We start from the raw sequence: 112,384 nt of genomic DNA on the forward strand, positions 1-112,384 counted from the left end.
GCATCGCTCAGCCAGAAGAGATCAGACATATCACCGCTCTGTTTTCGCACGGTGAATCATGCCCCTCTGGCACAATCAATGGGTCCTGAGCCTAATGCATGGTCGGGCTTCGATCCATGGGGATGAAGACCTCTGGCGCGGGCGCCCGATATCCAAGAGCGCTATGTGGCCGGTCCATGTTGTAGTGTTTTCGCCATCTTTCGATGAGGATTTGCGCCTCCCTCAACGAGTAGTAAATCTCGCCATTTAGTAGCTCATCCCGGAAGCGCGCATTGAAGCTTTCGCAATAGCCGTTCTCCCAAGGTGACCCTGGCTCGATGTAGGCGGTCTTTGACCCCACCAGCTCGATCCAGTCGCGGACCTTCTGCGCTATGAACTCGGGACCATTGTCAGACCGGATAAACCGCGGCGGGCCGCGCTGGATGAACAGGTCCGTCAGGGCGTCCAGGACATCGGTGGAGTTCAGTCGCCTGTCGACACGGATCATCAGCGCCTCCCGCGTATATTCATCGAGGATGTTGAGCGTCCGGTAAGCCCGGCCGTCGCTGGTCCGGTCCTGAACGAAGTCGTAGGACCAGACGTGGTTGGGATGTTCAGGCTTCAGCCGCACGCAGGAGCCGTCGTTCAGCCAGAGCCGACCGCGTTTCTTCTGCTTGTGTGGGACCTTGAGCCCTTCGCGCCGCCAAATGCGCGCCACCCGCTTGTGGTTCACCTGCCAGCCGGCCCGGCGCAGCAGCACGGCGATCCGGCGGTAGCCGTAGCGGCCATACTCCCGGGCCAACTCGATGACGTCGGCGGTCAGCCGCGCCTCATCTTCCCGGCCCTGGGGCGGCTTGCGCTGTGTGGAGCGGTGCTGGCCGAGCACCCGGCAGGCGCGGCGTTCGGACATGCCGAGTGTCTCGCGCACATGCTCCACGCACTTGCGGCGGCGCGAAGGGCTTAGAAGTTTCCCCGTGCAGCCTCGGTCAGGATCAGCTTCTCGAGCGTCAGGTCGGACACCGCCCGCCGCAGCCTCAGGTTCTCTTTCTCGAGCTCCTTGAGCCGCGACAGTTGCGCCCGGTTCATCCCGCCATACTGCTTCCGCCACCGGTAGAACGTATGCTGCGATATCCCGATCTGCCGCACCGCATCGGCCATCGACAGGCCCTGGCCGTGCAGCACCTCGACCTGACGCAGCTTGGTGACAATGTCTTCCGGCTTCTCTCGCTTTCCAGCCATTCCGTAGTCCTCCTGTTCGCCGAAATCCTATCGGATTTCCGGCTTCGTGGGTGGACCACTTCAAAGGGGCTGGCTCACCCACACTCAGCCCCACACGGTAAAGCCGGGTAAATTTCGCTTGCGGATCAAACGTATCCTGATGCATGTAGAAACATATGGAGAACACTTGCGAAGGTCGTGAGTTTTCCATCCAAATAATCCGTAGCTGCTGGTGCAGGATGTTGCCGAGCTACCCTTTGACAAGGGTGGTCGTGTGACCTCTGAGAAAGCAAACCAGCTCGATCTGTTTCCGTACGATGATGCGTGTGAGGGCAAGGTCAGGCATCAAGGCTCAACCGACGAAGTGATTTCCGTGACGGCAGCTCCGGGCGGCAGTCCGTGCTCTGTGAGCGGGCCGCGGCAGGGTGCCAGCGACTGCGTGTCGCCCAACACGCATGCGGTTCCGTAGAATTCGCGCGGAAACCGCTTCCTGTCCGACAAGCAGGTCGCGGAGCGCTTCTCGATCTCCGCCCGCCCGGCCTGGCACTAGGGAGAGTCAGTGGATGGTTTTCCTGCGCCGATACAGCTTGGTGGCAATGTCTTCCGGCTACTCGCGCTTTCCAGCCATTCCGTAGTCCTCCTGTTCGCCGAAATCCTATCGGATTTCAGGCTTCGCGCGTGGACCACTTCAATGGGCTGGCTCAGGCCCTCCAGTGTCCAGCTTCTGGTAATCAAGAATGGCGCGTTCCGCGCCGACACGCTTGGCCTCGGTACACGCAGATAAGGGATCGTCCCTTGCTGGTATCGGGAAGAATTCGGGGCTCTCCGAGGATGCTCCGATCTCGGCTAGCGAGCGCCTGAGCCATGACTGATGTCCTGACGTACCAGGGCAAGATGAGTGACGAAGAGACAACTTGTAAGCCGGCGAAGACGAAGTGTGCTCGACCGCTGATGAGATTGAACTGATGCTTGCGTGCTTTGAACACCGACGCGCGCCCGGCACGCCCGAATGCGAGCGCGCCGAAGAGATGCTCCGTGTACAGGAGAGAGGCTTCCGGAAGGCGATCAGCTAGGAATGCCAAGAGAGCGCAGGTGGTCTTTTGTTGATCTGACTGCCGGTGCCGAGCGTGTTGCGCGACGCGATGGCGATCCCGTTTGCGCAATTCCTCCGGACAGATTCAGAAAAACGGCATTGCTGTCCCTTCTACGTTCCGAGGTGCGCGCGCGGCGCATCCATTTGCTCGGGGAGGTCACTGGCGATCTGTCCCGATCCTGCTGGCTGCAGAGGCATGGAGCTGAAAGCCGAGACGGTCGCCGTCCGGTCGCCCCATCATCTCGGAGCCGATTGGCGCCAAGGATGTGCTAGACTGGGGAAGAGATTTCGCACGGCGTCGCATTTTCAGCAGAGGAATTCCCCATGCCCACCTCCGGCAGTCAGATCATTTATTTCGGTGACAGTCTCACAGATGTCGGTGTCGTATTCGAAGCGCTGGTGCAGTCATTGGTGGCGCAGATACTCCCGGGGCTCATCGCCGCGCTGGGTCCCGACCCTTCGCCGGAGGAAATAGCCCAGGCCGAGCTGCAGGCGCGGCAACTGGCCACGCAGCAGGCACTGGTCGAAACGCAGGCCCTCGGGTTCGGACCCGAACAGGCCGTCACGAATGAATTCACCCACGCCATCTATACCGGTGACGTGAGCGGCGACACGATCCTGAATTTCGCAAATGCCGGCGCGCGAGCGCTGGGGACGCAAGAGCCCTTTGGACCGGGCACGGGCTATGACTCCAATCTCGGCGCGCAGCTGGCACGCTTTGCCGCTCTGCCGGCAGGGACGTTGGCGCCCGATGCCAGTGCCGTGCTCTTCATCGGTGCGAATGATTTTTCCGATGCCGTCGGAGAGGCCCTGGATCAGCCAGGCAGCGGCGCGCTGGACGTGATCGTCGCGACGGGCGAGGTCATAGGAGAGCTGCTCGACATGCTGGAAGCGGCTGCGCGTGGCCTGCATTCTGCGGGTGTCACGACGGTCTATTTCGGAACGCTTCCGGTCGGCTCGTTCTTTCCGGGCAGCGACGCGCTCGACGATCTGACGTCTGATCTGTCTGACCTGGCGGTCGGCCTCTACAACGAGCTTCTGGCTGCGCGCGCCGTGCAGTTGCGCGGGGAGGGGATCGCGGTCGAGGTGATCGACTATGCCGCCGTGGCCAGCGCCATCACCGAAGACCCCGGCGGGTTCGGCATTGTCGCCGACCGCTCCGAGTTCCTCATCGACGGTGCGCCCTTCGACAGCGATCAGGTGGGATTCTGGGACCCGATCCATCCCGCCGAAGCCGTGCACCAGGCCTGGGGGGCCTATGCCGCCTTCGTGATGGCGGGTGGCAGCACGTCCGCGCTGAGCGACTTCGGTACGCTCAACTTCCAGACCAGCGGTGACAATGCCGTCTTTGCGATGGGCGGCAATGACACGGTTCTCGCGCTGGCGGGCGATGACGTGGTCTTCGGAGGTTCGGGGGATGACCGGGTCTTCGCAGGTCCCGGCGATGACATCGTGTCCGGCGGATCGGGCGACGACCTTCTGCGCGGCGAGAGGGGCGCAGACATTCTCGACGGCGGCAGTGGCGACGATACGGTTCTGGGCGGCTCGGGAGACGATGTCCTGATCGATGGGCTGGGGGATGATCTTGTCAGGGGCGGGGCCGGGGATGACGTCTTCATTTTTGTCCAGAACACGCTCGAGGGGGAGGCGAGCCTGTCGCAGGACGTCTTGCAGGGCGGATCGGGCACGGACACGCTCTACGTGGTTCTCGATGAGACCACGTTCGACGCCTTTGAGACGCTTGGAGCGACGTCGGTCCTTTCGAGCCTGGGCATATCCATCTCGAGCATTGAATCCGTGGTTGCTATTGATGGGCGCGGTCAGGTTGAAGCTGCGCTGAGCGCGTTCGCGTGGTTCCAGGACGGCGACTATTGGGGGCTCATTCCGGCACCTTCGTCCGCCGATCTTCTGGTGTGATCCCGCACGACAGCGGACCCTGCTAGGGCACGCAAGATGGGTTGCAGTCGTCCCCTTTTGGGCGCCGACAATCGGAACCATCTAGGTGATCGAGACGCCGCTTGAGCAATATCTTGACCAAATGTGCCAGCGAGCTGCAACATCTCGGCATCCAAGTCGCAACCCCGAGGGACTGATGGCCAAGATCGAGCGCGTCGAGATATTCATGGCGAACCTGCTTCCCAAGGTGAAGCGCACCGACGCGATCCAGAGCTTCATGAGCCAGGAAACGCCCTTCGTCCGGATCACGGATGCCGACGGCGCAACTGGGCTCGGCTATTCCTACACGATCGGGCAGGGCGGTCCCGCCATCATGTCGCTCCTGCGCGAGACACTGGTACCCCGGCTGATCGGGCAGGAGGCCGAGGCGATCGAGCGCATCTGGCGCGACCTGCTGTTTTCAACCCATGCGACCAGCGTCGGGGCGATCACGTCGCTTGCGCTGGCGGCCGTGGACACGGCGCTTTGGGACCTGCGCTGCAAGCGGGCGGGGCTGCCGCTTTGGCGCATGCTGGGAGGGGCGAAAGACAGCGTTCCGATGTACACGACCGAAGGCGGCTGGCTGCATATCGAGACCGGCGATCTTGTCGCCGATGCGCTTTCGGCGCAGGCCGCCGGGTTTGCGGGCAGCAAGGTCAAGATCGGGCGCCCGCACCTGAGCGAGGACCGGGAGCGGCTCGCGGCGGTCCGCGAGGCGGTGGGCCCCGCGTTCGAGATCATGGTGGATGCCAACCAGTCCTTCAATCTCGCCGAGGCGACCCGGCGCGCGAAGGTGCTGGAGCCGCTCGACATCGCCTGGTTCGAAGAGCCGATGCCGGCAGACGACGTCGCCTCCCACGCGGTCCTGTCGGCGCGCACATCCGTGCCGGTCGCCGTGGGCGAGAGCATGTATTCGCTCAGCCAGTTCAAGGACTACCTCGTCGGAAACGCGGCAAGCGTCGTGCAAGTGGACGTCGCTCGCATCGGAGGGATCACGCCTTGGATGAAGGTGGCCCACATGGCCGAGGCGCACAATGTGCCGGTCTGTCCGCACTTCCTGATGGAGCTGCACGTAAGCCTCGTCTGCGCGATCACGAATGCCCCGTGGCTGGAATACATCCCGCAGCTGGATGACCTGACCAAGGCGCCCATGCGGATGGAGAACGGCCGGGCCTACCCGAGCGACAGCCCCGGTCTCGGGATCGATTGGGACGAGGACAGGCTTGCGGCCTCCCGGATCGAGGGGCTGGGCTTCACCGCCGGTTAGGCACGGGTCAGGGGCCTTCGCGGCGATCGGGTCGCTTGCCCGCGTCGATCTGGTGGTGGGCGACGTCTTGTGCAAGGGGCCGCATCGCTACTGACGTCGTGATGCCCGGGAGGGTCCAGAAAGACCGCAGGCGCTGCAGGTTGCATGACCGGAAAATTCGCGACGTCCCCGTGCGCGCCGAAACCGGCATGGGCGGCAGGCCCGATCGGACCCCGGTCGCAAGCGGCGCCCGGCACCACCGCCAGCAAGGTGCGGATGGCTGCCCTCGATGCGCCCTTTTGCGTCGATTGAATCGCGTCGGCGCCAGACCTTCGCTTGCGCGCCTCTTTCGCGACAGCGAAACGACGCCCGGTGGTCCGGGGGAGTCTTCAGAGAATTTCACGCACCGGAGGCCTTTCCTGCAGGCCGGATGTGCTGCAATGGCGACCGCAGGGCACTGTCCCCTTCGCGCATGACCCCCGGTGCTCGCTTGTTTCGCCTCGGGGCGGAGATATCTTCTCAGGCAGGGAGGACATCATGAACACACTTCGAATCGCAAGCCTCGCGGCGGCGGGGCTTATGACAGCGCCTTTCGCCGCGGCCCAGGACAGCGCCGCCGGGGAGTCCGTGTACCAGTCAGTGTGCAAGAACTGCCACGGGCCGACCGCCAAGGGCATGGCGAGCTTTCCCAAGCTCATCGGCCAGGGGCCCGAGTATCTCTCCGAGCGCCTCACGGCCTACCGCGCCAAGCAACCCGTGGGCCCGAACTCTGCATTGATGTATCCGATTGCAGGCAAGTTGAGCGACGCGGACATCGAGAATGTCGTGGCCTATATCACCACCGAGCTGGAGTAGCGCCGAGCGCTCTCGGCGGCTGGGGGACGATCCTCTCAAAGGGCGGCATGCCACGCGACCGGACGCCTTTGCAGTGGCGATTTGCGCAGCACTCCTCGGTCAGGCCGGTGGCGTGCTGGCCGACAGTGACGGGGCGGGCACCCTTGCATCGGAGCGGCTGAACGAGGCGGTTGCGCGGGCGCGGCGGAATGAATTCGATGACGCCGGAGCCGTGCTCTGCGCCCAGGATATCGGTCAGCCCCTGGAAGCGTGCGACGCCCGGGTCGCCCGCAGCGGCGCGGGAACAGCCGCGGTTCGGGTCGATTTTCCCAATGGCTTTTCGCGGATTCTGAAGTTCTCGGATGGGGGCTTCGTTTCTGCCAATGCCACCATGTCGGGTGTCGGGACCGATATCGATTGGCAGCGGGACGGAGACCGGCTCATCCTCCGTGTGGATGATCAGCGCTACGAGCTTGACGGCGCGTTTGTTTTCGGCCCGATGTACGATCGCTGACGCGGCCCTTGCTGCGGGCGCCGGGGATCGGGGCCACGCCCCGGGAGGGGGCGTGACCGGAGCCGGGTCAGGTTACATGCCGGGCGTGAGCTTGTGGATCGTGCCCTCGTCAACCGCGGCGTAGAGGCTGCCGTCCGGCCCCTGCACCAGCGAGCGGAAACGTCCGGCCTCCATCGGCAGGGTCATCTCCGTCACGTCCAGCACCGAGATGCCGTCGCTGTTGTCGAGCTGGATCACATCGATGCGCTGGCCGATCGGGGTGCCGCCGAAGCCGATGCCCATGATGCCGACCACCAGCGCGCCGTCCCAGTCTCCCCATTGCTCGCCGGTCAGGAAGGCGGCCGAGGAGGTGCCCTGCGACCAGCCGTTGTTGTTCCAGATCGGCGGCATGGCGTCGGGATAGGTCTCGAAGTCGGTCATCGGCATGAAGGCCGCCCGCTCGAAACGGTTCATGCCCTCGTTCTGGTTCGGCATGTAGCCGCAGTAGTTCCCGGGGCAATCGCTGCGCCCGGCCATGTTGGGGCGCGGGTCCCAGCCGCCGTTGCCGCCATTCTCCAGCACGGTGATTTCGTCCGAATGCCACGGTCCGTGCTCCGCCACGATCGGCGTATTGGTCTCGGGGTGGAAGGCGAGGCCCTGCACGTTGCGGTGCCCGTAGGTGTAGGTTCGCATGTCGAACCCTTCGGGCGGGGCATTGTCCGGGGCCGCGTTGCCATCGGTGTCCATGCGCAGCACCTTGCTGCCCATGATCGTCGGACTCTGCGGGATTTCCGAGTTGTGGTTGTCGCCGGTGGTCAGGAACAGCAGGCCGCTTTCGGGATGGAAGCGGACGCGCCCGCCGTTGTGCGCGCCCGGCCCGCCGAAGGGGTGGTCACTCGCCGCCATCTTGTAGGGTACATCCTCGACGATGTCGGTCCGGTCCGAGACCGAGGTGAAGTCATCGCCGACGACCAGACGCATGAGCCGATTGGTGTGCGGGTCCGACATGTTCGACGTCGAGTAGACGTAGATGCGCCGGTTCTCGGCGAAGGCGGGATCGATGGCGACGCCCATCATCCCGGCCTGACCTTCGCAGAACAGGTCGTCCTCGGTCGACGGGTAGCCCTCGCTGCCGCCCATGCCGAGCAGGGCGTTCACCTCTCCCGAAGGCATGAGCACCGACAGGCCTTTGCATTTCTCGGTGAAGAACATGGTGCCATCGTCGAGGAACGCCATGTCCCAGGGGTTTTCCAACCCGTCGAGGACGACTTCGTGTTGCAGGCTGGTGGTGTTGGTGCCGGTTTGCGCCAGCGCCGGCTGCGCGAATATGAATGAGCCGACCACAAGCGGAACAACTGTGCCCGCAAGGGCACCGGATGGACGATGAGTCATTGTCTCCTCCCTGAGTTCGTGACTCTCTGACCTGCATCGAGTTCTCGGAGGGGCTCGCGAAAACCTTCCGCAGCGTAAGTAAGATAGCGCAACTTTTCCGCGTATCAAATTCCTGCCTGGATTCCCTGAGTTGTTCAATCCGCGATGATCCCCCCGACCAGACCCGCCGAGACAGGAAGGCAGCCGACGGAGTCGCAGCCCGCAGTGATGAACCCGCACGTGCAGCACCGAGCCGAAGCCGTACGGTTGAGACACCTGTCCTGGCGGTTCCGCAGTGCGGCGCGAGTGTCCGAAATGGTCATACCGCCGGCCCGGGCGAGCGCCCTCGGGGGAGGGACGCCCTGCGCCAGAATTGCGTCAGCGCTTGATCCGCATCGCGGCGATGCTTGCCGACGTCGGACGGTTGGCGCGTCTGATCAGCAGCACCAGCACCCCGAAGACCAGCAACAGCAGGGCGATGCCGGGAAGCCCGTAGCCGGGCTCGAAGAAGGACAGGATGACGAGGGCCAGAAGGGAAACGCAGAAGGTCGAGACGACAATGAGGTCCAGTGGTTTCATCTATTTTCATTCGGTTGGTGACGTGACGCTGCTCGAGGCGGCACCGGCGAGGCCGGCGCGCCGACTTGCACCAAGGCAGCGGTATCGAAGAAGCGCCACCACTGCGAGCGGCCCGCCGGTGATCAGCGCCCTATCGCCGATCGCAGCCGCGACGCCAGCCGGGCGGCCTGCGGCAGGCCGGTATCGGTGGGCATCGCACCTGTCCTGACAGCTTGGCATCGCGCCGAGCCAGCCTTTTGACCGGGCCCTGCAGCGCCGAGCCATTTCGGCAATTCGCTGTCGTTTCGGCACCGAGGCAGGTGATTTCGGGAAAGCCCTCTCTACCTTCTTGTTTCGGGGCTGATCCTTTCGGCCCCGCTGCAGTTCTCGTCCGCGCCGTTCGGGCGATCTGGAAATTGTCAGAGGAGGCGGGCGGTCTTCATCATGCCGCATCACGCCGAAGGAGGTCACCATTCGGTTTTCGGTCACGATCGTTCTGATCCTCGTTCTGTCCGCGGTCGGGCTGACATACGAGATCGCCGCGGGCCGCGTGCTTGCGCCCTTTTTCGGCACCTCGCTGCTGACCTGGACCAGCGTCATCGCAACGGTTCTCGGGGGATTTTCACTCGGCAGCGCCCTCGGGGGCTTTGTCGCCGAACGCCCACGCATGGTCGCGCTCGGCAATGTCCGGAGCGCGCTGGTGGCGACGGCGGTGCTCATGGCGGTCTCGCCGACCCTGCTCGGGCTTTTTCATTCCTGGGGGGCGCGCGGCACCGGCGGGATGATGATCACCGTGATCCTCGTCTTCTTCCCGGCCTCGGTCTTCGTCACGCTGCCCTCGCCGCTGCTGGCAAAGCTTGCAATCGAGGCGCGGCCGGGGCGCGAAGGCTCGTCTCTGGGGATCGTTCTGGCAGCGGGGTCGGTGGGGGCGATTTTCGGCGCCGTGCTTGCCGGTTTCGTGACGCTTCCGCTCATCGGCTCGACGGCCACCTTCGCGGCCTGCGCCGCCGCGGCGCTGCTGTGCCTGCCCTTCGCGCGGGGTCGCCCCTCGGGGGCAGTCGGGCCCAACACCGCCGTCTGCATCTCGGCTATCGGCTTCGTCGCGCTCGCGGGGCTGGCGGGGGCCCCGGCCTGCCGCTACGAGTCCGGATTGTCCTGCCTCGATGTCGTGAAACGCGGGCCCGAGGTCATGCTGGTCTCGGATGGCACCATTCAGGCCGCCGAACGGCTGTCGTCGACCGCAGAGCCGGGCGAGCTGGCGCTTCCCTATACGCAGTGGCTCTGGGACCGGCTGGATCGCGATCTCGGCCCGGCACCTTCGGTGCTCTTTGTCGGGGGCGGGGGCTACACACTGCCGACGGAGCTTCTGGCGTCACGGCCGAAGGCGCGGGCCGTGGCGGTGGAGATCGATCCCCTTGTCACGCAGGTCGTACGCGATCACCTGCCGCGGGCCGGCGAAGCAATCAGGCGGACCGGATATGACGCAGCCATCAGCGCGGAAAGCGGGTCTCATCGCCTCGGCCTCGTTCACGCAGATGGCCGTGTCTATCTGAACGAGACGGAACACCGCTTCGATGCCGCGGTGATGGATGCCTTCTCCTCGGGGTCGGTCCCGGCCCACCTGGTGACCCGCGAGACCTTTGAACGCCTGCGCAGCATCGTGGACGGGCCGGTCTACGTGAACCTGATCGACCGGCCCGACGGACCACTCTCGCGCGGGGTTCATGCCATCCTGCGCGGGCTCTACCCTCATGTGGAGGCGGTACGTGGCCCGACAAGCGCGCGGGGACGCGGCAACGTGCTGCTTGCGGCTGCCCCGGCTCCGCTTGACGCCCTCGACGGCCTGCCCGAGGATTACACCCAAACCCGCGTCTCTGAAGGCCGCGCCTTTACGGACGACCGCGGCTCGGTTGGTCATAGGTAGATGTGTTGGACAGATACCCCGGCTTGAGCGGGCAAATCCCGGGGGCGGTCTGGCTCCACGTCTCGCCGTGGGCTGGATCGATAGCCGAGCCGCTTGTATCGCGACGAACCTTTCCGACGGGCGCATGGCGCCTAGATGACTGAAGTTGAGACCCTTATTTCGGACCGCCATGTCGATATGCGCAGCGAGCAGAGAAGGAGCCAGGTGATGATCCCCACCCTTGCGTTTTTCACCTTCGGCATGGCCTACGCGGTGTTCTCTTTTCTGCTGGCCGTTGGGTTTCGCGACCGGGTTGTCGCCGACGTGCTCGACACAGTGACGGGGGACCTCGATGTTTCCCTATGGTATGTTGGCGTCGTCGCGGCTCTGATCTCGATCTGGGCGATGCGCGCCGAGATGCGCCGCGGGCACAGCAGCAAAAGGGCCTGCGCCAATGTCGCGCTGGTCTTTGCGGCCGTTCTTGCGCTGCATCTGGGTTTCACGCTTTTCAAGACGACGATGCCTGCCATCGTTCCTTACTACGCCGACCCCTATCTGGCGCGCATCGACGCATGGTTGCACGGCAATTCGGACCCCTGGGCGGTGATCAATCGCATCTTTGGCCCGGACGTCATGCTGATCCTTACGCCCCTCTATCACGGGCCCTGGCTCATCGCGGCATTCCTGTTTCCGGTCATCCTCGTGGCCCTCGACGAGGACCAGACGCGGGTGAAGCGCTACCTCGTCCTCTATTGTGCAAGCTGGATCGTCATAGGCAATCTCGTGGCGCTGGGCGGGATGTCGGTGGGGCCAGTGTTCTATGACCGTCTCTACGACAGCAATCGCTTTGCAATGCTGACCTGGACGCTGCGCTTTGCCGGCGTCGAGACCTCCACAATGGGCGCGCTGCAGGACTACCTGTGGGAGGCGTATTCCGCAGGCCGGCAGAGCTTCGGAACCGGAATTTCCGCCTTCGCTTCGGTACATGTTTCGGTCGCCACGGTTGTCGCGATTTACTGCGGTGAGCGCTCCGCGATCCTCGCCTTGCCGGCAGCGCTTTTCTGCGGGGCAATTTTGCTGCTGTCGATCTGGAGCGGCTACCACTACGCCGTGGATGGCTATTTCTCGATCGCCGCCATGTCGATGATGTGGGTTTATCTGCGCAAGCGGGTCCAGCCGCTGGACGTCGGCGTCGCGGTCACCACTCGAACTCCCCAGAAATCCTTCGCTGCGCCCAAGGAATGACACCTTGCAATAGACGCGGTGTCCCCGTTGGGCTGTGGCACAGCGCCCCCGGGGAGGCCGGCCCTGATCGCCCCGCGGAGCGCCCAGTTCTTGCGCGCCGAACGCTTCAGCGGGCGCACGGCCGGGCTCGGGGCGGGACACGCCCGCCAAGAAAGTCCCCACCGTGTCCCGGGCGCATCGGGCGCGCCGATGTCGGGCCGGCGCTGTCCAGAGGTCAGGCCGGCCCTTCTGCACGCTGCGTCAGCCCAGAACGGCCGCGACCGCATCCTTGGTGACCGAGACGATCTTGTCCGCTTCCTCCGTGGTCAGGCAGAGCGGCGGCGCGAAGCCGAGGATATCGCCCTGCGGCATGGCGCGCGCGATCACGCCGCGCTCGAGCATCGCGGCGACGACCTTAGCGCCCTTGCCCTCGGAGGCGTCGAAGAATTCGCGCCCGTCGCGCTCGGCGACCAGTTCCACCGCGCAGAGCATGCCTTCACCGCGCACTTCGCCGACGTTCGGGTGATCTCCCAGCGCCTCGCGCATGGTGTTCACCAGGTAGGCGCCGGTGCTTGCCGCGTTCTCGACCAGCCCCAGCTTGTCGATCAGCTCGAGGTTGGCGATGCCCGCCGCCGCGCCGATGGGGTGGGCGGAATAGGTCCAGCCATGGCCCAGCACACCGTATTCGTCGGTGCCCTGGCACAGCACGTCCCACATGCGCTGGCCGACGATCGAGGCCGACAGCGGTGCGTAGGCCGAGGTCAGCCCCTTGGCCGAGGTGATGAGGTCGGGCTTCACGCCGTAGTGGTCCGAGCCGAACATCGAGCCAAGCCGCCCGAAGCCGGTCACCACCTCGTCGACGACGAGCAGGATGTCGTGCTTGTCGAGCACCTTCTGGATCGCCGGCCAGTAACCCTCGGGCGGGGGCACGATGCCGCCGGTGCCCAGAACGGGTTCGCCGATGAAGGCGGCGATGGTGTCAGCGCCCTCGCGCTCGATCAGCGCCTCCAGCTCGGCAACGCAATGCGCGGTGAACTGGGCCTCGGACATGTTCAGGTCGGGGCGGCGGAAGTAATAGGGCGCCTCGGTGTGGATCACCTGCGCAAGCGGCAGGTCGAACTTCTTGTGGAACAGCTCCAGCCCGGTCAGCGAGCCGGTCATCAGGCCCGAGCCGTGGTAGCCGCGCCAGCGCGAGATGATCTTCTTCTTCTCGGGGCGGCCGAGGATGTTGTTGTAGTACCAGATGAGCTTGATGTTGGTCTCGTTGGCGTCCGAGCCGCCGAGGCCGAAGTAGACCCGCGCCATGTTCTTCGGCGCGCGATCCATGACCATCTTCGACAGGGTGATCGAGGCTTCCGACCCATGCCCCGCGTAGGCGTGGTAATAGGCCAGTTCATGTGCCTGCTTGGCGATGGCCTCGGAGATCTCGGTGCGGCCGTAGCCGACGTTGACGCAGTAGAGCCCTGCGAAGCCGTCGAGCAGTCGGTTGCCGTCACGGTCGGTGATGTGCACGCCACTGCCGCCGGTGACGATGCGCTGCGCGCCCTCGCCGCGGGCGAACTGGCCGAGGTTGGTCGAGGGGTGGAAAAAGTTCTCGCGGTCCCACTTGGCGAGTTGGTCGTTGGTCAGCATGTCGTCTCCTTTGGTGTCCTGTCTGGTCTGCGCGCGGGTCTCAGCCCCAGTCGCGGCAGACGTATTTGATGTCGGTGAAGGCCTCGAGGCCCTGACGGGCGCCCTCGCGGCCGAGCCCGGATTGCTTGGTGCCGCCGAAGGGGATCGGCGCGCCGGTGACCTTGGTGCGGTTGACCGCGACCATGCCGAATTGCAGCGCCCGGGTGAGCCGGTAGATGCGCCGCGGATCGAGGCTGTGGACATAGGCGACCAGCCCGTACTCGGTGGCATTGGCGCGGGCGATCACCTCCTCCTCATCGTCGAAGACGGTCAGCGGTGCGACCGGCCCGAAGGTCTCTTCGGACATGATGGCGGCCTCGTCGGGCACATCGGCCAGCACCGTGGGCCTGTAGAAGAGCTTGCCGAGCCCGGCGTCGACCGAGCCGCCGGTGAGCAGCCTGGCGCCCTTGGCCACCGCATCGTCCACATGCGCCTGCTGCTTATCGATGGCGCGCTCGTGGATCAGCGGGCCGATGTCCGGGTCGTCCATGCCGTGGCCAAGGCTCAGCACCTCGACGGCCTTGGCGAACTTGGCGCAGAACTCCTCATAGACGGGCCGCTGGATGTAGAAGCGGTTGGCGCCAAGGCAGTCCTGACCCGAGGTGGCGAACTTGGCCTTGATCGCCTCGGTCACCGCCCGGTCGATGTCGGCGCCCTTGAAGACGATGAAGGGGGCATGGCCGCCGAGCTCCATCACGAGGCGCTTCACAGAGTCGGCCGACTGGCGGTAGAGCAGGCGGCCCACTTCGGTCGAGCCGGTGAACGACAGCGCGCGGACGCGCTTGTCCGAGGTCCATTCGCCGACGATGGCGGCGGCATCGCCGACCACGGTGTTGACCACGCCCTGCGGGAAGCCGGCGCGCTGCGCGAGCACGGCCAGCGCCAGCGCCGACAGCGGGGTCTCGGCCGAGGGGTGGATCACCACGGTGCAGCCGGCAGCGAGCGCGGCGGCGGCCTTGCGGGTGATCATCGCCGAGGGGAAGTTCCACGGGGTGATCAGCGCCGCAACACCCACCGGCTCGCGCCAGAGCTCCATCTCGGCGTCGGGCAGGTGGCTGGTAACGCCCTCGATGTTCGGGCGCAGTGCCTCTTCGGCGTAGAACTGCACGAAGCTGGCGGCGTAGTCGATCTCGCCGCGGGCCTCGCTGATCGGCTTGCCCTGCTCGGCGACCATGATGCGCGCCAGATCTTCCTTGGCGTCCACGATCAGCGCGTGCCAGCGGTGCAGGATCGCGGCGCGGTCCTGCGGCAGGGTGGTGGCCCAGCCTTCGAAGGCCGTATCCGCGGCATCGACCGCGGCCCGCGCGCCATGGGCATCGCTGATCGCGACCTGCGCGATCAGCGCGCCGCTGGCCGGGTCGCGCACCGCGAGACGGCCGTCCCCGGCAAAATCACCCCCACCCGGCAGCAGCTCCGGGTCGGACAGTCCAAACGTCGGTTTGTTCGAAAGATCGCTCATGCCTGCGCACCTCCTTGGATGCCCCAAGCATGAGGGAATGCGGGCAGAGAGATCTCCGGGACTTCGGGCCGACGGCAGAAAATTCCTCTGCCGGGGCGGCGCGGCGGAGAGGAACTCTCTGCCCGGCCGCAAGTGCCGCTAACCGCGCAGCAGCCCCAGCGCCGGCGGGTCGCTCTTGACCGGCTTGGTGACGATGTAGCTGTAGTAGCGGCGCACTCCGGCGCGGCTTTCCAGAAGCCCGTCCATCAGCTCCTGGAAAGCGGCGACGTCGGTCGTGACCACCTGCATCAGGTAGTCATAGCCGCCACCGATCGCCCAGCACCCGGTGATCTCGTCCATGCGGGCGACGGTGCGCTCGAAGATCTGGAAGCTTTCGGCGCGGTGGCTGTCGAGTTCGAGCGTGACGAAGACCTGCACGTGCGGACCCAGAGCGGCGAGGTCGATCTCGGCGCGATAGCCGGTGATGAGCCCGGCCTTCTCGAGCCGCTTCATCCGCTCCCAGCAGGGGGTCGGCGAAAGGTTCACGCGCGCAGCGAGCTCGGTCTTGGCAATGCGCCCCTCACGGCTCAGCGTGGCGAGGATCGCAATGTCCCTGGTATCGAGGCGGGTGGAGTCCATGTCCTGCTTGTTCCGGCGAAAAACCCGAGTTGTCAATCTGGACAAGCCGCCGATCGTGCTCGACCCTGCCAGGCATGTCGCATTGGCCGCTCATTCCCGAGGATATCACCCGTCCCGCCTACCGCAGCGTCGCGCAGGGGATCGTTGCCGCCATCGGGGACGGGGCGCTGCGCCCCGGCGACCGCCTGCCGGCGCATCGTGAACTGGCCTGGCAACTCGGCATCTCGGTGCAGACGGTGAGCCGGGCCTACGAGGAACTGATCCGCGCCGACATGGTGTCGGGGGAGGTCGGGCGTGGCACCTTCGTCAAGTCCGGCCCGCGCGAAACCGTCGAGATCCCCTGGCATCGCAAAAGGGAAAGCCGTCCGCGGCTGGACCTGTCGCTGATGAGCCCGGTGCAGCTGCCGCAGATCGCCGATGCCTGGCGCTGCTCGATGCAGCGCATTGCTCAGAAACTGCCGCATGAGACCATGTTCGGACTGCGGCCCGGGGAGACGCTGGCGCGCTACGGGGCTGCGGCTTCGGACTGGCTTGCCCGGTGCGGGCTGATCGCGCGACCCGCTCGCGTGCTGGTGGCGAACGGGGTAACACCGGCGATGTTCGTCGCGCTGATGACCGTGGCCCGGCACGGTGACGTCATCGCCACGGAAGCCGCGACCAGTCATACGCTGAAGCCCGCCGCCCGACAGCTCGGGCTGCGCCTGCAAGGGATCGCCCACGACGCGCGGGGCATGCTGCCCGAGGCGCTGGCCGAGGCCGCCGCTGCTGCGTCCGGGCAGATGAAAGCGGTCTACCTGCTGCCCTCCGGTGCCGGCCCCTACGCGCAGGTGATGGACAGCGACCGCCGTGCGGCGCTGGCTCAGGTCGCCGAGGCGGCCGGGCTCTTCGTGCTCGAATGCGATCCGCTCGGGCCCTTGGTGACGCGTCGCCCGCCGCCGGTTGCGAGTTTCGCCCCGAACCGGAGCTTCTATTTCACCGGGCTGACGAAATGTCTCTCCCCGGGACTGCGCTTCGGCATCCTCGCAATGCCCGATCATCTCGCGGAGCGCACGGTTAACAGGCATCTGTCCGTCTCCTGGATGGCCACGCCAATTATCGCCGAGATCGCTGCCGACTGGATGGAGAGCGGCGTCGCCGACACGATCCTGCAGGCCCACCGCAAGGAACTGGCCGCGCGGAACAGGATGGCGCAGCGCCTTCTGGGGCCGGGCAGCGCGGGCTTTGCCCACGGACTGCATCGATGGCTTCCATTGCCCGAAGGCATTGCAGAACGGGCATTTCAGCGGCAGGCGCTGCGCAATGGCGTTGCCGTGGCTGCGGGGGCGAACTTCGCGGTGACCGACCGCCGTCCCGCGATCCGGGTGTGTCTCGGAGGGCTCGGTCGGGGTGAGCTGGAGCAGGCGCTGGGCATTCTCGCGTCGCTGCTTCCCGCCCCCGGACAACCCACGGGTTGACAGGCAGATCGCGATTCGCCCCGAATTGTCATGATTTAATATAGACATTGACTTGAGTTTTTTCGGCTTTGAGGCTGGGCGCATCCGCGCGGGCCGTGACCCGCAACCTGAAACCAGGCCCTGCCGCCCTTGGCGCCGGGGCCCCACGACAGGGGGTACGACATGACCTACAAGACACTCCTAGCCACCAGCGCCGCGGCGCTTCTCCTCGGTTCGGGCGCCGCTCTGGCCGATACTTGGCGCTATGCCTTCGAAGAGGCGATGGACGAGGTGCAGGGCAAGTTCGCCCAGAAATTCAAGGAGGAGGTCGAGGCCAATTCCGACCACGAGATCCAGCTCTTTCCCTTCGGCACGCTCGGCGAATCTGCCGACACGATGGAGCAGGCGCAATCGGGCATCCTGCAGTTCGTCGACCAGTCGCCGGGCTTCACCGGCGCGCTGATCCCCGAGGCACAGGTGTTCTTTGTGCCCTACCTGCTGCCGCAGGATGAGGCGCAGCTTGCGAGCTTCTTCAAGAATTCCAAGGCGATCAACGAGATGTTCCCGCCGCTCTATGCCGATCAGGGTCTCGAGCTGCTGACCATGTTCCCCGAGGGCGAGGTGATGATGACCACCACCGCGCCGGTGGAGTCGCCCGCCGATCTCGACGAGGTGAAGTTTCGGGTGATGACCAACCCGCTGCTGGTCGAGAGCTACCAGGCCTTCGGCGCGACGCCGACGCCGCTGCCCTGGGGCGAGGTTTACGGCTCGCTGCAGACCGGCATCATCCAGGGTCAGGAGAACCCGGCCTTCTTCATCGAGTCGACCAAGATGTACGAGGTGACCGACTACATCACCCGCACCGGCCACAACAATTTCACCACCGCGGTGATGGCCAACAAGGAGTTCTACGACGGGCTCTCGGAAGAGGAGCAGACGGTGATCGACAACGCGATCAGCGCCGCCTTCGACTACATCATCGACTACCAGAAGGGTCTGACCGAGGAGTCGCTGGAGAAGATCATGGAGGCCAAACCCTCGATGACCATCACCGATCTCTCCGAGGAGCAGCGCCAGCCCTTCATGGAGACGGCGGACTCGGTTGAGCAGGAGTTCCTCGAGATCGGCGGCGACCAGGCGCAGGCGATCCTCGAGCAGCTGAAGGCCGATCTCGCGGCGGCGGCCGAGGGCTGAGCGCCCGCACCCCCTGCGATTGACAAGGTCCGACACGGAGCCGGACCGGCCGCCCGCGCAAGGGCGGCCGGTGCCGATCCCGGATCTCACCCGACAGCCTCAAGGACAGCGGCATGAAGACTGACCGACAGAACCCGCCCGCGATCGATCCCGACATGCTCGCCGAAGTGCAGACCTCGGCGGTGGACGACGACATCGACGATTCCGGCTATGTCTCTGGACTGCCGGGCATTCTGGGCGTCATCGACGTGGCTATCGCGCGTATCGAGGCGGTGCTGCTGGCGCTCGGCGTGCTGCTCATGGCGCTCAACACGATCGCCAATGTGGTCGGCCGCTACCTGCTGTCGCAGAGCCTGTTCTTTTCGGAAGAGCTGAACCAGGCACTGATCATCCTGATCACCTTCGCCGGCATCTCCTATGCCGCGCGCCATGGCCGCCACATCCGCATGTCGGCCTTCTTCGACGCCACGCCGCCGAAGCTGCGCAAGGCGCTGATGGTGCTGATCGCGGCGGTGACCGCGGCGGCGATGTTCCTGCTGGCTTGGTATGCGCTCGACTACGTGATGGCACAGGCCTCGCGCGGGCGATTGCTGCCGGCGCTGCAAATCCCGGTCTGGTGGATCATCGTCTGGGCGCCGCTGGGATTCTTCCTGACCGGTCTGCAATACACGCTGACCGCCATCAAGAACCTGTTGCACAAGGACATCTGGCTCTCGACCAGCACGCTCGAAGGCTATGACGACACCGGCGAAGAGGAGGTCTGAGACATGTCCCTTGCCATCTTCGGCACGATGATCGTGCTGCTCCTGCTGGGCTTTCCGATGATGATCCCGCTGATTGCCGGATCGCTGATCGGCTTTGTCGCGCTTTTCGGCGGGGTCAGCCAGCTCGACACGATGGTGCAGCAGATCCTCGGCGGCATCCGCCCCGCGAGCCTGATCGCAGTGCCGATGTTCATCTTTGCCGCCGACATCATGACCCGCGGCCAGTCCGCCAACCGGCTGATCGATCTGGTGATGGCCTTCGTCGGCCACCTCAAGGGCGGGCTGGCGGTCTCGACCGCCGCGGCCTGCACGCTCTTCGGCGCGGTCTCGGGCTCGACGCAGGCGACGGTGGTCGCGGTTGGCGGGCCGCTGCGCCCGCGCATGCTCAAGGCCGGCTACAAGGACAGCTTCGCGCTGGCGCTGATCGTCAACGCCTCGGACATCGCCTTCCTGATCCCGCCCTCCATCGGCATGATCATCTACGGCGTGGTCTCGGGCACCTCGATCTCGGAGCTGTTCATCGCCGGCATCGGTCCGGGGCTGCTGATCCTCGTGCTCTTTTCGATCTATTCCTACTTCTACGCGGTGCGGCACAACGTGCCCACCGAGCCCAAGACCAGCTGGTCCGAGCGCGGAAGGGCGATCCGGCGGGCACTCTGGCCGCTGGGCTTTCCGTTGATCATCGTCGGCGGCATCTACGGCGGGATCTTCTCGCCCACCGAGGCGGCGGCGGCCTGCGTGCTCTACGCGCTGATCCTCGAGATGGGCGTCTTTCGCGAGATGAGCGTCAAGCAGCTCTACGCCACGGCCAAGTCGACGGGGCTGATCACCGCCGTGGTCTTCATCCTCGTCGGGGCAGGGGCGGCGTTTTCCTACGTGATCAGCTTCGCGCAGATCCCGCAGCAGGTGCTGGGCAGCATCGGCATCGACGAGATGGGGCAATACGGCGTGCTCTTCACCATCTCCATCGCCTTTTTCGTCGGCTGCATGTTCGTCGATCCGATCGTGGTGATCCTGATCCTCGTGCCGATCTTCGCGCCGGTGGTCGAGAGCGTCGGGCTTGATCCGGTGCTGGTGGGCACGATCATCACGCTGCAGGTGGCCATCGGCAGTGCCACGCCACCCTTCGGCTGCGACATCTTCACCGCCATCGCGGTGTTCAAGCGCCCCTATGCCGAGGTGGTCAAGGGCACGCCGCCCTTCATCTTCATGCTGCTGACGGTGGCGGTGATGCTGATCTTCTTCCCGCAGATCGCGCTTTTCCTGCGCGACCTTGCCTTCGGAAAGTGAGGAGGCCGGCATGTTCAAGCGCATACTCGTCGCCTACGACGGCTCGAACGGCGCCTGGGAGGCGATCGGCAAGGCCGCCGAACTGGCGAAGATCACCGGTGCGGAGATCCTCGTTCTGACGGTCTACCGGCACCACTCGATGCTGGAGGCCTCGCTCTCCATGGTGCGCGGCAGCGACCGGGAGGGAGGCAGCCTCGACGACACCATGCGCGCCGTCGCGCGTGAAGCCGCCGAGGAGGCCAAGGCGCAGGCCAGGGAGTTGGGTGCGGAGAAGGTGCAGGCCTTCATCAAGGGCGGCAACTACGCCCGCACCATCGTCAGCTTTGCGCGGGAGAAGGGCTGCGATCTGATCGTCGTCGGCTCGCGCGGGCTCGGCTCGTCAGAGGGCTACATGCTCGGCTCGGTCAGCCACAAGGTGACCAGCCTGACCGACACGCCGGTGCTGGTGATCTGAGCCATGCCCGATGAAGAGCTGCGCCGCGATGCGCTGCGGCGCTTCGGACTGATCGCCCTGGCAACCGACCTGACCATCGAGGGGGACGCCGTGCGGCTGATGCCGCCGGGCACGCGGCTGCACGTCACGCGCATCGCCTTCGAGAACCCCACAACCCCCGAGAGCCTGCGCTGCACCGGCCCGCGCCTGCGCGACGCCGCAGACTTGATCCTGCCCGGCGTGGCGCTCGATGGCATCCTCTTCGGCTGCACCTCGGCCAGCGCGGTGCTCGGCGCGGGCGTGGTCACGCTGGTGGGGCCGCGCGCGCCCGTCACCACGCCGCTCAGCGGCGCGCTGCGCGCGCTCGAGGCGCTGCGGATCGGGCGCGTGTCGCTGGTGACACCCTATATGGCGGAAACGACGGGGCTCGTGGCCGAGCATCTGCGCCAGCATGGGGTCGAGGTGGTGGCACGGCATTCGATGAATTATGCGGACGATCGCGATATGGGGATGCTCGCGCCCGAGGCGGTGATCGCGGCGGCGCGTGCCGCCGACCACCCGCGCGCCGAGGCGCTGTTCCTGTCGTGCACCGCGCTGCCGGCCGTGCCACTGATCGACCGCCTTGAAATGATGCTCGGAAAGCCGGTCCTCAGTTCAAACCAGGTTTCGTTCTGGTCGATGCTGGACTCGGCTGGGCTCTCGGGCGACGGTCCGGGCAAGTTGTTCAAGGTGCGAAGATGGTGACCCGGGAGGACATCGAGGCAGCAGCGGCGCGGATCGACGGCATGATCCGCCGCACGCCGATGAAGCCGTCGCCCAGCCTGTCGGGTCTGGCTGGCGGGCCGGTCTGGCTGAAGTGCGAGCATCATCAGGAAACCGGCGCCTTCAAGTTGCGCGGTGCCTCGAACGCCGCTGCGCGCCTCGGTAAGGTCGCGGGGGTCACCACCGCCTCGACCGGCAACCACGGGCGCGCGCTGGCCCACGCGGCGCGGCAGCTTGGCCTGCCCGCGGTGATCTGCGTTTCCCGGCTGGTGCCGCAGAACAAGCTCGATGCCATCGACGCATTGGGAGCCGAGGCGCGGGTGATCGGGGCCAGCCAGGACGAGGCCTTCGAGGAGGCGCGGCGTCTGGAGCGCGAGGAAGGTTTCGCGTTGGTGCCGCCCTTCGACCATCCCGACGTGATCGCGGGGCAGGGGACGCTGGGGCTGGAGAGCCTCTCGCAACTCCCGGACGCCGCCGCGCTGGCGATCCCGCTCTCGGGTGGCGGGCTTCTGGCGGGGGTGGCGGCCGCCGCCAAGGCGCTGCGCCCCGACATCCGCATCGTCGGCATCTCGATGGAGCGCGGGGCCGCCATGGCCGCCAGCCTTGCCGCCGGACACCCGGTGGAGGTCGAAGAACTGGAGACGCTGGCCGACTCGCTCGGCGGCGGCATCGGACTCGACAACCGCCTGACCTTTGCCATGTGCCGCGACCTGATGGACGATTTGATCCTGCTCACCGAAGCGGAGATCGCGTCCGGGCTGCGGCATCTGGCGCGAAAGGACGGCGAGGTGGTCGAGGGCGCCGCGGCGGTCGGCGCGGGGGCGATCCTCGCGGGCAAGCTGCGCGCCGAGAACGGCCCCTTGGTTTTGCTGCTTTCCGGCGGCAACATCGATCCGGCGCGTCACGCCGCCATTCTGGGGGAGGAGACATGAGCGACATACGCATCCTGCACGAGGCGGACCTGCGCGCCCGCGTCTCGCTCGACCTGCAAGCGATCGAGGTGGTCGAGAGCGCCTTTGCCACGCTCGCACAGGGCGGGGTGGAAATGCCCCCGATCCTGTCCATGCACATGCCCGACGTGAACGGCGAGCTCGATGTGAAGACCGCCTACGTGCCCGGCCTGCCGGGCTTTGCGGTGAAGCTCTCGCCGGGGTTCTTCGACAACCCGTCGAAAGGGCTGCCCTCGACCTCCGGCCTGATGGTGGTGCTCTCCTCCGAGACCGGTCGCGTGCAGGCGGTGCTGCTCGACAACGGCTATCTCACCGACGTGCGCACCGCCGCCGCGGGCGGCGTGGCGGCGCGACATCTCGCGCGCGAGAATGCCAGCCGTGCCGCGATCTTCGGCGCGGGGCTGCAGGCGCGGAAGCAGCTGCAGGCGCTCTGCCTCGTCCGTCCCATCTCCGAAGCGGTGATCTGGGCTCGTGATCCGGACAAGGCGCAGGCCCTAGCAGCAGAGCTGAGCACGGCGGAGCTGACGGTTCGCGCCAGCGCCGATCCAGCCGAGGCCGCCGCGTTTGCCGATGTCATCGTGACGACCACCCCCGCCACCGACCCCATCCTGCGCGCCGACTGGCTGCGCCCGGGCCAGCACGTCACCGCCATGGGCAGCGACCAGTCCGGCAAGTCCGAGCTGGAGCCGCGTTGCCTTGCGCGCGCCGACCTCTACGTCGCCGACAGGGTGAGCCAGACGCGCCTGATGGGAGAGCTGCGCGCCGCGCTAAACGCGGGATGCGCGCCCGATCCCGAGACCATCCCCGAGCTGGGGGATATCATCCTCGGCCGTCATCCCGGCCGCACGGACCCGGGTCAGATCACCATCGCCGATCTGACCGGCACCGGTGTGCAGGACACCGCAATTGCAACCCATGCGCTTGCCGCATTTTCAACAGAGGTCTGAATGCCCGAACTCCAAAGAACGCCCGAGCGCTACACGACCGAGGAATACGAGGCGCGCCTCGAGAAGATCCGCGCCCGCATGGAGCGCGAGGGGCTCGACCTGCTGATCCTCAGCGATCCGTCCAACATGGCCTGGGTCGCGGGCTACGGCGGCTGGTCCTTCTACGTACACCAATGCGTGCTGGTCGGCCCCGACGGCCCGCCGGTCTGGTACGGGCGCGGTCAGGACGCCAACGGCGCCTATCGCACGGTCTGGATGGAGCCGGAGTATGTCATCGGCTACCCGGACCACTACGTGCAGTCGACCGAGCGCCACCCGATGGACTACCTCTGCGCCAAGCTCGCCGAGCGCGGCTGGGACAAGGGCACCATCGGCGTCGAGATGGACAATTACTGGTTCTCCGCCCGCGCCTACGAGCGGCTGCAGAGCGGGCTGCCCGACGCCAAGTTCAAGGACACCACCGGCTTCATCAACTGGCAGCGCGCGGTGAAGTCCGAGAAAGAGCTCGAGTACATGCGGCAGGCCGCGCGCATCGTCGAGCGGATGCACCACCGCATTGCCGACAAGGTCGAGGTCGGCATCCGCAAGTGTGACCTGGTGGCCGAGATCTACGATGCCGGGCTGCGCTACGACGAGTGGTACGGCCATGGCGGCGACTACCCGGCGATCGTGCCGCTGCTGCCTTCGGGCCCCGACGCCGCCGCGCCGCACCTCACCTGGGACGACCTGCCGATGAAGCCGGACGAGGGCACCTTCTTCGAGATCGCCGGTTGCTATCAGCGCTATCACGTGCCGCTGTCGCGCACGATCTACCTCGGCACGCCGCCGCAGGAGATCCTCGACGCCGAGAAGGCGGTGCTCGAGGGCATGGACGCGGGGCTAGAGGCGGCGCGCGCGGGCAACCTCTGCGAGGACATCGCCAAGGCCTTCTTCGGCACACTCGAGAAATACGGCATCGAGAAGGACAACCGCGCAGGCTATTCCATCGGACTGAGCTACCCGCCGGACTGGGGCGAGCGCACCATGTCGATCCGCCGCGGCGACAAGACCGTGCTGCAACCGGGGATGACCTTCCACTTCATGACCGGCCTGTGGATGGAGAACTGGGGCTACGAGACCACGGAATCCATCGCGATCACCGCCGATGGCGCGCCCGAGGTCTTCTGCGACATCCCGCGCAAGATGCTGATCAAGGCCTGAGACCGTCTAGGGGCGGCACAGGTTGCGGATCGCGGCCACGGACGCCCGTCGCTTCTGACCCCCTTGCCGCGCGCCGCGGAGACCCTTGGGCGCTCCCGGTCTCGCGGAACGGCGAGCCGGGACACCGCTTGCGTCCCGAGCCTCACGCCGAAGAAGCGTTGCGACAGCGCCACGGCAACCGCGCGAGGCATCCGGGGCGAGGGCTGGCCCTCGCGTCCCGGTTGCCAGCGGCTCGTCAGGCCGTGTGGGTCACGGCTTGCCGCGCAGCATCTCCTCGACCAGCCGCTGCACGTCCAGCGCTTCCTGCGGTGTCGCGAGGCGATGCGGCTCGCCAGCCACGCAGAGCAGCAGCTGGTCAAGTTGGGCGCGCAGCGCGACCGCACGGGGGTCTGCGGGCGCTTGCCCCACGGCGACGAACTCTCCGCCTCGCGAGACAGCCTCGTCCGAGAAGTTCGAGACCCGGTGGCTGGCCCTGCTGCCCTTGACGGTGAATTCCTGACGGTCAGCCTGGGCACCGCCGACGCTGGCGAGGATCGATACCGGCACGCCCGCCGGGGTTTCCAGCCGGGCGAGCAGCGCGGTTTCACAAAGTGCCGGATCGGCCGGGTAGGAGGGGCGCGCCCAGGTCACCGAGAGCGGCCCGAGGATGCGCTGGCTGAAGAACAGGAAGTGCGAGATCACCTCGCGGGTCATGCCGCCCTCGTCACGGAACCGCAGCCAGTCGGCGGCCTGCTGCCACGCCCGGGGCCAGGCGGCGTAGGTGACCACCATGTCGACGCCCGACAGCTCGCCCATGACGCCCGAGGCCGCCGCCTGCGAGATGTTGTGCAGGGCCTCGCCCGCCGCCTGGGTGAAGTTCACCGCCGCCGGCACGCCGCTCTGCGCGAGTTTTGCCACCAACTCCTCGCTGGCGGCCAGATCGACCCCCAGCGGCTTTTCGAGAAAGACCGCCTTGCCGGCCTCGGCGGCGGCGAGCGCATAGGCCATGCGCGGCACCGGCGGGCAGGCGAGGTAGACCAGATCGGCACCGGCCATGGCCGCCTCGGCCGATCCGGCGAGCGGCGTTTCGGGCGCCAGCGCCTGCGCGGCAGCGCAGCCCTCGGGCGAGGGGTCCCACATCGCGGTGACGGTGTAGCCCTCGTGCAGCCGCATGTGTTCGAGCATCCGCCGTCCCATGATGCCCAGACCGATGATCGCCGTCTTCACTGCCATGTTCTTTCCTGTCCCTGCTGGTCGTCCCGGGTCATCCGGTACTTCCTGTGGCGCCCATCGCTGGTGCCGCCGCGCGACCTTGTGGCACGGCGCATCGCCGGGGTGTAGGGCAAGGGGCTGACTTCCCTTGCGTCTTGCAGTGCGAATGTGTCTGCAATGAGCGCCGCGCGCGGTTGCCGCCGGGCGGGGTTCAGGTCTCGCCGTCCGCCGCCTCGTCGTCGTGCCGGTACTTGCGGCCGATCGCGGTGAGCGCGCCGCGCAGGCCGCGCCCGGCGCGGCCCGCCTCCTTCAGCACGCCGCCGGTCCGGGCCTCGATGCGCAGCCGGTTGCGCTGTGTATCGAGCGCCGGTCCGATGAGGCTGTCGATGCGGGCGCGCAGTCGGTCGATGTTCCAGTCGGGCTCGGTCAGAACCACGGGGATCGTATTGGCGGTTACGCGCGGGTCGGCGATGTCCTGCTGCACTGTCGCGACCACCTCGGTGACGCGCTCCATCGCCTCGCCGCTCAAGTGGCCTTCGGGATAGGGCCAGACGGGCAGCAACTCGTCGATGCAGGAGACGGCGACCACCACCGGCGGCATGCGCCGCCGCGGATCGTTCGACACCAGGTCACGCAGCATCGCAATCGTGGCACGGTCGATCTCGCGCGCGGGACGGTTGGCGCGGACGGTCCAGACGATGAGGTCGGCGCGGGCAAGCTCCTCGGCGACCGTGCGCGCCAGCCGAGCGGAGCCGTCGAGGCCCGGCATGTCGAGCAGCATCGTTTCCACCCCGTCGAAGTCGGTGGGGTAGGTCTTGGGCGCATCGGTGGTGGGGATCACGTCGACCTCGGCCAGATCGGCCCCGAGCAGCGCGTTCACCAGGCTCGACTTGCCGGCGCTGATCTGCCCGGCGACCGCGATGCGCAGCGGCATGTCGCTGGCCGCCAGCCGCGCCCGGTCGAGATCGCTGGCCGCCAGCCCGAGATCGAGCAATTCGGTATCGGAGAAGCGCAGCCGCCCCGAGTAGAGCTCGACCGCGGCGGCGGCCACCTCCTCGAGCAGCAGCGCCTGCAAGATCGCCGTGCCCTCGCTGGTGACAAAGGAGGAATGGCCCTCGGCGATCACCCCCTCGATCTCGCGCAGCACTGCAACGGGCAGCGACTTGACCGCGCGGATCACCCGCCAGGCGTTCCAGCCGTGTTTCTTGACCTTCCAGGCGACGTCGCGACGCTGCCAGAGCCAGAGCAGCGTGCCGACCGAGATGCTGTCGGAGAAGGGCACCTTGTCGCGGATGTCCGCGCGCAGCCGCACCGCGACGCGGTCGATCAGCAGCAGCGCCTCTGGCACGGTGAAGTCGAGTATCCCCTTGTCGCCCTTGCCCGAGGCCGCGGCGACCCGCTGCACCACCTCCTGCGCGATCGGCTGCAGCTCTTCCCAGGGCAGGGCGCTGGCGGTTTTTTCCGCGATGAAGTCCTGGGCGGCCTCGAAGGCACCGATCTCGCGTTCACCCCACGAGGGATCGATACGGGCGTGGAGCTGATCGGCCCGGGTCTCCTGCGCTCCGGGCTCGCGGCCGCGCATCCAGAGCCGCGCCAGCCGGATCAGCGCGACCAGCCCGCCGAGCGAGATCGAGCCGACGATGAATTCGATCAGCCAGCCGTGTTCGATCATCCAGGCGAAGCCGGCGAGCATGGCCGCCACGAAGGGCAAGGCCAGCGCGGCGATCGCCAAGAGCCGGTCCCAGCGCAGCAAAGCCGGGCGGAGGCGCTCAGTCAGCTTCATCCGAGGACCTCCGGAAGGCACGCTGGTAGACCGCGCGCAGCTCCTCTTCGCTGGGCGCGCTGCCCTGCGCGCTGCGGTAGAGGAAATAGGCGGCGGCGCGGCCAAGCGCATAGGTGGTGGCAAAGCTGATCGCGCCGGCGGTGGCGGCGCCCACGGTCTGGCCATAGACCGGGATCAGCTTGGCCAGTTCGCGCAGGCCGAAATTGGTGGCATAGCGTGCCCCTACGCTCAGCCCCATGGTGCTGAGAAAGGCGGCGGCGACCTTGCGATCCCATTTCACCCCGTAGCGCAGGCCCAGTTCGTGCAGCATCTTGAGCTGTGTCGCGGGCACGGCGACCAGGCCCACCACCGGCGCGAGATCGCTGGTCAGCGCGACCCCGGCATAGGACAGCACGCAGCGCTTGTGCTTCTGGAATTCGCGCTGCTCGGCATCGCCGGCGCGGGATTTCTCCAGCAGCAGGCCAGCCGCGGGCAGGGCGTCCAGCAGGTGCTGGCGCAGCGTGTCGAGCCCCTCGGTGTCGCTGGCCTCGCCGGGGGCCAGCGACAGGGCGACCCTCGGCAATTCGCGCCCCGCGGCGCGCTCCACCCGTGCGGCAAGCGTGCGCTCGGCGCGCTCAAGAGCTTCCGGATCGGGCACGAGGTCCTTGCCGGTCAGCACCAGGATCGCCCGCATCCGGCTGTCCGAACGCGCGATGTCCGAAACCGCATCGGCGACCATGCCCTGTACCGGATCGTCGAGCCGGCAGACGACCAGCAGAACATGGCTGCGGTCGCGGCAGGCCTCGAGGTCCTCTGCCGGGTCATAGCCCGCCTCGCCGAGGCCGCGGGTGTCCAGGAAGCGTACGAGCGGCTGATCGGGCGGGAAGTCGTAGCTGTGGGCCGAGCGCGTGCAGGGCCGGAACCCGTCGCCGATCGCGGCGCCGGATTGCTCGGTGAGGGCGCAGACCAGCGAGGACTTCCCCGCGCCGGTTTTGCCGAGCAACCAGACGACCGGCAGCACGCGCTCTTCCGCCCCGGTGGCGGGGGTGCTCCTGGAACGTCTGAATATCCTGTTCAGCATCTTCCGTCCGATCTGCGGCGTGCATCGACCGCTATGCCGCAAGGTTCCGTCAAAAATCCAACCAGTTCAACATGCCGCGCTGGAACCGTCCCGGACGCAGATCGCTGCGGGTCCGCGCGCGATGCCGTGCCTGCCAGATTCCGGCATGTGTGGCACAGCTACCTCCTAAAATGGGGTATTTTCCCGGAAGGGCCAGTCCCGGGCCGTCGAGACGCAGGGCGACCGGGCACGTCGCTGTGGGCGGTCGACGGCAAGGTGCCCCTGTAGCGCAATGCCCACGCGCCGACGACAGGGCAGGGCGGAAGGGCGGGCCGGAGGGGCAGCCGCAGGGAAGCCGCGGGCATAGCGGCGGGCGGGGTATCCGCCGATATGCCGCTGAGCCGGACGCAGGCTCCGCCGCGGGGTCGGGGGCCTGCCGATGGGATCCTCGGCCACCTCCCGCGCAGGCGCACGGCAGCGGCAGCGCCGGGACGCTGGTCCGGCACCGACTGGCACCTATGTGTTTTGACCTGAGAGCGCGCGCAGTATAATGGGACTGCAATCCAAAGAGGCATTGCTTGTGACCAGGTTCATCTTCTCCTTCTTCGGGGCCATATTCAGCGTCATCACCCTCGGCGTGATGGCGGTGGCGCTGTCCATCGGCGCGATCTTCTGGATCTATGGCCGCGATCTGCCGAGCCACGAGAGCCTGGCGCAATACACCCCGCCGACGATCAGCCGGATCTACTCGCAGGAAGGCCAGATCATCGACGAGTTCGCCCAGGAGCGGCGCCTCTTCACCCCGGCCGACCAGATCCCCGACATGGTGAAGCAGGCCTTCATCTCGGCCGAGGACAAGAATTTCTACGAGCACCACGGCTATGACGTGCGTGGCATCGCCGCCGCCGTCATCGACGCCGTGCGCACCCGCGGCCGGGACGTGCGCGGCGCCTCGACCATCACCCAGCAGGTGATGAAGAACTTCCTGCTCTCCGGCGACCGCAAGATCGAGCGCAAGATCAAGGAGATCATCCTTGCCTCGCGCCTCGAGGAGACGCTGAGCAAGGACAAGATTCTCGAGCTTTACCTCAACGAGATCTTCCTTGGTCAGAACTCCTACGGTGTCACCGCCGCGGCGCAGACCTATTTCAACAAGAGCCTTTCCGAGCTGGCCCCGCACGAGGCGGCGATGCTGGCCTCGATGCCCAAGGCGCCGTCGGACTTCCACCCGGTGCGCAACAAGGAGCGCCTGCTCGACCGCCGCAACTACGTGCTGCGCGAAATGCGCGAGAACGGCTACATCGACGAGGCGACCTTCGAGTCCGAGGTGGCGCAGCCGCTGCGCTCGGTGCAGAACGGGGACTTCGAACCCTACCAGAACTCGCTGCCGCCGCGTGACTATTTCACCGACGAGATCCGCCGCCAGCTGACCACCGAGTTCGGCGAGGGCGAGTTCTTCTCCGGCGGCCTCTCGGTCCGCGCCACCCTGGACCCCGAGATGCAGGTGGAAGCGGCGAAATCGCTGCGCATCGCGCTCGAGGACTACGACCGCAGCCTCGGCCGCTGGCGCGGCACGGGCAAGACCATCCCCGAGGAGAAGCTGGGCTCGGAAGCGGACTGGCGCGCGGCGCTCGCCTCCGTGGCCGTGGCGCGCGACGTCGATCTCGACAGCCAATGGTATCCGGCCGTCGTGCTCGAGGTCGGCGACCAGCAGATGCGGCTCGGCATCGAGAATGTCGAGGACACCGCCGAGCGCCCGACCGTGGTGCCACGCAACGACATCAGCTGGGCCAAGGGCAGCTTCCAGGATAACTTCGAGCGCGGCGACGTGGTGCATGTCCGCGCCATGACCGACGACAAGACCGGCGAGTTCATCCGCTGGACGCTGCGGCAGGTGCCGCGCGTGCAGGGGGCCTTCATGGCGATGGACGTGAACACCGGCCGGGTGATCGCCATGCAGGGCGGCTTCAGCTACCAGGACTCGGTGTTCAACCGCGCCACCCAGGCGCTGCGCCAGCCCGGTTCGAGCTTCAAGCCCTTCGTCTACGCCTCGGCGCTGGACTCCGGTTTCTCGCCCTCGACGATCATCATCGACGCGCCGATCGAGATCAACACGCCGCAGGGCGTGTGGCGCCCGAAGAACGCGTCCAACACCTATTACGGTCCGACTCCGCTGCGTACCGGCATCGAGCAGTCGCGCAACCTGATGACCATTCGCCTGGCGCAGGAAATCGGCATGGACACCGTAGCGAGCTATGCCGAGAAATTCGGCGTCTACGATCACATGGGACGGGTTCTGGCCAATGCGCTCGGCGCGGACGAGACCACGCTCTACAAGATGATCTCGGCCTACGCGATGTTCGCCAACGGCGGCGAGCGGGTCTCTCCGACGCTGGTCGACCGGGTGCAGGACCGCTACGGCCGTACCGTCTACAACCACGAGTACGAAAAGGGCAACGAGCGCACCTGCCTCGATTGCGCCGATCCCAACCTACCGCCGGGCCGCGGCCCCGACATCCGCAACAACCGCGACCGGATCATGGATGCGGTCACCGCCTACCAGCTGACCTCGATGATGCGCGGCGTGGTCGAACGCGGCACCGCCTCGCGCACGGTGAACCTGCCGGTGCCCACCGCGGGCAAGACCGGCACCACCAACGACGCCAAGGACGTCTGGATGCTCGGTTTCACCTCGAACATCGTCGCCGGCTGCTACATCGGTTACGACACGCCGCGGCCGCTGGGTCGGGGGGCCTCCGGCGGCGGCATGTGCGGGCCGGTGTTCAACCGCTTCATGCTCAAGGCGGTCGAGAAGTATGGCGGCGGCCAGTTCAAGGTGCCACCGGCCTGTACCTTCCTCAACATGGACCGCTTCACCGGCGCGCGGCTGGGGCCGGACGCGACCGGGCCGAACGTGGTGGCCGAATGTTTCCGTTCGGGCGAGGAGCCGCTCTTCGGCATCCAGCTCGACGGTGGCTGGGCGATGACCGGCAACTTCGACATGATCCAGCCCGATGGCTCGACCCGCCCGCGCGAGGTCACCACCTCGACCGGACGCAAGGCCACGGTGGGCCCGAAGGCTTCCTTCGGCACGCTCAGCTCGGGCGGCCTCTACTGAGAGCAGCGCCGCCGCAGCGTGCTGCGCGCGAGGGCGGAGGGACCAGTCCATCCGCCCTTTCTCTTGCCGGCTGAAAGGCCGCGGAGGGGCGCTGCCCCTCTTGGCCTTCGGCCAATTCACCCCGGCGTATTTTCAAAGAGAAGAAGCGCCGGCGGTCGCCGGACGACTTCCTCCGGCTTCTTCTCTTTCCAAATACGCATGACCAGTTCGCCGCCCGTGCGGCGCCGGGGGCAGGGCCCGCCGGGGCAGGCCGCGGCGGGGACGGGTGAGGTAGGAATCTGGTGCGCGTTATGGTCTCGAGGCGGAAGCGGGCGGCGCGCAGGCAAGACTTGGCGGTGGCGACGCGGGCATAGGTCAAACGCGCAGGCCACCAGCCAAAAGAAAAGGGCGGGAGTTGCCTCCCGCCCTGCGTCCTGGTCGCCGCGATGCGCCGCTCAGCGGCCGCGGATTCGCGGGTCGAGCGCGTCGCGCAGACCGTCGCCGAGGTAGTTCACCCCGAGCACGGTCAGCGAGATGGCGATGCCGGGCAGGATCACCCGCTCGGGGAAGTCCTCCATCCGCGCCACGGCGTCGGCCAGCATCTTGCCCCAGGTCGGGAAGTCCGAAGGGAAGCCCACGCCGAGGAACGACAGGGCGCTCTCGGTGATGATCGCCGTGGCAAGGCCCAGCGTCGCCGAGACCATGATCGGCGAGAGCACGTTGGGCAGCAGGTGGCGCTTGATGATCTGGAACGGCTTGGTGCCGATCGAGCGCGCCGCCAGCACGAACTCGCGTTCCTTGAGGGCCAGCACGTCGCCACGCACGATGCGTGCCGTGGGCATCCAGGAGGTGATGCCGACCACGGTGACGATGAGGATGAACATGCCGCCCTCGGGGCCGAAGTTGGCGCGCAGCGGCTGGCGGAACAGCGTCACGGCAACCAGCAGCAGCGGCAGGATCGGCAGCGATAGGAAGAGGTCCGTCAGGCGCATCAGCGGCCCGTCGAGCTTTTTGAAATAGCCCGCCAGAACGCCGATCCCGGCACCGATGACCAGCGACAGGATCATCGCCGCCCAGCCCACTGCCATCGAGGCGCGCCCGCCGGCGATCAGCTGCGAGAGGTTGTCACGCCCCAGCTGGTCAGACCCCAGCGGATGCGCCCAGCTCACCTTGGCCGTGCTGTCCCAGAGCGCGGTGTAGATGGGGCGCATGTCCTTGGCGCGGATGTCCAGAGCCTGGGGATCGAGCGTCCAGAGGTAGGGACCGACCAGCACGCCGAGGGTGATGAAGATCAGGAAGAAGGCCCCGATCATCGCGCCCTTGTGCTTGCGGAACTGTGCCCAGACGTCCTTCCACTTCGAGCGCGGCGGCTTGTCCGGGCCCTTGTCGCGCAGGGCCTCGATCGGGGCGGGGGATGCGGGAACGGGCTCAGTCATAGCGGATCCTCGGGTCGAGAAGGCCGTAGAGGATGTCGGCGATCAGGTTGAACATCACGATCAGCACGGCAAAGATGAAGGTCAGCGTCATCACCATCGGCAGGTCGTTGGCGAAGAGCGCGGTGATCAGCAGCTGGCCGATGCCGTTCACCTTGAAGACGTTCTCGGTGATGATCGCGCCGCCAAAGATCGCCGGCACGCCGAGCGCGATCACGGTGATCACCGGGATCATCGAGTTGCGCAGCACGTGGATCATCACCACGACGGCTTCCGACAGGCCCTTTGCACGGGCAGTGCGCACGTAGTCCTGGTTGAGGTTGTCGAGCATCGAGGCGCGCATGTAGCGCGACAGCTGCGCGGTGGTCTGCAGCGCCAGCACCATCACCGGCATGATCATCTGCATGAGCTGGAACTTGAAGCTTTCCCAGTCATTCACCACGTGGGTGGTGTCGTAGATCGACGGGAACCAGCCGAGGTAGACCGAGAAGATCACGATCAGCAGCGGTCCGGTGAAGAACGGCGGGATCGAGAAGCCGACCATGGTGATGAACGTCCCGGCCTGGTCAAAGACCGAATACTGCCGGTAGGCCGAGTAGATGCCGATGGGCAGGGCGATCAGCACGCCCACCACGTAGCTCAGGCCAACGACCCAGAGCGTCTGCGGGATGCGCTGCAGCACGATGTCCATCACCGGCGAGCGGGTCTGCCAGGAGATCACCCGCAGCTCGCCCTGGTAGAGATGCGTGTCGGGCAGCCAGCCGAGCAGGAAGCTGTCGCGGGTCAGCCAGTCGATGAAGATCTTGGGTTCGGTCCAGAAGACCTGCACCAGCCATTTCCAGTATTGCACCAGCGCCGGCTCGCCGACGCCGAGCGCCTCGCGCATCTTCTGCTTCACCTCGGGCGGCACGGTCAGCGGCACCTGGGCCATGGGATCGCCCGGCGCGAGCTGCAGCAGCATGAAGATCACGAAGCTGATGAACAGCAGCGTCGGGATCGAAAGGACGAGGCGGCGGATCGCATAGGTCAGCATGGGCGGACCTCGCGGGCGGGGGCGCTGGCGCGGCGGCGCTGCGAAAGCGGCGGCAGCGTCCGGCACCGGTCATGGATGCGGGCTGTGTGCGTCATGAATTCCGTGTCTTTGTTGTTGGGCCCGTGCGGCGGCAGCGGCTGACACCATGTGGCGGCAGCGGCCGGGAAGGGGGACCGGCCGCGCGGGCCAAGGTCGGAGTTCCGGAGAGGTGAGGTCACGGGCAGACCTTCCGAAATGGGGCACGCCCCCGCGCGGGGCGGGGGCGTGCGTGTCACAGGATCAGCCTTCGGTGCGGTACCAGTCGGCCGCGTTCCACAGCTCGCTGTCCCAGGTGTTCAGGATCACACCGCCGAGCGTGTTGGAATGCGCCGACACACGGCCACGGTCGACCAGCGGAACGATGGTCATCGTTTCCTTGGTGATGATGTCGTTGAGCTTCTTGGCGATCTCGCCGCGCTTGCTCAGCTCGCCGGTCTTGGCCAGCTCGTCGAGGAGGGCATCATACTCTTCGTTGCAGAAGCGGTTGATGTTCTCACCCTGCCACTGCGAGGACGGCTTCGGCTCGTTGCCGCAGCGGTACATCTGCAGGTAGGACTGCGGGTCGGTGCCGTCGAAGTTGTTCGCGTACATCTCGACGTCCGCGTAGAACTTCTGGAAGGTGTCGGGCGAGCCCGGGTCACCGCCGAAGAACACCGAGGCGTCGACGTTGCGCAGTTCGGTCTCGACGCCGATCTGGCGCCACCAATCCTTGATCAGCGCCTGGAAGTCCTGACGCACGGCGTTGGTCGAGCTCTGGTAGAGAAGGCTCAGCTTCACGCCGTCTTTCTCACGCACACCGTCACCATCGCTGTCGGTCCAGCCGGCTTCTTCGAGCAGCGCCTTGGCGCCTTCGAGATCCTGGGTCAGACACTCGGTGTTGTCCGAGGCGTAGAGCTCGGGCGCGGGCACGAGGTTGCAGGTGGCGCGGCCGGCCTGGCCGTAGCCGATCTCGGTCAGCAGCTCGCGGTCGATGGCCATCGACAGCGCCTTGCGGACGTTGAAGTCGGACAGGATCGGGTGCGGATGCGCCACGGTCGAACGCTCACCCTCGGGCAGGTTCGGCGAGGGGTCGGTCATGTTCATCTCGAGGCGCTCGACCAGGGTGCCGAAGGCCGAGACCGGGGTGCCCTGACCGCCTTCTGCCATGGAGGCGAGGACGTCGGGGGCCAGCTGCAGGTTCCAAGCGTAGTCGAACTCGCCGGTCTGCAGAACCGCGCGGGCCGCGGATTCCGCATCGCCGCCGCCTTTCAGCGTGGCGGTCGCGAAGGCGGGCTTCGCCGGGTCACGGTAGTTGGGGTTCGCCGAGAGCGAGATCACGTCGTTCGGCTTGAACTCGTCGACCACGAAGGGGCCGGTGCCGATCGGGTTGAAGTTGGCCTCGGTGCAGGTCGAGGCCGCGGCGCCCATGCAGTTCTCGAACTGCGCCTTCTGCAGGATCGGGGACTGGCCGCCCATGAAGGGGCCGTAGGGGTTCGGCATGGCCTCGTCGAAGTTCACCACGACGGTCAGATCGTCAGGGGTGTCGATCGAGGCGATGTGGTCGAACTTGGCCAGCTGCGCGCAGCCGCCTTCGGGGTTCATGCAGTAGTCGGCGGTGAATTTCACGTCGGCCGAGGTCACCGGGCTGCCGTCGGACCAGAGCAGGCCGGACTTCAGTTTCCAGGTGATCGACTTCAGGTCCTCGGACACGCCGCCGTTCTCGACGGTGGGGATCTCTTCGGCGAGGAAGGGCACCAGTGCGCCGGTCTCGGTGTAGCGGCCCAGCGGCTCAAGCACGAGCGACGAGGCTTCGATGTCCTTGGTGCCGCTCGACAGGTAGGGCGTCATGATCGACGGCGCCTGCCAGTAGATGATGTTCACGTGCCCGTCCGAGCCGCGCTCCGCCATGGCGGCGGCGGGGGCCAGCACGAAGCTGGCGGCGGCCCCGAGAAGAAGGGTCTTCGTTTTCATAGGTCACTCCCTGTTATCGACCTAAGACCGGTTGGTCTCTTCTTGTTGCAGCGGGAAAATGGTGGCGGCTCCGGGCTTTTCCGCCCGACCTTCACACTCGTCTCACCCCGCTTGCCGGCCATCGAAGCAGAACACGCGCAAAATGCAAGCATTGCCTTTGGGTCACTCCGCGCTTGGGTTTGACAGTTTGAGCAAGCTGCCTTTAGCGTTTGCATCAACACAGACGGAGAGCCCCAATGCTGGACAACCCCATCGCGCGGATCGAGCGCCTGCGCGTCGAATTCGAGACAAAAGACGGTCCGGTTGCGGGTGTCGAAGACGTCAGTTTCGATATCGGGCCGGGCGAAACCGTCTGCGTCGTGGGGGAATCCGGCTCTGGCAAATCGGTGAGTTCGCTCTCGCTGATGCGGCTGATCGAATTTGGCGGCGGCGAGATTGCCAAGGGCCGCCTAATTTTTGATCGCAAGGAGGGCGGCGAGACTGATCTCGCGCAGGCCTCCCAGGACGTGATGCGCGATATCCGCGGCAACGAGATCGGGATGATCTTCCAGGAGCCGATGACCGCGCTCAATCCGGTCTTCACCGTCGAACGCCAGCTCACCGAAGGTCTGCGGGTGCACCGCGACATGACCAAGGAGCAGGCGCAGGCGCGGGCGCTCGAGCTGATGCAGCAGGTGCGCATCCCCGAGCCCGAGCGGCGGCTAAAGCAATACCCGCACGAGCTGTCGGGCGGCATGCGGCAGCGCGTGGTGATCGCCATGGCCATGGCCTGCAAGCCGCGCCTGCTGATCGCCGACGAGCCGACCACCGCGCTCGACGTGACGATCCAGGCCGAGATCCTCGCACTGATGGATCGGCTGAAGCGCGAGACCGGCACCTCGGTGATGTTCATCACCCACGACATGGCCGTCGTTGCGCAGATGGCCGACCGCGTGGTGGTGATGTTCCGCGGCAAGAAGGTCGAGGAGGGCACCGTCGAGGAGATCTTCGAGCGCCCGCAGCACCCCTATACCCAGGCGCTGCTCGCCGCGGTGCCGAAGCTCGGCGAGATGCGCGGCAAGGCGCTGCCCGAACCCATGCGCCTGCTGGGCCGCGAGCAGGACGAGATCAAGCCGATCCCCGGCACCGACCAGCCGCTGCTGACTGTCGAGGGGCTGACCACCCGTTTCGCGGTCAAGGGCGGCTTCTTCCGCAGGACCGTGGCGAATGTGCACGCGGTCGAGGATGTCAGCTTCACCGTCAACAAGGGCCAGACGCTCAGCCTCGTCGGCGAATCCGGCTGCGGCAAGTCCACCTGCGGGCGCTCGATCCTGCGCCTTGTCGAGCCGCAGAAGGGCAGGGTGGTTCTTGACGGCGTCGACGTGATGGGGCTTGGCCCGAACATGCTGCGCGATGAACGCCGCGAGATGCAGATGATCTTCCAGGATCCCTTTGCCTCGCTGAACCCGCAGATGAACCTCGCCGATCAGGTGGCGGAACCGATGCGGAATTTCGGTTCGCACAAGGGCAAGGAGATGATGGACCGCGTCGCCATGCTCTTCGACCGGGTCGAGCTGCCGCGCAGCTTCATGCGCCGCTTCCCGCACGAGCTCTCGGGCGGTCAGCGCCAGCGCATCGCCATCGCCCGCGCGCTTGCGCTCAACCCCAAGCTGATCGTCGCGGACGAGGCGGTTTCGGCGCTCGACGTGTCGGTGCAGGCGCAGGTGGTCAACCTGATGATGGAACTGCAGGCCGAGCTGGGACTGTCCTATCTTTTCATCAGCCACGACATGGCGGTGGTCGAGCGCGTCAGCCACAAAGTGGGGGTGATGTACCTTGGCCGGATCGTCGAGATCGGCCCGCGTGCGGCGGTCTTCGAGAACCCGCAGCACCCCTATACCAAGGCGCTGATGTCGGCTGTTCCGATCGCCGATCCGCGCCGCCGCAAGTCCGAGAAGGACCTCAATTTCAAGCCCATCCCGTCGCCAATTCACCCGGTCGGATACGAACCGGAGCCGAACGTGTACCAGGAGGTCGGCCCGGATCATTTCGTGCTTACTTCGGCGTCCGGCTACTAAGGGTTGTGGTCCCGTCACGGCATTTCTCTGCCGATGACGAGAAAATTAGGGCTTGGAGGTGGATCCCCGGACGTGGGATGATTATGCACGATGCAACGAAGCACAGACACGAATCTGTGCCAGGCCCGAGAGCAGAAGGCTAAGAACAAGCGTGCAGACAGACGTCGCCAGCGGCAACATCGATGGTGTCGGGACGACACTGAAACCCTTCCAGTTCCGGGGGCGGTTCCTGACCGCTCTGGCCCTGCGCCTGAGCACGGCGCCGGACGCCCGGTTCTACGAGATGCTGGCCGACCGGCTGGAGAAGACACCGAACTTCTTCACCGACGCGCCGGTGATCATCGATCTCGAACAATCCCAGGCCGAGGTGACCCCCGAGGCGCTGACCGAGCTGGTCGCCGACCTGCGCAGGCGCGAACTCGCGGTCTTCGGTGTGCAGGGCGGGGACGAGGCGCTGCGCGCCGCCGCCGCCGGACTGGGGCTGATCTCGGTGACCGGCGGGCGCGATGCGCCGCTGCGCGGGGCGCTGCCCAGTTCCGAGCAGAAACGCCCGAGCCGGGTGTTCCAGGAACGCCCTCCGATGCCCGAGGCGCAGCCCGCGCCTGCGCCGGAGCCGGAACCCGCGCCGATCCCGCAGCGCGTCGCGCCGGAGAACAAGATCGTCACCATGCCGGTCCGCTCGGGCCAGACGGTGATCGCCGACAAGGGCGATCTGACCGTGGTCGGCCCGGTAAGCTCGGGCGCCGAGCTTTTCGCCGCCGGCAACATCCACGTCTACGGGCGCATGCGCGGTAGGGCCTTTGCCGGCATCGACGGTGACGAGAACGCCCGCATCTTCTGCCAGTCGCTCGACGCCGAGCTGCTGGCCATCGCCGGTCTCTACCGGACCTCGGACAGCCTCGGCGCCGATGTCCGCCACAAGATGGTGCAGATTTACCTCGAGGACGAGCGGCTGATCGTCGCGCCGTTCGGATAACCTCGGCATTCAACAGGAGCCGCCAGTGAGCAAAGTAATCGTTGTGACCTCGGGCAAGGGTGGCGTGGGCAAGACCACGTCCTCGGCCGCCATCAGCGCCGGTCTCGCCTCGCGCGGGCACCGCACCGTCGTGATCGACTTCGACGTGGGTCTGCGCAACCTCGACATGATCATGGGCTGCGAGCGCCGCGTGGTCTTCGACTTCATCAACGTGATCCAGGGCGACGCCAAGCTGAACCAGGCGCTGATCCGCGACCGCCGGCTCGACAACCTCTACGTGCTGCCGACCTCGCAGACCCGTGACAAGGACGCGCTGACCCAGGAAGGCGTCGAGAAGGTGCTGAACGAGCTCCGCGAGGAGTTCGACTACATCATCTGCGACAGCCCGGCGGGCATCGAGCGCGGCGCGCAGCTGGCCATGTACTACGCCGACGAGGCCGTGGTGGTGACCAACCCCGAGGTGTCCTCGGTGCGCGACAGTGACCGCATGCTCGGGCTGCTCAGCTCGAAGACCGCCCGCGCCGAGCGCGGCGAGGAAGACCAGATCAAGAGCCACCTGCTGCTCACCCGCTTCGACCCGAAACGCTCGGGCGACGGCGAGATGATGTCGGTGGAGGACGTGCTGGAAATCCTCGCGATCCCGCTGCTCGGTGTGATCCCGGAAAGCCCGGCGGTCCTGCGCGCCTCCAACGTCGGCGTGCCGGTGATCCTCAACGAGAAGTCCCGCGCCGCCACCGCCTACGAGGAAGCCGTCGCGCGCCTCGACGGCGAGGACCTCCCGATGAAGATCGAAGGCGAGAAGGTCCCCGGGCTGATGTCACGTCTCTTCGGGAGGAGCGCATGAATCTTTTCGGGTTCACCTTCAACCGCAAGCCCAAGTCCTCGACCCAGGCCAAGGAGCGGCTGCAGATCCTGCTCGCGCATGAGCGCGGGTCGGGTCCCAGCGCCGACTTCCTGCCGATGCTCCAGCGCGACATCGTCGAAGCGATCAAGCGCTACGTGCAGGTGAGCGACGATGCCGTTGGAATCCGGATGGATTCCATCGGCGACGTCTCCAGCCTCGAGATCAACATCGAGCTGCCGGCGGACCAGAAGGACGCGGCAAAGGCTGACAAGAAAGCCGCGGCGAAGGGCTGATCCCCTCGCCGCACGGCCACCCGGAGGCGCCTCGGCCTCCGGTTTTTGCGGAGCGAGATCCGTCCGGCATGAGAGGGCGCTGCCCCCGGCTGCGCGACACGCATGTGAGACGACGATCGGGCGCTCCGCCCCCGTCCGCTGGTGCGGACTCCCTCGGCATATTTCCGTCTAGACGAAGGGGCAGGCGTTTCGCTCTTGCCCCCGGTTGGGGTTTTCGGTAGCCGGGCGGCTTTCCATCTTCGGGGAGCATGTCATGGCTGATGCGGGCTTTGCGGGCGGCGACTGCCTGGCGATCGATTTCGGGACCTCCAACTCGGCGGCGGGGATCGTCGAGGACGGCGCGGTGCGCCTGCTGGAGATCGAGGCCGGGGCCGAGACCCTGCCCACCGCCGTGTTCTTTCCCGAGGAGGGCGGCATGCGCATCGGCGCGGCGGCCTCGGAGGCGCTGATCGCCGGGGAGGAGGGGCGCTACATGCGCGCGCTGAAAAGCGTGCTCGGGACCGCGCTCTTTCACGAGAAGCGGCTGATCGGCGGCAAGCGCCGGACGCTGGCCGAGATCGTCACCGCCTTTCTCGTGGAGATGAAGACACGGGCGGAAGCGCAGAGCGGCCGGCGGTTCACCCGGGCGCTGTCGGGCCGGCCGGTGCATTTCCACTCCGGTGACGCCGAGCGCGACGCGAAGGCCGAGGAAGACCTGCGAGGGTGCTACCTCGCGGCGGGTTTCGAGGGCGTCGAGATGATGTTCGAGCCGGAGGCGGCGGCGCTGGCGAGCCGCATTGCCGAGGGCACGGGCGGCACCGGGCTGATCGTCGACATCGGCGGCGGCACCTCGGATTTCACCGTCTTCCGCAGCGAGGGAAGCGGCATCGCGATCACCGCCAGCCATGGCATCCGGCTCGGCGGCACGGATTTCGACCACGCGGTCTCCATGCGCCACGCCATGCCGCTGCTGGGGCTGGGCGGCCAGCTGCGCCGCGATTTCGGCGAGGGGCTGCTGCCGGTGCCGAATGCGCTCTACGTGGACCTGTCGACCTGGGCCAAGATCCCCTTCCTCTACACCCGCGACACCGAGCGGGCGGTGGAGGACATGCGGCGCCATGCGGTGGAGCCGGAGGGCATGGAGCGGCTGCAGACGGTGATCGTCGACGAGCTGGGCCACGAGTTGGCTTTTGCGGTGGAGCGCGGCAAGATCGCCGCCAACTCCGGTGCGGCGGGGGCCGAGATCGCCATGGGGATGATCGCGCCGGGGCTGGGCGCGCGAGTGACGGCGGGGACGCTCAACGCGGCGCTCTCCGAGGCCCGCGAGGCGCTGCGCATGGCGATCTACGAGACGCTGATGCTGGCGCAGGTCTCGCCCATGCAGGTCGACAGCGTGGTGCTGGTCGGCGGCTCGAGCCTGATGGCGCTGGTCGAAGACGAGGCGCGCGCGGTCTGCCCCGGTGCGGCGCTGCGCCGCTCCGAGGCGTTCACCGCGGTGGTCGACGGGCTGGCCTGGGCGGCCTCGGGCCGGGGCGTGGCGCGGGCCTGACGACTGGACCTGAAGATCGGGCCTGAAGATCGGGCCTGAAGATCGGGCAGGTGAGGCTTAGCACGCCGGGCGTGCCGGGGGCGGGGCAGGTGGACCCCTTGTGGTCGGAGGCAAGGCAGGCTTAGGTCTGCCCTGAAGACAGACCAAGGACTCCCCATGACCCCCCGGCTTACCCCGCGCGCGCTTCTGGAAAAGCTCGTCTCCTTTCCCACCGTCAGCACCGGCAGCAACCTCGACTTGATCGGCTGGACCGAGGCGTACCTCGCAAGCCACGGCATCGAGAGCCATCGCCATGCGAAGCCCTCCGAACCCGAGCTGAAGGCGGCGCTCTTCGCCCATGTCGGCCCCGAGGTCGCAGGCGGTGTGGTGCTGTCGGGCCACACGGACGTGGTGCCGGTCGAAGGGCAGGACTGGTCGACGGACCCCTGGGTTCTCACCGAGCGCGAGGGGCGGCTCTACGGGCGCGGCTCCACGGACATGAAGGCCTTTGATGCGCTGGCGATCTGGGCGCTGGTCGAGGCACGCTACCGGGGCGTGACACGGCCCTTGCAGCTCGCGTTCAGCTACGACGAGGAGACCGGCTGCGAGGGGGCGATCGACTTGGTGGCGGCGATGCAGGGCGTGGTGCCCAAGGCCGATGCGGTGATCGTCGGTGAGCCGACCATGCTGAAGCCGGTCACCGGTCACAAGGGCGGCATGAGTTTCGAGGTTCACGTGCACGGGGTCGAGGTGCACAGCTCGATCCTCGAAACCGGGGTTTCGGCGATCATGTGGGGTGTCAAGCTGATCGACTGGTGCAACGAGGTCAACGCCGCGAACGCGGCGGCCGAGCCGGGGCCGGTGGCTGCGCTGTTCGAGCCGCCCCATACCAATGTCCACGTCGGCCAGATCCGCGGCGGCACGGCGCAGAACATCACCGCCAAGGACTGCTGGTTCCCGCTCGGCTTCCGCATCGTGCCCGGCGAGGACCCGGCGGATTGGAAGGCGAAGCTGATGGCCAAGGTCGCCGAGCTCAATGCGCAGATGCAGGCGGTGCGGCCGGAGGCGTGGATCGAAGTGCGGGACGCCTTCCACCTGCCGCCCTTCGCGCCGACCGAAGGCAACCGCGCCGAGGAGCTGGTGCGGCAGATCACCGGCGACAACGGCATGCGCCACGTCAGCTACGGCACCGAGGCCAGCCATTTCCAGAACGGCGGCTATGACGTCGTGGTCTGCGGGCCGGGCGACATCGGCATCGCACACCAGCCAAACGAGTCGATTGCCGTCTCGCAGCTGCAGGCGGGGCAGGAGTTCATGGAGAAGCTCCTGGAGCGGCTGGCATGAGCGCGGTGTTTCCCTTCCGGGAGGTGATCCCGGCCGAACATGGCGGCGATCTGCCCGAGGCCGTCGATCTCGTGGTCATCGGCGGCGGGGTTATCGGCACCTGCACCGCGCTCTTTGCCAATCGCGCCGGGCTGAAGGTGCTGTTGCTGGAAAAGGGTCGCATTGCCGCCGAGCAAAGCTCGCGCAACTGGGGCTGGATCCGGGTACAGGGCCGCGACATGGCCGAGATCCCGATCGCCCTTGAGGCGCAGGCGCTGTGGCAGGAGCTGGATGCGCTCTGCGAGGGGCGGCTCGGCACGCGCACCGTGGGCGTCGGCTATCTCGCCAAGAGCCACGCCGAGATGGAGAGTTTCGCCGGCTGGCTTGAAGAGGCGAAGCCGCTGGGGGTCAGCTCGGAGCTGCTGGATGCCGCGCAGGCCAAGGCGCTGACTGGGGCCAGCGACAGCCCCTGGGTCGGCATGTTGCACACCCCCACCGACATGAAGGGTGAGCCCTGGGTTGCGGTGCCGGAACTTGCGCGGCTGGCGGCCGCGGAAGGGGTCCTCGTGCGCGAGCGCTGCGCGGTGCGCGGGCTCGAACGCAGCGGCGGCCGGGTGACCGGCGTGGTGACCGAAGCGGGCACCGTGCGCTGCGAACAGGCGGTGCTCGCGGGCGGCGCCTGGTCGGGGCTGTTCCTCAAGCGTCACGGCGTGACGCTCCCGCAGCTTTCGGTGCGCTCGACGGCCATGGCCACCGCGCCGCTGCCGCAACTGGTCAACAAGGCCGCCGTGGACGATGTTCTGGCCTTCCGCCCGCGGGCCGACGGCGGCTACACGTTGGCGCCCTCGGCCTTTTCCGAGCTGTTCCTCGGCCCCGACGCAGTGCGTCACGCACGGCCCTACCTGACGTTGGCGCGACAGGGCAGTTTCGACGTGCACTTCCGGGCGAAGGCTCCGGCGGGCTATCCCGACGCCTGGGGCACGGCGCGCAGCTGGCGCGATGACGAGGAGAGCCCCTTCGAGCGGATGCGCATCCTCTCGCCGGATCCCAACGCCGGCAAGGTGGCGTCGACCCGCGCGCAGTTCGCGCAGCATTTCCCGCAGATGGGCGAGGTGCCGCTGCAGGCGAGCTGGGCGGGGATGATCGACGTGATGCCCGACGTGGTGCCGGTGGTGGATCACGTGGCGCAGATCCCCGGGCTGATCGTGGCGACGGGCATGTGCGGGCATGGCTTCGGCATCGGGCCGGGCTTCGGCCGGGTGGTGGCTGACATGGTGCATGGCAGGGACACGGGCCATGACCTGACGCGATTCCGCCTTGCGCGGTTCTCTGATGGCAGCAAGCTGGTGCCGGGGCCGAACCTCTGACTGGCGCGGCGGGGCGCTGAGCTGCGCGGTGGCGCGCCCAGTCTTCCCTCGGGTCACTCCGCGCCGCCGCTTGCCACGCCCATGCGCCGGTGGCAGGCTCTCCGCGAAATATGATCAAACAACAGGGACGCCCTTCCATGCCCGTCAAGAACCGCTTTGCCGAGCTCCAGTCCGAGATCACCGACTGGCGCCGCGATCTCCACGAGAACCCCGAGATCCTCTTCGAGACCCACCGCACCTCGGCGCTGGTGGCGGAAAAGCTGCGGGAGTTCGGCTGCGACGAGGTGGTGACCGGCATCGGCCGCACCGGCGTCGTCGGCGTGATCAAGGGCAAGACGGACGGCTCGGGCAAGGTCATCGGGCTGCGCGCCGACATGGACGCGCTGCCGATCCTCGAGGACACCGGCCTCGACTATGCCTCGAAGACCCCGGGCGCGATGCACGCCTGCGGCCATGACGGCCATACCGCGATGCTGCTGGGCGCTGCAAAGTACCTCGCAGAGACGCGCAACTTCGACGGCACCGCCGTGGTGATCTTCCAGCCCGCAGAGGAAGGCGGCGGCGGCGGCAAGGAAATGTGCGACGACGGCATGATGGCGCGCTGGAACATCCAGGAGGTCTACGGCATGCACAACTGGCCGGGGCTGCCCACCGGCAGCTTCTCGATCCGGCCCGGCGCCTTCTTTGCCGCCACCGATGTCTTCGAGGTCACCATCGAGGGCAAGGGTGGACATGCCGCCAAGCCGCATGAGACCATCGACCCGACCGTGGCCTCGGCGCAGATCGTCACCGGGCTGCAGACCATCGCCGCGCGCAACGCCAACCCGGTGACCGAGATCGTCGTGTCGGTGACGAGCTTCGAGACCTCGTCGAAAGCGTTCAACGTGATCCCGCAGCGGGTCACGCTGCGCGGCACCGTGCGCACGCTGGCACCGGAGAACCGCGACCTCGCCGAGACCCGGATCACCGAGATCTGCACCGGCATGGCAACGGCGCTCGGCTGCGTGGCCACCATCGACTACACCCGCAACTACCCGGTGATGGTCAACTCTGAGGAGCAGACCGAGTTCGCCGCCGAGGTCGCCCGCGCCGTCTCCGGCGATTGCGCCGAGGCGCCGCTGGTCATGGGCGGCGAGGATTTCGCCTTCATGCTCGAGGAGCGCCCGGGTGCCTACATCCTCGTCGGCAATGGCGACACGGCGGCGGTGCATCACCCGCAGTACAACTTCAACGACGAAGCGATCCCGGCAGGCTGCTCATGGTGGGCGGAGATCGTCGAGCGGCGGATGCCGGCGGCCTGATCCGCTGCGCGGGGCGGTCCCGGTCGCCCCGCGTCACTCTTGGCGCGACGACGCGGCGTTCGCCTACATTGGGGTTATGTAGGTCAGGAAGAAGGGGGCTCTGCCCCCGCCCGCTGCGCGGGCTCCCCCGGGATATTTCCACCATGTGGAAGTTCTGAGCTGAACATCTGCCCGAGAGGGTGCGGTGCCGGAAACCCGGCGGGGCAGCGGTTCAGAGCGGCGCGCCGGTGACCGACATTCCGCGCGCGAGATAGCCGCAGGCCTCGTTGATGCCCGCCGAGCAGGCCACGGTCAGGACCTCGGCCTCTGTCGGTTGCTTCGCGGCGCAGGCTGCCAGCCCCAACATCGCGGCACCAAGGATGGCGTGTCGCATCATGGCTCCGCACATCATCGCCCCGTGGATCATCGACCTGTCCTCGTGTCCTTGATGCAGCCCGACGCCGGGCTGCGGTGCAGACGCCCTTGATAGCTCATCCAGCGTCGGCGGAAAAGGCCTCGTCCCAGAGCCGGAACAGCCGCTCGCGGGTGCTGCGGTCGAGCGCCAGCAAGAGTGGCGGCGACAGCGAGATGAGCCGCCGGGCGCTTGGAAGCAGGCTTGTCTCGGCCGGGTCGCTGGCGGCGATCAGCCCGAGCTCGCGCAGCATTTCCTGCGCCGGGGGCGACAGCAGGAAGTCCAGCAGCCGCTGCGCCGCCTCCGGGTGCGGGGCATTGCGCGGGATCACGAAGCTGCGGGTCATCATCAGCGTGTAATCCTCGGGCAGGATGATCCCGACATTCTCGGCGGCGCGGGCCTCGGCATAGGAGCCGAGCACGTTGTAGGCGATGTAGTAGCGTCCCTCGGACACGCCCTCGATGATCGACAGCGAGCAGCAGGTGGCGATCGCCCCGATCCGCGAAAAGGCCTCGAGCATGGCGCCGAAGGTGGTCGCCTCGAGGCTGTCGGCATGGGCAAAGAGATAGCCCAGCCCCGAGTCCTCGATGTCGTAGGTGGCGATGCGGCTGCGCAGCAGCTCGGGCTTCTTGCGCATCAGGTCGAGCAGGGCGAAGCGGGTGCGCGGCACGTCCTCTGCATCCAGCGCCTCGGTGTTGTAGATGATCACCGCCGGCTCCTCGGTGATTCCCCAGAGCTCGTCGCGCCAGCGCCGCTGCTCGGGCAGGGCCTCGGTGGCGGGTGAGCGGTAGGGCCGGGCGCAGGCGGCATTCACCAGCCAGAGCATCTGGTGCGCGCCCGAGGAGAGCAGGGCGTCGGCGGGTTCGGCGCGGCCGTCGCAGGCGGCGCGGCTGTTGGTGAAGAGATTGTTCGAGCCCCATTGTTCATAGTGCACCGACAGGTCGGGATTGGTCGCCGTGAAACGCTCGATAAGCGGGCGGATGATGGCGATGTCGGTGGTCGAGCGCAGGGTGATCTCGGTGTCGCCCTCGCCGAAGCTGGCGACCCCTTCCTGCGCGGCGGCGGCGAGGGGACAAAGCAGCGCCAGCAGCAGCGCGGGCAGGTGGCGGATCATGATGTGGCTCATGGTTTTTGGCCCCTTGTCTGGCCCCTTGTCTGGCCGTTTGATTGGCCTGTCGCGCGGGGCGTCTGGTCTGGGGCTGCAGGGCAGGGATCGGTCGGCGCGCTCGGTCATGATACCTCCGCGTCGTCGGGGGCGGCGGGCAGCAGCAGGGCGATGCGGAATCCCTGACCGGGGTATTCCAGCGCGACCCGTCCGCCGAAGGCGGTGGCCACAGAGGCGACGATGGCGAGGCCGAGCCCGGCGCTGTCCTCGCGCGAGGTGGCGCTGCGCTCGAAGCGCTGGCCGAGGCGGGCGGCGATCTCGGGGGCGGGGCCGGGACCCGCGTCCATCACCCAGAGCGCCGCTTCGGAGCCGCGCCGCTCGGCCCCGATGGCGATGGGCGTCTGCCCGTGCTTGAGCGCGTTGACCAGTAGGTTCTTGGCTGCCTCGCCGACCGAGAAGGCGTCGGCGCGGACCATCACCGGGTCCTCGCCGATCTCCAGCCGCAGCTCGGCTGCGGGGGCGAGAAGCTCGTGGTCACCGCGCTCGACCACCTCCAGCGCCACCTCGCGCAGGTCGAGCGGGGCGCGGGGGGCGCTTTCCGTGCGGTGGCTGACGAGGGCGCGGGACAGCAGCTGGTCGAGCAGGGTGCCGAGCGAGCGGGTGCGGGCAAGCAGCCGGGTCAGCGCGCGCTCACGCAATCCGGCGTCGGGCTGGTCCTGCATCGCCTCGGCCTGCACGCGGATGGCCGCGACCGGGGTGCGCAGCTGGTGGGCGGCATCCGAGATCAGGTGGCGCATGCCCTCCATCTGGCGGTCGAGCCGGCCCATGAAACGGTTCATCGCCTCGAGCATCACCGTCAGCTCGCGCGGCAGTCCCTCGGTGGGCACCGGCGTCAGGTCGTAGGGATCGCGCCCGGCAAGGTCTTCGGACAAGGCCTCGAGCGGGCGCAGGGCTGAGCGGATGACGATCCAGGACATGACCAGCAGCGCCAGACCGGCGAGCAGCATCGGCAGCACCGTGTCGAGGGTCAGGCCGACGGCCATGGCCTGGCGCGCGCGCAGGGTCTGGCCGACGGTGACCGAGATGCCGCCCGAGAAGTCACGCTCGGCGAAGCGGCGGGTCACCCGTACGAAGCGTGCGGGCTCGCCGTTCAGCCGGGCATCGAAGAACTCCGGCGCGACGCCACCGCTGCGTCGCGCGGGCGGGGCGATGTCGGTCTCGTCGAGCCCGGTGATCAGCCTGCCCCTCGGGCCGCGCACCGAATAGTGGATGCGGTCGTCGGGTGCCTGCGCCAGCAACTCGAAGGCCGAAACCGGCAGGTCGACGAGGGGCCGCCCGTTCTGGATGCGGATCGAGCCGGCGATGTCCTGCGCCGCGCCCAGCAGGATGCGGTCATAGGATTGCCGCGCCGCGAGCCGTCCGTTGTAGAGCGTCGAGCCGGCCACCAGCAGCCCGCCTGCGAGCAGGATCAGCAGCACCGCCTTGAGCACCCGCGCCGCGAGGCTCGAGGGCAGGCGGGTCGGTCGGCGGGGCGGCAGCGGCGGGCTGTCAGTCATCGAGGCCGATCCGGTAGCCGATGCCACGCTGGGTGGCGATGCTCACGCCACTGCCGGCGAGCTTCTTGCGCAGCCGGGCGACGTAGAGCTCGATGGCGTTCACCCCCACGTCGGCGTCGCCGAACCCGTACAGGGAATCGTAGAGCCGGGTCTTGCTCAGGAAGTTCCCCTGATGGCGCAGCAGGACGCCGAGCAGCGCCGCCTCGCGCGCGGTGAGGTCGAGCCGCGTGCCGTTCAGTGTGGCGCTCTGCCCGGCGGGGGAGAAGGCGAGCGGGCCGAGCACGGTCTCGGCCCCCTTCTGCTCGGCCTCGCGGCGGATCAGGGCGCGCAGCCGTGCCTCGAGTTCGCGCTGGTCGAAGGGCTTGCCGAGATAGTCGTCGGCGCCGAGGTCGAGCGCGCTTACCCGGTCATCGACCGAGATCAGCGCGGTAAGCATCAGCACCGGGGTACGCGCCCCCGAGGCGCGCAGCTCGCGCAGGAAGCGCAGGCCGGAGCCGTCGGGCAAGTTGATGTCGAGTACTATGGCGTCATAGCCCTGCACCGCGAGGAAATCCCGGGCGGCCTCGAGGCAGTCCGCGACGTCGCAGACGATGCCGGTTTGCGCCAGCCGCGCGGCGACACCCTCGGCCAGATCGCTGGCATCCTCCACCATCAGGACACGCATGGCACTCGTACCTTTCTCTGGCTTACGAAGCGTCCGCTTGCGCTAACAGGACTCTGACAGGTTCGCGACAGCTTCGTGGCTTAGAGACACGTCTTAACCCGCAACCGGGGAGGCTGCAAAGCGCAGTCGGGTTTCGCGGGGAGACGACGGCGCCGGCGCGTATCGGTTCGGTGGCCGAGCATGAGGAGGATACCATGTTTATCAATGCAACCCGCGGCCTGATCGCCGCGACCGTTCTTGGCGTCTCGGCCGTTGCCGCGCAGGCCCAGGACTTCACTCCCGAGAACCCCGAGTGCATCGCGCCTGCCAACCCCGGCGGCGGCTGGGACTTCACCTGCCGCCAGGTCGGCAAGGAGCTGCAGGACCTTGGTCTGATCGACAAGACCATGCAGGTCGTCAACGTGGCCGGCGGCGGCGGCGGCGTGGCCTTTGCCGAGGTGGTCAACAAGCGCGCGGACGACAACGATCTGATCGTCGCCGCGAGCTCGGCCACCGCAACCCGGCTTGCGCAGGGCGCCTACCCGGGCAACACCACCGACCAGGTGCGCTGGGTTGCCTCGATCGGGGCCGACTATGGCGTGATCGCGGTGTCGGCCGACAGCGAGATCGAGACGCTGCCGCAGCTGCTTGACATGATCAAGGCGGACCCGCGCTCGGTCTCCGTGGCCGGCGGCTCGGCCGTGGGCGGCTGGGACCACCTGAAGGTGCTGATCGCGGCTTCGGCCTACGGCGTCGAGGACGTGCGCAAGGTCAAATACGTCGCCTTCGATGGCGGCGGCGAGGCTGTGACGCAGCTGCTCGCGGGCTCGGTGCAGGCCTTCACCGGCGACGCATCGGAAGCCAAGGGCTTCGTCGACTCGGGCGACATCAAGGTGATCGCGGTGCTCGCACCCGAGCGTCTGGAAGGCGATTTCGCCGACTTCCCGACCGCCAAGGAACAGGGCGTCGACGCCATCGGCGCCAACTGGCGCGGCTTCTACGCCCCCGCCGGCATGAGCGACGCGGCCTATGACGCATGGGCGGCGAAGATCGGCGAACTCTACGCCTCGGACGAGTGGCAGGAAATCATGGCCAACAACGGCCTTGCCCCGCTTGATCTGCAAGGCGCCGAGTTCGAGCAGTTCGTCACCGACAGCGTGAGCGAGATCCAGAACATCTCGCGCGAGATCGGCATCATCAAGTGACCTGATCCCACGCAATGCTCGGCGGGCCCCTGTCACTCCGGGGGCCCGCCGTCCAATTCTACCTTTCCACTCAAATTCCGGGGGACACCATGAGTGACCGCATCTTCGGCCTCTTCGGCCTGGCGCTCGCCATCTTCTTCGCCTGGGCGGCCCTGCAGATCGAGGAAAGCTTCCTCTCTGACGAGGTCGGTCCCAAGGCCTTCCCGCTGATCATCGCCACCATTCTCGGCATTTCGTCGATCTTCATCGCGCTCAAGCCCGATGCCGAGCCGGTGTGGCCCTCGCTGGGCCGGCTGGTCGAGATCCTCGCCGCGATCGTGGTGATGATCCTCTACGCGCAATTCCTGCCCGTCGCGGGCTTCGTGATCGCCACCGCCGTGGCGGCGAGCTACCTCACCTGGCGGCTCGGCAGCCCGGCGCTCTCGTCGCTGCTGATCGGCGTGCTGACCTCGGTCGGCATCTACGTGATCTTCCATCTTGTGCTGGGGCTGTCGCTGGCCCGTGGCCCGCTGGGTTTCTGAGGAGGAGGCCACCATGGACGTTCTTGCCAACCTCGGAGACGGTTTCGCCGTCGCCTTCACACTGCAGAACCTCGGCCTCGCGCTGCTGGGCTGCTTTCTCGGCACCATCATGGGCGCGCTGCCGGGCCTCGGCCCGTCCAACGGCGTCGCCATCCTGATCCCGCTGGCCTTCACGCTGGGCCTCGGGCCGACGCCGTCGCTGATCCTGCTGACCTCGGTCTACTATGGCGCGATGTACGGCGGCCGGATCAGCTCGATCCTGCTCGGCATTCCCGGTGACGAGCCGGCGATGATGACCGTGCTCGACGGCCACCCGATGGCCAAGAAGGGCATGGCCGGCGAGGCGCTCTCGCTCTCGGGCATCGCCTCGTTCGTCGGTGCCTTCATCGCCACCTGGGGCCTGATCCTGCTGGCACCGCAGCTGGTGAAGATCGCGCTGCTGTTCGGCCCGGCGGAATATTTCGCGCTCTTCGCGCTGGCCTTCGCGACGCTGGGCGGGGTCTCCTCGACCAACCAGGCGAAATCGGCCTTTGCCGCGATGCTCGGCCTCGGCCTCGCGATGATCGGCGTCGACACCCAGACCGGCGTGCCGCGCTTCACCTTCGGCGAGGTGCACCTCTACGATGGTCTCGACTTCCTCGTCGCCATCGTCGGCCTCTTCGCGCTGTCGGAAGTCTTCATCTTCCTCGAGCACCGTCACGGCGGCTCGGACGCCAACTCGGGCCAGCTCAAGCTCGGCCGGCTGACCCCGCCGCTGTCGATGATCAAGCAGTGCACGCCGACCATGCTGCGCACCTCGATCCTCGGCTTCATCGCCGGTGTGCTGCCGGGCGCGGGCGCCTCGCTGGGCTCGTTCATCTCCTACTCGATGGAGAAGCGCCTGGTGGACAAGGAAGGCACCTTCGGCAAGGGCGATCCGCGCGGTGTCGCGGCCCCCGAGGCGGGCAACAACGCTGCTGCCGGCGGCGCACTGGTGCCGATGCTGGCGCTCGGCGTTCCCGGCTCGGGCACCACGGCGGTGCTGCTGGCGGTGCTGCTGTCGCTCAACATCACCCCCGGCCCGCTGCTTTTTGCCCAGAACCCCGACGTGGTCTGGGGCCTGATCGCCGCGCTCTTCATCGCCAACTTCATGCTGCTGGCGCTGAACATCCCGATGGTCGGCATCTTCACCCGCGTGCTGATGGTGCCGCCGCGCATCCTCATGCCGATCGTGGCAATGGTCAGCTTTGTCGGCATCTACGGCATCTCGGGCTCGAGCTTCGACCTGCTGGTGATGATCGGCTTCGGCGTGATGGGCTGGGCGCTGCGCAAGCTCGACGTGCCGCTGGTGCCGATCATCCTCGGCACGCTGCTCGGCAACACCATGGAGAACAACCTGCGCCGCGCGATCACCATCGACAACGGCGACTGGTTCACCCTCGTCGATAGCCCGCTGGCGCTGACGCTCTGGGCGATCGCCATCATCGGCTTCGTCATGCCGCTGATCGTCGGCCGCCTGGTGCGCAGCAAGATGCATGAGCGCGGCGACGAGGAAGGCTCGATCACCGACTGATCCAGCCTGTACCAAGAAGCTTGCCAGCACAGCGCCGGCCCGTTGCCACGGGCCGGCGCTTTCCGTTTCGGCACCGGCACCGGGAATGCCGCGGCGCAGCGTCAAATGCTGCTGCTGCGAAGGCGGTGTCGAAAATTAAAATGCGGCATTGTGTCGCCACGGATCCGTGATAGCGTTGATTCCTAGGGAGGAACTATCATGCATCTTTTTCTGGTTGGCTTGGGCATTGGCCTTCTCATCATGTCTCCGGTGATCGCGCTGATCCTGTTCGCGGGAATTGTCACCCGCAAGGAGGAGCGCCGCACGCCGCCCTCAGGCGGAGCCCGGGCGCGGGTGAACCTGCCGGGATTCGCGGCGCGCTACGCCAAGCCCTGATCCCTGAACCTCAGACACACAAAGGCCGGGCGCATGGTGCTGCCCGGCCTTTCATTGTTTTCACGGAGGGTGGGGACGCTCAGTCCAGAGCCTTGTCGCTGCTGCCCGCGTCGCCCTTCACCCAGTAGCCGGCCGCCTTCAGCCAATGCGCGGGATGGCCGCGATCGTTCAGGAAATGCAGCTTCAGCGCGCGGGCGACCTGCGCCTCGGCGGCAATCCAGACAAAGCCATTGCCCTCGGGCAGGGTGAGCGCGCGGGCGGCCTCGAGCAGGGTCTCCGCCTCATGCGCCTGCGACACCGGGCGGTGCAGCCAGTGCGTTTTCTGGGTGGCGGCGCTGTCGAAACGCTGCTCGTCCTCGGGTCCCGGCACCGCGGCGAGGGTGATCGCGGTGACGCCCTCGGGGAGCTCCTCGATGCGGCGGCCGATGGCGGGCAGGGCGGTCTCGTCGCCGATCAGCAGGTACCAGTCGAACACCGGCGCAATCACCGCCGAGCCGCGCGGCCCGCCGATGTTGAGCGTGTCACCGGGCGCGGCGGTTTCCGCCCAGGCAGTGGCGGGGCCGGCCTGGTGGATGGCGAAGTCGAGCACCAGCGTGCGCGCCTCGAGGTCGAAGGCGCGGGGCGTGTACTCGCGGGCCACCGGCGCCTCGGCCCCGGTGTCGAGGAAGAGCTTGATGTGGTCATCCGCGCCGAGGCTGGCGAAATCGGCCAGCGACTCGTCCTCGAGGGTGATGCGGATCATGTTCGGGGTGAGCCGTTCGGTCTCGCGCACCGTCAGGGTACGGCGCTTCAGCTCGTGCTTGTGTCGTGTGATGACGCTTTCCATGGGAAGTCCTTGCAATCAGCTGTCTTCGGAGGGCGCATCGGGCGTGTCGCCTGCGATGTCCCGGGCGGTGTCTCGTAGCTGCGCGGCAAGCGTGGCGATGAGGGTCTCGTCAGCGCCCTCCGCCGCCATCCGGCGGCGCAGGGCCAGTTTGATCTCGTCCATGGCGGCAACGATCTCCTTCGGCGCGTTGCCCCGGTGCCAGACCGGGGGCTTGCGGGTCAGAAGATCGTCGGCGGCAGCGCGGTTGGCTTGCAGAAAGGCAGCCCCCTCGGGGGTGAGCCGGGCGCGCTTGCGGCCGCTGTCGTCGGGCTCGACACGCGCGTAGCCCATGTCTTCCAGCCAGGACAGCGTAGGGTAGATCACGCCGGGGCTGGGGGTATAGGCGCCCTCGAAGCGTTCCTCGATGGCCTTGATCAACTCGTAGCCGTGGCGCGGCTGCTCGGCGATCATCGACAGGATGAGCAGGCGCAGCTCGCCGTATTCGAAGAGGCGCTTGTGCCGCTTGCCGCCGCCATGCCCGTCCTTGCCGTGTCGCATGCCCATCCTTCGGGGAAATTTTCGATATATCGTAAGATAAGATATATCGGGAAATGTGCAAGAGGCCCTGGCGTCACGTCGCGGTGATCAGCCCCGCGCGCCCCGCGTCGAGCCCTGTCATGAAACTGTCACTTCCGGATTGGCGATAATTCAAATATTCATGAAATATGGAAAAAGAGATTCCCGACCGCCTCATGACCCTCGGCCACCCGCAGCGGCTGGCGCTGTTCCGGCTGCTAATGCGCCGCTATCCCGACCGCCTGCCGGCCGGCGAGATCGCCGAGGTGCTGGAGGTGAAGGCCAGCACGCTCTCGACATATCTCGCCGCACTGATGCGCGCCGGGCTGGTCACGCAGGACCGCGCGGGCACCTCGCTGCTTTACGCGGTCGACATGAAACAGGTGCAGGAGACCTTCGACTACCTGCTGCGCGACTGCTGTCGCGGGCGCCCCGAGATCTGCTCTCCCAGTCCGTTCTTCGCAACAGAAGGAACAGCCCAGATGATCACCGCCAGCCAAGACCGCACATACAACGTCCTGTTCATCTGCACCGGCAACTCCGCCCGGTCGATCTTTGCCGAAACGCTGCTCCGCGAGATCGCCGGCGAGCGGTTCAATGTCTATTCGGCGGGGACCAAGCCCAGCTCCGAGCTGAATCCGATCGCGGTCGAGCTGCTGCGCCAGAAGGGCCATGACATCGCGCCCCTGCGCGCCAAGAACGTCTCTGAATTCTCCGGCGCAGGCGCGCCCGATCTCGATTTCGTCTTCACCGTCTGCAATCAGGCGGCCAACGAGGAGTGCCCGGCCTGGGACGGTCAGCCGATCTCCGGCCATTGGGGCATGCCGGACCCGGTGAAGGCCACCGGCACCGAGGCCGAGAAGATGCTCGCCTTCCAGCAGGCCTATGGCGCACTCAAGCACCGGATCGAGGCCTTCGCCGCGCTGCCCATCGCGCAACTCGATCGCATTTCGCTGCAGGCGGCGGTGGATGAGATCGCGCAATTCGATACCCCCGAGACCTCTCTGATCAAGACTTCCCCGAAAGAGACCACATGACCACCTATGCCCTGAACGGCCTCGGCCGCATCGGAAAGCTCGCCCTGAAGCCGCTGCTGGAGAAGGGGGCCGAGATTGCCTGGATCAACGACGCCGTGGGCGATCCGGGAATGCACGCGCACCTGCTGGAGTTCGACACGGTGCACGGGCGCTGGGACGCGGAGTTCTCGCATGATGCGCAGAGCGTCACCGTGGACGGCACCCGGCTGCCCTTCATCGGCACCCGCGATCTTTCGGCACTGCCGCTCGACGGGGTGGACGTGGTGATCGACTGCACCGGCGTCTTCAAGTCCGAGGCGGCGCTCGCCCCCTATTTCGCGGCGGGGGTGAAGAAGGTGGTCGTTTCGGCCCCGGTGAAGGACGGGCGTACCGCCAACATCGTCTACGGCGTCAACGATGGCACCTACGATCCGGCCCGGCATGACATAGTCACGGCGGCCTCCTGTACCACCAACTGCCTCGCGCCGGTGGTCAAGGTGATCCATGAGAACCTTGGCATAAGGCACGGGTCGATCACGACAATCCACGATGTGACCAACACGCAGACCATCGTCGACCGGCCCGCCAAGGATCTCCGCCGCGCCCGCTCGGCACTGAACTCGCTGATCCCCACCACCACCGGCTCGGCCACCGCGATCACGCTGATCTACCCCGAGCTGAAGGGGCGGCTGAACGGCCATGCCGTGCGCGTGCCGCTGCTCAACGCCTCGCTGACCGATTGTGTCTTCGAGCTCGAGCGGGCGACCAGCGCCGAGGAGGTCAACGCGCTCTTCGAGGCGGCCTCAAAGGGCGCGCTGAAGGGCATTCTCGGCTACGAGGAGCGCCCGCTGGTGTCTTGCGATTACACCAACGACACGCGCAGCGCGATCATCGACGCGCCCTCGACCATGGTGGTGAACGGCACGCAGCTGAAGGTCTACGCCTGGTACGACAACGAGATGGGCTACGCGCACCGGCTGGTGGACGTGGCGCTGATGGTCGGGGGGCGGCTGTGAGCGCGCAGGCCCCGGACCGGCCCGAGGGACTCTCGGCCTATGTCGCGGTAACGGCGGCCTATTGGGCCTTCATGCTCACCGACGGCGCGCTGCGCATGCTGGTGCTGCTGCATTTCCACAGCCTCGGCTTCTCGCCGGTACAACTGGCGTATCTCTTCGTGCTCTACGAGATCGCGGGGATGGTCACCAACCTCTCGGCAGGCTGGATCGCGGCGCGCTTCGGGCTGACCTCGACGCTTTACGCGGGGCTGTCGCTGCAGGTGGTGGCGCTGCTGGCGCTGACGCAGCTCGATCCGGCGTGGAGCATTGCCGCCTCGGTCGCCTTTGTGATGTGCGTGCAGGGGGCCTCGGGCGTGGCCAAGGATCTCGCGAAGATGTCCTCCAAGTCAGCCGTCAAGTTGCTGGCGCCCTCCGAGGGCGGCGGGCTGTTTCGCTGGGTGGCGCTGCTGACCGGTTCGAAGAACGCGGTGAAGGGGCTCGGCTTCCTGCTCGGCGCGGCATTGCTGGCAACGCTCGGGTTTACTTGGGCGGTGTTGGCCATGGCGCTGGTGCTGCTGCTTATCCTGATCGCCGTGGCGCTCTTCATGCCTTCTGGGCTGCCGAAGGGGCGCAAGGGGGCGAAATTCTCCGAGGTCTTCTCGAAGTCGGCCAATGTGAACTGGCTGTCGGCGGCGCGGGTGTTCCTCTTCGGCGCGCGTGACGTGTGGTTCGTGGTGGGCATCCCGATCTATTTCTACGCGGTGCTCTCGGACGGGAGCGAGGCGGGCAACCGCGCGGCCTTCTTCATGATCGGCACCTTCATGGCGGTCTGGATGATCCTCTACGGTGCGGTGCAGGCGGCGGCGCCGCGTATCCTGCGCGCCAAGGCGCGTCCCGAGGGCGAGTTGATCCATGCCGCGCGCGGCTGGGCCGCGGCGCTCTTCGTGGTGCCGGCGGTGCTGACCGTGGCGGTGCTGCTCTCGCCGACACCGGAGGCGTGGTTGACGGGGGTTCTGGTGATCGGGCTTCTGGTTTTCGGCGCGATCTTCGCGGTGAATTCCTCGCTGCATTCCTACCTGATTCTCGCTTTCACCAAGTCCGAGCGTGTGACCATGGATGTCGGCTTCTACTACATGGCGAACGCGGCAGGTCGGCTGATCGGCACGCTGCTGTCGGGGCTGACCTACCAGATCGGAGGCCTCCCGCTGGTGCTGGGCACGGCGGCGGCGATGGTGGCGCTGGCGGCGCTGCTCTCGGGACGCTTGAGTGCCGAGGTGCAGGACGCGAGTGAGCTTGGCGCGTAGGGGCACGCCCGACCCGGGGCTGGTCGCCCCGCGCCATCGGTCGCAGATACAAGCGCTCCGACAAGAAAGGCCCGGGCACATCGCCCGGGCCTTCTGCAGTTCATGGCAACGTCTCACACCACCGGCGGCGTCCGTCCCCGGTGGATCTTCTCGCGCAGGCCCTGGATGATCTTGAAGAACACCGGCCCGAAGATGGCGCCCAGCACGGCCGAGGCGATGGCCCCGCCGAAGACCGCCAGCCCCAGCGAAACCCGGCTCGCCGAGCCCGCACCCGAGGCGATGACCAGCGGGTAGACCCCGACTGCGAAGGCCAGCACCGTCATCATCACCGGGCGGAAGCGCAGCCTGGCCGATTGCATCGCCGCCTCGTGCAGCTCCAGCTCCGCCGCCTCGCGCTGCTGCTTGCCGAACTCGACGATCAGGATCGCCGTCTTCGCCGCCAGCGCGATCAGCATCAAGAGGCCGATCTGCCCGTAGAGACTGAGCGGCTCGCCCGCGATCCGCAGTGACACCAAGGCTCCCAGCACCGCGAAGGGCACCGTGAGCAGCACCGCCACCGGTGTCAGGAAACTCTCGTAGAGCGCCGCGAGGAAGAGGAAGGTGAACACCAGGCTCAGCCCCAGCGCGATCGGCACCGCGTTGCCCGAGGCGCGTTCCTCGCGCGACGATCCGGTCCATTCGTAGCGGAAGCCCTCGGGCAGGGCGGTTCCGGCGACCGTTTCGAAACTGTCCATCGCGTTGCCCGTGCTGAAGCCGCCGGCGCTGTTGGGAATGCCGGTGACCGTGGCCGAATTGTAGGTGTTGTAGCGATATAGCACGTCCGGCCCGGTGGTGGGCACCGGGGTCACCACGGTCGAGAGCGGCACCATGCCGCCCTCGCGGTTGCGCACGTAGAGCGTGTCGAAGGCGCGCTCGTTCTGGCGGTATTGCGCGTCGGCCTGGATCATCACCCGGTAGGATTGGCCGAAGACGTTGAAGTCGTTGATGTAGAGTGCGCCAAGCTGGGCCTGCAGCGTCAGGAAGATGTCCGAGACCTGCACCCCCAGCGTCTTGGCCCGCACCCGGTCGATATCCAGGAAGAGCTGCGGCGCGTCGGCCTTGAAGGTAGAATAGGCCAGTGCGATCTCATCCGCGCCATTGGCCGAGACGAGGAAGCTCTGCAGCGCGGCTGTCATCTCCTGCGGCCCGCGGCCCTGCGTGTCCTCGAGCACGAACGACAGCCCTTCGACCGCGCCAATGCCCGGCAGGGCGGGCGCGCCGAAGATGATCGTCTTGGCCTCCGGCATGTCGGCGAACTGCTGCGTGAACTTGCGCTGCAGGAACGCCTGGCTGCTTTCCTCCGTCGTGCGTTCCTTCCATTCCTTGAGCTTGACGATGATCATCCCGGCGTTTGACTGCAGCGCCGAGTTGAGGATCGAGTAGCCGTTCACCGACAGCACGTTCTCCACCGCCTCATCCTCGCCGAGCGCATCGGTGAGCCGGTCCATGATCACCTCGGTCCGGTTCAGCGAGGCGCCGGACGGCAGCTGCACGTCGACCATGAAGAAGCCCTTGTCCTCGGTCGGGATGAAGCTGGTCGGCGTGGTGGTGAAGAGCGTGTACATGGCAAAGAACAGCGCCGCGACGATGGCGATGGCGATGATCGCGTGTTTCGCGAGGAAATCGACAATGGCGGAATAGACCCGCGTCACCCAGTCGAAGCCCTTGTTGAAGCCGCGGATGACGAAATTCGGATGCATCCCCGGCTTCATCAGCACCGAGGCGAGCGCCGGGCTGAGCGTCAGCGCGTTGACCATCGAGATCAGCACCGAGACGGTGAGCGTCGCGCCGAACTGGCTGAACATGCGCCCGGTGATGCCGGGCAGGAGCAGCGTCGGCCCGAAAACCGCCGCCAGCACGAGCGAGGTGGCGACGATGGGGCCCGTCACCTCGGCCATGGCGCGTTTCGTTGCCTCGACCGAGCCGATCTCGGGGTTCTCGTGCAGGATGCGCTCGACGTTCTCCACCACGATGATCGCATCGTCCACCACCAGCGCGATGGCGAGGATCAGGGCGAACAGCGTGACCGTGTTGATGGTCATGCCGAAGGCGTAGAGCACCGCCAATGTGCCGATGATCGACACCGGCACGGCGATGGTCGGGATCAGCGTCGCGCGCACCGAGCCGAGGAAGATGTAGGTCACCGCCACCACCAGCAGGATGGTGAAGATCATGGTGATCACCGTCTCCTCGAGCGAGGCCTCGATGAACAGCGTGGTGTCATGGCCGATGACGTAATCGACGCCTTCGGGGAAGTATTCCTTCAGCTCCTCCATCTTCTCGCGCACCGCCTCGGCCACGTCGAGCGAGTTCGCCTCGCTCAGCTTGTAGACCGCCAGCAGCACGCCGGGCTTGTTGTTGAACTCGCCGTAGCCCTTGTAGGCAAAGGCCCCGAGCTCGATCCGCGCCACGTCGCGCAGGCGGACCACCGAACCCGCGTCATTGGCCGACAGGATGATGTCGCCGAATTCCTCCTCGGTCTCGAGCCGGCCCTTGGTGGTCAGCACGTATTGGAACTGCGTGTCGTCGGCGGCGGGGGCAGCGCCGAGCGAGCCGACGGCGGCCTGCACGTTCTGCTCCTTTACCGCCAGCACGATGTCGTTGACCGTGAGGTTGTGGTTGGCCATCTGCACCGGGTCGAGCCAGGCGCGCATGCCGTAGTCCAGCGCGCCGATGTTCTCGGCGGCGCCGACGCCGGCGATGCGCGCCAGCTCGCCCTCGATGTTGATCGAGGCATAGTTGGACAGGAAGAGCCCGTCGAACCGCCCGTCGGGCGAGATGATGTCGACCACCATCAGGATGTCGGGGTTGCGCTTGCGCACCCGGATGCCGCGTTGGCGCACCTCGGCGGGCAGCCCCGGCTCGGCCAGCGCCACGCGGTTCTGCACGTCGACCTGCGCCAGATCGGCATCAACGCCGGTCTCGAAGGTCACGGTCAGCGTGTAGGAGCCGTCCGAGGCGGCCTTGGATTCCATATAGGCCATACCCTCGGCGCCGTTCACCTCGTCTTCGATGGGCGCGGCAACGGCCTGCAGCAGGGTCTCGGCGTCGGCGCCGGGGTAATTGGCGCGTACCACGACTTTCGGCGAGGTGATGTCGGGGTATTGGTCGATGGGCATCACGGTCAGCGTCAGTAGGCCGAACAGCGTGATGAGCATGGAAATGACGAAGGCGAACTTGGGCCGCCGGATGAAAAATAAAGGTCCCATGAAATTCTCCGCTGCCGGGGCTCAGCTGTCGTAGGGTTTCGGCGAGACTGTGATGCCGGGCCGCATGCTCTGCAGCCCCTCGACGACCACCTGTTCGCCGTCTTCGAGACCTTCGGTAATGGTCCAGTTCGCGTCGCTGCGGACGCCGACGGTGATGTTGCGGCGTTCGACGGTGTTGTCCGCGCCGACCACCCAGACGAAATGGCCCTGCTGGTCGAGGCTCACGGCCCGCTGCGGCACCAGAGGGGCCTGGATCGGCTCGATCACCTGGCCGCGGATGGTCACGTTCTGGCCTGGTAGCAGCAGGCCGTCGGGGTTGGCAAAGAGCACCCGGGCGGCGATGGTGCCGGTGCTGGCGGCACCGGTGTTGTCCCAGTTCTCGAAGGTGCCTTTCTCGGGGTAGACCTGCCCGCCGGGAAGGATCGCTTCGAGCTCCAGCGGCGGGATAGACCCCCCGGCCTCTTCGATTTCCAACCGCTTGGCGAGGAAACCGAAGTAGTTCGACTGGTCGACCAGTCCGACCGCGTAGATCGGATCGAGCGAGACGAGCGTCGCGATGAAGCCGGGCTGGGTCGGGTCGCCGGGGGCGAAGAGGTCACCGACCGCGAACTGCGGCGCCGAAATACGGCCGCTGAACGGGGCGTAGACCTTGGTGTCGGCGAGGTTTTCCTCTGCCTGGGCAATCTGTGCACTGGCCACGTCGACCTGCGCCTGCGCCACGTCGGCCTGGGCCTGGGCGTATTCCACTTCGCGTTGCGAGACGGTGTTGCTGCGCGACAGCTGCGTGGCCCGGTCGAGGTCGAGGTCGGCCTTGATTGCCGAGGCCTCCGCCTGCTTCAGCGCCGCGTGCGCCTGGGCGAGGGCAATGCGGAAGTCGGTTTCGTCCATCTCCACCAGCAGGTCACCCTCTTCGACGTAGCTGCCGGCGGTGATGTGCATCGCGGTGATCTGCGCCTGGATCGGCGGGCGGATCGATGCGGTGTTCAGTGCCTCGATGCGGGCCGGGTGGGTAAAGGAGGGACGGATGCTCTGGGTCTCGACGGTCTGCACCAGAACCGTGGGGCCGGCGGCCGCGGCATCGTCCTGCGCCAGGGCCGGCGCCATAGGGGTGGAGGCGATGAAAAATGCGCACAGAGATACAGCCGAGAACGACTCAATAAGTCTAATGAACATATCAATGGTCCTTCCAAGGACGGATCTATGCGCCTGAGTTTACACGAGATGAATGAAATAGCGACCGCGTCTGCACCCTTAGCGCGAGCTTTCGCGCATCGCAGAAGAAGCAGCTTGAAAATTCACAAGCAGCGTGGGTCGCCGCGATCCTCTGGCCTCACAAACAGCTCTCGAATTTCTGTCATACGAAATGATTGACAGTTATCATACAAGTCATCCATAAACGCCGCGTAACGTCATATACATCTACAGGGAGGAGATGATGATGTACTTTGCGAAGGCCAAGACGGCGCTGATCGCCGCCACCGCGCTGAGCGGTCTGCTGGCAGGGGCGGCTCAGGCAGAGACCTGGCGCGCCTGGGCAATTCACCCCGAGGACTATCCGAACGTCGTCGCCATGCAGCAGTTCGCCGACGAGGTGACCGAGAAGACCGAAGGCCGGATCGAGCCGACCGTCTATGCCAACGGCGTGCTGGGCGCGCAGCCCGACGCCATCGAGCAGGTCCGCGCCGGTGCCATCGCGGTGGGCAACTTCAACATGGGGCCGATGGGCGAGATCGTTCCGGCGACCAACGTGCTTTCGCTGCCCTTCATCTTCCGAGACGTCGATCACATGCACAAGGTGATGGACGGCGAGATCGGCCAGCGCTTCTCGGACGCCCTGTCCGAAGAGGGGCTCGTCGCCCTGTCGTGGATGGATAGCGGCTCGCGTTCCTTCTACAACACCAAGCACGCCATCGAGACGCCCGCCGACATGGACGGCATGAAGTTCCGCGTTATGAACAACGATCTCTACGTGCAGATGGTCGACCAGCTCGGCGGCAACGCAACGCCCATGGCCTACGGCGAGGTCTACCAGTCGCTGAAGACCGGCGTGATCGACGGGGCCGAGAACAACTACCCGTCCTTCGAGAGTTCGAACCACTACGAGGTGGCGAAGTACTATTCGATCACCAACCACCTGATCATCCCCGAGTGCATCTGCGTCTCGACCAAGGTCTGGGACGGCGTCTCGGATGAGGACAAGGCGCTCGTGACGGCGGCGGCGGTCTCGGCGGCGGAAACCCAGCGCGAGCTCTGGGCCGAGCGCGAGATGGCATCCAAGCAGAAGGTGGAAGAGAGCGGCGTGGCGGTGAACGAGGTCTCCGACCCCGCGGCGTTCCAGTCGGCCATGGAGCCGGTCTACACCAAGTTCATCGAGAGCAACCCGGATCTGGAAAGCCTGATCCGCGACATCCAGTCGGTCGAGTGATCTGACGCGCGGCGTGTCCCCGCGGGGACACGCCTTTTCCGGGAGGCACAATGGCACAGAGCCAAGAGGCCGGGGCAGGGGCCGTCTATCGCCTGCTCGATCTGCTCTCGCGGATCTGCGTTCTGGTGGCCGGCACCGGCCTCGTCGTCCTGATTGCCATCTTCGGCTGGCTGGTCTGGGGCCGCTATATCATGAACGACACCCCGACTTGGGTCGAGCAGCTGGCGCTGATCCTCGTGGTCTGGATCACCTTTCTGGGTGCCGCCGCCGGTGTCTGGGGCCGCACCCACCTGTCGGTGGATTTCCTGCGCGACGCCTTTCCGGGTCCGATCGCCCTGGCGATGAAATGGCTGGCTCTGATCGGCGTGCTGATCTTCGCGATCTGCCTCGGCTGGCAGGGATACATCCTTGCCGAGAACACATGGGGTCGCACCGTGCCGATGCTCGGCATCTCCGAGGGCATGCGCGCCGTGCCCATGGCGATCTGCGGCGCGCTGAGCGCGCTCTTCACCCTCTATCAAATGACCGAACTGGCGAAGGGCCGCGGGTACTGACATGGGTCTGATCATTCTTTTCGGGCTGTTCGCGGGCGGCCTCATCTGCGGCATGCCCGTGGCCTTCGCCATCGGCCTCGCGGCGGTCGGCGGCTTCGTCTACGAGGGGCTGCCGCTCTTCATCGGCTTCCAGCGCGTGCTCTCGGGCATCTCGGTGTTCTCGCTGCTGGCCATCCCCTTCTTCATCTTCGCCGGCGAGCTGATGATGCACGGCGGCATCGCCGGGCGGCTGGTGCGGCTGGCCTCCTCGGCGGTGGGCGCGATGAAGGGCGGGCTCGGCGTGGTCAACGTCGCCTCCTCGATGCTCTTCGGCGGCATCTCGGGCTCGGCGGTGGCGGACACCTCGGCGCTTGGTTCGATCCTCATCCCGGTGATGAAGGAAAAGGGCTATGACCCCGATTACGCGGTGAACGTCACGGTGACCTCCTCGGTCGCGGGCGTTGTGATCCCGCCCTCGCACAACATGATCCTCTTTGCCGTGGCGGCGGGCGGCGTGTCGGTGTCGAAGCTGTTCATCGCGGGCGTGATCCCCGGCATCCTCATGTGCCTCTGCCTCGGCATCGTGGCCTATGCGGTCGCCGTGCGCCGCGGTTACCCGGCCGAAACCTTTCCCGGATGGAAGGCGCTCGGCGTCTCGTTCATCGTCGCCCTGCCGGGGCTGATGACCGCGATCATCGTGGTGGGCGGCGTGCTCTCTGGCGTGATGACGGTCACCGAGTCCGGCGCTTTCGGGGCGATCTGGGCCATCCTGGTGACCACCTTCGTCTACCGCGAGCTGACCTGGGAGGGCTTCAAGACCGCCGTCGTCAGCTCGGTGCGCACCACGGCGCTGGTGATGCTGCTGGTGGCGACGGCCTCGGCCTTTTCCTACCTGCTGACGCTCTACCGGGTGCCGGACCTGCTGGCCAACGCAGTGACCGGCATCTCGGACAACCCGATCGTGATCCTGCTGCTGCTCAACCTGATCCTGCTGGTGCTTGGGATGATCATGGACATGGCGGCGCTGATCCTGATCTGCACGCCGATCTTCCTGCCAGTTGCGGTGGGGCTCGGGATGGACCCGGTGCAATTCGGCGTGGTGATGATGATGAACCTCGGCCTCGGCCTCTGCACCCCGCCAGTGGGCGCCTGCCTCTTTGTGGGCTGCGTCGTCGGCGGCGTTCGGATCGAACATGCGGTGAAGACGATCCTGCCGTTCTACGCGGCGATCCTCGTCGCGCTGCTGCTGGTGACATACGTGCCCGCCTTCTCCATGTTCCTGCCGAGCCTGATGGAGTGAGAGACATGAAGATGAAACGTATCCTGATCACCGGCGCGGCGGGCCAGCTTGGCACCATCCTGCGCGAGACGCTGAAGCCCCACGCCGAGGAGCTGCGCCTGTCGGACATCACCGAGATCACCGACCTCGGCCCGAACGAGAGCTTCGTGGCCTGCGACATCGCCGACGGAGAGGCGGTGAAGGCGCTGGTCGAGGGCTGCGACGGGGTGGTGCATCTCGGCGGCATCTCGGTCGAGAAGAATTTCGACCTGATCGAGGCGGCCAACCTGCGGGGCGTCTACAACCTCTACGAGGCGGCGCGGCTGCACGGCATGCCCCGGATCATCTTTGCCAGCTCCAACCACACCATCGGCTACTACCGGCAGGAACAGCGCCTTAAACCTACCGACCCGTTCAAGCCCGACGGGCTTTACGGCGTGTCGAAGATCTTCGGCGAGGCGGTGGCGAGCCTCTACCATGACAAGTTCGGGCAGGAGAGCGCGCTTGTGCGCATCGGCTCCTGCACCCCCAAGCCCGAGAACTGGCGGATGCTGTCCACATGGATCAGCCCGCGCGACTTCACCGCGCTGATCATGGCCGCCTTCACCGCGCCGCGGCTCGGCTGCACCGTGGTCTGGGGGCAATCGGCCAACGACATGGGCTGGTGGGACAACTCCCACGCCGCCTTCCTTGGCTGGGTGCCGCAGGACAATTCCCAAGACTACGCCGAGGAAATCCGCCGCACCGTGCCGCGCCCCGGCCCCGAGGACTCGGTGGCGAAATACCAGGGTGGCGTCTTCACCGACGAACCCATTCACCAGAGCTGACACGTCATTCCCATTCCCCAAGGCCCGCACGCGCGCGCCCAGAAGCTCCAAGCAAGAGGACCCACGCATGGACCCGCAACAGATCAAAGAAGCGCTCGGCTCCGGCCTGCTGTCGTTCCCCGTCACGCCGTTCGACGCCGACAACAAGTTCGCCGCCGATCCCTACCAGAAGCACGTCGAATGGCTGTCGGGCTTTGATGCCCCGGTGCTCTTCGCCGCCGGCGGCACAGGCGAGTTCTTCTCGCTGACCCCGGAGGAGATCCCGGCCATCGTCAGGGCCGCCAAGGAAAGCGCCGGCAAGACCGCGATCGTCTCGGGCTGCGGCTATGGCACCGAGATCGCCAAGGGCATCGCGCGCTCGGTCGAGGCGGCGGGCGGCGACGGTATCCTGCTGCTGCCGCACTACCTGATCGACGCGCCGCAGGAAGGGCTCTACGAGCACGTCAAGGCGGTCTGCGACGCCACCGGCATGGGTGTGATGGTCTACAACCGCGACAACGCCGTGCTGCAGGCCGACACGCTGGCGCGGCTCTGCGACGCCTGCCCGAACCTCGTCGGCTTCAAGGACGGCACCGGCGATATCGGCCTCGTGCGGCAGATCACCGCCAAGATGGGTGACCGGCTGACCTACCTCGGCGGCATGCCGACGGCGGAGCTTTTTGCCGAGGCCTACCTCGGCGCGGGCTTCACCACCTACAGCTCGGCGGTGTTCAACTTCGTCCCGGCGCTGGCCAACAAGTTCTACGCCGCGCTGCGGGCAGGGGACCGGACCACCTGCGAAGATATCCTCAAGAGCTTCTTCTACCCGTTCATGGAGCTGCGCTCGCGCCGCAAGGGCTACGCGGTCTCGGCGATCAAGGCGGGCGTGCGGCTGGTCGGCTTCGATGCGGGCCCTGTCCGGGCACCGCTGTCGGACCTCACGGGCGAGGAGGAAGAGATCCTCAAGGCCCTGATCGACGCGCACCAGTAAGGCAGGAAGGCTAGACCGATGAAGATCACCGAGATCCGCACCCATCTTCTGGAACACCGGCTCGAGACCGCCTTCGAGAGCGCGTCGATGCGCTTCGACAAGCGGGTGCATCTGCTGGTCGAGGTGATCTGCGACGACGGCACCACGGGCTGGGGCGAATGCCTCGGCCCGGCGGGCCCGAACCGCGCCATGGTCGAGGCCTACACCCCCTGGCTCATCGGCAAGGACCCGCTGGAGACCGAGAAGCACTGGGCGGTGCTCTACAACGCGCTGCGCGATCAGGGGCAGCGGGGGGTTTCCGTCTGTGCCCTTTCCGGCATCGACATCGCGCTCTGGGATATCAAGGGCAAGCACTTCGGCGTGCCGGTCTCGACGCTGCTCGGCGGGCGTTTCCGCGAGCGCATCCGCGCCTACGCAACCGGCTCGTTCAAGCGCGACGGCGTGGACCGGGTGGCCGACAATGCCGAGGAGACCGGGCGGCATGCCGCGGATGGCTTCCACGCGGTGAAGATCAAGATCGGCTTCGATCCTTCGGAGGATCTGCAGGTGATCAGGGCGGTGCGCGAGGCCATCGGGCCGGACACCCGCCTGATGATCGACGGCAACCACGGCTACGATGTGATCGAGGCGGTGCGCGTCGGCAATGCCGCAGCGGAATACGATATCGACTGGTTCGAGGAACCGGTGATCCCCGAGCAGCTGGATGCCTATGCCGAGGTCCGCGCGCGCCAGCCCATCCCGGTGGCGGGGGGCGAGACCTGGCATACCCGCTGGGGCTTTGCCGAGCCGCTGCGGCGCCGGGCGATCGACATCGCCCAGCCCGACCTCTGCGGCGTGGGTGGCTTCACCGAGGCCAAGCGCGTGGCCGACCTCGCGACCCTGCACGGGGTGCGCGTGGTGCCCCACGTCTGGGGCACCGCGGTGCAGATCGCCGCGGCGCTGCAGTTCATGGCGGCGATGGTGCCGGACCCGGTGCGCCGCGGCCCGATCGAGCCGATCATGGAGTTCGACCGCACCCACAACCCTTTCCGACAGGCGGTGGTGACCCGGCCCATCGAGCACGAGAACGGCTGGGTCAGCATCCCCGACGGCCCGGGGCTGGGGATCGAGATCGACCGGGACGCGCTGAAGGAATTCGCGCCGAAGGGGTGACGCGCGGAGTCGGGCGAGCGCCTGCCCGTGGGGTGGCGCTGCGACGATTGATGTCTGCGCTTTATGCCTGTCACATCCGCACGAAATCCGAGCGCCGCGCAACATGACCAAAGCGCCAGCCCGCCGGGACGGGCTGGTGCTCGCCCGGCGGCTTCGCCTTGATTCCGGGCGGATCAGCGCGGGAGACAAGCCGCCCGCATTCAGGAGGATTCCCATGATCGACCGCAAGCTTTCCGGCCCCAAGCCGAAGACGCCGATGCCCAAGGGCGCCTGCGATACGCAGATGCACATGTACCTGCCCGGCTACACGTGGCGCGAGGACGGCAAGGGTGTGCCCGCCGAGCCTCTGCCGACGCCCGCGATGTACCGCAAGACGATGGACTGGCTCGGCATCGAGCGGGTGGTGATCACCCAGGGCAACGGGCACCATATGGACAATTCCAGCCTGCTCGCCTGCGTTGCCGAGATGGGCGATTGCGCGCGGGGGGTGGCGGTGATCACCGGCGAGACCTCTGAGGCCGAAATGCTCCGGCTCTCCGAGGGCGGCATCGTGGGTGCGCGGATCATGGACCTGCCTGGCGGGGCGGTGGGGCTCGATCAGCTCGAGGCAGTGGACGCGCGCGCGGCGCAGGCGGGCTGGATGATGGCGGTGCAGTTCGACGGCACCGCGCTGCCGGAGCTGGAGCCACGGCTTGCCAAGCTCAAATCCAGATGGGTGCTCGATCACCACGGCAAGATTTTTGGCGGCATAACTGCCGAGCATATCGCCACCATCAAGCGCCTCATGGACGGCGGCAAGTGCTGGTTCAAGTTTGCCGGCTGCTACGAGGCGACCACCACCTCCGGCCCCGACTATCCCGACATTGCCGCGCTCAGCCGCGAGATCGGCGCGCATGCCCCCGAGCGCATCGTCTGGGGCACGAACTGGCCGCACAATGCCGCCAGCCGCACCGAGGACTATCCCGACGACGCGCATCTTCTGGATCTGGCGATGAGCTGGCTGCCGGACGAGGCGGCGCAGCGGCAGGTGCTGGCCGCCAACCCGCAGGCTCTCTATGGTTTTCCCAAGATGACCTGAGGAGGAGCAGAGACATCATGGCAGACCATTCGGCGCGCATCCTGTGTTACGGCGACAGCCTCACCTGGGGGCATGACCCCGCCAACGGCGGTTTGCGGCACGCGATTTCCGACCTCTGGCCCTCGGTGTTGGCAGAGGCGATCCCCGAGGCAACCGTGCTGGCCGACGGGGTGAACGGGCGCAGCACCTCCTTCGACGACCACGCCGCGCCCTGCGACCGCAACGCCACGCGCACGCTGCCGGTGGCGCTGGCGGCGCATATGCCGCTCGACCTGGTGGTGATCATGCTGGGCACCAACGACCTCAAGCCCAAGCATGGGGCGGTGGCGAGCGGCGCGCAGGCAGGGATGCGGCGGCTGATCCAGCTGGTGCGCGGCTTTCCTTTCAAGCCCGCCTCGGCGCAGCCGCAGATCCTGATCGTCGCGCCGCCCTATTGCATCGCGCCCGCCAAGGGCGCGCCCGACGGCCCGGCGCGGGTGGGGGAGTCGCATCTCTTCGCGCCGCTCTATGCCGAGTTGGCGGAAGAGGAGGGCGTGGCCTTCTTCGATGCGGGCCGCGTGGCGCAGCCCTCGCCGCTCGACGGGGTGCATCTCGATGCCGCCAACACGCGGGCCATCGGCGCGGCGCTGGCCGAGCCGGTGCGCGCGCTGCTGGCTCTCTGACTACTCGGCGGGAGTGCGGGCGGTGAGCCGCTGCGCTGCCGCCATCATCAGCGGACCGACGCCCTTTGCGTCATCCTCGACGATGTCCTCGCTGAGATAATACTCGCGCGAGCCGTCGCGCATCTTGCCGTCGAAACCGCCGAGGCCGGCCACGTGGCAGATGCGGGTGAGGCGGGTCACACCGCCTTGGGTTTCCAGCCGGGTCTCGATCAGCGCGTCATGGGCGCGCTGGCCGGCGTCGAACCACTCGCCCAGGCCCAGCTCGGTGCCGCGCATCAGCGCGTAGGCGAACATCGCCGAGGCCGAGCTTTCCTCGTAGTTGCCCGGCAGGTCCGGCGCGTCGAGCACCTGCGGCCAGAGTCCCGAGGGTGCTTGCTGGCGAGCCACGGCATTCAGCAGCTCGGCGGTCTGGCGCTTCGGTGCGCGCTCGGGGACCAGCGCGCAGATGTCGACCAGCGCCATCGCCAGCCAGCCCACCGCGCGGGCCCAGACCGCGGCGGAGCGGCCGGTTTCCGGATCGGCCCAGCCCTGCGCCTTGGCCGCATCATAGCCGTGGACGTAGAGGCCCGCCGGGCCGCGGGTCAGCTCGAGCGCGCGGGAAAGCTGCGCCAGCGCATCGTCGATCAACGCAGTCTGCTGACTGCGCAGCCCGTATTCGATCTGGAAGGGCAGCCCCATGTAGAGCCCGTCGAGCCAGACCTGGCTCGGGTAGCGCTGCTTGTGCCAGTAATTGCCCGCCGCCGTGCGCGGGTGGCGCGAGAGCTGCTCCGCCAGATGTCCGGCCGCGGCCATGTAGCGCGGATCGGCGGTCTCGTCGGCGAGGTGGAAGAGGCAGCGCCCGGCGAGGATGTGATCGATGTTGAACTCGTCGATCCGGTAGCCCGAGAGCGTGCCGTCGGGGGCGATCTGCGCATCGGTCAGGCGCTTGAGATGATCCCACCAGCGCGCCTCGCCGGTGGCCTCGTGCAACAGGGCGAGGCCGCGGTAGATGCAGCCGTCCTCGTAGCACCAGCTGCCGTCCTTGTAGTGGCTGTAGCGGCCCGCGAAGGCATCGAAATACTCCAGAACATCGGGAAGGGTCATGGCTGGGCAGGGCTCCGGTTGAGAAAGGCGTCGGTGCTGAGCGGGGCGGCTTCGGGGGCGGGGTGGCCCTCGATCGTCGCGTGTTCGGCAAGCACGCCGGCGTGGCGCAGGGCGCGCACCCCATCGGCCATGAGTGGCGGCTCGGCACGCGCGGCGGGATCGTGCGAATGAAGCGTGATACCTGACAGGCGGATCGGGCCGATGGGGGCCTCGGGGAGGCCGAGGAAGGCGCCGAGGGCATGGGCGAGGTTGCGGACCTCCACGTCCTCGACGGTGATCTCGCCGATGTGCGGGGTCAGGTGGCCGATCGCGGCGGGGGTGCGGGACTGCACCCAGTCGGCGTGGCCGTCGTGGTCGCAGAAGTAATGCGCGTTGGCCGAGAAGGCGGTGAGCACCCCGTCCATGGTCACGTTGCGCATGGCGATGCGGGCGATCTCGCCGCCGCGTCCGCGCCGCGTCTTCAGCCGCAGGCCGCGGTCGGTACCGAGCATCTCGCAGTCGCGCACGGTGACGTCGGTGACGCCGCCGGACATCTCCGAGCCGATGACGCAGCCGCCGTGGCCGCGCTCCATCAGGCAATGCTGCACGGTGACGCGGCGGGTGGGGCGCAGGTGGTCGTCCTCGCCCTTGTCGCCGCGCTTGCCGGCCTTGATCGCGATGCAGTCGTCGCCGACCGAGAAATGCGTGCCGAGGATGGTGACGTCCTCGCACATGTCGGGATCGAAGCCGTCGGTGTTGGGGCTGTCGTGCGGGGCCTGAATGCTGAGGCAGGCGGCAAAGAGATCGCGGCAGCCCTGTGGGTGGATGGTCCAGCTCGGCGCGTTGCGGATGGTGAAGCCGATGAGCCGGGTCGCCTCGGCGTCGATCAGGTGCAGGCCGCGCGGGCGGCGGGCGCCCTCGCGCGTTTGCTTCGGCCAGCTCCACCAGTCGCCGCGGTCGCCGCCGCCGTCGAGCGTACCGAAACCCTCGATTGTGAGGTTGCGCGTGTTGATGGCGTGCAGCGGGGCGCGGAAACAGGCGGCGGGCAGCCCCTCCCACGAACCGAGCATGGTGCCGCCCGGGCTGCGGGCAGGCAGGATCGACCAGCCGGTTCGGTCCGAGGGGGCGGCGAGGGTGGCGCCGTGGGAAAGGTGCAGGATCATGTCCGAGCGCAGCTCGACCGGGGCGCAGAGCCAGATGCCGGGCGGGACGATCAGCGTGCCACCTTGCGGCAGCCTTGCGATGGCCTCGGCGAAGGCGGCGGCGTTTCCGGCTGCGGCCAGCGGAGTGTCGGGCAGGCCTGCCCGGGCACCGAAATCGGTCACATCGAGCGCGCCGGGACAGGGGGCGGTGGTGAAGTTCAGGCTCTCGCCGCCGCAGCGGAATTGGTAGTCGCTGCCCGGCACCAACGGGCCGAGCGGCAGCACCACGCGGCAGGCCGTGCCCTCGGCCACGGTCACGCCGGCGCGGCTCAGCCGCCAAGGGCGGGCCGGTTCGAGCGTGAAGCGGGCGGGGGGCGGTGCGAGGCACAGCACGGCCATGCGCGGGGTCACCGCGGCGCAACGGAGGGTCATGGGCAGGACTTTCGTCTGGGGATGCGGGGCGGCCCGGAGTGGTGGGGCCGCCCCTGAGGGGAGGTCTCAGTCGTCGCGGGTCAGTCGAACTGGCTCAACACGTCGTTGGCGCCCTCGATGATGTACCCGGCGGCCTCCTCGGCGCTGACCATGCCGTAGGCGAACTCCTCGAGCGTATCGACGAAGGTCGCGCGCAGCTCGGGGTGCTCGTTGAACGGCGACACGGCCGGACCCTCGGAGGCCATCATGATCTCATGCGCCTTGAGCAGCTCGGGCTTGATCGCGCCCGCCGCCTCGAGCCGGTCCAGCGCCACCTTCGAGGCCGGCAGGCCGCGGGTGTCGCCGAGCGCGTCGATGCCCTCGGGCTCATTGACGAGGCAGTTGAGGACCTCGGCCGCCGCATCGGGGTTACTGGAGTTTTTCGACACGGCAAAGAGCATCGAAGGCTTGCGGTAGACGCCCTGCGTCACCGCGTCCTCGAAGGTGACCATGGGCACCGGGGTCAGCACCTCGCCTTCGGCCAGCGGGTCGGAGAACTTGAAATAGGTGCTGTCCCACTCGTAGGAGCCGGCGATCTTGCCCTCGGCCCAGGCGGTCTTCTCATAGAGCTTCACGTTGCCCTCGGCGGCCTCGTCCTGACGAGACTGGATGGCACCGGTGTCGACCATGCGCTGGTAGAAGGTGATGCCTTCGACCAGTTCTTCCGGGGTCCATGCGACGCGGTTGGTTTCCGGGTCCACGAGGTCCTTACCGGTCTTCTGGGTGACCGCGAGCGAGACCAGCAGCTGGGCGCTTTCCGAGACGGCGTTGAACAGGCGGTAGTCCTCGCCTTCCTTGTCGCGCAGCGCCTCGGCGGCGCCGAAGAATTCTTCCCAGGTGGTCGGCGGGGTCAGCCCGGCCTCTTCGAGCGTGGTGGTGTTGAAGAAGAACACCCGCCCCGTGGTCGAGACCGGGATGCCCTGCACGTGGCCCTTCACCGTCACGCCGTCGAGATCGGCCTGCGGGTACTGCGACAGGTCCACCGCACCCAGATCCTGCAGGTCGGCAAAGCCGGTGCCATCGCGCGAAAAGAGCGGTAGCCACGGCCAGTTCACCTGGATGAGGTCGGCTTCGGTGCCGCCCGCCATCTGGGTGGTGAGTTTCTCGAGGTAGCCGGCGAAGCCGGTGAACTCGGGGGCAATGGTATGGCCGTATTTCTCGCCACAGACCTTCAGCGCCTCCTGCGTGGCGACATGGCGCGAGTCGCCGCCCCACCAGCTCATCCGCAGGTCGGCGGCATGGGCCATGCTGGTCGCCGACGACAGCGCGCAAGGTACCAGGGCGCTGGCGAGCAGCGCCTTCTTGATGGTCGATTTCATTTTGAAAACCTCCTCCTAGTTTTCGGTTCAGCCCGCGAGGGGCAGGGATACATTCGCGCCGCTCGCGCGGTCGAAGATATGCGCATGGGCAAGGTCGGGCGTCAGGCGGATGCGCTCGTCCGAGCGGTCGAGCGCGTCGTATTCTGCAGCGCCCGCGACGGTGGTGATCTCCTTGCCCTCGAGCATGGCGTGCAGGTAGACCTCGTGCCCCATGAACTCGGCCGAGCGCAGCCGCGCGGTCAGCCCGTTGCCCGCCGAGAGCTTCATGTGCTGCGGGCGGATGCCGAGAGCCGCCTCCTGCGGCTTGGCGTGCATCCGGTTCAGCACTGCCTCGTCGAGCGAGATCACCTGCCCGCCAAGGCGGAAGTCGGTGCCCTCGATCTCGCCGTCGATCACGTTCATCTCGGGCGAGCCGATGAAGCCCGCGACGAAAAGATTGGCGGGGCGGTCGTAAAGTTCCTTGGGGGTGGCAACCTGCATGATGTGGCCGTCCTTCATCACGCAGATGCGGTCGCCCATGGTCATCGCCTCGGTCTGGTCGTGGGTTACATAGACCACCGTCGAGGGGCGGCCCTCGGCCTTCAGACGCTTGTGCAGGTCGGTGATCCGCACCCGCATCGAGGCGCGCAGCTTGGCGTCGAGGTTCGAGAGCGGCTCGTCGAAGAGGAAAACCTCGGGCTTCTTGATCAGCGCCCGGCCCAAAGCGACGCGCTGCGCCTGACCTCCCGAGAGTTGTTTCGGCAGCCGGTCGAGCAGCGGCTCGATCTCGAGGATGCGGGCGACCTCCCTTACGGCGGCCTCGCGCTCCGCCTTCGGCACATGCGCGAGGCGCAGGCCGAAGGCGAGGTTCGAGCGCACCTTCATGTGCGGGTAGAGCGCGTAGTTCTGGAACACCATGGCGATGCGGCGCTTGCCGGGGGGCAGGGCGTTGACGATGCGGTCGCCGATGCGGATCTCGCCGCTGGTGACTTCCTCGAGCCCGGCGATCATCCGCAGCGTGGTCGACTTGGCGCAGCCCGAGGGGCCGACCAGCACCATGAACTCGCCTTCCTGGACATCGAGGTCGATCCCGTGCACCGCCTTGAAAGCACCGCCATAGACCTTTTCAAGCTTGCTGAGTTGCAGACGTGCCATTGCGATTATCCTTTCACCCCACCGGCCGAGAGGCCCTCGATGAAGTATTTCTGAGCCATGAAGAACACGATGAGCGCGGGCGTGATGGTGAGCACGGACATCGCCAGGATGCGGTTCCATTCGAACGCCTCGGTCGTGTCGATCGAGAGTTTCAGCGCGAGGCTGACCGGGTACTTGTCGACCGAGCTGATGTAGATCAGCGGGCCGAGGAAGTCGTTCATCGTCCACATGAACTGGAACAGGCAGACCGAGATGAGGGCCGGGGCCAGCATCGGCACCACGATGAACACCAGCGTCTGCCATGAGTTCGCGCCGTCGACCCGCGCCGCCTCTTCCATGTCGCCCGGGATGGCGCGCAGGAACTGCACCAGCATGAAGACGAAGAAGGCGTCACCGGCAAAGGCAGAGGGCACCCAGAGCGGCAGGAAACTGTCGAGCCAGCCAAGGTCGCGGAACAGCAGGTACTGCGGGATGCGGGTCACGACGTTGGGCAGCAGCAGGATCGCGATGACCGAGCCGAAGAGCAGTTTCTTCAGCGGGAAGTCAAAACGGGCGAAGCCATAGGCCACCATGGTGCAGCTGATCGCCGTGCCGATCACCTTGGGGATGATGATCAGGAAGGAGTTCAGGAAGAACCGCCCGAAGGTGTAGGGGGTCGAGGTCTCCCAGCCTTTCACGTAGCCCTCGGTGGTGGGCTCCTGCGGGACGAAGCCGGGGTTGGCGAAGATCTCGGCGTTGGTCTTGAAGGACGCGCCCACCAGCCAGATCAGCGGGTAGAGCATCATCAGCCCCACCCCGAAGAGGATGATGTAGCGCACCGCGGCCGAGATCTTGGCGTTGCGGATCTGCCGGGCGTTGGCGGCGCGGGCCTCGGCGAGGCCGTCGGCGCCGGCAGTGATGACATCGGAGGCGTGTGAGATATCGGTCATGTTCAGCTCCGCTTGTCGCCGGCGTAGTAGACCCACTTCTTCGAGGACCAGAAGGCCGCGAGGGTGAGCACCATGATGATCACGAAGAGCACCCAGGCGATGGCCGAGGCATAGCCCATGTCGAAGCGGCGGAAGGCCTCGTCGTAGATGTACATTGGGAGCAGGTAGGTGGACTTCAGCGGGCCGCCCTGGGTGATGATGTAGGGGCCGTTGAACTCCTGGAACGCCTGAACCATCTGCATGATCAGGTTGAAGAAAATCACCGGGGTGATCAGCGGGATGGTAATGAAGATGAAGCAATGCGCCTTGCTCGCGCCGTCGATTTCGGCGGCCTCGTAGAGCGACTTGTCGATCGACTGCAGCGCGGCGAGGAAGATCACCATGGCCGAGCCGAACTGCCAGCAGCGCAGCAGGGTGATGGTGAAGAGCGCGTTCTGCGGATCGCCGAACCAGTTCACCGCCTCGAAGCCGAGGCTCGTGAGCAGCATGTTCACCAGCCCCTCGGAGGCGAAGATGTAGCGCCAGAGCACCGCGATGGCGATCGACCCGCCGAGGATCGAGGGCACGTAGAAGGCGGTGCGGAAGAAGTTGATGAATTTCAGCTTGTAGTTGAGGATGTAGGCAATGAAGAGCGCGAAGGCGAGCTTCAGCGGCACCGTGGTGAAGACGTAGATCAGCGTCACCGTGAGCGAGCGCCGGAACGTCCGATCCTTGGTGAAGAGCTGGGTATAGTTCTCCAGTCCCGTCCATCTTGGTGCCGACATCAGGTTGTAATCGGTGAAGCTGAGATAGAGCGATGCCCCGAAGGGGATCATCGTGAAGACCAGAAGTCCGATGATGTAGGGCGTCAGGTAGCCAAGCCCGAGAGCGCGCTTGCGCGTCATGGCCTGCCTCCCGTGCCGCGACCTGCCGGAACGGCGGCCGACTTCGGCGAAATAAGCATATGTCCTCCCGAACTGTGCGGAGTTTGCCCATCCCGTAGCGTCAGCTCGCCCCCTCCTCGGGGCTGGCGGGTGACAGGCGGTCCTGTACAGTTGTATGATGAATTCATGACAGATGACGAGCGTGGATTGAATTCACCAGGATGGCGAAAAAGATGGACGAAATCGGAGGTTCAATTCTCGACCGCGTGCCCGCCTCGGCGCTGACCCTGACGCTGACCCGCTCGGCCATCCGCATGCAGCACTCCGCGCTCTGGCGGATCGAGAAGGAGAACCCGGTCGAGGACCTGGTGATCGCGCTCGAGGGACGGGGAGAGTACCTTGTCGGCGACGAACGCCTCTCGCTCGAGCCGGGCGAGGCGATGCTGCTGCGCCGGGGCGAGACCTTCACCGGCTGGAACGAAGGCGCGGGGCTCTACACCGGGCTGGCGCAGCATTTCACGCTGGGGATCTACGGCGACACCGATCTCGTGGCGCAGATGGACCTGCGCCGGAAGGTGCGGCTGTCGCGCTGGGACGAGCTGGCGCTGCTGGTGCGCAGCTACCGCGAGAGCGCGCCGCCCAATTCGGTGACGCTGATGCAGCATCACCTGTTCATGGTGTTCCTGATCGCCTTCGTTGACGATGCCTTCCTTGGCTGGCGGCAAGGCGGGGCGGTGCCCATGGACGGGGCGGCGGCGATCGATCTGGCGGTGATGAAGGCGGCGGCGCAGATATCGACCGCGCCGCTCGATCCGGAGGTGGCAGCGCTGGCGGTCGAGGCGGCGCCTTACAATGCCGACTATTTCCACCGCGCCTTCCGCGACCGGCTGGGGCGCACGCCGCGCCAATACCAGGAATATTGCCGGATGGAACGCGCCATGTCGCTGCTCGAACGGGGTATGAGCCCCTCGCAGGTGGCCGGAGAGATCGGCTACGGCGATCCCTATTATTTCAGCCGCGCATTCAAACGGCAGATGGGCATCAGCCCGCGCGGCCACCAGCAACGGGTGAAGCGCGCGCAGGACGGGCAGGTGATGGGCATGGACGAGGCCGATCAGGCGCGGGCGCTGGGACAGGGGTAGAGGTGGCTGTAGGGCTGGCCCGGCTCACGGCGCGCTGTTGGCGAGGTTAAAGGAAATCATCCCGCCGCGGGGTGAAACAGTCGATCAGTCGCCCGGCATCAAGGCACTCGCAGCCGTGCTTGGCGCCCGAGGGGATCACGAAGCTGTCGCCCGGCTTCACGTCGAAGCTCTCGTCCCCGAGAAAGAAGGTGAAGCGCCCGCTCTCGCAATAGGTCGACTGCACGTGCGGGTGGTGGTGCATCGCCCCCTTGGCGCCGGTCTCGAAGCGGAATGAGACGACCATCAGTTCGGGGCTGTCGGCCAGCACCTGGCGGGCGACGCCGGTGTCGGGAAAGACGACGGGAAAGCTGCTCATGGCAATCTCCTTGGGTACGGGACTCACTGCCCGCTTTTGCGCAACAGGTTGCGGTAGCGCGATTGCGCGCCCTTGAGGTGCAGGCGCATGGCAAGCCGCGCCGCGTCTTCGTCGCCGTCGATGATCGCGGTGACGATGGCCTCGTGTTCGGCGTCAATGGCCTGCAGATAGGGGGCGGTGGCGGCGTCCTTGGTGTCGTTCAGCGCGTGGCGCGGGATCAGACTGGCGCCGATCATCGACAGGAAGTCGCGGAAACGCGGATTGTTCGTGGCGTCGGCAATGGCGAGGTGCAGCTCGAAATCGGCCAGCGATGTGGGCTCTCCGGCGGCGGCATGGGCGCGCAGCGCCGACAGCGCCTGCAGGATCAACTCTTCCTGCGCCGGAGAGCGGCGCAGCGCGGCCAGCCCCGCCGCCTCGACCTCGACGGCGGTCCGCAACTCCAGCATTTCGATCATCGAGGAGATGCGCACGAAATCGATGTTCTGGAAGGGCAGTTCCAGCTCGGGGCGCTGGTCGAGCACGAAGACCCCGGCACCCTGCCGCGGTTCCACCAGCCCGTCGTAGCGCAGCGAGGCCACGGCCTCGCGGACCACGGTGCGGCTGACCTCGAACTCTTCGGTCATCTTCGCCTCGCTCGGCAGGCGGCTGCCGGGCGCATACTGGCCGCTTTCGATCTGTGCCCGAAGGCGGTCGCGCACCTGTTCGACAAGGGTCTTTCCGCTGCCGCGGGAAGGGCGGGCCGTCGTGAGTTTCTGCTCGGTCACGTCTGTCGTCTTCTCGTTCCTGGCTGGATGCGACCCATATTACAGGTTTCCGGGGGGCTGTCCACGTCGGGCTCAGCGGAGGTCGCTTGCGGTGGTTGGCCCCAGATGTAGCAAAGGGTGCCACTCCCGAGGCTCCAAGGGCATTCTTTCGAGGTTTCGCGCCGTGTTGCGCCCTGGTCTGGTCTGCAGCCGTCGCTCGGTATAGAGGTCAGATGGCTTTGCTATGTTGTATGATAACATCTTGAAGGCGAGGCGCATCCGTGGTTCCTTGGCCGCGACAGCCGCGGCGGAGTCGATCCGGCTGCGCAGCCTTCCTGGGAGAGAGAACATGCTGACCGTCGAGACCCGACACGCCATCCACCCGAGCCACGCCCGCGACATGTGGACCGAGGAGCTGCGTGAGCATTTCCTTGCGCAAGGCATGTTCCGCGAAGGAGAAATCCGCCTCGTCTACACCCATTACGACCGCTTCGTGATGGGCGGCGCGGTGCCCGGCAGCGGCAGGCTGACGCTGGATGTGGTGGAAGAGACGAAGACCCCGAGCTTCCTCGACCGCCGCGAGATGGGCATCGTCAACATCGGCGAGCCGGGCACCGTGGAAGCGGGCGGCGAGACCTACGAGATGGGGCGCGGCGATGTGCTCTACCTTGGCATGGGCAGCGGCGCGGTGAGTTTCTCGGGGGCCGGGCGCTTCTACATCACCTCCTGCCCGGCGCATAAGGCCTACCCGTCGAAGCTGGTCACCCTTGCGGATTGCAAGGAGGTCACCATGGGCGCGCCGGAGACCTCCAACAAGCGCACCATCAAGCAGTTCATCCACCCGCAGGTGATGGAGAGCTGCCAGCTGATCCTCGGCTACACTTCGCTCGAGGAAGGTTCGGTCTGGAACACCATTCCCAGCCACATCCACGACCGCCGGATGGAGGCTTATCTCTACTGGGGCATGGACGAGGAGAGCCGCGTGCTGCACCTGATGGGCGAGCCCGACGAGACGCGCCACCTCTTCGTTGCCAACGAGGAGGGCGTGGTCAGCCCCAGCTGGTCGATCCACTCGGGCGCCGGCATCGGCAAGTACACCTTCATCTGGGCCATGGCCGGCGACAACGTCGACTACACCGACATGGATTTCATCCAGCCCAAGGATCTGCGCTGATGCCGGGGCTGTTTTCTCTCGATGGCAAGCGCGCGCTGGTCACCGGTGCCAACACCGGCATCGGCCAGGCCATCGCCGTGGCACTCGCCGAGCAGGGGGCCTCGGTCACCTGCGTCGGGCGGCGCGCCTGTGACGAGACGGTGGCGATCATCGAGGCGGCGGGCGGCGCGGCGGACTCGCTGCTGCTCGATTTTTCTGACCCGATGGCGGGGCGGGACGTGTTCAAGGGCGCGGGCTATTCGCTTCTGGTCAACAATGCCGGGATCATCCGCCGCGCCGACAGCGTGGACTATTCCGAAGAAGACTGGGATGCGGTGGTCGACGTCAACATGAAGGCGGTGTTCTTCACCTGCCAGGCCTTCGGCCGCGAGCTGATCGCGACGGGGCAGGAGGGTGCGGTGGTCAACATCGCCTCGCTGCTGTCCTTCCAGGGCGGCATCCGCGTGCCGGCCTACACGGCGGCCAAGCACGGGGTGGCCGGGATCACCAAGATCCTCGCCAACGAATGGGCGCCGCACGGGATCACCGTCAACGCCATCGCGCCGGGCTATATCGCCACCAACAATACCGCGGCGCTGCGCGAGGACCCGGAGCGCGCGAAGGCCATCCTCGACCGTATTCCCGCCGGGCGCTGGGGCGATCCCGAGGACATTGGCGGCACGGCGGCCTACCTCTGCTCGCGCGCGGCGCGCTACGTGACCGGTGCGGTGCTGAATGTCGACGGCGGCTGGCTGGCGCGCTGAACGCTTGCCGCGCGTGCGGCGCGGGCGGGACCGCCTCCGGCGGGCGTATTTTGAAAGAGAAGAAGCGGCGGGGCGCGATCCGGGGTGGGTCGCGCCCCTTCTCTTGAGAACTGCGGTTCGGGGGCCATCTGAAGGAGAGCAAACGGAAAGGCTTCTCCCATGTCCCGCATCCTTCTCATCGGCGCCACCGGCGGCGTCGGCCATCGTCTTCTGCCGCTGCTGGTCGAGGCCGGCCACGCGGTCACCGCGCTGCACCGTACGCCCGCGCAGGGGCAGGTGCTGCGCGCAGCGGGGGCCACGCCGTTGCAGGGCGATCTCATGGAGATGGACGCCGCCGCGATGACCGAGGCTGCCAAGGGTCAGGACGTCATCGTTTTCTCGGCCGGTGCGGCGGGCAGCGGGCTCGACCGGACCGCCGAGATCGACGGCCAGGGGCCGGTGAAGATGATCGCCGCAGCAAGCGCCAATGGCATTTCGCGGGTCTATCTCGTCTCGGCCATGCCCGAGGCCGGGCGCGGCAGGGAGGTGAAGCCCAATTTCGAGGTCTACATGCAGACCAAGAAGCAGGCCGATGCGGCGCTCGTTGCGAGCGATCTCGACTGGGTGATCCTGCGCCCCGGCACCTTGCTGCACGAGGACGGGGATGACGCGGTGCGCCTCTCGCCCGCCATTCCCTACGGAGCCGTCAAGCGTGGCAACGTGGCGGCGGTGCTGGCGCGGCTGATCGACACGCCGGCGATCCGGCGCGAGATCTTCGAGCTGACCGATGGCGACACCCCGGTGGCCGAGGCGGTGGCCGGCCTAATCCGCTGACGGCGGCGGCAGCAGGTCCATGTCCGCGCCGGTCAGCTCGCGGCGCATCATCTGCAGCGTCACGTTGCCGGGGTTCCTTGCCAGCGCGGCATCGAGAAGCGCGCGGCCCTGGGTCTCGTCGCCGGTGGCAAGGGCGATGCGGACCTGCATGATCCAGGCGTCGCTCAGTTGCGGGTCGAGCCGGGTTGCCTCGGCGAAGGCATTCATGGCGGCAGGCATATTGCGCATCACCAGCGCCATGCCGCCCATCTGCAGGTGGGTTTCCGGGAAATCGAGGCGGCTGGCCATGGAGGCCTGCCATTCGCCGAAGGCGGTGCGCAGGGCCGTCTCGTAGCGCGGCGGCATGCGGGCGATCTGCGCGTCGAGCAAGGATTGCGCCGCCGCCATGCGCACCGAGCGCGAGGGATCGCTGAGCGAGGCCATGATGCGCGGGGCGCGCTCCATGGCGGGGGCGGCGCGCTGCAGGCGGACGGCGGCGCTGCGCACCAGCGGATCGGGATCCTGCAAGAGCGCCTCCAGCGCCGCGGCCTCGGCCGGATCGCCCGCCTGTTCCAGCAGGTAGATCGCCGTGGCGCGTACGATGCCGGCCATATCCGTGTCCTGCGACAGGCTGCGCAGCTCGGGCGCGGCGCGGGCGGGATCGCGGCGGCCATGGGCGAGCACCTCGCCGTAATGCGGGCCGCGATGGGTGCTTTCGGGGAACCACTCCTCGAGCTTGGCCGCAGCCCATTCGGGGCTCTGGTCCTCGTGGCAGGTGGTGCAGGCGTCGGGGGCACCGATCTCGGCATCGAGGTCCGGGCGCGGGATGCGGAAGGAGTGGTCCGCCCGCCAGTCGTTGCCCATGTAGACGCGCTCGGTCATATGGCAGGTCTTGCACTGCGCGCCCGCCGAGCCTTCGGGGTGATGCGTGTGCTCGGGCCCGTCGAAGACCTGAAGCGGCAGCGAGGGAAATTCGGGGTTGCCCGCCGGGCTGTGGCACTGGGTGCAGACGGCGTTGCCCTCGGCGATCAGCTCGGCCTCGTGTGGCAGGTGGCAATTCGAGCAGCTCACCCCTTCGGCGTACATCTTCGATTGCAGGAAGGAGCCGTAGACGTAGACCTCGTCGAGGATCTGCCCGTCCGCCTCGTAGGCGCCCTCGCGCAACAGCGAGAGGTTGTATGTGTCGTGATAGGGCGTGCCGGGGATCGGGTTGCCGTCGGTGTAGGGTTCGCGCCGCGAGTGGCAGGTGGCGCATTGCTCGATCATCTGCGCGGGCTCGGACATGTCGACGGTGAAGCCATGGGCAGGGGGCGGGGCCTCCTGCGTGGTCTCGTAGGTCTCGGCCCAGTCGGCATGCGCCGATCCGGGACCGTGACAGGCCTCGCAGCCGACGCCGATCTCGACCTGCGTCGAGGCGAAGCTGCGCGCCTGCGGGTCGTAATTGGCCTCGAAGCCGGTTGCATGGCAGGCGGCGCAGCGGCTGTTCCAGGTCTTGTAGGGGCCTGTCCAGTGCAGCCCGTCGTCGGGGGTGTAATTCTGCTGCGGATAGAGGTGGAACCAGCCACCTTTTTCCGTGTCCCAGACCACGTCGAAGCTCTGCAGGCGGCCCGGGGCGGTCTCGAGGATGTATTGCTGCAGCGGCTCGACGCCGATCACCGAATGCACGTCGTACTCGGTGGTGAAACCGTCGCGCTCGGTGACGCTGACATGGGCCTTGCCCTCGGGCGTGAGGCTGAAGCGCGCCTGCATGTCGCCGAGGATGAACTCGGTGCCGTCGAAATCTGCGGTGATGTTCTGCGCTGTCGCCTCGGTCCAGGCGAGGGCGTGGTGCGAGCCCTCCCAGGCCTCCCCGGCGGCCTCGTGGCACGCGATGCAGCGCTCGGAGCCGAGGTAGTCCTGCGCGACGGCGGCGGAGGCGAAAAGGACCGTCGCGAGGGGCAGCAGGAGGCGGGCGAGGCGGTGCAGCATGAAATGGGGTCCGGAACGAAAATCATCGGCAGAAAAACGACTTGCGGCGCAGGGCGCATCAGGAGTGATCCTTTCCGAGCGATGCAGTTGCGTCAACCCTCGGTAGAGGGTTTGCGCGTCGCAAACGTCACTCGAGCGAGATCATGAGCTGCCAGTCGCCACCTGCGCCGCTGCGGTCGGCGAGGCGGATCAGCAGCTCACCGCCCTCGGGCAGGATGAGCGTGAGCGGGGCACCGGCGTCACCACGGGCGAGCAGGGTGGCGGGGCGCACGAAGGCGGCGATGCCGATGTTGCCGGGGGCCGCGAGGCTCAGCGTCACCGCCTCATCCGCCGGGGCTGTGGTGATCAGGTCATGGATGCCGCCGGGCGCCAGCGTGCCGTAGACCAGACCGCCGCGCAGCTCGAGCTCTTGCGTTTCGCTGGCGGGAACGGCGGGGCTGCGCAGCGCCGCCGGATCGGCCCCGGCATAGGGGGCAAGATAGCCTGCCGCCACCCATCCCGCGCGCGCGCCGTCGAGGCTCTGGATCTGGCACCAGGGCTGCGGGTCCTCGACACAGCCGAGGTTGCGCAGCAGCGCGCCGGGGTCGAGCTCGGTGACCACCGGGGCCCCGGTCGAGGGTGCGCCGCGCATCCGCAGGCTGCCTTCGCTGGTGACATAGACGAATTCGCTCTGCGGCAGCTGCGCGACGGGCTGCGCCTGCAGCGGGGCAGCCAGTGTCTGTGTCAACGCCAGTGCAAGGGCAGTGAACAGGGCGCGCAGGGGGCTGGCCGGGCGCAGCGTGAGGATCATGGCCGGGGCGCCTCCTCGGGTTCGGCAGAGCGCAGCAAGCCGCTTTGCATGATGACAAACCCCTGCTCCGAGCGGCGGTCGGGGGTGGCGGCGATGTCGGAGATCACCAGCGTCAGCCCGGGGTGGGCGAAGCCGAGCAGCCGCTCACGGGTGACGGAGGTCAGGATCAGCCGGTCGAGGATACTGGTCTCCGGCTGCAGCGGGCGCTGCGGGTCAGGCTGGTGGGTGACGCCCAGCCAGCGCAGGCGGCCCTGCTCGGCGGCGCTCAGAACCAGCACATGCTCGCCGAGCGGGCGGTCATCGTCGAGCAGGAAGCTCTCGGTCAGCACCTCGCGCCCGTCGCGCAGCAGGGTGATGCGGCGATCGGGCGAGGTCACCAGCGCGGTGGTGATCGGGAAGGGATCGGCCTCGTCCCATTCGTCGGGCCAGTCGGAAGGACGGCGGCGCACCTCCAGCTCGCGCACCGCGCCGTCCAGTTCCGCCTCGCTCAGCCGCGCCAGCACGAAGCCGGGGTGGATCAGCTCCCAGGGATCGCTGCTGTGGCCCGAGACGATCACCGGCGTGCCGAGGTGGGTGACCTCGAAGAGCAGTTCCGAAAAGGCGGTGGGCAGGCGCACGCAGCCATGCGAGGCGGGATAGCCCGGCAGGTTGCCCGCGTGCAGCGCGATTCCGTCCCAGGTCAGCCGCTGCATGTTGGGCATGGGGGCGTTGTTGTAGAGCGAGGAATGGTGATCGACGTCCTTTTGCAGGATGGTGAAGACGCCGGTGGGGGTCTCGTGGCCTTCCATGCCGCTGGTGCAGGTCGAGACGGCGATGCGCACGCCGTTGCGGTAGACATGCACGCGCTGCTCGGGCAGCGAGACGATCACCGCCACCGGCCCGCGCGGTGCCCGCTCGGGGTGCCAGGTGAACTCGCCAGGGACCATGCGGTCGATCTCCAGCGGCAATTCCTGCGCCCGGAGCGCGGAGCCGAGCGCCAGCGTGGCGCCTCCAGCGCGCAGCAGGGCACGGCGGGTCAGCATGGGCACACGCGGGCGGCGGCATCGGGGCGGGGCAGCGAGGCGGTCGTGCGGAGAGGGGGGCAAAGCATGGATCAGCGGTGGTTTTCTGTGTTTGCGGAAGAGACCCCGCGACGCAACAGCGCCACGAGCAGAATATTGAGGAGCGGGGCCAGGGCCGCGAGCCAGGGCCATGCCGCCTCGGGGAAGGCATCGATCATCCGGTTCCACGGCAGGCCGAGCGGCACGAGAAACACTCCCGCGAGCGGATCCCTCGGCGTGCCGAAGAGGCCGAACTGGCCAAGCACGAAAAGGCCGAGCGCGGCCATATAGGCCAGGATCAGCCCCCAGAGCAGGACGCTCAGGCCCGCCCGCATCGTCGCGCCTCCTTCGCAGCGCCAGTGCCCGGTAAATGTCGCATCAGTCCCCGGTCACTTGCGGCCCGTCGATGCGTCTGGCGGTGGTGCCGCTGGCAGCGGCCGCGCCCTCCCGGTGGCTGCGCTCCGCGCTGACGCGGGGCTTCTCCACCTTGCCGCGCGTGGTGGCGTGCGCGCCGATTTGAGCGATGTCTGCCGCTTCCGTGGCCGTGCGATGGCACACCGCCAGGGCAAGCCCGTCTCGGCCGACGGGCAAATGTCGGCGGTGGACGCCTGTGGGGAACTGGCGGTGCCGGGCGCTGCAAGCGGGGCTGCACTGAAAGTGGCACCGGGAAATCCGCCGCGGGTGGTCCTGTCGCGGTGTTTCCCCGGGTGCCACCCCGTGCGGTTCCGCGCCCTCCGGCGGGAAAGTTTGCCCGCCGCAAGGCAACGGCTTCAGCGCGCCGCGCCGCGCAGCAGGCGGACGACGAGAATGAGGATGATGGCACCGATCACCGCGGCGATGATCGACGGGATCAGCCCGGCCCCGAAGGACACGCCGATCAGCGGGAAGAGCCAGCCCGCGACCAGCGCGCCGCCGATCCCGAGGATGATGTCCATGACGAGGCCCGAGCCGCCGCCCTTCATGATGACGCTCGCAAGCCAGCCGACGATGGCGCCGATGATCAGCGTGACGATCAGCCCGACCAGCGCGTTGCCGCCCGTGGCCACGGCGTCTTCGGTCGCTTCCTGCGCGAGGGCAGGTGGTGCGAGCAATGCCGCTGCGATGAGGATATGGAGCTGTCTCATGATGTCGTCTCCTTGGGTGAAGTCGCCGCGCGGGCTGCGCTGGGGCATGCCCCGGGGGCGGTCGTGATGCGGTGCCGGGATGGCGGCGCGGGAGCCCTGTCGGGGCGGAAGGTGTGGAGAGGCGCAGGAAGACGGGGGAGGACGCGGCGGTCTTCCCGGCTGGCGTGGCGCTGGGGCGTTCAGAACAGGCAGCCGTCAAGGTGATCCACCCTCGAAGCAGTTCCGTCTTGGCGCGCACAGAATGGATCTCGAGCGGTGCCCGGAAGGGCGGCGCTGCGACAACGGGCAACTGCGTAAAATGTTCGATTCGAAAGAAATTCAGACTGGATAACGCGAGTAGGTTACCGGAAATGCCCGGATAAATATCATACATTCCACAATCATCTTATTCCGGCGGAACTCTGCTTTGCGCGTGCCTGTGGAACCCGTGCCGCTGCCCCCATGTTGAAGGGGCAGCCACGCAGAACGGAGAGCCAGATGAGCACGAGCCCGAAGAGCCGCCCCCGGAAAACCGCAGAGCCCGAGACCGCTCAAGAGGGCGCAGAGCCCGGCTCGGGCGCGGCGGAACCTGTCGGCGAGATGCGCCGGCGCACCGAGGAGTATGCCCGGCTCGCCCGTCGTGCCGACGATGAGGCGCTGGTGTTTCGACCTCGAGATCTGACGGGGCAGGCGCGGCGCCTGCACGTGCGAAGCACCATCATCGAAGACCATCAGGTGCGCATCGACCAGAAGGCGGCAGGGGCCGAGGAGAAGTTCAGCGTTCTGTCGGACTCGTTCTTCTCGTTCTTCCGTGGCACCTCGCTGCTGTTTCACCGGGACATGGCAGGGGAGGACGCACGCATGCCCACGGTGCTTTGCCTCGGCGACGTGCACCCGGGCAATTTCGGCGTCATGCCCAATGCCGACAACGTGCCGATCTTCGGGGTGAACGACTTCGACGACGTGATCTATGGCCCCTTCGTCTGGGACCTGAAGCGCGGCGCGGTGGGCTTCATGATCGCGGCGGAGGAAGAGGGCGGCTATGGCCGCAAGAAACAGCGCAAGATCGCCCGAAAGTTCCTGCATGGCTACCGCGACGGGATGGCGTTCTTCGCGGAGCACAACACCGAGCTCAACGTCGAGATGCGCGAGGACAATTGTCCGAAGATTATCCGCCCGCTGTTCAAGAAGGTGCGCCGATCACGCGAGGATTGGCTGAAGGGCCGCTATCTCGAAGAGACCGGGCGGGGCTTTCGGGCCAATGACGAGCTCACCCCGGTGAGCAGCCGGGTCGAGGAGTTCCAGAAGCTGGTAAAGGCGCTGGCCGGGCAGAACGGCATCAAGGCGGGTGGCCGCCACGGGCCGCTGAAGGTCAAGGACGTGGCGATGCGCCACGGGCAGGGTACGGCTTCGCTGGGATTGCCGCGCTACTACGTGCTGCTCGAGGGCCCGTCGGAAAACGCAACGGACGACATCATCATCGAGTTCAAGAAGGCGCGGCGCTCGGCGCTCGAGGGGCTGGTGCCGGCGCATGACTTCGACGCAGGAGATCAGGGCGACCGCATCGCCCACGGCCAGTCGGTGCATCTGGCGCAGGGGGATGTCTTCTACGGCAACGTCGAGATCGAAGGCGAGAGCTTCATGTCGCGTGAACGCGCGCCGTTCCGCAACGATGCCGACCTTGATGATTTCTCCAAGAAGGAGTGGAAGCGCTACGCCTTTGCCTGCGGACGGGCGCTGGCGCAGGCGCATGCGCGCTCCGACGATCTGGGGCAGCTCGACTACGATATCGAGCCGGCGATCCTGCAGGCGATGGAGCCGGCGGAGCTGTTCTTCGACGATATCCTGTGTTTCGCGGAGGAAGCGGTGCTGCGGCTCCGCGAGGACCACGCGATGTTCCGCCGCGATCTCGAACTGGGGGCTTTCGAGGTGACCGAGAAGCGCTACCGCTGAGACGGCGAAGGCCGGTGGCGCTCAGACCAACGACACCAGCGCCGCGCAGGCGAGCCGCCGATCGTAGCGTTCGGGCTCATCGCTGACCAGCGGTAGCCGGTGGCAGGGAATGCCGTGGCGCTCGGTGACTTCGGCGCAGGCGGCCGGATCCTCCGAGCTGTCGCAGAGCACATGGGTCATCAGCCGCGTCGCGGGCACCTCCATCCCGGCATCGGCACGCAGCGGCGCGAGGATCGCAGCGACCCGGTCGGCCAGCGTCAGCCCAAGAGCCTCGGGGTCGGTGCCGAGGCTGGGCAGGTAGACCTTGGGCACCTCGCAACGGGCAATGGTGCGGCCGACCCCGGCGGGCAGCAGGTTGGCGACCACCGAGGAGAAGAGGCTCCCTGGCGGGTAGCAGATCAGGTCGGCCCGTCGGATCAGCTTGCGATTGCGTTTTGGCAGGGGCACCGAACCGGGGTCGATCTCCTTGCCGTGCTCGCTGAGGAAGAGCCGGGCGATGGGCGTGTCGATCGGCGGCGCCTCCTTGCCGCTGATCTGCCGCTGGCCATGGATCCGCCGCCCGTCGGTCAGCTCGACACCCAGTTGCAGGTTGCAATCCACAACGCCGCGCACCGTGCCGCGCACATCCACCATCTTGGACATCAGGAAGAGCACCGGTTCCAGCAGCCGCCCGTGGGCGAGGTAGCCACCGGCGAGGATCAGGTTGCCGATGCTGGCCCCCCGGAAATCGAAATCCATCGGCGCGGCCACGAGGAATTCGCGCAGGAAATCGCAAATCAGCTGGCCCATGGGGGTCGAGACCGCCCTGATCAGCGGATGCTTTCCGGCAACCAATTCTTCGACCTCGGTACGCAGGGCGGTCGGCTCGCCGTCCTTCGGCAGGCGGTGGCTGAACAGCGCGTAGATGTCGGGCTGGCCGAGATCGCTTTCGTCGGCGAGCGCCATGAGGCGGCTGCGCAGATCGCCCACCGCGGGCATGTCGAAGGCCTCGCGCAGCACCTGGCTGCTGCCGCCGCTGTCGAAGGGGGTGATCAGGTGGGCGGAATTGTAGGTGTAGCTCTTCAGCGCGCGCGAGATCTTGTTGAGCGCGCTGCCGCCGCTGAAGAACAGCAGGCGCGGCCCGAGGTGCGGTGCGCTGAGCGAGCGTGCGACGCGCAGGGCGTCGGGCAGCTCGGCGCTGCGCTGAAGCATGATCCTGGTCATTCGGGCACCCGCTTATGTCTCCGCCCTGCCGCTCGTTGGCGATGATTGTGCCAGAGCTGGCGGGTCCTGCGAAGCCCCGGCGCGCGGAGCGGCGGATTTTTTCCTGTCTACATCGGGGTTTGCGAGGGGGTTTGCGAGCGAAGCTCTACAGTATGACTGCTCCGGCATCGGCCGGGTCAGCTTGCCGGGTCGTACATGAACTCTCGCAGTTCCTGCGGGCAGCGGCAGGCGATGGCGATCTTCTGTGCCCAGTGCACCGCCGCCGCGCGGTTCGGCAGTTCCAGCACGGTGAAGCCGCCGGTCAGGTGGCTGCCGCGATAGATCTCGGCCTCGATCTCTCCGTCGGCGGTGACCAGCACCGGCTCGACCGCCTCGTCGATGCCGCCGCCGAATACGTAGACGCCCGCCGCCTTGGCTTCTTCGATCACCGCATGGGCGGCGTCGGCGACCTGCGGGAAATCTTCCTCGGTGACCACCATGGCTTCGCTGGGAAAGGAGATCAGGTACTTGGTCATGAGGCAGGATGGCGCGCGGGCCGGCTTCGGGCAAGATGCCGGCGCAGCGCGCGCCGTTTTCCGCCGTTCGCAGGGCGACGCAAAAAGGCCGCCCTAGTGGGCGGCCCTTTCGGATCAGTCCTGTCCGGCGCTCAGCCGCGCTCGGCGATGGCGTTCAGCGTCGGGCGCATGCCGTCGAGCGAGTAGCCTGCCTTGGCGGTCGCCAGAAGGATGTCGTCGGTCGGCATCTTGCCCGCCTGGCCCATCGCCCAGACCGTCGCGCAGCGCGTGCCCGAGCGGCAGTAGGCAAAGACCGGACCGGGAGCGGTCTCGATCAGCGCCGCCTGCTCGGCCACCAGATCGAGCGTCAGCCCGTCGTGGGTCACCGGCAGAACCGCGAACTCCATGCCCGCGGCGCGCACCGCGGCGCCGATGGTCTCGGCCTGCAGCTCGGGCGGCACTTCGCCGTCGGGCCGGTTGCAAATCACCAGCTTGAAGCCGGCTTCTGCCAGGGCGGGGACATCCTCCACCGCGATCTGCGGCGAGACGGTGTAGCGGGGGGTGATGCGGTTCATATCCATGGCAGACGGGTTATTCCGCCGGTACCGGCTTGTCGAGTCTCCTGCGCAGGGCAGGGGCCACGAACATGCCGGTGAGCATTGCCGCGACGAAGACGTAGAGCCCGGCGCCGCCGTAGCTGAGCGAGGCGATGGACGGTCCCGGGCAGAGCCCGGCGAGGCCCCAGCCGATGCCGAAGAGCACCGAGCCGATCACCAGCTTGCGGTCGATCTGCGTGCCGGGCTGCGGCGGCAGCGGGGTACCGAGCGCGGCACGGGTCTTGCCGCGGGCAAAGAGCCAGGCCAGCGCCATGGGGATCATCGCGCCGCCCATGACGAAGGCGAGCGTCGGGTCCCAGGCCCCGAAGACGTCGAGCCAGCCCTGCACCTTGGCAGTGTCGGTCATGCCGGAGATGAAGAGGCCCGCGCCGAAGAAACCGCCGGCGACAAGGGCGAAGAAGAGGCGGGCCGGAGAGGAATTGCCCATGTCAGATCACTCCCAACAGGTGGCGGAAGATCACCACGCCGACACCGCCAGCGAGGATGTAGCAGCAGGTGGCGACGAAGCCGCGCAGCGACAGGCGCGACATGCCGCAGACGCCGTGGCCCGAGGTGCAGCCGTTGGCCAGCCGCGTGCCGATGCCGACCAGCAGGCCGGCGGCAACCAGCACGGGGATGTTGTCGGTGATGTGGGTGTCGACCGCGCCGCCGTAGAGCGGCAACAGCAGGACCGGCAGCAGGATGACCCCGGCGAGGAAGGCGATACGTTCCCACTTCGAGTCGCCCGCCGATCCGTCGACCAGCGCGCCGATGATCCCCGAGGCGCCCATGATCCGCCCGTTTACGAGCAGATAGACGGCGCCCCCGGTGCCAATCAGCAAGCCGCCGATCAGGCCCCAAATCCAGTCAATTGGCATATGCGCGATTCCTTTGCCGAGCGGCCGCCCCCAAATGCGCCCGCTGTTCGTGGTGAGAGGAGCGCGCCCCGCCCGGAAGCGGAGCGCGCCAGAGGTCGTGAGTGGTGGCCTTATGCGGTCAGAGCTTGTTGACCGGCACCTTCAGGAAGACGTCGCCCTTTTCATCGGCGGGCGGCATCTGGCCGGCGCGCATGTTGACCTGCAGCGACGGGATGATCAGCTTCGGCATGGCAAGGGTCGCGTCGCGCGCATCGCGCATCGCGACGAATTCCTCGGCGGATTTGCCGCTGCCGATATGGATGTTGAGCGCCTTCTGCTCGCCCACGGTGGTCTCCCAGGCGTAATCGTCGCGGCCCGGGGCCTTGTAATCGTGGCCGACGAAGATGCGGGTCTCGTCCGGCAGCGCCAGGATCTTTTGGATCGAGGCGTAGAGCGTTTCCGAGGAGCCGCCGGGGAAGTCGCAGCGGGCGGTGCCGAAGTCGGGCATGAACAGCGTGTCGCCGACGAAGGCGGCATCACCGATCACATAGGTCAGGCAGGCCGGGGTGTGACCCGGCGTATGCAGCACGTCGCCGCGCAACTGGCCGATGTGGAAGCTGTCGCCCTCCTGGAAGAGCTTGTCGAACTGCGAGCCGTCGCGCTGGAACTCGGTGCCCTCGTTGAACACCTTGCCGAAGGTGTCCTGCACCACGGTGATGCGTTCGCCGATGCCGATCTTGCCGCCCAGCTCGCGCTGGATGTAGGGCGCGGCCGACAGGTGGTCAGCGTGCACATGGCTCTCGAGCAGCCAGTCGACCTTGTAGCCCTTCTCCTTGACGAAGGAGATGATGGCATCGGCCGAGCGGGTGTCGGTGCGGCCCGAGGCGTAGTCGAAATCGAGCACGCTGTCGACGATTGCGCAGGCGCTGCCCTCGGGATCGCGGACGACATAGGAGATCGTGTTGGTGGCCTCGTCGAAGAAGGCGGTGACTTCAGGTGTCATCATGGAATGATCCTCCGTTTGGCAGTCATATAGGCAAAGCTGAATGTGTGTTCAAGGATTCGTTGCGATTGACCCATATCATGGCCATCATCGGTGTGTTGGTGCACGATTCCCGCTGAGGGTTCCTCAAGACCGGAACCGGAAAGCGGGGCCTTCCATCGCGCTGACGGGGACGACCACGTGAAAGCAGTAATGCACCTCTATCGAGCCGGGGCAGGGTCCCGACTCGCCGGGGGTGGTCGCGCGCCGCGGTTCTGTGCCGTGCGGCTCAAGTTAAGGCAGTCCGAAACGGCACGGTAAGGCCTCTGGGCCCGTGCCACAGACGGCAGGGCGGAAGAGTCCGACCCGCTGCACCGATATGGAGGAGACCAAGCATGGACGACAGGCTGAAACGACGTATCGATACCGTCGAGCGCGCCCTGTGCGATGCGCAGGGCGCGGAACACGCCGCCCTCGTGGCAGAGCTGGAGCGGCTGGCGGTCGAGGCCCGGGTGCGCGGCATCGCGCTTCCGGCGCATGTGCGCGACCGTTTGCGCAGCGAGGTCGATGCCGAGCTGGAAGCCCGCTTCGACAACATGCCGATCTGATCGGCAGCGCTTTGCCTGCCGGGCCTTCGGGTCCGAATGCCGCGCGGCCCGAACGGGCGGCGCGGCAGATTCTCGTCTTGCCGCGCCTTTCGGAACCCTCTAGCTCGCAGTGATGCCGGACAGGCATGGGGACGATGACAGGCCTCGGGGCGCGGAAGCGGCGCCCGCAGGCAACCGGAAGGGCGGCGAATGGCGCAGACGACAGGCGCGGTGGACGTGCGGATCGGCGAGGGGATCGCCTGGCTGGTCATGACGGGAGAAGCGGACAACCGGCTCACGCCGGCAATGCGCTCCGGGCTGCTCGCGGCGCTCACCCGTGTCGAGGCGGATCCCGAGATCGCCTGCATCATCCTGACCGGCGGCAAGGCTGGATTCTCCGGTGGCGATGACCCGGCAGAGCTCGACGCCGCGCATGGCGATCCGGGCCCCGCCGAGCTGTGTCGCCGGATCGAGCTGTGTCGCAAGCCGGTGATCGCCGCGCTGCACGGGCGCGCGCTTGGCATCGGGGCAGAACTGGCGCTGGCCGCGCACTACCGGCTGGCGGCCCGCGGCACGCTCTTCGGGCTTCCCAATGTGGCGCTTGGGCTTCCTCCCGCCGCCGGGGCAACGCAGCGCCTGCCGCGGTTGCTCGGCGCCGGGCCCGCGCTCGAGATGATGCTCTCGGGCGAGGCGATTCGCCTTGATGAGACCGCGCCTGCGGGTTTGCTGGACCGGCTGGCCGAGGGGCCGCTCGACGAGGAAGCGCGGGCGTTCTGCGCCGAGTTGCGGGCCGAGGGGCTGGGGCCGCGTCCGGCGGCGCAGCGCCGCGAGGGCTTTGCCGACCCGATCGGCTACCAGCAGGCGGTTGCCGGCCACCGCGCCGAGGTGACGGCCAGCGCCAATCCCGCGCGCCGCGAGATCGTCGCTGCCGTCGAGGCGGCGCAGTTGCTGCCCTTTGCGGGCGGGCTCGATTTCGAGGCGGACGCCTATGAGAGTTGCCGCGAGTCCGAGGCCGGCACGGCGCTGCGTGCCATGGCCGCCGCCGAGCGGATCGCCGCCGCCGAGATGACGCCGGCCGGGGCCGCGCCGCGGCGCATCTGCGTGCTGGGCGACGGCCCGCTGGCGGTGCCGATGCTGCTGGCGCTCCTGCCGATTGCCGCCGAGGTCGACTGGGGCTGCGGCGCGCCCGAGGCGCTGCACGCCGGGGTGATCTCCCTGCGCGACCGGCTGGACGAGAGCCGGCGCGTCGGCGTGCTTTCCGCCGAAGAGGCCGAGGAGCGCCTGTCGCGCCTGCGCGTCGGCCCGGCCGCCGAGATGGCGCGCGCGGCGGAGTTGATCCTCGTCGCCGGGCCGGGGCAGTCCGAGGTCGCGGCACCGCCCGGCGTCAGCCGTCTGCCGGTCTATCCCGGCCGGGTCGCCGAGGTCGGGCTGCGGTTCGCGCCCTCGCCGGTAACGGCACGGCTGGTCGAGGTGGTCGTGGGGCCGCGGGCGCGCGACGGCCAGCTGGCCGACGCCGAGGCGCTGGCCGCGCAGATGGGCTGCCTCGCGCTGCGCGTGCGCTCCGGCGGAGAAAGCCTCGGCGGCCGTATCTTCGACGCTTGCTGCCGCGCCGCCGATGCGCTGGTCGACATGGGACAGAGCCCGTTCGACATCGATGCGGCCTGTCGCGACTGGGGGTGGCGCCGCGGGCCCTTCCTGCGCCGGGACCAGATGGGGCTGGCGCGGCTCGGGGCGCAGGCTCGGGCCGAAGGGGCGGCGAATTGGGCCACCGAGCTGGTGCGCGCCGGGCGGAGCGGGCGCGAGGCGGGACGGGGCTTCTACGACTGGCCGGATAGTGGCCTGCCGGTGGCCTCTTCCGAGGTCGAGGCGCTGCTCGCGGCGCGCCGCCCGGCCGCCCCGGCGCTGCCGGCGGCCGAGCTGCGGGGCCTTCTGGTCGGGGCGATGGCCAACGAGGGCGCGCGCATGCTGGGCACGGGCATGCTGCGCCGCGCCTCGGACCTTGATCTGGTCGCCTTGCAGGTTCTGGAACTGCCGCGCTGGCGCGGCGGGCCGATGCATGCGGCGTTGCGCATGGGCGCGCGCGGCCTGCGCGAGGCGCTGGCGCGTGTCACCCACCCGGACCGGGCCTTCTGGCAGCCGCATCCGCTGTGGGACGACCTCGTGACAACCCGCGCCGCCAGCTGGCCCGGCGGCGCCTGAGCCGCCTGCCGGTTTCCGGCTCAGCCGAGCAGGATGCCGACCATCACCATGGCCAGCCCGAAGACCGACAAGAGCAGTGTCGCCATGTTGAGCGGCACGATCTTGCGCATCACCTCGCGCAGGCCTTCGTCATCGAGTCCCGCCCGTTTCGCGCGCCAGACCTTGATGATGCACCCGAAAAGCCCCAGGAGCCCCGCCAGCGACACCGCCGCGCCCAGCCAGATCAGCCATTCCATGCCGCACTTCCCTCCGTTGGCGCCGCCCGTCGGCGCTTTCGGGGCGGGTACTGCATCGCCGCCCGGCTCGCAACCCTCGGCGGCAACCGCCCGTCGCGGCGCATCGGCTCTTGATGGAGGCCGCGCCGGGGGGTAGTCAAACCGGCGATACCGGCAGGAAATCTGGCAGGAGATGATGTGATGCAGGACAATGATTCCGGCGCCTATGGCGTCGCCGCGGGCGAGCTGAAGCAGTTCATCGAGCGGTTCGAGCGGCTCGAGATGGAGAAGAAGGAAATCGCCGACCAGCAGAAAGAGGTCATGGCCGAGGCAAAGGGCCGCGGCTACGACACCAAGGTGATGCGCAAGGTCATCGCGCTGCGCAAGCGTGACAAGGACGACATCGCCGAGGAAGAGGCGGTGCTCGAGATGTACAAGGCCGCGCTCGGCATGGACTGACCGGTCCGATTGGACCTGCGCCGGGGCGCGACGCCCCGGCCACTACCCCGAAGAGGCCCGTCTCAGGACCTCCCGTGCTCCCGGAAACCCTAATTCCACATGGGAAAAATATCCCGGGGGAGGCGCCGTAGGCGCCGGGGGCAGCGCCCCCGGACAGGCCGCCGCCCGCGCTGCGTCAGGGCGTCAGCACCCGCACCCCATCGATTTGCTGCATCTGCCAGACGTCCTCGTCGTAGAGCCCGGTAAGCATGTCGACATAGGCACCATCCCAGTCCGGCATGTCGAGCTCTTCCTCCATCGCGCCAGGCAGGGCGTATTTCTCCATGAAGGCCATCATCACCCGGCGCTTCTGCGCCTCGCTGACCTGCGGGTTCTCGCGCAGGAAGCCGCGGAAGCGCTGCATGGCCTCGGGGCTGACGATCTCGGAGAAAACATCGAAGCTGCCGATGATCTTGCGCTCCAGGTCGATCCCCGCCGCCTCGCGCAGGATCTGCCCCCAGAGCAGCGGCGTGTCCTCGTTGCACCAGAGCGTGATCGGCACCTCGGGCAGGGCGCGGCGCAACCGCAGCACAAGATCGGACCAGCGCAGCTGCATCGGGTCGGCGCCTGACAGGAAGCTCGCAAGATCGAGGTGCGGCGTGGCGCGCAGCATGGCGGGCAGCCAGGTGGCGAAATCGCGCAGCCCGAGGAAGATCTGCAGATCGTCCCCTTCGAAGAGCCGCGCCAAAGCCTGAAGCCGCCGTTCGGCCTTGCGGTAGAGCACGCCCCCTTCGAGTGCGAGCTTCGGGACTGAAAACAGTGTCTCATGGCTGAGAATGAGCCGGTTAACCTGATCCTCGTCCTCGCTGAGAATGGCGTCGAGAAGCACCTCGCGCGCCTCGGGCGCAGGATCGTTCGCGCCGAGCGTGCCGATCGCTTCGGAAAGCAGCATCCGGTAGCGGGACGGGCCGGGGATGGCGATCCCCTCGCGGTGGAATTCGCCGGCGTTGCGCAGCAGCCCCTTGAGCAGGCGGTCCTCGTCCGTGCATTGCGCGCCGATATGGAGAATGACCTGCATAGCCTGTACTTTCGGTTACCAACGGCAGGCAGTATAAGCCTATCGCAGCCGAGGAAAACCGCGCTCCGCCCGGCGGGGCACACGAAGGAGCCGCCATGAGCCTTGCCGACAACAGCGCGCCGCGCCGCGCGCGCCTCTCCCTGGCGCGTTTGTTGCCGAACCCCTGGTCGCTGGGCGCCGCGCTGATCGCCGCCGTGGTGATTGCGCCGATCCTCGCGGTGCTGTGGATCGCGCTGTTTCCCTCCGAGAACATCTGGCCGCATCTGATCTCGACGACCCTGCCGCGCTACTTCGGCAATACGCTCAAGCTGATGGCCGGGGTCGGGCTGCTCGCCGGGGCGGCGGGCTCCGGGGCGGCCTGGCTGGTGGCACGCTACGACTTCCCGGGGCGGCGCTGGCTGGAGTGGCTCTTGCTGCTGCCGCTGGCGATCCCGGCCTACGTCGGGGCCTACGCACTGGTCGACTTCCTCGAATACGCCGGGCCGGTGCAGACTGGGTTGCGCGAGCTCTTCGGCTGGCAGACCTCGCGCGACTACTGGTTCCCCGAGATCCGTTCCATGGGCGCCGCGATCATCGTGCTCTCGGCGGCGCTTTACCCTTATGTCTACCTGCTGGCGCGCAACGCCTTCCGCGAGCAGCCGGGCAGCGCCGACGAGGTGGCGCGCTCGCTGGGGCAGGGTGCCTTTGCCCGCTTCTGGCGCGTTGGCCTGCCGCTGGCGCGGCCCGCCATCGCCGCCGGCGTGGCGATCGCCATGATGGAGGCGGTGAACGATTTCGGCACGGTGGACTATTTCTCGGTGCAGACGCTGACCACCGGAATCTTCAGCGTCTGGCTGCAGAGCAACAACGCCGGCGGCGCGGCGCAGATCGCCGGCACGGTGCTGGCGCTGGTGATCGTGCTGGTGCTGCTCGAAAAGGGATCGCGCCGCCGCATGCGCTTTTTCAACCTCTCCTCGCGGCACCGGCCGGTGGCGCGCGCCGCGCTGCGCGGCGCCACCGGCTGGGGCGCGACGCTGGCCTGCGCCATCCCCTTCGGCATGGGCTTCGTGCTGCCGGCCTGGGTGATCCTCGGCCACGCCATCGACAATGCCGGGGCCTGGACCGACCCGAAGCTCTGGCGAGCGGGGGTGCATACGCTGAGCGTCGGCGGCATCGCGGCGGTGCTGACGGTGATTGGCGGGGTCTTCCTCGTCTATGGCGTGCGCCTGTCGGGGAGACAGCTGCCGCGGCTGCTCTTGCCGGTCTCGACCATCGGCTACGCAGCGCCCGGGGCGGTGCTGGGCGTCGGCATCCTGATCCCGCTGGCCGCGGTCGACCATGTGCTCGCCGACACGGTCGAGGCGGCGACGGGCATCGACATGGGGCTGGTGCTGACCGGCTCGGCCTTCGCGCTGGTGCTCTCCTACTTCGTGCGCTTCTTTGCCATTGCGCAGGGCGCGGCGGATGCGGCGATGGGGCGGATCTCGCCCAACCTCGCGCGCGCCGCGCGCTCGCTGGGGCGCACCCAGGGCCAGACCCTGCGCGAGGTCTACTACCCGCTGATGCGCGGCTCGGTCGCCTCGGCTCTGCTGCTGGTCTTTGTCGACTGCGTCAAGGAGCTGCCGGCGACGCTGCTCTTGCGCCCGTTCAACTACGAGACGCTGGCGACCCGGGTGCACGACCAGGCCTCGCTCGAGAACCTCGGAGGCGCCGCTCCGGCGGCGGTTCTGGTGATCGGTGTGGGCCTGGCCGCGGTGGCGCTTCTGGCGCGGGCAAATCGTTGAATCGCTCTTGCACTCGGGGGCAGAGCTGGCATATGCCTCTGCCCACGGTGCCCCTATAGCTCAGCTGGTAGAGCAACTGATTTGTAATCAGTAGGTCCGCGGTTCGAGTCCGTGTGGGGGCACCATTTTTCCCTTTTCTGTCAGTGCCTTGCTCCTTCCTTGCGGTGGGTATTTTGTTTAGTGGGTACATACGTGGGCCAAATTCTCGGCTAGGCGGAATTTCAGATGCCCATTCAGCATCTCCCTCGCCCGCTCCACCACCTCACGCTTTGCGAACTTCGCATACTTCTGGGTTTGGGTGACGGACGTATGTCCGAGGAGGTGCGAACCTCTTCCAGCCGCATCCCCTTATTCAGCATCCGCGTTGCGTAGGTGTCGCGGCAGGAGCGGATCGTGGCCTTGCCCTTCTCCGCCCGAACACTTGCGGTGGAGGTGCAGGAGGCTTTGATTGCAGCCCGAAGGTTCTTCAGCGCCTTATTCCTGGACTGGAAGGGCTTCGGCTGATCGTGGCGGCGCGACAGCTCCTCATGGAGCTGATCGCTGATGGTGACGTAGACGGACTTCCGGGTCTTCAGATTTCAGTTGTCGATCACTGCTCTGCCCCCTGAAAACTGGCCCGTTTGAAGCTGGAGTTTTCGGCTAATCTTTTCTTGCTGGGAGAGGAGCGGAAACGCATGAAAGCATCGAAGTTCACGGAAGCGTGGAGGGCGTTCATCCTAAAGGAGGGCGAACAAGGCCTCGTCCCGGACCTTGCCTGGAGCCTCCAAGTCAAACTGCCGATCCAAGGTGTTGTCGACCAGGACGAGGGTTTGCCACCATACTTCGGTGGAGGCGATTGTAGACGATATGTGCCGTGATCCCGGCCGGCCTGATCAGGCGGGCAGCGGGGTTCAGGCAGACGCTTTCGCCCTGCTCGAGAAGATCCTCGTGACGCTTGCCGAGCCCATAGATCTCGCCGCTTTCGACCCAGGCCTTCTTGCCTCAAAATTAGCGAAGAAAGCGTCCAGGATACACGGGGCTATTCATGTCGGCAGCCGTCGTGCTGACCACGGGCAGAAGCATGTTCCCGAAGGGCTTCGAAGAAGAGCCGCAAGACGGCTGTCGGCTCGACCGCGCCGAAGTCGCGGGTCAGCGGGATTGAACAGTGCGGAAAAAGTTCCTTGTCGAGAGCTGGCCCGCCACCGAAGCCCTGAGCTCGATGGTAAATAAGTACCCCTGACCCATTCGTCCCTAGGGAGATTGATTTGGCATGGCAATCGTAATAATTGTACCAGTGTCGTGTAAAGGACAGTGGGTATTCCTCGGCGAAAGGTCCCGTCTGCGATTCCTGCGTGCGCCGACATGAAAGTTAATTTCGATTTTTGGGCGCGGGACAACCTTCGGTCGCGTGGCGACAACGAAAGACCTGACCACAGGATTCAGGTGTGCGCCGCCAATGAAGTCCATCTGGCATTGTATTGAATAGAATAAAATATCCGGGTTGCTTGGCCGGTCCGGCAGCGCATGTGATGGTCTCTGCTCCTGCTCGCGCTGAGCCGCTCGATGTCCAGGTGCGAAAAAAATCTTGCCAGATTCTGATAGCGTGTTAACAATTTGGTACGCATGACGCTCATATTTTGGGCGGTGAGAGAACCCTCACCTTGCGGCCTGTGCTGTGCGATTTTCAGTGTTTTCAATTATTCGGATAATTTTGGAACCAGTGTAGCGGCCCCAGGATTCATCGTGCCGCCTCCTAAATCATCCTTCATATCGGCGCCTTTCAAACTTTCGGTGCGCCCTTGCCTTGTCCGGACTCCCGATATCGGGAAAGGCAGTCCGCTTATTTCTGGTGGCTTCTTGGCTGACCAGTAACATCGCGCGCTTTGCTTTATTGCGGCGGGGCGGCTCTTTTTTTGCGCATTTGCGCAAGTTTAATTTTCGTCGTGGGCAAGGCTCGCGCGTCGTGCATTGGGGGGAGTGATCATGCCGATTGATACCATCTATATTCAAGGTGAAGATTTCGTTCTCGATTTGGTGGGGGAAACCGGTGGTGCCAACCTCATTCGGACGCGCACCGAGAACCAGGAAGCCGATGGGGTCAACAATCCCGACGACCCGACGACCGGCGCGAACCTCGGGCTGCCCGAGCATGATATTTACGGGCTGCGGCCCGACTACACCGGCAGCGGCGACGAGGACGGCTGGGGCTATCTCGACATCAACGGCGGTGATACCGGGGCGCAGGCCTCGACCAGCTTCAACGCGGTCGCTGGCACCTACGAGATTACGCTGCGAGTGGCGAACGGAAGCGGGGCCCGGCCGATCTCGCTGACGGTGGACGGCATCACCTACACGATCGCCAACACCAATACCGGCGCCTTCTACTACTGGGAGACCCGCACGGTCACGGTGACGCTCGATACCGACGGCGATCACACGCTGATCGTCAACCAGGACGGAACCGTCGGGGCGCCGAACATCGACGCGATCGCGATTCACGATGTCGGCGAAATTCCCAACTTCTCGCTGCCGAGCTTCGTGGGCGAAACCAGCCTCGTTGTCGCCGACGGTTCGACGGAGGCTGGCTCGGTGCTGGCCACGGACATCGCCAACGACACCTCGACCGATGCGGCCGCCCGCGACGGCATGAGCTACGCGATCGTCGGCGGCGCGGATGAGCTGGCCTTCACGATCGACGCGGGGACCGGTGCGCTGACCCTTCTGTCGCCCGCAGCTGCGGGCACGCAATCGAGCTACGAGCTGCTGGTGGCAGCCACCGATGCCGAGGGCGGTACCACGCAGCAGGCGGTGACCGTCACCGTCATCGCGCCGTTCGAGGCGGTTTATCTGGGCGTCGAGGATATCGACATCATCGATGCGGCTGGAACCGGTACGGTGAAACGCACCGTGGACGGCAACCCTGAAAGTGGTGCCGATTTCACCGATCCGGGTGACAATACCGGCCCCGAGTCGGGCGGCAACGAGTTCGACGATTTCGGCTTGCGCCACAATTACAGCGGCACCGGCTATATCGACCTCAACGGCGGTGTCGGCGACAAGGTCTCTTTTGCCTTCGAGGCGCCGGCCGGCAGCTATGACATCACCCTGCGATACGCCAATGGGGGCACGACGGCGCGGCCGATTTCGCTGAACGTCGATGGCGTGGTCGTCGAGACGCTCGCCGACACCCAGACCGGCGGCTGGAGCACATGGGCGACCGCCACCTTCACCGTGGAGGTTGCAGACGGCACCCACACGGTGATCATCGCGCAGGCCGATGGGGCGGGGGCCCCCAACATCGACGCGGTGGCGATCGCGCTGCCCGGGCAGGCGGTCAGCTTCGCGGCGCCCGAGGTCCTCAGTGCGGCGCAATACGAGGTGCCCGAGAACACCACCGAGATCGGTCAGGTCCTCGTCGATGATCAGGAGCTGACCGACCTCGATCCCGACCTGCTGAGCTATGCGCTGAGCGGGCCGGATTCCGACAAGGTCTCGATCGACGCCGCGGGTGTGCTGACGCTCAACGATCCGGCGGATTTCGAGACGGCGAGCGATGCCAACCTTGACGGCATCTTCGAAGTGACGGTCGAGGTCTCGGACGGGGTGCGCAGCGTGACGCAGGACCTGTCGATCACCGTTACGGACGTCGAGCCCGAGCTGCCGTCTCCGACCATTGCGCCGATCGTCCTGCAGGCCGAGACGGGCACGATCCCCGAGGGCGCGGACACCTTCCACCGGGTGCAGAACGACCCGACCACCGGCGAGGGCTCCGGCAACCTGCCGCAGGACGAATATGCCCTGCGCGTGGGCTACAGCGGCTTTGGCTACACCGACTTCGGTGGCTCCGGAGACGATGGTGACGAGACCATCACCTGGACGGTCAACGTCGCGGAAACCGGGCTCTACGAGCTGCACATCCGCTACGCCTCGGTCGAGGCAGGCCAGACCGACCGCCCGGTGTCGGTTCTGGTGGGAGGCGCCGATGCGCTTGGCGGTCCCATCGGTTTCCCCGAACGCGACGGTTTTGACACCTGGGTGGTGCGCGCGCCGGTGCAGATCGCCTTGCAGGCGGGGGACAACAGCCTGACTCTCGCGATCCCGGCGGGCTACAGCAACGGCCCCAACATTGACGCGATCGCGATCACCAGCGTCGGCGACACGCCGAGCTTCCCGCCGGTCAACAGCGCGCCGGAGTTCGACGCGACCGCGGGCGCGGTCGAGATCGCAGAGAACACCACCGAGGTCGCGGTGGGCCTCACCGCCACCGATGGCGAAGGCGATGCGCTGAGCTATGAGCTGACCGGCGATGATGCCGCGGCTTTCGAGTTCGACGAGGGCACTGGGACGCTCAGCTTCGTCTCGGCACCCGACTTCGAGGCGCCCGGGGATGCGGATGGCGACAACATCTACGAGGTGACGCTGACCACCAGCGACGGGGTGCTCACCACCCCGCAGCAGATTTCGGTCACCGTCACCGATGTGGTCGAGGCGACGCAGCCCAATTCCATTGCGCTCAGCGCCAGCGCCGTCGCCGAGAATGCGGCGGGCGCGGTGATCGGTACGCTCTCGGCGGTCGATCCCGACGGCGAGGACAGCGCGATCACCTTCAGCGTCGATCCTGCCTCGGACTTCGAGGTTGTGGGCGGCCAGCTCAAGCTCAAGGACGGCGTGGCGCTGGACTTCGAGACGACGCCTACGGTCGATGTCGAGATCACCGCCACCGATACGGCGAACGAGACCACCACCACCACGCTCACGATCACCGTGGGGGATGTGGACGAGGCACCCTCCGTGCCGCAGATCACCAGCCAGAGCGTCGACTCCGGCGTGCCGGGGGCGATCATCGGGACGGTCTCCGCGATCGATCCAGAGGGGACGGCGGTGTCCTTCACCGTCGATGACGCGCGCTTCCAGATCGACGGCGACGACCAGCTGACGTTGCTGCCGAACCAGAGTCTCGACTTCGGTACCGAGCCCACGGTCTCCGTCGTGGTCACCGCAGAGGATGAGACCGGGCAGCAGAGCACCCAGACCTTCGTCATCACGGTGAACGATCCCGGTTCCGTTTTTGAACCGATTGTCATCGAGGCCGAGGACGACACGCTTGCGGCGCTGACCATCCTCGACGTCGATGCCAATACCAACGACACGCAGATCCGCGATCCCGAGAACCCGGAATCGAACCAGAACCTGCCCAACGGGCTGCGCCCCGGTTTCAGCGGTGACGGCTATCTCGACTTCGGTGACACGCCGGGCGACGCGATCACATTCACCGTCAATGTCGCCACTGCCGGCGACTACGACCTCAACGTGCGCTACGCCTCGAACGGGGCTCGCCCGCTCGATCTGTCGGTGAACGGCGGCGCGGCGCTCTCGCTGCCCTTCGTAACGACCGATCCCGATGGCACAGGCCCGGAAGAAGGCTTCGACCACTGGCTGTTCCAGACCGTCACCGTGACGCTTGGCGCCGGTGACAATGCCATCTCGCTGGCGATCCCGGCCGGCGCGAACTCCGGCCCGAACGTCGACCGCATCGAGATCACCGAGGCCGGCACCGGCCCGATTCCCGAGCCCGACACCACCGCCGACGAGGGCAATGACCTCGCGGCGGCTCCAGAGGCACCGACCGTCGATCCCTCGGCGCTCGGCGCGGTCGCGTTCTTGCTGGCGGGGGTCGACCCGGATATCACGCTCTTCGAGGTTTCCACCGATGGTGGCGGCAGCTTCACGCCGGTGTTCCCGTCGGGCGATGTCGTCACGCTCGACCTTTCGGCCTTCTCCGCAGAGACGTCGCTGAACCTGATCTTCCGGGTGACCGACGGGGCAGGGAACACGGCGCAGACCTCGGCCTCCATCGCCATCGGTGATGCGCCCGAGGCTTTCTCGACCACCATCCAGCTCGAAAACCGCGACGGCTCGATCCTCATTCTCGACGACACCGGCACCGGCGAGGGCGACCCCGACTCCACCCAATTCCGTGACGCGAGCAACATCGAAGGGGTGACCGTCGACCGCCCCGAAGGCATCTGGTCGAATTACACCGGCACCGGCTATCTCGACATGGGGGGGCAGATCGGTGACGCGGTGCAGTTCGACGTGACCGTGCCGGAGGCGGGCACCTACACGATGAGCTTCCGCTACGCCAATGCCTCGACCACCATGCCTGACCGCCCGATGGAACTGCAGGTCAATGGGCAGACGGTGATCGTGCCCTTCGGCATGACGCCCGACTGGGATGTTTGGGAGGACATCGAGGTCGAGGTAACCCTGGCCGCCGGAGCCAATACGGTGACGCTGGCCAACACCGTTCTGAACGGGCCGAACATCGATAGCGTGACGATCTTCAACGACGTGACGCCGCCGCCGCCGCCCTCGGAGCCGGGAGAGCGCGAGACCATCCGCATCAACTTCCAGGATGGCAGCACGCCGGTCGACCCGGACTACCTCGTCGGCAATTTCACCGACTTCGGGCTGCAGTCCAATGGGCTGACCTACGGCTTCGTCACCGAGGACTCGGCGCTCGATGCCGATGGCACGACCAACACGCCGACCGGCTCGAGCTTCCCCGATATCGCGATCAACGAACGCTCGGGCAACGGCACGCTTCCCGATGACGGATCGCTGCCCACCGAGAAGCTGTCGGTCAACTTCGACAGCATGGATCCGCGTCTCACCGGCTACGCGCATTTCGACCTCGGCTCCTTCCCGACGCGCACCGCCTGGGAAATCGAACTAGAGAACGGCTGGTACGAGGTCACGGTCTCGGTCGGCGACACCGGCGGCCCCAACGACAGCAACAACCGGCTCTTCGTCGAGGGGGCGCTGGCGACGGAATGGACCAGCACCTCGGCCTTCAAGTCCGAACTGCTGACCACGCTGGCGCATGTGCAGGACGGCCACCTGACGCTTTCGGCACAGGGCGGCAACATCACCGAGATGCAGTATCTCGAGATCCGCGCGCTGCCCGACCTCACCCCCGAGGACGGCAACGAGGCTCCGGACGACTACGCCTTCTTCATCAACCCGCGCGCGGTCTCGACCGAGGGCGAGGTGGAGCTGGGCATTGAGGCGGGCGCGCTGCCCACCGACATCAACCCGACCTCGGATATCGTGCTGGGCGTCAGCGTGGTGGACGGTCGCGGCGGCGTGCTGCTGGAAAGCCTCGGCGACGGATCGATCCGTCTCTACGAGACGCTGACCGGCGAGGAGGTCGCCTATAACGCCAACACCACCGGCGGCTTCGACTCGGTGACCATCGCCCCGGTCAGCGATCTCAAGCCGTACACCAGCTATACCGTCGTCATCGACGGTTTCCGCGACCGCGGCGACAATGATGACAGCAGCGCGCTCACCCGCGAATTCCAGAAGTTCACCACCACCTTCACCACCGGCGCGGCGCCGCTGGTCGAGGCACGCGAGGTGGCCTTCAACGACACGGTCGAGCTGAACTCCAACCCGATGCTGGGCGAGAGCTACACTTCGATCGAGATGTCGCCGGACAAGCAGTTCCTCTATGTCACCTCGATCACCGGTTCGATTACGCGCTGGGCGGTGAATGCCGACGGCTCGCTCGATCAGGCGACCAAGGAAGTCTACACCCCGCTCGGCGATTTTGTGGTCGGCGAAGAGCGGCGCGGGATCATCGGCATCGCCTTCGATCCCGAGGACGAGAACACCATATGGATCACCGACAACTACCCGATCCCGCTGAATGGTCGCTCCAACTCGGTGCCCGACTTTTCAGGGCGCATCTCGAAGGTCACGCTCGGTGACGGTGGCTCGCTCGAGGACGCCACGATCGAGACCTACATCACCGGCCTGCCGCGCTCGAACGGCGACCACGTGACCAACAGCCTCGAGTTCCGGCTGAACCCCGACTACGTGCCTGGCGGCGACGCGCCGCAGTACCTGCTCTATCTGACGCAGGGGTCGAACTCGGCCATGGGCGAGCCGGACAGCGCCTGGGGCTTCCGCCCCGAGCGGCTGCTCAATGCGGCGATCCTCGAGATCGACCCGACGCGGGAGGCGCCCGAAGGAGGTTTCGACGTCTCCACCGAGCCGCTGCCGGCGGACGGGCAGAACCGCCGCTTCGCCGATGACGACAACGACCTCAAGAACGGCGGCATCGCGATCACCAGCGGCGAATACGTCGGCAACTTCCTGCACTTCGACGCCGATGGCGTGGCGGAGGTGCGCACCGGCGAGGATGCCTCCTCCGATCTGGTCGTGCGCTATTACGATCCTTTTGCCGACGGCGCGGTGCTGAGCATCTTCGCCGAGGGCAATCGCAACGCCTATGACCTTGTGTGGCACAGCAACGGCTTCCTCTACGTGCCGACCAACGGCTCGGCGGCGGGCGGCAACGTGCCCGACGATCCCTCGACCCCCGAGGACGAGGGCATCAACGGCGTCGGTTTGCAGGCCGACTACCTCTTCCGCATGGTCGAGGACGGCTATTATGGCCACCCGAACCCGCTGCGCGACAAGTTCATCCTGAACGGCGCCAATCCGACCAGCGGCACCGACCCCAACCAGGTGGGCAACTATCCCGTCGGCACGGACCCGGACCCGGACTACGATCTGGAGGGGGCCTACAACCTCGGCAACAACCGCTCGCCCAATGGTGCCATCGAGTACATGAGCGCGGCCTTCGGCAGCTCGCTGCAGAACGCGGTGATCTTCACCCAGTACTCCTCGGGCGACAACCTGCGCGCAGTGCTGTTCAACGAGGACGGCACCCCGGCGCAGGACTTCATCCTGACCGACCTCGACGGCAACGAGATCAACTACGTCGATCCTCTCGACGTGATCGAGGGTGCTGACGGGCGGCTTTACATGCTCACGCTCAATCGCTCCAACGGCATCAGCCAGATCATCCGGCTCGACGCGGCGCCGGGGGGCGAGATCGAGGACACTACCGCCGACGAGGGCGGGAATCTCGCGCTGCTGGTGGTCAGCGCCGCCGATCCCGCCAACGTGCTGTTCCAGGTGATCGGGCTCGATCCCGACATCCAGAGCCTGACCATCAGCCTCGACGGCGGCCCCGAGCAGGTGGTGACGCTCGACGCGCAGAACCGTTTCAGCCTCGACTTCAGCGGCCAGACCGAGCAGGTCTCGGCGGTGCTGACGGTCAATGACGACGACGGTAACAGCGCCTCGACCAGCACTGCCTTTACCCCGGGCGACAGCGCCAGCGGCAACCTGATCGACGCCAGCGCCTTCACCGTGCTCGACACCGATGACGGCACGCTGATCCGCCTGCTGAGCGATCCCAGCACCCATGAGAATCCGGGCGGCACCTACGACACCAACGGCGACGGGATGAACGACGGGTACACCGGGGCCGGCTATCTCGACATGAACGGCGGCGCCGAGGACAAGGCTTCCTTCGTCTACGACGCGCCGAGCGCGGGCTCTTACACGCTAACCTTCCGCATGGCGAACGGCTCGGGAACCCCGCGGCCGGTGGCCATCCAGGCCGGTGTCCAAACGGTGCAGATTGCCACGACCGACACCGGTAGCTTCGCCACGTGGCAGGACTTCGAGATCACCCTCGACCTCGTCGAGGGGCCGAATACGGTGATCATCGAACAGCTGGCCAGCAATGGCGGGCCCAACATCGACAGCGTGGCGGTGGTCGCCAACGTGCCCACCGCGCCAAATGACGGCAGCGAGACCGTGGGCGGCGTCACCTACACCAAATACGAGGCCGAACACGCTGTGCTCGACGGCGCGGTGATCATCTCGGACACCAACGACGAGCGCAATCAGAGCGGCGGCGAATTCGTCGACTTCGACGGCACCGGCACGCAGAGCATCACCTGGACGGTCTCGGTCACCGAGGCGGGCATCTACGGCATGGACATCCTCTATGCGCTCGCCACCACCAAGGCGGCGCGTCCGGCCTCGCTCTTTGTCAACGGCGTCGATCAGGGCATCCTGCCCTTCGAGCCCAACAGCTCGGCCGCCGAGGATGTCTGGGGGCCGCAGAGCGCGCAGATCTCGCTCAACGCGGGGCTCAACACCATCTCGATGAGTGTGCCGGAGGCCAATGGTGCCAACATCGACTACCTGCGCGTCTCGGAGGCGCCGGTGGACACCTTCGTGCCGGCCTATGCCGCGATCGACGGCGAGGGGCGGATCGAACTGGAGGCGACCGACGACACCACCCGCACTTTGGGGGCCACGCAGGTGGAGTTCTACTTCACCGTCACGTCGGATGACACCTACGCGCTGGACCTCGCGGCCAACGCGGGGGCACCGGACGGCGCGGGGCTGACCGTCTACCTCAGCGCCGACGGGGCACAGCCGGTCGAGATCGGTGACATCGGCTTCCCGGGCGAGGGCGATGCGGGCGAAACCTCTGCCTATGTCGAGCTGACCGCCGGTGTGCAGTACAAGCTGACGGTGATCTCGGACCAGTCCGGGGCCAGCGCGCTCGACTATCTCGACGTGCGTCCTGCACCGGGCAACGACAATGCCGACATCGAGGTCCAGAGCAACGACCCGGCCTATTTCGACAACCGGCTGCACTTCTCCTGGATCGACAACCCGACCGCAGTGGTCGCCGACTCACCGCGCGACTACAAGGAGAGCGCGACGGTCACCATCTCGAACTCCGGCAGCGAGACGCTGGAGGTCCTCGAGGCGACGATCACCGGCCCGTTCGAGCTGGCCGATCCCGACATCTTCGAGGGGCTGACGCTGGCCGCGGGGCAGTCGATCAACGTCCAGGTGCTGTTCGACCGCGACGCCTATACCGCCGGCAGCGGCAGCGTCAGCGGCGTCTACAAGGGCGCGCTCGACATTCGCACCAATGATGCCGACACGCCGGTCGCAAGGGTCGACCTTGCGGGCTTCTGGCAGGCGCGCGACGAGGGCGGGCAGGAACCGAACATCAACGAGGTCTGGGACGTCTTCGGCTTCGGCAACGAGATCGAGGGTCTGACCTACGTCGGCGGTGGCGAGAGCGACGAGCTGGATTTCTACGACATCTACCTTCCGGTGGACGAGACCGAGATCCTCTCGCCCTACTGGCGGCTCGCCGACGGGGTGACCGAGGCGCGCATCACCCAGATCGCCGCCTTCCACAGCCCCTCGGGGGCCAGCATGGGGATCCATGCGCCGGGCGACAAGGGGGCCGACGTCGGCCTCATCAGCCACATCAGCAGCAACAACCAGACGCTGCTGCCCATGTCCAACAGCACCTCCTTCGCGACGCGGGTGTTCAGCGCGGCGGACATTCCCGACGGCTGGGCCGGCAACGATCTCTTCGGCATCGAGGTCGCGGGCCTGTCCACCGATCCGCGCCTGAACCCAACCGGGTCGGGCTCGCCGTCGCAGGCCGAACTTGACGCGCGCTATCCGGGAGGGGGCTATACCGTCAGCGACGGGCAGGTCTTCGACGCGGATGGAAACGAGGTGTCCGACGGCTACACCGTGCGTGTCTTCCAGGCGGTCGACGAGGATGGCATCGCCATCGAAAACGTCTTCCTCGGGGTGATGGACTACACGGGCATCAACTACGACTACAACGACAACATGTTCATCATCGAGGGGGTCGCGCCGGTCTACTACGGCGCGGTCGCCACCATCGAGGGGCTCGACGATGCCGCCGCAGACGACCGGCTGGTGTTCTCGCGGATCGACAACCCGGCCAACGGCAACCAGGCCTTCCGCGACAGCGCGGTGATCACCATCACCAACGATGGCATCAGTGATCTGAGCATCGATGATCTCGAGATCACCGGCGCCTTCACGCTGAGCGGGCTGACCGAGGGGCAGGTGATCGCGCCGGGAGCCTCGGCGCAGGTCACGGTCACCTTCATCGGGGTAGACCCGAATGACGACAACCAGGCGACCTCCTACGAGGGCACGCTGACCATCGGCAGCAGTGCCGGGGTCCGCGAGATCGCCCTGGCCGGCCTCGCGCAGATCCAGTCCGAAGGCGGCGAGGAGCCAAGCGTGGCGCAGATCGTGCAGGCTTTCGGCTACTCGACCGACGTGGCGCAGGGTCTGTTGTCCAACGGCGGCGTGGTCGAGACGGTGGGCGACGAGGTGCTGCTGCCCTACCTGCAGCGGCTCGACGACAGCAAGCCGGTGGAGGTGATCCAGATCGCCGCCTATCTCAGCGCGGGGGTCAGCCGGCTCAGCCTGCACGATGTCTCGAGCAGCGCGCTGACCGAGCTCTACGCGCAGGACGACAACCAGTACCAGACTCTGCTGCCGGACGGGCTGATTTCCGGCCCGGGCGCGCAGCCCGGCGTGGCGCGGGCGAGCATCGACCGCGACGATCCCTTCGGTCTGCGGGTGACGGTGGACGGCCAGCCGACCTTCTCGGCCTGGAGCGATCCCGATGCCAACGTGGCGGATGACACCTACAACATCACGCCGCCGAACGAGGGCCACTACATCCGCTTCTTCCAGGCCAAGGACGCGGGCGGCAACGTCATCGATGGCACCTATATCGGTATCCAGGATTACCCGGGCGGGTCGAACTTCGACTACAACGACCACATGTTCATCGTCACCAACGTGCAGGGCTACGAGCTCTCCGCCGAGGAGGACGCGAATGGCGACGGGGTGAACGACGCGCTGGTAAGCGACAGCGACCTCGATGGCACGCCGGACTTCTTCGATCCCGACAACAGCCCGACACCGGTGCAGGAGGCCTATCCCGGCCCGGCCCCGGTGCTGGACGAGAGCCTCACCGTGCTTGCCGCCAACTTCGACAGCGGCGGACAGGGGATCTCCTGGAACGACGATCCTGGACGTGATGGCAGCCACCCGCTGCGCGCGGACACCGACGTGGAACTGGTCGGTGCGACCAATGACATCGGCTACATCCAGTCCGGCGAATGGGTCGAATACACCATCGACGTGTCCGAGGCCGGCACCTACGCGCTGAGTATCAACGCCAAGACGCCGATCGGCGGCAATACCGTCACCGTGACGCTCGAGGACGGCACGCCGCTGGCTACCTTCGCGCTGCCAGACAGCAACGGCACCTCGACCTCGTTCACAGGCACGGTCTTCGCGGCAACGCCGGCGACCAATGTCGTGCTCGGGGCCGGCCAGCAGACCCTGCGCTTCACCTTCGACGGGGCACCTGCGTCCAACGGCTACATCCTCGACTTCCGGTCCTTCTCGCTGGAGCAGGTCTCGGTTGCGCCCGAGGACACGGTGAACCCGGTGGTCGACGCGGTGATCGCGGCGGACATCACGGTTGCCGGGGCGGCGACGGC

General features: G+C 66.9%; 90 protein-coding genes, 1 tRNA gene and 1 pseudogene. 50 read left to right on the forward strand and 42 right to left on the reverse strand.

The annotated features are described in order from the left end of the window. Nucleotides 1–91 precede the first annotated feature (91 nt). Nucleotides 92–1,218 (reverse strand): IS3 family transposase gene (locus BM397_RS25020; protein WP_092429809.1). Its coding sequence is split into 2 segments (ribosomal slippage): nt 92–954 and nt 954–1,218, totalling 1,128 coding nucleotides; the frame shifts between segments, so codons are not numbered across the junction. A gap of 1,396 nt (nt 1,219–2,614) precedes the next feature. Here BM397_RS25020 and BM397_RS25025 point away from each other — a divergent pair. The 4 genes from BM397_RS25025 to BM397_RS25040 all read left to right on the forward strand — a co-directional run bounded on the left by BM397_RS25025 (nt 2,615) and on the right by BM397_RS25040 (nt 6,819). After that, nucleotides 2,615–4,207 (forward strand): SGNH/GDSL hydrolase family protein, encoded by a 1,593-nt coding sequence (locus BM397_RS25025; RefSeq protein WP_092429811.1) that lies wholly within the window; start codon nt 2,615–2,617, stop codon nt 4,205–4,207. Between the two features lie 175 nt (nt 4,208–4,382). Then, a complete protein-coding gene (locus BM397_RS25030) occupies nt 4,383–5,492 on the forward strand; it encodes a mandelate racemase/muconate lactonizing enzyme family protein (protein ID WP_092429813.1) in 1,110 nt (369 codons plus the stop codon). A gap of 516 nt (nt 5,493–6,008) precedes the next feature. Continuing rightward, entirely contained in the window at nt 6,009–6,326 is a 318-nt protein-coding gene (locus BM397_RS25035) for a c-type cytochrome (protein ID WP_092429815.1), read from the forward strand. Between the two features lie 73 nt (nt 6,327–6,399). Then, complete coding sequence (locus tag BM397_RS25040; protein ID WP_092429817.1) at nt 6,400–6,819, forward strand: hypothetical protein; 420 nt, start codon at nt 6,400–6,402, stop codon at nt 6,817–6,819. Between the two features lie 72 nt (nt 6,820–6,891). On the opposite strand, the gene BM397_RS25045 is transcribed toward BM397_RS25040, so the two are convergent. Next, the gene (locus tag BM397_RS25045) at nt 6,892–8,190 is read right to left on the reverse strand and encodes a PQQ-dependent sugar dehydrogenase (protein WP_092429820.1); all 1,299 of its coding nucleotides are present in this window, start codon (nt 8,188–8,190) and stop codon (nt 6,892–6,894) included. A gap of 357 nt (nt 8,191–8,547) precedes the next feature. Continuing rightward, nucleotides 8,548–8,748 carry a hypothetical protein gene (locus BM397_RS25050; RefSeq protein ID WP_092429822.1) on the reverse strand — a complete coding sequence of 67 codons (201 nt, stop codon included), beginning with the start codon at nt 8,746–8,748 and terminating at the stop codon, nt 8,548–8,550. Between the two features lie 502 nt (nt 8,749–9,250). Here BM397_RS25050 and BM397_RS25055 point away from each other — a divergent pair. Both BM397_RS25055 and BM397_RS25060 read left to right on the forward strand, forming a co-directional pair. Then, nucleotides 9,251–10,651 carry a fused MFS/spermidine synthase gene (locus BM397_RS25055; protein WP_256218782.1) on the forward strand — a complete coding sequence of 467 codons (1,401 nt, stop codon included), beginning with the start codon at nt 9,251–9,253 and terminating at the stop codon, nt 10,649–10,651. Nucleotides 10,652–10,858: 207 nt separating this feature from the next. After that, nucleotides 10,859–11,875: a phosphatase PAP2 family protein gene (locus BM397_RS25060; RefSeq protein WP_092429826.1), complete on the forward strand. Its 1,017-nt coding sequence runs from the start codon at nt 10,859–10,861 to the stop codon at nt 11,873–11,875. Nucleotides 11,876–12,115: 240 nt separating this feature from the next. Here the strand turns inward: BM397_RS25060 and BM397_RS25065 are convergent, their stop codons facing one another. The 3 genes from BM397_RS25065 to BM397_RS25075 all read right to left on the reverse strand — a co-directional run bounded on the left by BM397_RS25065 (nt 12,116) and on the right by BM397_RS25075 (nt 15,602). Further along, a complete protein-coding gene (locus BM397_RS25065) occupies nt 12,116–13,486 on the reverse strand; it encodes an aspartate aminotransferase family protein (protein WP_092429828.1) in 1,371 nt (456 codons plus the stop codon). Nucleotides 13,487–13,526: 40 nt separating this feature from the next. Then, entirely contained in the window at nt 13,527–14,984 is a 1,458-nt protein-coding gene (locus BM397_RS25070; protein ID WP_092429830.1) for an NAD-dependent succinate-semialdehyde dehydrogenase, read from the reverse strand. 138 nt (nt 14,985–15,122) lie between these two features. After that, nucleotides 15,123–15,602, reverse strand: a complete 480-nt coding sequence (locus tag BM397_RS25075) for an Lrp/AsnC family transcriptional regulator (RefSeq protein ID WP_092429832.1) — start codon at nt 15,600–15,602, stop codon at nt 15,123–15,125. Nucleotides 15,603–15,676: 74 nt separating this feature from the next. On the opposite strand from BM397_RS25075, the gene ehuR reads away from it, so the two are divergent. From ehuR to doeA, 9 genes are all read left to right on the forward strand, one after another. Beyond that, nucleotides 15,677–17,056 (forward strand): MocR-like ectoine utilization transcription factor EhuR, encoded by a 1,380-nt coding sequence (ehuR, locus tag BM397_RS25080; protein WP_092429834.1) that lies wholly within the window; start codon nt 15,677–15,679, stop codon nt 17,054–17,056. A 162-nt stretch (nt 17,057–17,218) separates the two neighbouring features. Beyond that, nucleotides 17,219–18,229: a TRAP transporter substrate-binding protein gene (locus BM397_RS25085; protein ID WP_092429836.1), complete on the forward strand. Its 1,011-nt coding sequence runs from the start codon at nt 17,219–17,221 to the stop codon at nt 18,227–18,229. Nucleotides 18,230–18,384: 155 nt separating this feature from the next. Beyond that, nucleotides 18,385–18,993 (forward strand): TRAP transporter small permease, encoded by a 609-nt coding sequence (locus BM397_RS25090; protein ID WP_092429977.1) that lies wholly within the window; start codon nt 18,385–18,387, stop codon nt 18,991–18,993. Nucleotides 18,994–18,996: 3 nt separating this feature from the next. After that, nucleotides 18,997–20,283, forward strand: coding sequence for a TRAP transporter large permease (locus tag BM397_RS25095; protein ID WP_092429838.1), 1,287 nt, complete (start codon nt 18,997–18,999; stop codon nt 20,281–20,283). A gap of 10 nt (nt 20,284–20,293) precedes the next feature. Further along, the gene (locus BM397_RS25100; RefSeq protein ID WP_092429840.1) at nt 20,294–20,737 is read left to right on the forward strand and encodes a universal stress protein; all 444 of its coding nucleotides are present in this window, start codon (nt 20,294–20,296) and stop codon (nt 20,735–20,737) included. A gap of 3 nt (nt 20,738–20,740) precedes the next feature. Further along, nucleotides 20,741–21,460 carry a maleate cis-trans isomerase family protein gene (locus tag BM397_RS25105; protein WP_092429842.1) on the forward strand — a complete coding sequence of 240 codons (720 nt, stop codon included), beginning with the start codon at nt 20,741–20,743 and terminating at the stop codon, nt 21,458–21,460. Then, on the forward strand, nt 21,454–22,410 hold the full coding sequence (gene eutB / locus BM397_RS25110; protein ID WP_092429844.1) for a hydroxyectoine utilization dehydratase EutB: 957 nt from the start codon (nt 21,454–21,456) through the stop codon (nt 22,408–22,410). The genes BM397_RS25105 and eutB overlap by 7 nt, the downstream gene beginning before the upstream one ends. After that, nucleotides 22,407–23,375: a cyclodeaminase gene (locus BM397_RS25115; protein WP_092429846.1), complete on the forward strand. Its 969-nt coding sequence runs from the start codon at nt 22,407–22,409 to the stop codon at nt 23,373–23,375. The genes eutB and BM397_RS25115 overlap by 4 nt, the downstream gene beginning before the upstream one ends. Further along, nucleotides 23,376–24,575, forward strand: a complete 1,200-nt coding sequence (doeA, locus tag BM397_RS25120) for an ectoine hydrolase DoeA (RefSeq protein ID WP_092429848.1) — start codon at nt 23,376–23,378, stop codon at nt 24,573–24,575. Nucleotides 24,576–24,824: 249 nt separating this feature from the next. Here the strand turns inward: doeA and BM397_RS25125 are convergent, their stop codons facing one another. The 3 genes from BM397_RS25125 to BM397_RS25135 all read right to left on the reverse strand — a co-directional run bounded on the left by BM397_RS25125 (nt 24,825) and on the right by BM397_RS25135 (nt 28,549). Then, nucleotides 24,825–25,787, reverse strand: a complete 963-nt coding sequence (locus BM397_RS25125) for a Gfo/Idh/MocA family protein (RefSeq protein ID WP_092429850.1) — start codon at nt 25,785–25,787, stop codon at nt 24,825–24,827. Nucleotides 25,788–25,977: 190 nt separating this feature from the next. Beyond that, entirely contained in the window at nt 25,978–27,549 is a 1,572-nt protein-coding gene (locus BM397_RS30105) for a GTPase family protein (RefSeq protein WP_143015427.1), read from the reverse strand. Then, nucleotides 27,536–28,549, reverse strand: a complete 1,014-nt coding sequence (locus BM397_RS25135) for a YcjF family protein (protein WP_176806865.1) — start codon at nt 28,547–28,549, stop codon at nt 27,536–27,538. The genes BM397_RS30105 and BM397_RS25135 overlap by 14 nt, the downstream gene beginning before the upstream one ends. Nucleotides 28,550–29,168: 619 nt before the next feature. Here BM397_RS25135 and BM397_RS25140 point away from each other — a divergent pair. Then, nucleotides 29,169–31,706, forward strand: a complete 2,538-nt coding sequence (locus BM397_RS25140; RefSeq protein ID WP_092429979.1) for a penicillin-binding protein 1A — start codon at nt 29,169–29,171, stop codon at nt 31,704–31,706. Between the two features lie 434 nt (nt 31,707–32,140). Here BM397_RS25140 and BM397_RS25145 read toward each other — a convergent pair whose 3' ends face one another. The 3 genes from BM397_RS25145 to BM397_RS25155 form a co-directional block, all read right to left on the reverse strand. After that, nucleotides 32,141–33,121 carry an ABC transporter permease gene (locus tag BM397_RS25145; RefSeq protein ID WP_092429856.1) on the reverse strand — a complete coding sequence of 327 codons (981 nt, stop codon included), beginning with the start codon at nt 33,119–33,121 and terminating at the stop codon, nt 32,141–32,143. Further along, nucleotides 33,114–34,151, reverse strand: a complete 1,038-nt coding sequence (locus BM397_RS25150) for an ABC transporter permease (RefSeq protein ID WP_092429858.1) — start codon at nt 34,149–34,151, stop codon at nt 33,114–33,116. The genes BM397_RS25145 and BM397_RS25150 overlap by 8 nt, the downstream gene beginning before the upstream one ends. A 279-nt stretch (nt 34,152–34,430) precedes the next feature. Next, nucleotides 34,431–36,140: a peptide ABC transporter substrate-binding protein gene (locus BM397_RS25155; protein WP_092429860.1), complete on the reverse strand. Its 1,710-nt coding sequence runs from the start codon at nt 36,138–36,140 to the stop codon at nt 34,431–34,433. 236 nt (nt 36,141–36,376) lie between these two features. Between BM397_RS25155 and BM397_RS25160 the strand changes: the two genes are divergently transcribed. The 8 genes from BM397_RS25160 (at nt 36,377) to BM397_RS25195 (ending at nt 45,808) form a co-directional block, all read left to right on the forward strand. Then, nucleotides 36,377–38,197: an ABC transporter ATP-binding protein gene (locus BM397_RS25160; protein ID WP_092429862.1), complete on the forward strand. Its 1,821-nt coding sequence runs from the start codon at nt 36,377–36,379 to the stop codon at nt 38,195–38,197. Between the two features lie 151 nt (nt 38,198–38,348). Next, the gene (gene minC / locus BM397_RS25165; RefSeq protein ID WP_092429864.1) at nt 38,349–39,173 is read left to right on the forward strand and encodes a septum site-determining protein MinC; all 825 of its coding nucleotides are present in this window, start codon (nt 38,349–38,351) and stop codon (nt 39,171–39,173) included. A gap of 25 nt (nt 39,174–39,198) precedes the next feature. Continuing rightward, complete coding sequence (gene minD, locus BM397_RS25170) at nt 39,199–40,017, forward strand: septum site-determining protein MinD (RefSeq protein ID WP_092429866.1); 819 nt, start codon at nt 39,199–39,201, stop codon at nt 40,015–40,017. Next, a complete protein-coding gene (minE, locus tag BM397_RS25175) occupies nt 40,014–40,310 on the forward strand; it encodes a cell division topological specificity factor MinE (RefSeq protein ID WP_092429868.1) in 297 nt (98 codons plus the stop codon). Before minD ends, minE begins: the two co-directional genes overlap by 4 nt. Before the next feature lie 253 nt (nt 40,311–40,563). Next, the gene (locus BM397_RS25180) at nt 40,564–41,838 is read left to right on the forward strand and encodes an Hsp70 family protein (RefSeq protein WP_092429870.1); all 1,275 of its coding nucleotides are present in this window, start codon (nt 40,564–40,566) and stop codon (nt 41,836–41,838) included. Nucleotides 41,839–41,994: 156 nt separating this feature from the next. Then, nucleotides 41,995–43,161 carry an acetylornithine deacetylase gene (gene argE / locus BM397_RS25185; protein WP_092429872.1) on the forward strand — a complete coding sequence of 389 codons (1,167 nt, stop codon included), beginning with the start codon at nt 41,995–41,997 and terminating at the stop codon, nt 43,159–43,161. Then, nucleotides 43,158–44,507, forward strand: coding sequence for an NAD(P)/FAD-dependent oxidoreductase (locus BM397_RS25190; RefSeq protein ID WP_092429873.1), 1,350 nt, complete (start codon nt 43,158–43,160; stop codon nt 44,505–44,507). The genes argE and BM397_RS25190 overlap by 4 nt, the downstream gene beginning before the upstream one ends. A gap of 137 nt (nt 44,508–44,644) precedes the next feature. Next, a complete protein-coding gene (locus tag BM397_RS25195; protein ID WP_092429875.1) occupies nt 44,645–45,808 on the forward strand; it encodes a M20 aminoacylase family protein in 1,164 nt (387 codons plus the stop codon). A gap of 211 nt (nt 45,809–46,019) precedes the next feature. On the opposite strand, the gene BM397_RS29425 is transcribed toward BM397_RS25195, so the two are convergent. The 4 genes from BM397_RS29425 to BM397_RS25215 all read right to left on the reverse strand — a co-directional run bounded on the left by BM397_RS29425 (nt 46,020) and on the right by BM397_RS25215 (nt 49,524). Then, nucleotides 46,020–46,181 carry a hypothetical protein gene (locus BM397_RS29425; protein ID WP_176806867.1) on the reverse strand — a complete coding sequence of 54 codons (162 nt, stop codon included), beginning with the start codon at nt 46,179–46,181 and terminating at the stop codon, nt 46,020–46,022. 97 nt (nt 46,182–46,278) lie between these two features. Next, nucleotides 46,279–47,325, reverse strand: a complete 1,047-nt coding sequence (locus BM397_RS25205; protein ID WP_245696215.1) for an ABC transporter substrate-binding protein — start codon at nt 47,323–47,325, stop codon at nt 46,279–46,281. 104 nt (nt 47,326–47,429) lie between these two features. Next, entirely contained in the window at nt 47,430–48,860 is a 1,431-nt protein-coding gene (locus BM397_RS25210; RefSeq protein ID WP_092429881.1) for a sensor histidine kinase, read from the reverse strand. Next, complete coding sequence (locus BM397_RS25215) at nt 48,853–49,524, reverse strand: response regulator transcription factor (protein WP_092429883.1); 672 nt, start codon at nt 49,522–49,524, stop codon at nt 48,853–48,855. Before BM397_RS25215 ends, BM397_RS25210 begins: the two co-directional genes overlap by 8 nt. A 194-nt stretch (nt 49,525–49,718) precedes the next feature. Here BM397_RS25215 and BM397_RS25220 point away from each other — a divergent pair, with 194 nt between their 5' ends. The 4 genes from BM397_RS25220 to BM397_RS29430 all read left to right on the forward strand — a co-directional run bounded on the left by BM397_RS25220 (nt 49,719) and on the right by BM397_RS29430 (nt 53,156). Continuing rightward, on the forward strand, nt 49,719–50,708 hold the full coding sequence (locus tag BM397_RS25220; protein WP_092429885.1) for a Bug family tripartite tricarboxylate transporter substrate binding protein: 990 nt from the start codon (nt 49,719–49,721) through the stop codon (nt 50,706–50,708). Nucleotides 50,709–50,797: 89 nt separating this feature from the next. Then, the gene (locus tag BM397_RS25225) at nt 50,798–51,229 is read left to right on the forward strand and encodes a tripartite tricarboxylate transporter TctB family protein (protein WP_092429887.1); all 432 of its coding nucleotides are present in this window, start codon (nt 50,798–50,800) and stop codon (nt 51,227–51,229) included. Between the two features lie 13 nt (nt 51,230–51,242). Beyond that, complete coding sequence (locus tag BM397_RS25230) at nt 51,243–52,781, forward strand: tripartite tricarboxylate transporter permease (RefSeq protein ID WP_092429888.1); 1,539 nt, start codon at nt 51,243–51,245, stop codon at nt 52,779–52,781. A gap of 198 nt (nt 52,782–52,979) precedes the next feature. Further along, on the forward strand, nt 52,980–53,156 hold the full coding sequence (locus tag BM397_RS29430; RefSeq protein ID WP_176806869.1) for a hypothetical protein: 177 nt from the start codon (nt 52,980–52,982) through the stop codon (nt 53,154–53,156). A 79-nt stretch (nt 53,157–53,235) separates the two neighbouring features. Here the strand turns inward: BM397_RS29430 and BM397_RS25235 are convergent, their stop codons facing one another. Together BM397_RS25235 and BM397_RS25240 are read right to left on the reverse strand one after the other, a co-directional pair. Beyond that, nucleotides 53,236–53,982, reverse strand: coding sequence for a siderophore-interacting protein (locus tag BM397_RS25235; RefSeq protein ID WP_092429889.1), 747 nt, complete (start codon nt 53,980–53,982; stop codon nt 53,236–53,238). A gap of 15 nt (nt 53,983–53,997) precedes the next feature. Next, nucleotides 53,998–54,519: a PadR family transcriptional regulator gene (locus BM397_RS25240; protein ID WP_245696216.1), complete on the reverse strand. Its 522-nt coding sequence runs from the start codon at nt 54,517–54,519 to the stop codon at nt 53,998–54,000. Nucleotides 54,520–54,686: 167 nt separating this feature from the next. On the opposite strand from BM397_RS25240, the gene BM397_RS25245 reads away from it, so the two are divergent. The 3 genes from BM397_RS25245 to arsJ are packed head-to-tail and all read left to right on the forward strand — an operon-like array spanning nt 54,687 to nt 57,852. Then, nucleotides 54,687–55,574: an arsenate reductase/protein-tyrosine-phosphatase family protein gene (locus BM397_RS25245; RefSeq protein WP_092429893.1), complete on the forward strand. Its 888-nt coding sequence runs from the start codon at nt 54,687–54,689 to the stop codon at nt 55,572–55,574. Then, nucleotides 55,571–56,569, forward strand: coding sequence for an ArsJ-associated glyceraldehyde-3-phosphate dehydrogenase (locus tag BM397_RS25250; RefSeq protein WP_092429895.1), 999 nt, complete (start codon nt 55,571–55,573; stop codon nt 56,567–56,569). The genes BM397_RS25245 and BM397_RS25250 overlap by 4 nt, the downstream gene beginning before the upstream one ends. Then, nucleotides 56,566–57,852 carry an organoarsenical effux MFS transporter ArsJ gene (arsJ, locus tag BM397_RS25255; protein ID WP_092429897.1) on the forward strand — a complete coding sequence of 429 codons (1,287 nt, stop codon included), beginning with the start codon at nt 56,566–56,568 and terminating at the stop codon, nt 57,850–57,852. Before BM397_RS25250 ends, arsJ begins: the two co-directional genes overlap by 4 nt. A 113-nt stretch (nt 57,853–57,965) precedes the next feature. On the opposite strand, the gene BM397_RS25260 is transcribed toward arsJ, so the two are convergent. Together BM397_RS25260 and BM397_RS25265 are read right to left on the reverse strand one after the other, a co-directional pair. Next, nucleotides 57,966–61,100: an efflux RND transporter permease subunit gene (locus BM397_RS25260; protein WP_092429899.1), complete on the reverse strand. Its 3,135-nt coding sequence runs from the start codon at nt 61,098–61,100 to the stop codon at nt 57,966–57,968. A 21-nt stretch (nt 61,101–61,121) separates the two neighbouring features. Then, nucleotides 61,122–62,273: an efflux RND transporter periplasmic adaptor subunit gene (locus BM397_RS25265; RefSeq protein ID WP_092429901.1), complete on the reverse strand. Its 1,152-nt coding sequence runs from the start codon at nt 62,271–62,273 to the stop codon at nt 61,122–61,124. A 265-nt stretch (nt 62,274–62,538) separates the two neighbouring features. Between BM397_RS25265 and BM397_RS25270 the strand changes: the two genes are divergently transcribed. From BM397_RS25270 to BM397_RS25305, 8 genes are all read left to right on the forward strand, one after another. Beyond that, entirely contained in the window at nt 62,539–63,525 is a 987-nt protein-coding gene (locus tag BM397_RS25270; protein ID WP_092429903.1) for a TRAP transporter substrate-binding protein, read from the forward strand. A 50-nt stretch (nt 63,526–63,575) separates the two neighbouring features. Then, nucleotides 63,576–64,079, forward strand: a complete 504-nt coding sequence (locus tag BM397_RS25275) for a TRAP transporter small permease (RefSeq protein WP_092429905.1) — start codon at nt 63,576–63,578, stop codon at nt 64,077–64,079. A 1-nt stretch (nt 64,080) separates the two neighbouring features. After that, nucleotides 64,081–65,358, forward strand: coding sequence for a TRAP transporter large permease (locus BM397_RS25280; protein WP_092429907.1), 1,278 nt, complete (start codon nt 64,081–64,083; stop codon nt 65,356–65,358). A 5-nt stretch (nt 65,359–65,363) separates the two neighbouring features. After that, nucleotides 65,364–66,164, forward strand: coding sequence for an NAD-dependent epimerase/dehydratase family protein (locus tag BM397_RS25285; protein ID WP_245696217.1), 801 nt, complete (start codon nt 65,364–65,366; stop codon nt 66,162–66,164). A gap of 67 nt (nt 66,165–66,231) precedes the next feature. Then, nucleotides 66,232–67,134 (forward strand): 5-dehydro-4-deoxyglucarate dehydratase, encoded by a 903-nt coding sequence (kdgD, locus tag BM397_RS25290; protein WP_092429909.1) that lies wholly within the window; start codon nt 66,232–66,234, stop codon nt 67,132–67,134. 18 nt (nt 67,135–67,152) lie between these two features. Further along, nucleotides 67,153–68,286 carry a mandelate racemase/muconate lactonizing enzyme family protein gene (locus tag BM397_RS25295; protein ID WP_092429911.1) on the forward strand — a complete coding sequence of 378 codons (1,134 nt, stop codon included), beginning with the start codon at nt 67,153–67,155 and terminating at the stop codon, nt 68,284–68,286. Nucleotides 68,287–68,500: 214 nt separating this feature from the next. After that, complete coding sequence (locus BM397_RS25300; protein ID WP_092429913.1) at nt 68,501–69,364, forward strand: amidohydrolase family protein; 864 nt, start codon at nt 68,501–68,503, stop codon at nt 69,362–69,364. Between the two features lie 17 nt (nt 69,365–69,381). Then, nucleotides 69,382–70,026, forward strand: coding sequence for an SGNH/GDSL hydrolase family protein (locus BM397_RS25305; protein WP_092429915.1), 645 nt, complete (start codon nt 69,382–69,384; stop codon nt 70,024–70,026). Here BM397_RS25305 and BM397_RS25310 read toward each other — a convergent pair whose 3' ends face one another. The 6 genes from BM397_RS25310 to BM397_RS25335 all read right to left on the reverse strand — a co-directional run bounded on the left by BM397_RS25310 (nt 70,027) and on the right by BM397_RS25335 (nt 76,967). Further along, entirely contained in the window at nt 70,027–71,109 is a 1,083-nt protein-coding gene (locus BM397_RS25310; RefSeq protein ID WP_092429917.1) for a glycoside hydrolase family 88/105 protein, read from the reverse strand. Beyond that, complete coding sequence (pglA, locus tag BM397_RS25315) at nt 71,106–72,662, reverse strand: polygalacturonase PglA (protein WP_092429919.1); 1,557 nt, start codon at nt 72,660–72,662, stop codon at nt 71,106–71,108. Before pglA ends, BM397_RS25310 begins: the two co-directional genes overlap by 4 nt. A gap of 80 nt (nt 72,663–72,742) precedes the next feature. Continuing rightward, nucleotides 72,743–74,020 (reverse strand): ABC transporter substrate-binding protein, encoded by a 1,278-nt coding sequence (locus tag BM397_RS25320; RefSeq protein WP_092429921.1) that lies wholly within the window; start codon nt 74,018–74,020, stop codon nt 72,743–72,745. A gap of 27 nt (nt 74,021–74,047) precedes the next feature. Then, entirely contained in the window at nt 74,048–75,154 is a 1,107-nt protein-coding gene (locus tag BM397_RS25325) for an ABC transporter ATP-binding protein (RefSeq protein WP_092429923.1), read from the reverse strand. A 5-nt stretch (nt 75,155–75,159) separates the two neighbouring features. After that, complete coding sequence (locus BM397_RS25330; protein ID WP_092429925.1) at nt 75,160–76,083, reverse strand: carbohydrate ABC transporter permease; 924 nt, start codon at nt 76,081–76,083, stop codon at nt 75,160–75,162. A 2-nt stretch (nt 76,084–76,085) separates the two neighbouring features. Beyond that, complete coding sequence (locus BM397_RS25335; protein WP_092429927.1) at nt 76,086–76,967, reverse strand: carbohydrate ABC transporter permease; 882 nt, start codon at nt 76,965–76,967, stop codon at nt 76,086–76,088. Nucleotides 76,968–77,179: 212 nt separating this feature from the next. Between BM397_RS25335 and BM397_RS25340 the strand changes: the two genes are divergently transcribed. Beyond that, on the forward strand, nt 77,180–78,088 hold the full coding sequence (locus tag BM397_RS25340; RefSeq protein WP_092429983.1) for an AraC family transcriptional regulator: 909 nt from the start codon (nt 77,180–77,182) through the stop codon (nt 78,086–78,088). Nucleotides 78,089–78,134: 46 nt separating this feature from the next. Here the strand turns inward: BM397_RS25340 and BM397_RS25345 are convergent, their stop codons facing one another. Together BM397_RS25345 and BM397_RS25350 are read right to left on the reverse strand one after the other, a co-directional pair. Then, nucleotides 78,135–78,443, reverse strand: a complete 309-nt coding sequence (locus BM397_RS25345) for a cupin domain-containing protein (protein WP_092429929.1) — start codon at nt 78,441–78,443, stop codon at nt 78,135–78,137. A 23-nt stretch (nt 78,444–78,466) separates the two neighbouring features. After that, entirely contained in the window at nt 78,467–79,207 is a 741-nt protein-coding gene (locus BM397_RS25350; protein ID WP_092429931.1) for a FadR/GntR family transcriptional regulator, read from the reverse strand. A gap of 328 nt (nt 79,208–79,535) precedes the next feature. Here BM397_RS25350 and kduI point away from each other — a divergent pair, with 328 nt between their 5' ends. The 3 genes from kduI (at nt 79,536) to BM397_RS25365 (ending at nt 81,916) form a co-directional block, all read left to right on the forward strand. Further along, entirely contained in the window at nt 79,536–80,360 is an 825-nt protein-coding gene (kduI, locus tag BM397_RS25355) for a 5-dehydro-4-deoxy-D-glucuronate isomerase (protein ID WP_092429933.1), read from the forward strand. Next, nucleotides 80,360–81,103, forward strand: a complete 744-nt coding sequence (gene kduD / locus BM397_RS25360) for a 2-dehydro-3-deoxy-D-gluconate 5-dehydrogenase KduD (RefSeq protein WP_092429935.1) — start codon at nt 80,360–80,362, stop codon at nt 81,101–81,103. Before kduI ends, kduD begins: the two co-directional genes overlap by 1 nt. Before the next feature lie 159 nt (nt 81,104–81,262). Then, nucleotides 81,263–81,916, forward strand: coding sequence for an NAD(P)H-binding protein (locus BM397_RS25365; RefSeq protein WP_092429937.1), 654 nt, complete (start codon nt 81,263–81,265; stop codon nt 81,914–81,916). Here the strand turns inward: BM397_RS25365 and BM397_RS25370 are convergent. From BM397_RS25370 to BM397_RS25395, 5 genes are all read right to left on the reverse strand, one after another. Further along, nucleotides 81,905–83,863: a multiheme c-type cytochrome gene (locus BM397_RS25370; protein ID WP_092429939.1), complete on the reverse strand. Its 1,959-nt coding sequence runs from the start codon at nt 83,861–83,863 to the stop codon at nt 81,905–81,907. The genes BM397_RS25365 and BM397_RS25370 overlap by 12 nt on opposite strands. Before the next feature lie 127 nt (nt 83,864–83,990). Beyond that, a complete protein-coding gene (locus BM397_RS25375) occupies nt 83,991–84,653 on the reverse strand; it encodes an SH3 domain-containing protein (protein WP_092429941.1) in 663 nt (220 codons plus the stop codon). Next, nucleotides 84,650–85,675 carry a L,D-transpeptidase gene (locus BM397_RS25380; RefSeq protein WP_092429943.1) on the reverse strand — a complete coding sequence of 342 codons (1,026 nt, stop codon included), beginning with the start codon at nt 85,673–85,675 and terminating at the stop codon, nt 84,650–84,652. The genes BM397_RS25375 and BM397_RS25380 overlap by 4 nt, the downstream gene beginning before the upstream one ends. Nucleotides 85,676–85,746: 71 nt before the next feature. Beyond that, nucleotides 85,747–86,028 (reverse strand): hypothetical protein, encoded by a 282-nt coding sequence (locus BM397_RS25385; RefSeq protein WP_092429945.1) that lies wholly within the window; start codon nt 86,026–86,028, stop codon nt 85,747–85,749. 435 nt (nt 86,029–86,463) lie between these two features. After that, nucleotides 86,464–86,817, reverse strand: coding sequence for a GlsB/YeaQ/YmgE family stress response membrane protein (locus BM397_RS25395; RefSeq protein ID WP_092429949.1), 354 nt, complete (start codon nt 86,815–86,817; stop codon nt 86,464–86,466). Nucleotides 86,818–87,294: 477 nt separating this feature from the next. On the opposite strand from BM397_RS25395, the gene BM397_RS25400 reads away from it, so the two are divergent. Then, nucleotides 87,295–88,749 carry a DUF2252 domain-containing protein gene (locus tag BM397_RS25400; protein WP_245696218.1) on the forward strand — a complete coding sequence of 485 codons (1,455 nt, stop codon included), beginning with the start codon at nt 87,295–87,297 and terminating at the stop codon, nt 88,747–88,749. Nucleotides 88,750–88,770: 21 nt separating this feature from the next. On the opposite strand, the gene BM397_RS25405 is transcribed toward BM397_RS25400, so the two are convergent. From BM397_RS25405 to BM397_RS25430, 6 genes are all read right to left on the reverse strand, one after another. Then, nucleotides 88,771–89,952 (reverse strand): GAK system CofD-like protein, encoded by a 1,182-nt coding sequence (locus tag BM397_RS25405; RefSeq protein ID WP_092429953.1) that lies wholly within the window; start codon nt 89,950–89,952, stop codon nt 88,771–88,773. A gap of 176 nt (nt 89,953–90,128) precedes the next feature. Further along, nucleotides 90,129–90,467, reverse strand: a complete 339-nt coding sequence (locus BM397_RS25410) for a YciI family protein (RefSeq protein ID WP_092429955.1) — start codon at nt 90,465–90,467, stop codon at nt 90,129–90,131. A 131-nt stretch (nt 90,468–90,598) separates the two neighbouring features. Continuing rightward, nucleotides 90,599–91,027 carry a protein tyrosine phosphatase family protein gene (locus tag BM397_RS25415; RefSeq protein WP_092429957.1) on the reverse strand — a complete coding sequence of 143 codons (429 nt, stop codon included), beginning with the start codon at nt 91,025–91,027 and terminating at the stop codon, nt 90,599–90,601. Nucleotides 91,028–91,037: 10 nt separating this feature from the next. Continuing rightward, complete coding sequence (locus BM397_RS25420; protein WP_092429959.1) at nt 91,038–91,490, reverse strand: DUF6691 family protein; 453 nt, start codon at nt 91,488–91,490, stop codon at nt 91,038–91,040. A gap of 1 nt (nt 91,491) precedes the next feature. Next, nucleotides 91,492–91,920: a YeeE/YedE family protein gene (locus tag BM397_RS25425; protein ID WP_092429961.1), complete on the reverse strand. Its 429-nt coding sequence runs from the start codon at nt 91,918–91,920 to the stop codon at nt 91,492–91,494. A gap of 118 nt (nt 91,921–92,038) precedes the next feature. Beyond that, nucleotides 92,039–92,902, reverse strand: coding sequence for an MBL fold metallo-hydrolase (locus BM397_RS25430; protein ID WP_092429985.1), 864 nt, complete (start codon nt 92,900–92,902; stop codon nt 92,039–92,041). A gap of 374 nt (nt 92,903–93,276) precedes the next feature. On the opposite strand from BM397_RS25430, the gene BM397_RS25435 reads away from it, so the two are divergent. Continuing rightward, on the forward strand, nt 93,277–93,489 hold the full coding sequence (locus BM397_RS25435; protein WP_092429963.1) for a hypothetical protein: 213 nt from the start codon (nt 93,277–93,279) through the stop codon (nt 93,487–93,489). Between the two features lie 189 nt (nt 93,490–93,678). Beyond that, nucleotides 93,679–95,667, forward strand: coding sequence for an enoyl-CoA hydratase/isomerase family protein (locus BM397_RS25440; RefSeq protein WP_092429965.1), 1,989 nt, complete (start codon nt 93,679–93,681; stop codon nt 95,665–95,667). Nucleotides 95,668–95,687: 20 nt separating this feature from the next. Here the strand turns inward: BM397_RS25440 and BM397_RS25445 are convergent, their stop codons facing one another. Beyond that, entirely contained in the window at nt 95,688–95,903 is a 216-nt protein-coding gene (locus tag BM397_RS25445; protein WP_092429967.1) for a hypothetical protein, read from the reverse strand. Between the two features lie 180 nt (nt 95,904–96,083). Between BM397_RS25445 and BM397_RS25450 the strand changes: the two genes are divergently transcribed. Next, nucleotides 96,084–96,341, forward strand: coding sequence for a DUF2312 domain-containing protein (locus BM397_RS25450; RefSeq protein ID WP_092429970.1), 258 nt, complete (start codon nt 96,084–96,086; stop codon nt 96,339–96,341). 175 nt (nt 96,342–96,516) lie between these two features. Here the strand turns inward: BM397_RS25450 and BM397_RS25455 are convergent, their stop codons facing one another. Then, on the reverse strand, nt 96,517–97,398 hold the full coding sequence (locus BM397_RS25455) for a hypothetical protein (RefSeq protein ID WP_092429972.1): 882 nt from the start codon (nt 97,396–97,398) through the stop codon (nt 96,517–96,519). Nucleotides 97,399–97,493: 95 nt separating this feature from the next. Between BM397_RS25455 and BM397_RS25460 the strand changes: the two genes are divergently transcribed. Beyond that, nucleotides 97,494–99,161 carry an ABC transporter permease gene (locus tag BM397_RS25460; RefSeq protein ID WP_092429974.1) on the forward strand — a complete coding sequence of 556 codons (1,668 nt, stop codon included), beginning with the start codon at nt 97,494–97,496 and terminating at the stop codon, nt 99,159–99,161. Nucleotides 99,162–99,210: 49 nt separating this feature from the next. Beyond that, a tRNA-Thr gene (locus BM397_RS25465) sits at nt 99,211–99,286 on the forward strand. A gap of 621 nt (nt 99,287–99,907) precedes the next feature. On the opposite strand, the pseudogene BM397_RS25470 reads toward BM397_RS25465, so the two are convergent. Beyond that, a pseudogene (locus BM397_RS25470) lies at nt 99,908–100,139 on the reverse strand (IS3 family transposase); the annotation flags it as partial. Between the two features lie 984 nt (nt 100,140–101,123). On the opposite strand from BM397_RS25470, the gene BM397_RS25475 reads away from it, so the two are divergent. Further along, nucleotides 101,124–112,384, forward strand: an 11,261-nt coding sequence (locus BM397_RS25475) for a carbohydrate-binding protein (protein WP_092567425.1), incomplete at its 3' end; no start/stop codon positions are given.

It is taken from the genome of Alloyangia pacifica (assembly GCF_900116195.1).
Taxonomy (GTDB): Bacteria; Pseudomonadota; Alphaproteobacteria; order Rhodobacterales; family Rhodobacteraceae; genus Salipiger; species Salipiger pacificus.

Coding starts and splice junctions, on each gene's coding strand:
- BM397_RS25025 (WP_092429811.1), top strand. CDS start 2,615: ATGCCCACCTCCGGCAGTCAGATCATTTATTTCGGTGACAGTCTCACA.
- BM397_RS25030 (WP_092429813.1), top strand. CDS start 4,383: ATGGCCAAGATCGAGCGCGTCGAGATATTCATGGCGAACCTGCTTCCC.
- BM397_RS25035 (WP_092429815.1), top strand. CDS start 6,009: ATGAACACACTTCGAATCGCAAGCCTCGCGGCGGCGGGGCTTATGACA.
- BM397_RS25045 (WP_092429820.1), bottom strand. CDS start 8,190: ATGACTCATCGTCCATCCGGTGCCCTTGCGGGCACAGTTGTTCCGCTT.
- BM397_RS25050 (WP_092429822.1), bottom strand. CDS start 8,748: ATGAAACCACTGGACCTCATTGTCGTCTCGACCTTCTGCGTTTCCCTT.
- BM397_RS25060 (WP_092429826.1), top strand. CDS start 10,859: ATGATCCCCACCCTTGCGTTTTTCACCTTCGGCATGGCCTACGCGGTG.
- BM397_RS25065 (WP_092429828.1), bottom strand. CDS start 13,486: ATGCTGACCAACGACCAACTCGCCAAGTGGGACCGCGAGAACTTTTTC.
- BM397_RS25070 (WP_092429830.1), bottom strand. CDS start 14,984: ATGAGCGATCTTTCGAACAAACCGACGTTTGGACTGTCCGACCCGGAG.
- BM397_RS25075 (WP_092429832.1), bottom strand. CDS start 15,602: ATGGACTCCACCCGCCTCGATACCAGGGACATTGCGATCCTCGCCACG.
- ehuR (WP_092429834.1), top strand. CDS start 15,677: ATGTCGCATTGGCCGCTCATTCCCGAGGATATCACCCGTCCCGCCTAC.
- BM397_RS25085 (WP_092429836.1), top strand. CDS start 17,219: ATGACCTACAAGACACTCCTAGCCACCAGCGCCGCGGCGCTTCTCCTC.
- BM397_RS25090 (WP_092429977.1), top strand. CDS start 18,385: ATGCTCGCCGAAGTGCAGACCTCGGCGGTGGACGACGACATCGACGAT.
- BM397_RS25095 (WP_092429838.1), top strand. CDS start 18,997: ATGTCCCTTGCCATCTTCGGCACGATGATCGTGCTGCTCCTGCTGGGC.
- BM397_RS25100 (WP_092429840.1), top strand. CDS start 20,294: ATGTTCAAGCGCATACTCGTCGCCTACGACGGCTCGAACGGCGCCTGG.
- BM397_RS25105 (WP_092429842.1), top strand. CDS start 20,741: ATGCCCGATGAAGAGCTGCGCCGCGATGCGCTGCGGCGCTTCGGACTG.
- eutB (WP_092429844.1), top strand. CDS start 21,454: ATGGTGACCCGGGAGGACATCGAGGCAGCAGCGGCGCGGATCGACGGC.
- BM397_RS25115 (WP_092429846.1), top strand. CDS start 22,407: ATGAGCGACATACGCATCCTGCACGAGGCGGACCTGCGCGCCCGCGTC.
- doeA (WP_092429848.1), top strand. CDS start 23,376: ATGCCCGAACTCCAAAGAACGCCCGAGCGCTACACGACCGAGGAATAC.
- BM397_RS25125 (WP_092429850.1), bottom strand. CDS start 25,787: ATGGCAGTGAAGACGGCGATCATCGGTCTGGGCATCATGGGACGGCGG.
- BM397_RS30105 (WP_143015427.1), bottom strand. CDS start 27,549: ATGAAGCTGACTGAGCGCCTCCGCCCGGCTTTGCTGCGCTGGGACCGG.
- BM397_RS25145 (WP_092429856.1), bottom strand. CDS start 33,121: ATGACTGAGCCCGTTCCCGCATCCCCCGCCCCGATCGAGGCCCTGCGC.
- BM397_RS25150 (WP_092429858.1), bottom strand. CDS start 34,151: ATGCTGACCTATGCGATCCGCCGCCTCGTCCTTTCGATCCCGACGCTG.
- BM397_RS25155 (WP_092429860.1), bottom strand. CDS start 36,140: ATGAAAACGAAGACCCTTCTTCTCGGGGCCGCCGCCAGCTTCGTGCTG.
- BM397_RS25160 (WP_092429862.1), top strand. CDS start 36,377: ATGCTGGACAACCCCATCGCGCGGATCGAGCGCCTGCGCGTCGAATTC.
- minE (WP_092429868.1), top strand. CDS start 40,014: ATGAATCTTTTCGGGTTCACCTTCAACCGCAAGCCCAAGTCCTCGACC.
- BM397_RS25180 (WP_092429870.1), top strand. CDS start 40,564: ATGGCTGATGCGGGCTTTGCGGGCGGCGACTGCCTGGCGATCGATTTC.
- argE (WP_092429872.1), top strand. CDS start 41,995: ATGACCCCCCGGCTTACCCCGCGCGCGCTTCTGGAAAAGCTCGTCTCC.
- BM397_RS25190 (WP_092429873.1), top strand. CDS start 43,158: ATGAGCGCGGTGTTTCCCTTCCGGGAGGTGATCCCGGCCGAACATGGC.
- BM397_RS25195 (WP_092429875.1), top strand. CDS start 44,645: ATGCCCGTCAAGAACCGCTTTGCCGAGCTCCAGTCCGAGATCACCGAC.
- BM397_RS29425 (WP_176806867.1), bottom strand. CDS start 46,181: ATGCGACACGCCATCCTTGGTGCCGCGATGTTGGGGCTGGCAGCCTGC.
- BM397_RS25205 (WP_245696215.1), bottom strand. CDS start 47,325: ATGAGCCACATCATGATCCGCCACCTGCCCGCGCTGCTGCTGGCGCTG.
- BM397_RS25210 (WP_092429881.1), bottom strand. CDS start 48,860: ATGACTGACAGCCCGCCGCTGCCGCCCCGCCGACCGACCCGCCTGCCC.
- BM397_RS25215 (WP_092429883.1), bottom strand. CDS start 49,524: ATGCGTGTCCTGATGGTGGAGGATGCCAGCGATCTGGCCGAGGGTGTC.
- BM397_RS25220 (WP_092429885.1), top strand. CDS start 49,719: ATGTTTATCAATGCAACCCGCGGCCTGATCGCCGCGACCGTTCTTGGC.
- BM397_RS25225 (WP_092429887.1), top strand. CDS start 50,798: ATGAGTGACCGCATCTTCGGCCTCTTCGGCCTGGCGCTCGCCATCTTC.
- BM397_RS25230 (WP_092429888.1), top strand. CDS start 51,243: ATGGACGTTCTTGCCAACCTCGGAGACGGTTTCGCCGTCGCCTTCACA.
- BM397_RS29430 (WP_176806869.1), top strand. CDS start 52,980: ATGCATCTTTTTCTGGTTGGCTTGGGCATTGGCCTTCTCATCATGTCT.
- BM397_RS25235 (WP_092429889.1), bottom strand. CDS start 53,982: ATGGAAAGCGTCATCACACGACACAAGCACGAGCTGAAGCGCCGTACC.
- BM397_RS25240 (WP_245696216.1), bottom strand. CDS start 54,519: ATGCGACACGGCAAGGACGGGCATGGCGGCGGCAAGCGGCACAAGCGC.
- BM397_RS25245 (WP_092429893.1), top strand. CDS start 54,687: ATGGAAAAAGAGATTCCCGACCGCCTCATGACCCTCGGCCACCCGCAG.
- BM397_RS25250 (WP_092429895.1), top strand. CDS start 55,571: ATGACCACCTATGCCCTGAACGGCCTCGGCCGCATCGGAAAGCTCGCC.
- BM397_RS25260 (WP_092429899.1), bottom strand. CDS start 61,100: ATGGGACCTTTATTTTTCATCCGGCGGCCCAAGTTCGCCTTCGTCATT.
- BM397_RS25265 (WP_092429901.1), bottom strand. CDS start 62,273: ATGTTCATTAGACTTATTGAGTCGTTCTCGGCTGTATCTCTGTGCGCA.
- BM397_RS25270 (WP_092429903.1), top strand. CDS start 62,539: ATGTACTTTGCGAAGGCCAAGACGGCGCTGATCGCCGCCACCGCGCTG.
- BM397_RS25275 (WP_092429905.1), top strand. CDS start 63,576: ATGGCACAGAGCCAAGAGGCCGGGGCAGGGGCCGTCTATCGCCTGCTC.
- BM397_RS25280 (WP_092429907.1), top strand. CDS start 64,081: ATGGGTCTGATCATTCTTTTCGGGCTGTTCGCGGGCGGCCTCATCTGC.
- BM397_RS25285 (WP_245696217.1), top strand. CDS start 65,364: ATGAAGATGAAACGTATCCTGATCACCGGCGCGGCGGGCCAGCTTGGC.
- kdgD (WP_092429909.1), top strand. CDS start 66,232: ATGGACCCGCAACAGATCAAAGAAGCGCTCGGCTCCGGCCTGCTGTCG.
- BM397_RS25295 (WP_092429911.1), top strand. CDS start 67,153: ATGAAGATCACCGAGATCCGCACCCATCTTCTGGAACACCGGCTCGAG.
- BM397_RS25300 (WP_092429913.1), top strand. CDS start 68,501: ATGATCGACCGCAAGCTTTCCGGCCCCAAGCCGAAGACGCCGATGCCC.
- BM397_RS25305 (WP_092429915.1), top strand. CDS start 69,382: ATGGCAGACCATTCGGCGCGCATCCTGTGTTACGGCGACAGCCTCACC.
- BM397_RS25310 (WP_092429917.1), bottom strand. CDS start 71,109: ATGACCCTTCCCGATGTTCTGGAGTATTTCGATGCCTTCGCGGGCCGC.
- pglA (WP_092429919.1), bottom strand. CDS start 72,662: ATGACCCTCCGTTGCGCCGCGGTGACCCCGCGCATGGCCGTGCTGTGC.
- BM397_RS25320 (WP_092429921.1), bottom strand. CDS start 74,020: ATGAAATCGACCATCAAGAAGGCGCTGCTCGCCAGCGCCCTGGTACCT.
- BM397_RS25325 (WP_092429923.1), bottom strand. CDS start 75,154: ATGGCACGTCTGCAACTCAGCAAGCTTGAAAAGGTCTATGGCGGTGCT.
- BM397_RS25330 (WP_092429925.1), bottom strand. CDS start 76,083: ATGACCGATATCTCACACGCCTCCGATGTCATCACTGCCGGCGCCGAC.
- BM397_RS25335 (WP_092429927.1), bottom strand. CDS start 76,967: ATGACGCGCAAGCGCGCTCTCGGGCTTGGCTACCTGACGCCCTACATC.
- BM397_RS25340 (WP_092429983.1), top strand. CDS start 77,180: ATGGACGAAATCGGAGGTTCAATTCTCGACCGCGTGCCCGCCTCGGCG.
- BM397_RS25345 (WP_092429929.1), bottom strand. CDS start 78,443: ATGAGCAGCTTTCCCGTCGTCTTTCCCGACACCGGCGTCGCCCGCCAG.
- kduI (WP_092429933.1), top strand. CDS start 79,536: ATGCTGACCGTCGAGACCCGACACGCCATCCACCCGAGCCACGCCCGC.
- kduD (WP_092429935.1), top strand. CDS start 80,360: ATGCCGGGGCTGTTTTCTCTCGATGGCAAGCGCGCGCTGGTCACCGGT.
- BM397_RS25365 (WP_092429937.1), top strand. CDS start 81,263: ATGTCCCGCATCCTTCTCATCGGCGCCACCGGCGGCGTCGGCCATCGT.
- BM397_RS25370 (WP_092429939.1), bottom strand. CDS start 83,863: ATGCTGCACCGCCTCGCCCGCCTCCTGCTGCCCCTCGCGACGGTCCTT.
- BM397_RS25375 (WP_092429941.1), bottom strand. CDS start 84,653: ATGATCCTCACGCTGCGCCCGGCCAGCCCCCTGCGCGCCCTGTTCACT.
- BM397_RS25380 (WP_092429943.1), bottom strand. CDS start 85,675: ATGCTGACCCGCCGTGCCCTGCTGCGCGCTGGAGGCGCCACGCTGGCG.
- BM397_RS25385 (WP_092429945.1), bottom strand. CDS start 86,028: ATGCGGGCGGGCCTGAGCGTCCTGCTCTGGGGGCTGATCCTGGCCTAT.
- BM397_RS25395 (WP_092429949.1), bottom strand. CDS start 86,817: ATGAGACAGCTCCATATCCTCATCGCAGCGGCATTGCTCGCACCACCT.
- BM397_RS25400 (WP_245696218.1), top strand. CDS start 87,295: ATGAGCACGAGCCCGAAGAGCCGCCCCCGGAAAACCGCAGAGCCCGAG.
- BM397_RS25405 (WP_092429953.1), bottom strand. CDS start 89,952: ATGACCAGGATCATGCTTCAGCGCAGCGCCGAGCTGCCCGACGCCCTG.
- BM397_RS25410 (WP_092429955.1), bottom strand. CDS start 90,467: ATGACCAAGTACCTGATCTCCTTTCCCAGCGAAGCCATGGTGGTCACC.
- BM397_RS25415 (WP_092429957.1), bottom strand. CDS start 91,027: ATGGATATGAACCGCATCACCCCCCGCTACACCGTCTCGCCGCAGATC.
- BM397_RS25420 (WP_092429959.1), bottom strand. CDS start 91,490: ATGGGCAATTCCTCTCCGGCCCGCCTCTTCTTCGCCCTTGTCGCCGGC.
- BM397_RS25425 (WP_092429961.1), bottom strand. CDS start 91,920: ATGCCAATTGACTGGATTTGGGGCCTGATCGGCGGCTTGCTGATTGGC.
- BM397_RS25430 (WP_092429985.1), bottom strand. CDS start 92,902: ATGACACCTGAAGTCACCGCCTTCTTCGACGAGGCCACCAACACGATC.
- BM397_RS25435 (WP_092429963.1), top strand. CDS start 93,277: ATGGACGACAGGCTGAAACGACGTATCGATACCGTCGAGCGCGCCCTG.
- BM397_RS25440 (WP_092429965.1), top strand. CDS start 93,679: ATGGCGCAGACGACAGGCGCGGTGGACGTGCGGATCGGCGAGGGGATC.
- BM397_RS25445 (WP_092429967.1), bottom strand. CDS start 95,903: ATGGAATGGCTGATCTGGCTGGGCGCGGCGGTGTCGCTGGCGGGGCTC.
- BM397_RS25450 (WP_092429970.1), top strand. CDS start 96,084: ATGCAGGACAATGATTCCGGCGCCTATGGCGTCGCCGCGGGCGAGCTG.
- BM397_RS25455 (WP_092429972.1), bottom strand. CDS start 97,398: ATGCAGGTCATTCTCCATATCGGCGCGCAATGCACGGACGAGGACCGC.
- BM397_RS25460 (WP_092429974.1), top strand. CDS start 97,494: ATGAGCCTTGCCGACAACAGCGCGCCGCGCCGCGCGCGCCTCTCCCTG.